This is a genomic window from Desulfovibrio gilichinskyi (genome assembly GCF_900177375.1).
Lineage (GTDB): Bacteria > Desulfobacterota > Desulfovibrionia > Desulfovibrionales > Desulfovibrionaceae > Maridesulfovibrio > Maridesulfovibrio gilichinskyi.
The window spans coordinates 749,731-865,073 of the sequence record NZ_FWZU01000001.1 but is presented as its reverse complement, the minus strand read 5'-3'; the positions used below and the strand labels follow the sequence as shown (position 1 = coordinate 865,073).

Annotated in this window: 100 protein-coding genes, 1 tRNA gene and 1 other RNA gene (2 of these 102 only partly in view); 56 read left to right on the top strand and 46 right to left on the bottom strand. The window is 41.0% G+C overall.

What is annotated here, in order from left to right; all coding sequences use genetic code 11:
• The 3 genes from B9N78_RS04035 to B9N78_RS04025 all read left to right on the top strand — a co-directional run.
• Nucleotides 1–500, top strand: the final stretch of a protein-coding gene (locus tag B9N78_RS04035) for a BRCT domain-containing protein (protein WP_085098667.1). The gene continues 1,348 nt to the left of window position 1, outside the view; only the last 500 of its 1,848 coding nucleotides appear in the window; its start codon lies off the left edge, out of view; it ends in the stop codon at nucleotides 498–500.
• Between the two features lie 82 nt (nucleotides 501–582).
• Nucleotides 583–1,359, top strand: a complete 777-nt coding sequence (gene dapB / locus B9N78_RS04030; protein WP_085098664.1) for a 4-hydroxy-tetrahydrodipicolinate reductase — start codon at nucleotides 583–585, stop codon at nucleotides 1,357–1,359.
• A 183-nt stretch (nucleotides 1,360–1,542) separates the two neighbouring features.
• A complete protein-coding gene (locus B9N78_RS04025) occupies nucleotides 1,543–3,408 on the top strand; it encodes a potassium transporter Kup (RefSeq protein ID WP_085098661.1) in 1,866 nt (621 codons plus the stop codon).
• A gap of 31 nt (nucleotides 3,409–3,439) precedes the next feature.
• On the opposite strand, the gene B9N78_RS04020 is transcribed toward B9N78_RS04025, so the two are convergent.
• The 3 genes from B9N78_RS04020 to B9N78_RS04010 form a co-directional block, all read right to left on the bottom strand.
• Nucleotides 3,440–3,802, bottom strand: a complete 363-nt coding sequence (locus B9N78_RS04020) for an Hpt domain-containing protein (protein ID WP_245805454.1) — start codon at nucleotides 3,800–3,802, stop codon at nucleotides 3,440–3,442.
• A 211-nt stretch (nucleotides 3,803–4,013) separates the two neighbouring features.
• A complete protein-coding gene (locus B9N78_RS04015; RefSeq protein WP_085098655.1) occupies nucleotides 4,014–4,445 on the bottom strand; it encodes an ACT domain-containing protein in 432 nt (143 codons plus the stop codon).
• A gap of 27 nt (nucleotides 4,446–4,472) precedes the next feature.
• Nucleotides 4,473–5,780, bottom strand: a complete 1,308-nt coding sequence (locus B9N78_RS04010; protein ID WP_085098652.1) for a phenylacetate--CoA ligase family protein — start codon at nucleotides 5,778–5,780, stop codon at nucleotides 4,473–4,475.
• A gap of 465 nt (nucleotides 5,781–6,245) precedes the next feature.
• Here B9N78_RS04010 and rsfS point away from each other — a divergent pair, with 465 nt between their 5' ends.
• From rsfS to B9N78_RS03995, 3 genes are read left to right on the top strand one after another with little or no spacing between them, the layout of a single operon-like run.
• Nucleotides 6,246–6,626, top strand: coding sequence for a ribosome silencing factor (gene rsfS / locus B9N78_RS04005; RefSeq protein ID WP_085098649.1), 381 nt, complete (start codon nucleotides 6,246–6,248; stop codon nucleotides 6,624–6,626).
• 30 nt (nucleotides 6,627–6,656) lie between these two features.
• Entirely contained in the window at nucleotides 6,657–8,189 is a 1,533-nt protein-coding gene (gene gpmI / locus B9N78_RS04000; RefSeq protein ID WP_085098646.1) for a 2,3-bisphosphoglycerate-independent phosphoglycerate mutase, read from the top strand.
• 3 nt (nucleotides 8,190–8,192) lie between these two features.
• Nucleotides 8,193–8,435, top strand: coding sequence for a hypothetical protein (locus tag B9N78_RS03995; RefSeq protein ID WP_085098643.1), 243 nt, complete (start codon nucleotides 8,193–8,195; stop codon nucleotides 8,433–8,435).
• Nucleotides 8,436–8,517: 82 nt separating this feature from the next.
• Here B9N78_RS03995 and B9N78_RS03990 read toward each other — a convergent pair whose 3' ends face one another.
• From B9N78_RS03990 to B9N78_RS03960, 7 genes are all read right to left on the bottom strand, one after another.
• Entirely contained in the window at nucleotides 8,518–10,776 is a 2,259-nt protein-coding gene (locus tag B9N78_RS03990) for a carboxyl transferase domain-containing protein (protein ID WP_085098640.1), read from the bottom strand.
• Nucleotides 10,777–10,785: 9 nt separating this feature from the next.
• Entirely contained in the window at nucleotides 10,786–12,204 is a 1,419-nt protein-coding gene (locus tag B9N78_RS03985; RefSeq protein WP_085098637.1) for a biotin carboxylase N-terminal domain-containing protein, read from the bottom strand.
• A gap of 465 nt (nucleotides 12,205–12,669) precedes the next feature.
• Entirely contained in the window at nucleotides 12,670–13,269 is a 600-nt protein-coding gene (locus B9N78_RS03980; protein ID WP_085098634.1) for a tetratricopeptide repeat protein, read from the bottom strand.
• Between the two features lie 173 nt (nucleotides 13,270–13,442).
• On the bottom strand, nucleotides 13,443–14,714 hold the full coding sequence (locus B9N78_RS03975; RefSeq protein ID WP_212637008.1) for a Y-family DNA polymerase: 1,272 nt from the start codon (nucleotides 14,712–14,714) through the stop codon (nucleotides 13,443–13,445).
• Nucleotides 14,715–14,716: 2 nt separating this feature from the next.
• Nucleotides 14,717–15,151, bottom strand: coding sequence for a LexA family protein (locus tag B9N78_RS03970; RefSeq protein WP_085098628.1), 435 nt, complete (start codon nucleotides 15,149–15,151; stop codon nucleotides 14,717–14,719).
• A gap of 153 nt (nucleotides 15,152–15,304) precedes the next feature.
• Nucleotides 15,305–16,219: a DHH family phosphoesterase gene (locus B9N78_RS03965; protein ID WP_085098625.1), complete on the bottom strand. Its 915-nt coding sequence runs from the start codon at nucleotides 16,217–16,219 to the stop codon at nucleotides 15,305–15,307.
• A gap of 124 nt (nucleotides 16,220–16,343) precedes the next feature.
• Nucleotides 16,344–16,766 carry a universal stress protein gene (locus tag B9N78_RS03960; RefSeq protein ID WP_085098621.1) on the bottom strand — a complete coding sequence of 141 codons (423 nt, stop codon included), beginning with the start codon at nucleotides 16,764–16,766 and terminating at the stop codon, nucleotides 16,344–16,346.
• Nucleotides 16,767–17,537: 771 nt separating this feature from the next.
• On the opposite strand from B9N78_RS03960, the gene B9N78_RS03955 reads away from it, so the two are divergent.
• The 3 genes from B9N78_RS03955 (at nucleotide 17,538) to B9N78_RS03945 (ending at nucleotide 20,716) form a co-directional block, all read left to right on the top strand.
• Nucleotides 17,538–18,110 (top strand): TetR/AcrR family transcriptional regulator, encoded by a 573-nt coding sequence (locus B9N78_RS03955; RefSeq protein ID WP_085098618.1) that lies wholly within the window; start codon nucleotides 17,538–17,540, stop codon nucleotides 18,108–18,110.
• Between the two features lie 192 nt (nucleotides 18,111–18,302).
• Nucleotides 18,303–19,205: a TIGR01777 family oxidoreductase gene (locus B9N78_RS03950; RefSeq protein WP_085098615.1), complete on the top strand. Its 903-nt coding sequence runs from the start codon at nucleotides 18,303–18,305 to the stop codon at nucleotides 19,203–19,205.
• 131 nt (nucleotides 19,206–19,336) lie between these two features.
• A complete protein-coding gene (locus B9N78_RS03945) occupies nucleotides 19,337–20,716 on the top strand; it encodes an esterase-like activity of phytase family protein (RefSeq protein ID WP_085098612.1) in 1,380 nt (459 codons plus the stop codon).
• 88 nt (nucleotides 20,717–20,804) lie between these two features.
• Here the strand turns inward: B9N78_RS03945 and rsgA are convergent, their stop codons facing one another.
• Nucleotides 20,805–21,854, bottom strand: coding sequence for a ribosome small subunit-dependent GTPase A (gene rsgA / locus B9N78_RS03940; protein ID WP_085098609.1), 1,050 nt, complete (start codon nucleotides 21,852–21,854; stop codon nucleotides 20,805–20,807).
• Nucleotides 21,855–22,027: 173 nt separating this feature from the next.
• On the opposite strand from rsgA, the gene B9N78_RS03935 reads away from it, so the two are divergent.
• From B9N78_RS03935 to B9N78_RS03910, 6 genes are all read left to right on the top strand, one after another.
• A complete protein-coding gene (locus tag B9N78_RS03935; protein ID WP_085098606.1) occupies nucleotides 22,028–22,405 on the top strand; it encodes an ArsR/SmtB family transcription factor in 378 nt (125 codons plus the stop codon).
• A gap of 14 nt (nucleotides 22,406–22,419) precedes the next feature.
• Entirely contained in the window at nucleotides 22,420–22,863 is a 444-nt protein-coding gene (locus tag B9N78_RS03930) for an arsenate reductase ArsC (RefSeq protein WP_085098603.1), read from the top strand.
• Nucleotides 22,864–22,913: 50 nt separating this feature from the next.
• Nucleotides 22,914–24,104, top strand: coding sequence for an ACR3 family arsenite efflux transporter (gene arsB, locus B9N78_RS03925; RefSeq protein WP_085098600.1), 1,191 nt, complete (start codon nucleotides 22,914–22,916; stop codon nucleotides 24,102–24,104).
• 196 nt (nucleotides 24,105–24,300) lie between these two features.
• A complete protein-coding gene (locus B9N78_RS03920) occupies nucleotides 24,301–25,512 on the top strand; it encodes an L-serine ammonia-lyase (RefSeq protein ID WP_085098598.1) in 1,212 nt (403 codons plus the stop codon).
• 78 nt (nucleotides 25,513–25,590) lie between these two features.
• Entirely contained in the window at nucleotides 25,591–26,622 is a 1,032-nt protein-coding gene (locus B9N78_RS03915) for a metallophosphoesterase (RefSeq protein ID WP_245805453.1), read from the top strand.
• Nucleotides 26,623–26,827: 205 nt separating this feature from the next.
• Nucleotides 26,828–29,317, top strand: coding sequence for a PAS domain-containing hybrid sensor histidine kinase/response regulator (locus tag B9N78_RS03910; protein ID WP_085098592.1), 2,490 nt, complete (start codon nucleotides 26,828–26,830; stop codon nucleotides 29,315–29,317).
• A gap of 102 nt (nucleotides 29,318–29,419) precedes the next feature.
• On the opposite strand, the gene fliD is transcribed toward B9N78_RS03910, so the two are convergent.
• From fliD to B9N78_RS03875, 7 genes are all read right to left on the bottom strand, one after another.
• Complete coding sequence (gene fliD, locus B9N78_RS03905) at nucleotides 29,420–31,153, bottom strand: flagellar filament capping protein FliD (RefSeq protein ID WP_085098589.1); 1,734 nt, start codon at nucleotides 31,151–31,153, stop codon at nucleotides 29,420–29,422.
• Nucleotides 31,154–31,162: 9 nt separating this feature from the next.
• Nucleotides 31,163–32,365, bottom strand: a complete 1,203-nt coding sequence (gene flgL, locus B9N78_RS03900; protein WP_085098586.1) for a flagellar hook-associated protein FlgL — start codon at nucleotides 32,363–32,365, stop codon at nucleotides 31,163–31,165.
• A 12-nt stretch (nucleotides 32,366–32,377) separates the two neighbouring features.
• Nucleotides 32,378–34,405, bottom strand: coding sequence for a flagellar hook-associated protein FlgK (flgK, locus tag B9N78_RS03895; RefSeq protein WP_085098583.1), 2,028 nt, complete (start codon nucleotides 34,403–34,405; stop codon nucleotides 32,378–32,380).
• A 92-nt stretch (nucleotides 34,406–34,497) separates the two neighbouring features.
• The gene (locus B9N78_RS03890; RefSeq protein WP_085098580.1) at nucleotides 34,498–36,054 is read right to left on the bottom strand and encodes a flagellar hook protein FlgE; all 1,557 of its coding nucleotides are present in this window, start codon (nucleotides 36,052–36,054) and stop codon (nucleotides 34,498–34,500) included.
• A 22-nt stretch (nucleotides 36,055–36,076) separates the two neighbouring features.
• Nucleotides 36,077–36,730 carry a flagellar hook assembly protein FlgD gene (locus B9N78_RS03885; protein WP_085098577.1) on the bottom strand — a complete coding sequence of 218 codons (654 nt, stop codon included), beginning with the start codon at nucleotides 36,728–36,730 and terminating at the stop codon, nucleotides 36,077–36,079.
• Nucleotides 36,727–37,272, bottom strand: coding sequence for an RNA polymerase sigma factor (locus B9N78_RS03880; protein WP_085098575.1), 546 nt, complete (start codon nucleotides 37,270–37,272; stop codon nucleotides 36,727–36,729). The genes B9N78_RS03885 and B9N78_RS03880 overlap by 4 nt, the downstream gene beginning before the upstream one ends.
• Before the next feature lie 320 nt (nucleotides 37,273–37,592).
• Nucleotides 37,593–38,450, bottom strand: coding sequence for a flagellin N-terminal helical domain-containing protein (locus tag B9N78_RS03875; protein ID WP_085098572.1), 858 nt, complete (start codon nucleotides 38,448–38,450; stop codon nucleotides 37,593–37,595).
• A gap of 251 nt (nucleotides 38,451–38,701) precedes the next feature.
• Here B9N78_RS03875 and B9N78_RS03870 point away from each other — a divergent pair, with 251 nt between their 5' ends.
• The 13 genes from B9N78_RS03870 (at nucleotide 38,702) to B9N78_RS03815 (ending at nucleotide 51,729) form a co-directional block, all read left to right on the top strand.
• Nucleotides 38,702–39,409 (top strand): response regulator transcription factor, encoded by a 708-nt coding sequence (locus B9N78_RS03870; protein WP_085098569.1) that lies wholly within the window; start codon nucleotides 38,702–38,704, stop codon nucleotides 39,407–39,409.
• Nucleotides 39,406–41,340: a TonB-dependent receptor plug domain-containing protein gene (locus B9N78_RS03865; protein ID WP_085098566.1), complete on the top strand. Its 1,935-nt coding sequence runs from the start codon at nucleotides 39,406–39,408 to the stop codon at nucleotides 41,338–41,340. Before B9N78_RS03870 ends, B9N78_RS03865 begins: the two co-directional genes overlap by 4 nt.
• Nucleotides 41,328–41,867 (top strand): YfiR family protein, encoded by a 540-nt coding sequence (locus B9N78_RS03860; RefSeq protein WP_085098563.1) that lies wholly within the window; start codon nucleotides 41,328–41,330, stop codon nucleotides 41,865–41,867. The genes B9N78_RS03865 and B9N78_RS03860 overlap by 13 nt, the downstream gene beginning before the upstream one ends.
• The gene (locus tag B9N78_RS03855; protein WP_085098560.1) at nucleotides 41,864–43,372 is read left to right on the top strand and encodes a CHASE sensor domain-containing protein; all 1,509 of its coding nucleotides are present in this window, start codon (nucleotides 41,864–41,866) and stop codon (nucleotides 43,370–43,372) included. The genes B9N78_RS03860 and B9N78_RS03855 overlap by 4 nt, the downstream gene beginning before the upstream one ends.
• 628 nt (nucleotides 43,373–44,000) lie before the next feature.
• On the top strand, nucleotides 44,001–44,477 hold the full coding sequence (locus B9N78_RS03850) for a cytochrome c3 family protein (RefSeq protein ID WP_085098557.1): 477 nt from the start codon (nucleotides 44,001–44,003) through the stop codon (nucleotides 44,475–44,477).
• 5 nt (nucleotides 44,478–44,482) lie between these two features.
• Complete coding sequence (locus B9N78_RS03845) at nucleotides 44,483–45,622, top strand: 4Fe-4S dicluster domain-containing protein (RefSeq protein WP_085098555.1); 1,140 nt, start codon at nucleotides 44,483–44,485, stop codon at nucleotides 45,620–45,622.
• A gap of 72 nt (nucleotides 45,623–45,694) precedes the next feature.
• Nucleotides 45,695–46,666, top strand: coding sequence for an RnfABCDGE type electron transport complex subunit D (locus B9N78_RS03840; protein WP_085098552.1), 972 nt, complete (start codon nucleotides 45,695–45,697; stop codon nucleotides 46,664–46,666).
• 3 nt (nucleotides 46,667–46,669) lie between these two features.
• Nucleotides 46,670–47,239 (top strand): RnfABCDGE type electron transport complex subunit G, encoded by a 570-nt coding sequence (gene rnfG / locus B9N78_RS03835; protein ID WP_085098549.1) that lies wholly within the window; start codon nucleotides 46,670–46,672, stop codon nucleotides 47,237–47,239.
• Nucleotides 47,240–47,248: 9 nt separating this feature from the next.
• On the top strand, nucleotides 47,249–47,944 hold the full coding sequence (gene rsxE, locus B9N78_RS03830) for an electron transport complex subunit RsxE (RefSeq protein ID WP_085098547.1): 696 nt from the start codon (nucleotides 47,249–47,251) through the stop codon (nucleotides 47,942–47,944).
• A 17-nt stretch (nucleotides 47,945–47,961) separates the two neighbouring features.
• The gene (locus B9N78_RS03825; protein WP_085098544.1) at nucleotides 47,962–48,537 is read left to right on the top strand and encodes an electron transport complex protein RnfA; all 576 of its coding nucleotides are present in this window, start codon (nucleotides 47,962–47,964) and stop codon (nucleotides 48,535–48,537) included.
• A 23-nt stretch (nucleotides 48,538–48,560) separates the two neighbouring features.
• A complete protein-coding gene (locus B9N78_RS03820) occupies nucleotides 48,561–50,675 on the top strand; it encodes an FAD-dependent oxidoreductase (protein WP_085098541.1) in 2,115 nt (704 codons plus the stop codon).
• Nucleotides 50,676–50,711: 36 nt separating this feature from the next.
• Entirely contained in the window at nucleotides 50,712–50,786 is a 75-nt protein-coding gene (locus B9N78_RS18300) for a hypothetical protein (protein ID WP_245805465.1), read from the top strand.
• Complete coding sequence (locus B9N78_RS03815) at nucleotides 50,773–51,729, top strand: FAD:protein FMN transferase (protein WP_245805452.1); 957 nt, start codon at nucleotides 50,773–50,775, stop codon at nucleotides 51,727–51,729. Before B9N78_RS18300 ends, B9N78_RS03815 begins: the two co-directional genes overlap by 14 nt.
• A 254-nt stretch (nucleotides 51,730–51,983) precedes the next feature.
• On the opposite strand, the gene B9N78_RS03810 is transcribed toward B9N78_RS03815, so the two are convergent.
• The 6 genes from B9N78_RS03810 to B9N78_RS03785 form a co-directional block, all read right to left on the bottom strand.
• Nucleotides 51,984–52,733 (bottom strand): 4Fe-4S binding protein, encoded by a 750-nt coding sequence (locus B9N78_RS03810; protein WP_085098538.1) that lies wholly within the window; start codon nucleotides 52,731–52,733, stop codon nucleotides 51,984–51,986.
• A complete protein-coding gene (locus B9N78_RS03805) occupies nucleotides 52,726–53,595 on the bottom strand; it encodes a substrate-binding domain-containing protein (protein ID WP_085098534.1) in 870 nt (289 codons plus the stop codon). Before B9N78_RS03805 ends, B9N78_RS03810 begins: the two co-directional genes overlap by 8 nt.
• A 291-nt stretch (nucleotides 53,596–53,886) precedes the next feature.
• Complete coding sequence (locus B9N78_RS03800) at nucleotides 53,887–56,142, bottom strand: methyl-accepting chemotaxis protein (RefSeq protein ID WP_085098531.1); 2,256 nt, start codon at nucleotides 56,140–56,142, stop codon at nucleotides 53,887–53,889.
• 245 nt (nucleotides 56,143–56,387) lie between these two features.
• Nucleotides 56,388–60,887, bottom strand: a complete 4,500-nt coding sequence (locus B9N78_RS03795; protein ID WP_085098527.1) for an AAA family ATPase — start codon at nucleotides 60,885–60,887, stop codon at nucleotides 56,388–56,390.
• A gap of 349 nt (nucleotides 60,888–61,236) precedes the next feature.
• Nucleotides 61,237–61,521: a type II toxin-antitoxin system RelE/ParE family toxin gene (locus B9N78_RS03790; RefSeq protein ID WP_085098524.1), complete on the bottom strand. Its 285-nt coding sequence runs from the start codon at nucleotides 61,519–61,521 to the stop codon at nucleotides 61,237–61,239.
• A complete protein-coding gene (locus B9N78_RS03785; RefSeq protein ID WP_085098521.1) occupies nucleotides 61,508–61,753 on the bottom strand; it encodes a CopG family ribbon-helix-helix protein in 246 nt (81 codons plus the stop codon). The genes B9N78_RS03790 and B9N78_RS03785 overlap by 14 nt, the downstream gene beginning before the upstream one ends.
• A 235-nt stretch (nucleotides 61,754–61,988) precedes the next feature.
• Between B9N78_RS03785 and B9N78_RS03780 the strand changes: the two genes are divergently transcribed.
• The 5 genes from B9N78_RS03780 to B9N78_RS18245 all read left to right on the top strand — a co-directional run bounded on the left by B9N78_RS03780 (nucleotide 61,989) and on the right by B9N78_RS18245 (nucleotide 65,824).
• Entirely contained in the window at nucleotides 61,989–62,537 is a 549-nt protein-coding gene (locus tag B9N78_RS03780; RefSeq protein ID WP_085098519.1) for an RNA polymerase sigma factor, read from the top strand.
• Nucleotides 62,530–63,096 (top strand): early set domain-containing protein, encoded by a 567-nt coding sequence (locus tag B9N78_RS03775; RefSeq protein ID WP_085098516.1) that lies wholly within the window; start codon nucleotides 62,530–62,532, stop codon nucleotides 63,094–63,096. Before B9N78_RS03780 ends, B9N78_RS03775 begins: the two co-directional genes overlap by 8 nt.
• Nucleotides 63,086–63,832 (top strand): hypothetical protein, encoded by a 747-nt coding sequence (locus B9N78_RS03770; RefSeq protein ID WP_085098513.1) that lies wholly within the window; start codon nucleotides 63,086–63,088, stop codon nucleotides 63,830–63,832. The genes B9N78_RS03775 and B9N78_RS03770 overlap by 11 nt, the downstream gene beginning before the upstream one ends.
• Before the next feature lie 85 nt (nucleotides 63,833–63,917).
• Nucleotides 63,918–64,880 carry a tetratricopeptide repeat protein gene (locus B9N78_RS03765; protein WP_085098510.1) on the top strand — a complete coding sequence of 321 codons (963 nt, stop codon included), beginning with the start codon at nucleotides 63,918–63,920 and terminating at the stop codon, nucleotides 64,878–64,880.
• Nucleotides 64,881–64,903: 23 nt separating this feature from the next.
• Nucleotides 64,904–65,824 carry a hypothetical protein gene (locus B9N78_RS18245; RefSeq protein WP_085098508.1) on the top strand — a complete coding sequence of 307 codons (921 nt, stop codon included), beginning with the start codon at nucleotides 64,904–64,906 and terminating at the stop codon, nucleotides 65,822–65,824.
• 86 nt (nucleotides 65,825–65,910) lie between these two features.
• Here the strand turns inward: B9N78_RS18245 and rdrB are convergent, their stop codons facing one another.
• Nucleotides 65,911–68,508 carry an antiviral RADAR system adenosine deaminase RdrB gene (gene rdrB, locus B9N78_RS03755; protein ID WP_085098505.1) on the bottom strand — a complete coding sequence of 866 codons (2,598 nt, stop codon included), beginning with the start codon at nucleotides 68,506–68,508 and terminating at the stop codon, nucleotides 65,911–65,913.
• 72 nt (nucleotides 68,509–68,580) lie between these two features.
• Nucleotides 68,581–71,712, bottom strand: coding sequence for an antiviral RADAR system adenosine triphosphatase RdrA (gene rdrA, locus B9N78_RS03750; RefSeq protein ID WP_085098503.1), 3,132 nt, complete (start codon nucleotides 71,710–71,712; stop codon nucleotides 68,581–68,583).
• A 343-nt stretch (nucleotides 71,713–72,055) separates the two neighbouring features.
• On the opposite strand from rdrA, the gene B9N78_RS03745 reads away from it, so the two are divergent.
• Complete coding sequence (locus B9N78_RS03745) at nucleotides 72,056–72,367, top strand: hypothetical protein (protein WP_085098500.1); 312 nt, start codon at nucleotides 72,056–72,058, stop codon at nucleotides 72,365–72,367.
• 92 nt (nucleotides 72,368–72,459) lie between these two features.
• On the top strand, nucleotides 72,460–73,596 hold the full coding sequence (locus B9N78_RS03740; protein ID WP_085098497.1) for a cobalamin B12-binding domain-containing protein: 1,137 nt from the start codon (nucleotides 72,460–72,462) through the stop codon (nucleotides 73,594–73,596).
• 83 nt (nucleotides 73,597–73,679) lie between these two features.
• On the opposite strand, the gene B9N78_RS03735 is transcribed toward B9N78_RS03740, so the two are convergent.
• Nucleotides 73,680–74,744 (bottom strand): HD-GYP domain-containing protein, encoded by a 1,065-nt coding sequence (locus B9N78_RS03735; protein WP_085098495.1) that lies wholly within the window; start codon nucleotides 74,742–74,744, stop codon nucleotides 73,680–73,682.
• On the bottom strand, nucleotides 74,741–76,957 hold the full coding sequence (locus B9N78_RS03730; RefSeq protein WP_085098492.1) for a PAS domain-containing sensor histidine kinase: 2,217 nt from the start codon (nucleotides 76,955–76,957) through the stop codon (nucleotides 74,741–74,743). Before B9N78_RS03730 ends, B9N78_RS03735 begins: the two co-directional genes overlap by 4 nt.
• A gap of 457 nt (nucleotides 76,958–77,414) precedes the next feature.
• Here B9N78_RS03730 and B9N78_RS03725 point away from each other — a divergent pair, with 457 nt between their 5' ends.
• From B9N78_RS03725 to dcm, 7 genes are all read left to right on the top strand, one after another.
• Complete coding sequence (locus B9N78_RS03725) at nucleotides 77,415–77,816, top strand: response regulator (protein WP_085098489.1); 402 nt, start codon at nucleotides 77,415–77,417, stop codon at nucleotides 77,814–77,816.
• Nucleotides 77,809–78,801 carry an ATP-binding response regulator gene (locus B9N78_RS03720; protein ID WP_085098486.1) on the top strand — a complete coding sequence of 331 codons (993 nt, stop codon included), beginning with the start codon at nucleotides 77,809–77,811 and terminating at the stop codon, nucleotides 78,799–78,801. Before B9N78_RS03725 ends, B9N78_RS03720 begins: the two co-directional genes overlap by 8 nt.
• Before the next feature lie 66 nt (nucleotides 78,802–78,867).
• Complete coding sequence (locus B9N78_RS03715) at nucleotides 78,868–79,158, top strand: hypothetical protein (protein ID WP_085098482.1); 291 nt, start codon at nucleotides 78,868–78,870, stop codon at nucleotides 79,156–79,158.
• A gap of 64 nt (nucleotides 79,159–79,222) precedes the next feature.
• Complete coding sequence (locus tag B9N78_RS03710; RefSeq protein WP_170921366.1) at nucleotides 79,223–79,708, top strand: FecR family protein; 486 nt, start codon at nucleotides 79,223–79,225, stop codon at nucleotides 79,706–79,708.
• Nucleotides 79,709–79,717: 9 nt separating this feature from the next.
• Nucleotides 79,718–80,290 (top strand): OmpA family protein, encoded by a 573-nt coding sequence (locus tag B9N78_RS03705; protein ID WP_085098476.1) that lies wholly within the window; start codon nucleotides 79,718–79,720, stop codon nucleotides 80,288–80,290.
• Nucleotides 80,291–80,649: 359 nt separating this feature from the next.
• Entirely contained in the window at nucleotides 80,650–81,675 is a 1,026-nt protein-coding gene (locus B9N78_RS03700; RefSeq protein WP_085098473.1) for a restriction endonuclease, read from the top strand.
• Nucleotides 81,668–82,954, top strand: a complete 1,287-nt coding sequence (gene dcm / locus B9N78_RS03695; protein ID WP_085098470.1) for a DNA (cytosine-5-)-methyltransferase — start codon at nucleotides 81,668–81,670, stop codon at nucleotides 82,952–82,954. Before B9N78_RS03700 ends, dcm begins: the two co-directional genes overlap by 8 nt.
• Before the next feature lie 608 nt (nucleotides 82,955–83,562).
• Here dcm and B9N78_RS03690 read toward each other — a convergent pair.
• Together B9N78_RS03690 and B9N78_RS03685 are read right to left on the bottom strand one after the other, a co-directional pair.
• Nucleotides 83,563–83,997 carry a GNAT family N-acetyltransferase gene (locus B9N78_RS03690; protein WP_245805464.1) on the bottom strand — a complete coding sequence of 145 codons (435 nt, stop codon included), beginning with the start codon at nucleotides 83,995–83,997 and terminating at the stop codon, nucleotides 83,563–83,565.
• Nucleotides 83,998–84,377: 380 nt separating this feature from the next.
• On the bottom strand, nucleotides 84,378–84,659 hold the full coding sequence (locus B9N78_RS03685) for a peptidylprolyl isomerase (protein ID WP_085098464.1): 282 nt from the start codon (nucleotides 84,657–84,659) through the stop codon (nucleotides 84,378–84,380).
• 751 nt (nucleotides 84,660–85,410) lie between these two features.
• Here B9N78_RS03685 and B9N78_RS03680 point away from each other — a divergent pair.
• Together B9N78_RS03680 and B9N78_RS03675 are read left to right on the top strand one after the other, a co-directional pair.
• Nucleotides 85,411–86,328 (top strand): hypothetical protein, encoded by a 918-nt coding sequence (locus tag B9N78_RS03680; protein ID WP_137982478.1) that lies wholly within the window; start codon nucleotides 85,411–85,413, stop codon nucleotides 86,326–86,328.
• Between the two features lie 340 nt (nucleotides 86,329–86,668).
• The gene (locus B9N78_RS03675; RefSeq protein ID WP_085098457.1) at nucleotides 86,669–89,299 is read left to right on the top strand and encodes a hypothetical protein; all 2,631 of its coding nucleotides are present in this window, start codon (nucleotides 86,669–86,671) and stop codon (nucleotides 89,297–89,299) included.
• 339 nt (nucleotides 89,300–89,638) lie between these two features.
• Here B9N78_RS03675 and ssrA read toward each other — a convergent pair.
• Nucleotides 89,639–89,999: a transfer-messenger RNA gene (gene ssrA / locus B9N78_RS03670) on the bottom strand.
• A 150-nt stretch (nucleotides 90,000–90,149) separates the two neighbouring features.
• On the bottom strand, nucleotides 90,150–90,473 hold the full coding sequence (locus tag B9N78_RS03665; protein WP_085098454.1) for a hypothetical protein: 324 nt from the start codon (nucleotides 90,471–90,473) through the stop codon (nucleotides 90,150–90,152).
• 156 nt (nucleotides 90,474–90,629) lie between these two features.
• Here B9N78_RS03665 and B9N78_RS03660 point away from each other — a divergent pair, with 156 nt between their 5' ends.
• Nucleotides 90,630–90,827, top strand: coding sequence for a hypothetical protein (locus B9N78_RS03660; RefSeq protein ID WP_085098451.1), 198 nt, complete (start codon nucleotides 90,630–90,632; stop codon nucleotides 90,825–90,827).
• On the opposite strand, the gene B9N78_RS03655 is transcribed toward B9N78_RS03660, so the two are convergent.
• The 4 genes from B9N78_RS03655 to B9N78_RS03640 form a co-directional block, all read right to left on the bottom strand.
• Entirely contained in the window at nucleotides 90,810–92,201 is a 1,392-nt protein-coding gene (locus tag B9N78_RS03655) for a response regulator (RefSeq protein ID WP_085098448.1), read from the bottom strand. The two genes, B9N78_RS03660 and B9N78_RS03655, sit on opposite strands and share 18 nt — an antisense overlap.
• A gap of 200 nt (nucleotides 92,202–92,401) precedes the next feature.
• A complete protein-coding gene (locus tag B9N78_RS03650; RefSeq protein ID WP_085098445.1) occupies nucleotides 92,402–93,154 on the bottom strand; it encodes a DUF4198 domain-containing protein in 753 nt (250 codons plus the stop codon).
• Nucleotides 93,155–93,175: 21 nt separating this feature from the next.
• Complete coding sequence (locus B9N78_RS03645) at nucleotides 93,176–93,802, bottom strand: hypothetical protein (protein ID WP_085098442.1); 627 nt, start codon at nucleotides 93,800–93,802, stop codon at nucleotides 93,176–93,178.
• 224 nt (nucleotides 93,803–94,026) lie between these two features.
• The gene (locus B9N78_RS03640; protein ID WP_245805451.1) at nucleotides 94,027–95,322 is read right to left on the bottom strand and encodes an outer membrane beta-barrel protein; all 1,296 of its coding nucleotides are present in this window, start codon (nucleotides 95,320–95,322) and stop codon (nucleotides 94,027–94,029) included.
• A gap of 267 nt (nucleotides 95,323–95,589) precedes the next feature.
• On the opposite strand from B9N78_RS03640, the gene B9N78_RS03635 reads away from it, so the two are divergent.
• Complete coding sequence (locus tag B9N78_RS03635; protein WP_085098435.1) at nucleotides 95,590–96,375, top strand: substrate-binding periplasmic protein; 786 nt, start codon at nucleotides 95,590–95,592, stop codon at nucleotides 96,373–96,375.
• A 9-nt stretch (nucleotides 96,376–96,384) separates the two neighbouring features.
• Here the strand turns inward: B9N78_RS03635 and B9N78_RS03630 are convergent, their stop codons facing one another.
• The 4 genes from B9N78_RS03630 to B9N78_RS03615 all read right to left on the bottom strand — a co-directional run bounded on the left by B9N78_RS03630 (nucleotide 96,385) and on the right by B9N78_RS03615 (nucleotide 98,792).
• Nucleotides 96,385–96,801, bottom strand: coding sequence for a hypothetical protein (locus B9N78_RS03630; RefSeq protein WP_085098433.1), 417 nt, complete (start codon nucleotides 96,799–96,801; stop codon nucleotides 96,385–96,387).
• A gap of 94 nt (nucleotides 96,802–96,895) precedes the next feature.
• Nucleotides 96,896–97,690, bottom strand: a complete 795-nt coding sequence (gene map / locus B9N78_RS03625; RefSeq protein ID WP_085098430.1) for a type I methionyl aminopeptidase — start codon at nucleotides 97,688–97,690, stop codon at nucleotides 96,896–96,898.
• Between the two features lie 93 nt (nucleotides 97,691–97,783).
• Nucleotides 97,784–97,860, bottom strand: a tRNA-Met gene (locus B9N78_RS03620).
• A gap of 137 nt (nucleotides 97,861–97,997) precedes the next feature.
• The gene (locus tag B9N78_RS03615) at nucleotides 97,998–98,792 is read right to left on the bottom strand and encodes an undecaprenyl-diphosphate phosphatase (protein ID WP_085098427.1); all 795 of its coding nucleotides are present in this window, start codon (nucleotides 98,790–98,792) and stop codon (nucleotides 97,998–98,000) included.
• 206 nt (nucleotides 98,793–98,998) lie between these two features.
• Here B9N78_RS03615 and B9N78_RS03610 point away from each other — a divergent pair, with 206 nt between their 5' ends.
• From B9N78_RS03610 to B9N78_RS03600, 3 genes are read left to right on the top strand one after another with little or no spacing between them, the layout of a single operon-like run.
• Nucleotides 98,999–99,196, top strand: a complete 198-nt coding sequence (locus B9N78_RS03610) for a hypothetical protein (RefSeq protein ID WP_085098424.1) — start codon at nucleotides 98,999–99,001, stop codon at nucleotides 99,194–99,196.
• 52 nt (nucleotides 99,197–99,248) lie between these two features.
• Nucleotides 99,249–100,409, top strand: a complete 1,161-nt coding sequence (gene lptF, locus B9N78_RS03605; RefSeq protein ID WP_085098420.1) for an LPS export ABC transporter permease LptF — start codon at nucleotides 99,249–99,251, stop codon at nucleotides 100,407–100,409.
• The gene (locus tag B9N78_RS03600; protein ID WP_085098417.1) at nucleotides 100,406–101,539 is read left to right on the top strand and encodes an LptF/LptG family permease; all 1,134 of its coding nucleotides are present in this window, start codon (nucleotides 100,406–100,408) and stop codon (nucleotides 101,537–101,539) included. The genes lptF and B9N78_RS03600 overlap by 4 nt, the downstream gene beginning before the upstream one ends.
• Nucleotides 101,540–101,632: 93 nt before the next feature.
• Here the strand turns inward: B9N78_RS03600 and yihA are convergent, their stop codons facing one another.
• Nucleotides 101,633–102,274, bottom strand: coding sequence for a ribosome biogenesis GTP-binding protein YihA/YsxC (gene yihA, locus B9N78_RS03595; RefSeq protein WP_085098414.1), 642 nt, complete (start codon nucleotides 102,272–102,274; stop codon nucleotides 101,633–101,635).
• A 128-nt stretch (nucleotides 102,275–102,402) separates the two neighbouring features.
• On the opposite strand from yihA, the gene B9N78_RS03590 reads away from it, so the two are divergent.
• The 3 genes from B9N78_RS03590 to B9N78_RS03580 all read left to right on the top strand — a co-directional run bounded on the left by B9N78_RS03590 (nucleotide 102,403) and on the right by B9N78_RS03580 (nucleotide 105,929).
• On the top strand, nucleotides 102,403–102,858 hold the full coding sequence (locus tag B9N78_RS03590) for a type II 3-dehydroquinate dehydratase (protein WP_085098411.1): 456 nt from the start codon (nucleotides 102,403–102,405) through the stop codon (nucleotides 102,856–102,858).
• Nucleotides 102,859–103,034: 176 nt separating this feature from the next.
• Entirely contained in the window at nucleotides 103,035–103,595 is a 561-nt protein-coding gene (gene efp / locus B9N78_RS03585) for an elongation factor P (RefSeq protein ID WP_085098408.1), read from the top strand.
• Nucleotides 103,596–103,691: 96 nt separating this feature from the next.
• The gene (locus tag B9N78_RS03580; protein WP_085098405.1) at nucleotides 103,692–105,929 is read left to right on the top strand and encodes a DNA translocase FtsK; all 2,238 of its coding nucleotides are present in this window, start codon (nucleotides 103,692–103,694) and stop codon (nucleotides 105,927–105,929) included.
• Nucleotides 105,930–105,947: 18 nt separating this feature from the next.
• Here the strand turns inward: B9N78_RS03580 and B9N78_RS03575 are convergent, their stop codons facing one another.
• Entirely contained in the window at nucleotides 105,948–106,418 is a 471-nt protein-coding gene (locus tag B9N78_RS03575; RefSeq protein WP_085098403.1) for an L-2-amino-thiazoline-4-carboxylic acid hydrolase, read from the bottom strand.
• A 65-nt stretch (nucleotides 106,419–106,483) separates the two neighbouring features.
• On the opposite strand from B9N78_RS03575, the gene lolA reads away from it, so the two are divergent.
• Nucleotides 106,484–107,128: an outer membrane lipoprotein periplasmic chaperone LolA gene (gene lolA, locus B9N78_RS03570; protein ID WP_085098400.1), complete on the top strand. Its 645-nt coding sequence runs from the start codon at nucleotides 106,484–106,486 to the stop codon at nucleotides 107,126–107,128.
• Between the two features lie 55 nt (nucleotides 107,129–107,183).
• Here the strand turns inward: lolA and B9N78_RS03565 are convergent, their stop codons facing one another.
• Together B9N78_RS03565 and yedF are read right to left on the bottom strand one after the other, a co-directional pair.
• Nucleotides 107,184–107,945: a pseudouridine synthase gene (locus tag B9N78_RS03565; protein WP_085098397.1), complete on the bottom strand. Its 762-nt coding sequence runs from the start codon at nucleotides 107,943–107,945 to the stop codon at nucleotides 107,184–107,186.
• Between the two features lie 81 nt (nucleotides 107,946–108,026).
• Nucleotides 108,027–108,653, bottom strand: coding sequence for a sulfurtransferase-like selenium metabolism protein YedF (gene yedF / locus B9N78_RS03560; RefSeq protein ID WP_085098394.1), 627 nt, complete (start codon nucleotides 108,651–108,653; stop codon nucleotides 108,027–108,029).
• Between the two features lie 188 nt (nucleotides 108,654–108,841).
• Here yedF and B9N78_RS03555 point away from each other — a divergent pair, with 188 nt between their 5' ends.
• The 3 genes from B9N78_RS03555 to B9N78_RS03545 all read left to right on the top strand — a co-directional run bounded on the left by B9N78_RS03555 (nucleotide 108,842) and on the right by B9N78_RS03545 (nucleotide 112,052).
• Nucleotides 108,842–110,602 (top strand): ABC transporter ATP-binding protein, encoded by a 1,761-nt coding sequence (locus B9N78_RS03555; RefSeq protein ID WP_085098391.1) that lies wholly within the window; start codon nucleotides 108,842–108,844, stop codon nucleotides 110,600–110,602.
• An 8-nt stretch (nucleotides 110,603–110,610) separates the two neighbouring features.
• Complete coding sequence (locus tag B9N78_RS03550) at nucleotides 110,611–111,258, top strand: lysophospholipid acyltransferase family protein (protein ID WP_085098388.1); 648 nt, start codon at nucleotides 110,611–110,613, stop codon at nucleotides 111,256–111,258.
• A gap of 146 nt (nucleotides 111,259–111,404) precedes the next feature.
• A complete protein-coding gene (locus B9N78_RS03545) occupies nucleotides 111,405–112,052 on the top strand; it encodes a lysophospholipid acyltransferase family protein (protein WP_085098385.1) in 648 nt (215 codons plus the stop codon).
• On the opposite strand, the gene B9N78_RS03540 is transcribed toward B9N78_RS03545, so the two are convergent.
• Both B9N78_RS03540 and B9N78_RS03535 read right to left on the bottom strand, forming a co-directional pair.
• Nucleotides 112,049–114,493: a methyl-accepting chemotaxis protein gene (locus tag B9N78_RS03540; protein ID WP_085098382.1), complete on the bottom strand. Its 2,445-nt coding sequence runs from the start codon at nucleotides 114,491–114,493 to the stop codon at nucleotides 112,049–112,051. The two genes, B9N78_RS03545 and B9N78_RS03540, sit on opposite strands and share 4 nt — an antisense overlap.
• A 173-nt stretch (nucleotides 114,494–114,666) precedes the next feature.
• Nucleotides 114,667–115,343: the 3' portion of a hypothetical protein gene (locus B9N78_RS03535; RefSeq protein WP_170921365.1), read on the bottom strand. Its footprint extends 79 nt past the window's final position; 677 of the gene's 756 nt are visible here — the last part of the coding sequence; its start codon lies off the right edge, out of view — the gene reads right to left on this strand; the stop codon is at nucleotides 114,667–114,669.

Below are 115,343 nucleotides of genomic sequence, written 5' to 3'. Positions count from 1 at the left end.
CTGATGATTGGAGATTTCTGGCCGCATTTGGTATACCTGATCTTGGTAAAGCAGACAGTCGTAAGTTGCTTGGCCATTTTAAGCTTGAAGATATTCTTTCTGTAAAACAAGCTGACCTTGCAGAAATTCATGGTTTCGGAGCCATTACCAGCTATTCTGTTACTGTCGGGATTGAGGCTATTAAAGAAACCATTCTGCATATGCTTGAATTCAATTTCAATTTACGCCGTACCCCGCTTGAAAGTGATACTAAGAGCGTTGAAAGTCCTGTAACTGGTAAAGGGATAGTATTTACAGGCAAAATGGTTCAGGGTTCACGCGAGGATATGCAGGCCATGGCTCGCAGGCTTGGAGCCAATGTTCAGACTTCTGTTACCGGAAAGACTGATTTTCTTGTTTGCGGAAGCAGCGTCGGTGATAAAAAGATGGAAGCAGCCAGAGCTAAAGGCGTTGAAATTATGACCGAAAGTGAATTTATGGATATAGTCAGCAAAAGCTGATTTTATTACGAAATTAAATTTTCATTGTTTAATATAAGCAATTAAATGGTTCAGAATAGGACCGAAATTTTAGGAGCACAAAATGACTGACATAGTAATTATCGGGGCAAAAGGACGGATGGGCGCATCCTTGGTGCGTCTTGTTCAGGAAAATGATGATCTTAAGCTTGCAGCTGTAATGGAACGTTCAGGATGTGAAAAAGGTCTTGATACTTTAGGATGTGTCTGCGGAACTTCGCCTGAAGAAGTTCTGGTTAAAGTTCCGGGCGCGGTTATTATCGACTTTACAGCACCTGCGGCAACTTTGAAATTGCTTGAGACTGCCTCCATTACCGGAAATCCGGTTGTTATCGGAACCACAGGTATGACAGCGGAAGATCTGGCTAAAGTCGGTGAATACGCAAAGAAAATTCCTATATTCCTTGCTCCTAATATGAGTGTCGGCGTGAATGTTCTGCTGAAAATACTGCCGGAACTTGTGCGCATGCTGGGACCGGATTATGATCTTGAAATGACTGAAATTCATCATAATAAAAAGGTTGATGCCCCAAGCGGAACAGCTCTTAAACTGGCTGAATGCATGGCAGAAGCCAGAGGTCTTGTTTATGATGAAGTTAAAAAGCATGGCCGTGACGGTATTGTCGGCGCGAGAACTAAAGATGAAATCGGTGTAATGGCTGTTCGCGGCGGAGATGTTGTAGGCGATCATACTGCTTATTTCTTCGGCCCCGGGGAACGCATTGAAGTGACTCACCGTGCGCACTCCCGTGATACTTTTGCTCAGGGAGCATTGAGAGCTGCTGCGTGGCTTGCTACTCAGAAACCCGGCAAAGTTTACAATATGGCTGATATTTTTTAACTTCTATTATATCCGCTACAATCAAATTAAATTTTGTGGCTGAAAGCAGTGCAAAAGGTTATTAGGTCGTATCGGTTTATCCGGTACGACCTTTTTTATTAATTAATTCAGATCGAGAATTTTATTTTTTAAAAGTTAAATTAACACTTTAAGTTTTAGTTTAAACAGCTAAAGTTACAAGGCATGACTGAAAATAATAAATCTTCACGAAATATTGCGCTGTCGCTCGGAGCATTAGGGGTTGTTTTCGGTGATATCGGAACAAGTCCGCTTTACGCTTTAAAAGCATGTTTCAGCGGGTATCACGCCATTCCGTTAACTCAAGCTAATGTACTTGGGGTTCTATCGCTTATTATCTGGTCGCTTTTTGTGGTTATCAGCCTAAAATATGTAACTTTTGTAATGGCCGCAGATAATAAAGGCGAAGGCGGAATCTTTGCTCTGTATGAGCTTGTAAGACAAAGCAAAGGCACTAAATCAGCATCTGTTATGCTTATTTCATCTTTAATCGGCGGTGCATTGCTGTATGGTGACGGAGTTATCACCCCGGCAATTTCTGTCCTTTCAGCCATTGAGGGGCTTGATGTAGCAACCACTGCGGCTCACGATTATATAATTTATATCTCTTGTACCATCCTGCTCGTTCTATTTGCCTTTCAGCGTAGCGGAACTGATAAAATAGGACGTTTGTTCGGGCCGATAATGATGGTTTGGTTTGCGGTTATAGGTGTTTTCGGGGCTCTTTCAATGCTGGATAATCCAATTGTGTTAGAAGCTTTCAGCCCGTTATACGGGGTCAGTTTCTTTGCCGAGAACGGTATTGCCGGAACACTTGTTCTCGGAGCTGTTGTTTTATGCGTTACCGGAGGAGAAGCTCTCTTCGCTGATATGGGCCATTTTGGACGAAAACCCATCACTTTGGCATGGTACTTTGTGGCATTGCCTAGTCTATTGCTAAATTATTTAGGACAAGGCGCGCTTCTCATAAATAATCCAATGTTGATTATTCATCCCTTTTTCAGCTTATTTCCAAAAGCAATAATCTTTCCGATTGTCGGACTTGCCACAATGGCTGCGATTATTGCCTCGCAGGCTATTATTTCAGGTGCTTTTTCGCTGACATCTCAGGCGGTTCATCTGGGGTTCATACCGCGGATTCGTATTTTACAAACATCCGAGCTTAATCCGGGGCAGGTTTATGTTTCATCCATTAACTGGATTATGGCTGCGCTCAGTATTTTTTTAGTAGTTTCCTTCAAACATTCAGAAGAGCTTGCCGGAGCATACGGAATAGCAATTACCGGAACTATGGTTATTACAACCTACCTTTTCTGGTTCTACCTAAGGAATATTAAAAAGTGGAATATTGTCCCTGCGGTATTGCTGATCAGTTTTTTTGCATGTTTTGACTTAGGCTTTTTAATAGTCAACTTCACCAAAATTCGCGGCGGAGGCTGGTTTCCAATTCTGCTAGCTGCCATTGTTGCTTATATAATGTACGTTTGGCTGTGGGGCAGGGAAGAAATTTATGGTCATATAATGGATAAAGGACTGCGTATATCCGACCTTGAGCCCGAAATAGAAAAATATTTGCTCGCTAAAATTCCAGGTGAGGCTGTGTTTCTTACTGCTTCAAATTATATTCCGGTAGCTTTTTTACAGCACCTTAGAAGAAACAGGGTTGTTCATGAAAAATTAGTTTTTTTGCAGGTAGAGACTCAAAATCAGCCTTATGTTGATTCAGGAAAGCGAATTTCTGTAAAAAAACTTAAGAATAATGTCTCGTGGGTAACCGTTTCATATGGCTTTATGGAAAAACCGAATGTGCCGGTAGCTGTTTTTCAAGCGTGGAATCAGATAGCTGTCAGTCGGGATGAATGTAATTACTATGTCGGGAAGGTATCTATAAAATTTAATCCAGAGCGGACTGACAATAAATTTAAACGGAAACTGTTTATTCTTTTAAGCTCAATTTCAAATAACCCTGTAGATTATTTTAAAATACCTGAAGATCTGGTTGTTACAATCGGCACAGGAGTTAAGCTGTAAGTGGTAATTGCTTATCTAATGATAGAATTGTTTACTGGATAAATTCAGCCATAAAATCATAAACTGATTTCATTTCATCTTCTATGACGAGCATGTCTTTGTATGCTTGTTCGGTATCGCCATCCAGAGCACTATGTTCAAGGTGAAGGCAGGCATCTCTGACTTTGTCGGCTCCCATCGTTGCCGCCGCTCCTTTCAAGGAGTGAGCCAGATATTTAAGGTCATCCATTTTGCCGCCTTGCAGGGCTTCTCTGATTTTTACTACTCTGGCGGGTTCGTCACGCAGGAATACTGTAAAAAGTTTTTTGAGAAACTCTTTTTTAGTCGAAGCCATGGATTCAAGCCAATCTTTGTTGATTATTTCATTAGTCATCATCGTGGGAAGATAAGTCAAAACTTAATACTTTTCTACAAGTTTTCACACATCAGTGTATGAAATTGCATTAAAGTAAGCAGTTGTTTTAGAGATTTCCAAATGATTCGCGAAGTTAACTGATTTGTCTAAATCAGTTGTTATTATGAGCAAATATTTGTCTGACAAGGAAAAGGCCGGGTTCTAACCCGGCCACTCAAACAAATATTGATTCAGATATTCACGTTGCTTACTATAGCTGTGAAAGTTTCTCGCTTGGGATCATGCTGATTTTGTGCTCTTTCAGTAATTCAATTGCCTGATCAGTGCGGTCAAAACGGAAAATAATTACAGCGTTATCACCGCTTTGCTGAACAAATGCATACATATATTCAACGTTGATACTTGCATTTCTAAGCATTTCCAGCAAACCGTGAAGTCCGCCCGGCTTATCGTCGACAACTACGGCTACAACGGTAGTTTTACCAACGGTAAATCCTGCATCTTTCAGAGTTGCCTGAGCTTTTTCAAAGTCGGAAACAATCAGTCTTAAGATGCCGAAGTCTGAAGTGTCTGCAAGAGAAAGAGCACGGATATTGACTTTGGCTTCACTAAGAAGGCGGGTTACTTCCGCAAGTCTTCCTGCACGGTTTTCAAGGAATATAGATAGCTGATCACATTTCATAGTGTACCTCGCTTTTAGTTAGTTCAGTTATTGGTTCTGGTTGCGAAGGTCGAGAATCCTTTTGGCTTTACCGACTGAACGTTCAATAGATTTTGGTTCAACCAGTTTAATACAAGCTGTTACGCCAAGGAACTCTTTAATATTTCTTTGTATCTTTCTTTCAAGGGACTGTAAATTTTTAATTGCATCAGAGAAAGAGGTTCCTGCGATTTCAACTTTAACAGTTAAAATGTCAAGATTTCCTTCTCTATGAATTTCAAGCAGGTAGTGCGGAGACACTCCCTCGGTTTCAATGAGAATGGACTCGATCTGTGAAGGGAAGACGTTGACACCGCGGATGATAAGCATGTCATCGCTTCTGCCTGTCACACGCTGCATTCTTGCAAGAGTTCTTCCGCAGCGGCAAGGAGTGTAGTTAATTCTCGTCAGGTCGCGGGTGCGGTAGCGGATAAGCGGAATACCTTCTTTTGTGAGTGTGGTGATAACTAATTCACCTACTTCACCAGGCTTGGCAGGTTCGCCTGTTTCCGGATTGATTATTTCGGGCAGGAAATGATCTTCCATAATGTGCAGGCCGTCCTGTGCTTCCGCACATTCCATTGCAACGCCCGGTCCCATAATTTCGGATAAGCCGTAAATATCAAGAGCCTTGATGCTTAGTTTATCCTCAATTTCGCGGCGCATTGCCTCTGTCCACGGCTCGGCTCCGAAAATACCTACTTTTAGTGGTAATTCTCTGAAATCAATGCCCATTTCTTTTCCGGTTTCATGCAGGAAAAGAGCATACGATGGAGTACAGCAGATAGCCGTTGATCCGAAATCTTTTAAAAGCATTACCTGCCGTCTTGTTCCTCCGCCTGAAACAGGAAGGATAGTCGCACCGAGAGCCTCTGCTCCGTAATGCGCGCCGAGACCACCTGTAAATAAACCGTATCCGTAGGCATTATGAATGCAATCTTCGGGAGTCAGTCCGGCCATTGCAAAAGATCGGGCCATCATTCCGGCCCAGTTCGCGATGTCCCGTTTGGTATAACCTACGACAGTAGCCTTTCCTGTTGTACCGGAAGAGGAATGAATTCTGACAATATTTTCACGGGAAACTGCGAAGAGGCCGTAAGGGTAGTGGTTGCGAAGATCTTGTTTTTCAGTAAACGGTAATTTTTTAAGATCAGAAAGTGAGTTGATATCGTCAGGTGTAATGCCAAGTTCTTTAAACTTATTTGTGTAAAACGGGACATTGGCATAAACTCGTTCGCAAAGCTGTTTAAGACGTTTGAGTTGAAGTGTTTCCAGTTCTTCTCTAGGCATAGTTTCTTTATCTATATCGAAGATCATTAATTGCCTCCTGTCCAGCTTATTCCTTAGTAATAAGAGGAGATATAGGTGAAAAAAAGAGCCAAAGGAAAGAACCGATGGCTCTGAAAGTTTAATCTGCGCTTAAATCAATAGCAAATTTTAAATGAAATCAACTGTGATTAAGCCTGCTTGCTTATATCTCATAGCTCATTGCTGACAGTCAAGTTTGAATCTTTAAATATTAATTTTCTTCATTTTTGAAGATAAAATTTAATTATTTTGTATATGAATGAAAATTGATTGATGGTATTGATTGCGTACCGTGCATAAATTCTCTATATAATCTTATTGTACGTTAAACACTGCGAGTGGGACTGGGTCTGATTATTCATGATGGATGAATATCGCGCAGGGGTTTTAGAACCCTATATCCCGTTTATCGCAGTTTATTCAAAGTGCGTTTCTTGCTTTAATGGGGAACGCCGAGTTTATAAATAAAAAAGAATGAAAACTAAAAGTAAAAAATTCAAAGAGATTGAGACCAAGGAAAAACTTCAGCTTATTGCAGAATGGCTGGATGAGAAACAGGCAATCGACGTTGTTGCTATTGATGTAACAGGAATTTGCCCGATTTCAGAAATCGTGATGGTTGTCAGTGCGAAAGGTGTTCGCCATGCTCAGTCTCTGGCAGACAACATCCTTGAGAAACTTGCGATTGAGAATATTGAATATCTCGGAATGGAAGGTTATCAGACCGGAGATTGGATTCTTCTGGATTTAAACGATATTATCATCCACATTTTTCAGGAAGATAATCGCGCTTTTTATAACGTTGAAGGGTTGTGGTCTGAAGGAAAAAGAGTCGAGTTGGATACTAACCGGTAGGCCGCGTGCCGCCGTTTTGAGGTCTATATCATGTTAAAGCAATCCGGTTCTCCCACGGTTCTCCTTATTCTGGATGGATGGGGAATTGCTCCGAAAAGTAAAGGTAATGCTGTGCAGCTTGCCAATACTCCGATTTTGGACGGTCTTTTTAAGAGTTGTCCTAATACTCACCTTAAGTGTTCCGGTAGGGCTGTCGGTTTACCTGACGGTTTTATGGGAAACTCCGAGGTCGGGCATACCAATATCGGAGCAGGGCGTGTTGTTTATCAGGACATGACTAGAATTGATATTGATATCGAACAAGATACATTCGCAAAGAATGATGCCATATGTGATTTAATTGATAATGTGAAAGCTTCCGGCGGCTGTCTCCATTTTATGGGGCTGCTTTCAGACGGCGGAGTGCATTCACACATCAATCATCTTTTTGCACTGCTTAAAGTTGCTAAGGATGCCGGAGTGCGGGAAGTATTTATTCATGCTTTTATGGATGGACGTGATACTTCGCCTACCAAAGGCAAAAAATACATGCAGCAGCTTGTAGACAAAATGGCTGAAATCGGAATCGGAAAAGTTGCGACCATTTCCGGCAGATATTATTCAATGGACCGCGATAAGCATTATGAGCGCAATGAGCTGTCTTACCGCGCGTTAGTGCTCGGTGAAGGTGTTGAAGCTTCTGATCCGGTGAAAGCTGTTGAAGATGCATACGCAGCAGGTGAAACAGATGAATTCATCAAACCGCGTGTACTGACAGAAAACGATGGACTTTTGCGCGATGAAGACGGAGTTTTCTTTTTCAATTTCAGGGCGGATCGCGCTCGTCAGATGTGCAGAATTTTATGTGACGAAGATTTTTCGGAATTTGAACGTCCTATTGTTCCTGCATTCTGTGATTTCGTGACCATGACCCGTTACGAAAGTGACTTTGATTTTCCGACAGCTTTTCCTCCGCAGAATATAATTAATCCTATCGGAGAAGTTATTTCCAATGCCGGACTTAAGCAGCTTAGAATCGCAGAAACTGAAAAATATGCGCATGTTACATATTTTATGAATGGCGGACGGGAAGAGCCTTTTCCTAACGAGGATAGACTTCTTGTTCCATCCCCACGTGAAGTGGCCACTTACGACCAAAAACCGCAGATGAGTGCCGAAGAAGTAACTGATAAACTGGTGAAAGCTTTACCGGATTATTCTTTATGTATCTGCAACCTCGCGAATTTGGACATGGTCGGTCATTCCGGAATAATTCCGGCGGCGATATCAGCCTGTGAGACTGTTGATGCGTGCGTTGGTAGAATTGTTGCTGCGGTTGAAAAACTCGGCGGACAGATATTCCTGACTGCGGACCATGGTAATGCGGAAGAGATGATTGACGCAAACGGCGGACCGCAAACAGCTCACAGTTTGAATGAAGTTCCATTAGTCTTCATCGGTGACGTATTTAAAGGCAGAACTCCTGTTACGGGAGCTTTGTGTGATATTGCTCCGTCTATTTTGAATGTAATGGGCATTTCTGTTCCAAAGGAAATGACCGGAAAAAATCTTATTGAGAGTTAATAAATGTCTGAATCAGGAAAGCCTTTATCTCCTGTCCGCCCAAGCGGTATGGAGATAATTTTTCTATATCCCTGTCCATTTTGTGAAAGATCTGTACCGTTTATTGCTCCGACGCAGCCTGTTATGGTTCAATGTGATTCGTGCCGTAAAAACTTTCCAATTGTTCCTGTTGATGAAAAGTTAGTCAGGTTTTATAAAACCATGCTTGCAAACGGGCATGCTGCAATCGATCCGGATTTTTTTTAACTGACCAGTTTTTTAAAAACTAACAAAAAACCTCTTTCTGCTAAGCAGAAAGAGGTTTTTTGTTTTTGTGTAAGGTTGCTTATTATCTGTAATACAGGTTTCTTCCGCCAACTGTCAGAAATGCCTGATGCAGATTTCTGCGGATATCTCTGCGGTCCCAGATGTCCTGAATATGACCGCGTGAAAGGGCGTTGTAAGCGGAATGGTAGTCAGGCGGAATGTCGAGTCCGGTAGTTTCTTTGATAACTCCGGGGCCGGCGAACCCGAGACGTGATGACCGGACAGCATACTGGTAAGGAGAACAGCCAAGGAAACTTGCTACAGGTCCGGCGTAGGAGTTTGTATCGTATAAAACGATGTAGAGTCCGCCTGATTCAATGTAGCGGCGTACAGCAAGCGTACAGCGCGGCATTTGGATCAGCCCGTTTGTTCCTTCCTGAATTCTGATTCCGGCAGTTCCGTGAACATATGCCAGAAACGGATATCTCTTTTTGCCGGCAAGCTCGAGCGCGCGAATAAACTTTTCACCTTCAGCAGCTCCCACTGATCCGCCTCTGAAAGGGGCGACAAGTGTAGCACACGTGACTTTGGTGTGTTTAATATGGCCTTCAAAAGTTATGCAACCGCTTTGTAGACCGGTTTTTTCCTTCGCTGCGTCCAATCTTTCCTGATAATTAGGAAAGTTTGTAGGGTTGGCTGCGCAAATTGATTTATTAAATTCGCGCACCGTTCCCCAGTCAAATACATTGGCAAGATACCAACGGTATTCCATGGGGAAGTGATGACCGCATGTAGGACATACGCCGCCGAATTCGTCAAACAGATCACGAGACCATATTTCGAGACAGCCGTTCTTTTCAGCGTTAGGGCAGGTTATTTCTCTGTCTTCTGAAGCTCTGGGGCTGACGAAATGTCTGTAATCAGCTGGTGGAATATCGTCATCTTTCTGTGCGGAAAGTTTAGTCAAAGCAAATTCTACTTCGGAATTCTGCTTGGTAGAAAATCCGGCTTTGCCTATAACGCGTTGTTTCAATTGGTCAATTTTATTAGTTATGACATGAAGTTCGTCTTTAGTTTCTTCAACAAATCTTTGGAGTTTAGATTGGTATTTTTTTATTAAATCATAGCGGATAGTAGAATAAGCCGCAGCCATAGCATCCACTTTCGCAGAATTAATTTTTTCTACCAGAGTTCTCTTATCTTCGTAGGCATCTTGAGCCATACGACGGTATTTTTTATATCTCTTCCAGAGTAAGCGTTCTTTTTCATTGGAATTGATAGACCAGCGTACAAATACAGACTCATCAGTCAGTTCTTTTTTATTACGACTTTTGATGGCTGCGCCACGAAACGGACTAAGGCCTTTCACGCTCAAAACAACTTCATCAGTTGCTCTGATAACTTCAGCTCTTACTATTTTATAAAAGTCAAAATGCTCAGGGCGTGAACCTAATGGAGGCTCATGAATAATGCTGTCGATATAACCGAATCTGAGATTGTCGTTAGCAGTAATGCACTGATGCTTAGCACATGAGTTGATCAGTTCAGCCGGAGCGCGCTGTCCGCCGCGAAGTCTTCCTTCGATTGCAGCAGCACCTTCGGGGGATATGACTGAATAGTAACCGTGTGAAAGCATGAGGCGTTTATCCGCCATAGCAATGGCTTCCGCTCCGCCTGATCCGCCTTCTGAAATAACGGAGATTACAGGAACTTCAAGTCCGCACATTTCGTAAATGTTTTCGGCGATCTGCTGGGCTGCTCCCGGATAGTCTTCAATCGGATAGGAACCCGGGGTGAATACATAGGTATGGATTGGGATATTTTCGCGTGCTGCAACTTTCATATAGCGCAGAGCATTGGCATTTCCCCAAGGTTTGATACAGCCGCCATTACGGAATTCCTGCCCGTGACCTTTTTCCTGTCCTACGACCATAACAGGCTGGTTATGCACTTTTTTGCCTATTCTTCTGGAGAGATAGGCGCGCGCAATTACCATACCCGGATCGATGCTCATGTCATCCTTGCCGCCGACAACAGTGTAGTTGTCATAAACATTTTCAAGAATGTCTTTGAGACAGATTCTTTCAGAATGACGAACGATGCGGACCTTGTCCATGGGTGTCAGGGTATTATCAATATCCTTTTCCAAAACAGCGAGGCTTTCACCTACAGTGTTAAGTTTATCCCACAGTTCTGCCTGAGTAAGATTGATATTCCGGTCTAGGAAGGTGTCAAGTTTCTGGGCAAAGGCTGTAAGGCGTCGGTCCTCGGTATCACCGAGAATGTCGCGCGCATACTGAACCCGCTTGAGTAATCCATCCAGTTTTTTTTCTATATCCATAATGTATAATTAAAATTCCAGTAGATTGTTTGTTTTTTTAGCCAGAAACTTCAGGTTGGACTTAAGTGAAATGTTTTTTCTGTCCTTTCCTTCAAGTACGAATTCATTCAGGAATTCGTGACCGCGTTTTTGGGCTTCTTCCAGATCTTTTCCCCAAATAATGGCCAGAGCCAAGTTCGGGTCGAATTCAGTCGGGATCTGATAGGGTAGTTTTTTAGGGATATGAGTATGGACTTTAAGCCACGGATGTTCTTTCCAGTGGAGTTCTTCAATTTCTCCAGCCCATGGTGCAAACTTGTTGTCAGTATCTTCCGCGATAATTCTATACTCGATTCCGACACCGTTAAGTTTTATGTCATCCTGCGTGTAGCCGATTTCTTCACCGAGTGAGAGCCTGATCTGTTCTTTGATCAGGTTTACATCCGAGTTGCCTTTAATGCTTGAGATCTGAGCTGAAACACCGTTTTCAACCTGAATACGTGTGTTTACTTCCATGAGGAAAGGAGCCCCTTTCGGAGTTACAATCCATTCCCATGTTCCGACGCTGTCGTAGTTGATTTCATTCGCCATACTCAGTGAATGTGCAACAATATCATCAAGAACCTTTTGAGCGTCAAATGAATAAGTCATGCCTTCAGGGAAGAAACCCGGAGCGACTTCAATTCTTTTCTGTCTTCCCGGGCTCTGAACGGAACAGTTTCTGGTGCCGAAGTGAACATGCTTTTTGCCGGATTTTTCAGAAACTATCTGCACTTCAAGGTGATTGAAGTTGAATATGCGCTGTTCAATAAGAACGCCTTCATCATTAAAGGTACGCAGGGAGTAGTTTCTGATTTGACGGTAAACTTGGCGGAATTCTTCGATGCTGTATACTTCGTCGATTCCCATTCCGCCGCCGCCTGCGGATGCTTTAACAAGAACTACAGGGCTTTTAACACCTTGTTTTTCTTGAAACTCAAACAGATTAGAAGCAATTTCTTCAGCTTCAAGTTCATCATAAATAGCACGGTCAGATCCTGGGATTGTCGGCACTTCAAGTTTTCTGGCTAAGCGTTTGGTGTTAATTTTATCACCAAGATCGCGAATAACTTTCCATGAAGGACCAACGAAAATCATCGGACGGTCTCTTTCTGTTACTCTGCGGGCAAAACGGTAATTTTCAGAGAAAAAACCGTAACCGGGATGAACCGCTGTACAAAGTGTTTCATCAGCAACGGAAAAAATATCACCGGCATCGTTATAGGATCTGATTTTGTAAATTGATTCTTCGCCGCCGAGTTCTCTTGCAAGGGTGACGTGTCCTGAATCTTTATCCTCAGCCGTGTATACGCTAACAAAATCGATATTGAGATCTTTACATGCCTGCATAATACGCACGGCAATCTCACCTCGGTTAGCAATAAGTATTTTGTGTTTTTGAGATTTCAAAACGACTCTCCTGAGTCTTGCGAGTTAGTTCGATATATTACGGTGAATAAATTGGTTATTTAAAAATACGCAATCTTTTTAAGCCAAATGAAAAACCTGTCAAGTTAAATGAAATTAACGTTTATGAAGGTATATTTTAATTCAGGTTGAGGTTTGCAACTATAACAAGAATTAAGGCTTGTTAACATATGTGTAGTGTAAAAAAGTTGTAAATTTAAATGATTATCTGTTTTTTGAACAGTTCCTATCTACGTAAAGATCACCATACTAATTTAGTATAGGTTGATCTGATAAAACAAAGACTGCCTGTCGTCAAATTGCCAAAAAGGTCTTGCAATGGTTGATTTGCCATTAAGGCTCTGATTAATTTATATTTATACGCTAAATTAAGCTGGATTGATTTTTTAGCAAAAAAAAACCCGCACTTTTTAAGAATGCGGGATTTTTTTGCTTGTTGTAAAAATATTACATAATATTTAGCATGTTTAGCAGACTTGGTTCATCTTTCGTCGCATTTTTAGAACTTTCTCTGGCCTTAATAGTGTCTTCCATTATTTGAGAAATCGAAACGACTTCGTGCCCCTCAGGAAGTTTAAGTTCTGAGACAAATTCTTCAGTTTCGTTTAGTTTTTGCGGGTCGAATTTTTCCTGATACACAGACATTCTTGTATAAATAGTAATCTGTTCAAGAGCTTTTTCTGGTTGTCCGAGTTCTTTATAAGCACGGGCCAGTTTTCTGTGCGCCAGTCTTTGCTGCCCTTTATCAATATTAAATTCGAATCCTTTAAGAATGATATCAACGGCTTCTTGCGGTTTGCCCTCGCGCAGGTAGCAGTCGCCAAGCATTATGTAACTTGGGCCGTATTGCGGGTTGGCATCAATGGCCTTCTTAAAATATGTCGCCGCAGCTTCATCACAGTTAAGCATGAAAGCCACAGTTCCAGTCTGATGAAGGCCCGCAGCCTCCTCTTTTGTTCCGCATCCGGTAAGCAGGAGTGCTAGAACCAGAGCTGTTCCCATAAGTTTGACTGTTTTCAGTAGTCGCTCTGACGAATTATTCATCATAATATATGGTTGTTCCTCTTGTACGAAAAATGGGTTTAGTTGTTTTTCGTTTCTTGTTTGTTAATGCCCTAATCTTTTGGAATGAGCAAGTTTTAGCATATGGCAGGAACATAATAATGACTGAACACCATTTTTACTTTGGTTACATATAGCAGAAATCCGGATGGAATATATTATTTTATTTCAGGTAGTTCAGCCCAACATGTGGTATAATTTTTAGATTTAAAATTTCTATTCATTTGCCAGGGTTTGTTTGTTCCTTCCGAAGCATAACTTAAAATTCCTTTACCGAATCTGCTGTTTGCAGCATCAAGTGTTTTCATCAGATTATCTTTTTTTTCGCTTTGCGACTCATGAGTAAGTTCCAGAAGATTTGCCTGTCTGTTATATTTGTTGACAATTCCCAGCAGAATTACCCCGGTTTTTTTAAATTTGTATCCTGACTTGTAAATTGACCGGAGGCAGGTGAGAGCCACTGAAATAAGTTCCGGCGTGTAGTCCGTTGCTACTTGCAGTGTTATTTTCGCGCTATTTGAGTATTGTGGCAGAGAGTTGTGTGGATTGGTCTCAATATAGACCATTACTCCTTTGGCAAGTGATTGCTGTCTTCGCAGTTTTTCAGCCGCTCTGGTCATATAGGATGCCACTGATTCTTCAAGTTCAGACAGATTGGAGACTGGTTTGCCAAAGGATCTGGAGGTAACAATTGTTTTTTTAGCTGACTGGTATTTATCCAAGGGGAGGCAGATTACTCCACGTAATTCCATTGCTGTCTGCAGCCCTGTGACCGTTAAATTTTTTCTGATCCATAAGTCCGGAAGTTCTTTGAAAAGATGCGCGGTGGTAATGTTGCGATCGGTTAATTTCTTACTGTTTTTTCTACCGATTCCCCAAATATCATTTATCGGAATTTGTTGGAGAAATTTATCATTTTTATGCGTGTCGCAAAGTTCGAAAACACCGTTCGTCCACTTTTCTTTTTTAGCGAATCTATTAGCCGCCTTGGCAAGAGTTTTTGTTATCCCGAATCCTACAGATACGGGAATTCCTGTCCATTTAAGAACCTTGCGGCGTATTTTTTGTCCTATTTCCTCTAGATTATTAAAATCAGCGTCAGGGAATTCTAAAAAAGATTCATCTATTGAATATACTTCCATCGCTGGAGTGAAGGTTGCGAGCGTATCAACAACCCGTTTTGAAAGGTCGCCGTATAGTTCATAATTTGAGGAAAAGACATGCACGCCATTTTTTTCAAAAAAAGACTTATATTTGAATGCTGGGGCGCACATGGGGACCCCTATGTCTTTTGCTTCCTGCGAACGGGAGATAACGCAACCGTCATTGTTAGATAAAACTACAGCCGGAGCATTTCGCACGGATGGCGCAAAAAGACGTTCACAGGAAACATAGAAATTATTGCAGTCAACCAGAGCTAAAATTTTCATGATTAAGCTTTGTGAATTATATAGGTCACAACTCCCCATATTTCGAAAGAGGTTTCTTCGGTTACTTCCAGAGCCGGGTATTCTTCATTCTCCGGCATAAGGAACAGCTTTGCCCCGGTCTGTTTCAATCTTTTTACTGTTAACTCGCCGTTATAGACTGCAATTACTATGGAATTGTTAATTGCATCCAACGCTCTATCTACAATTAATATATCGCCTGATCCGATATTCGCATCCCGCATAGAATCGCCATATGCACGGACGAAAAAAGTTGCCGCAGGGTGGTTGATAAGGTGTTCATTTAAATCCATCTTTTTGTCGATATAATCGTCGGCAGGTGAAGGAAAACCCGCGGCTACTTCCGATAGGAAAAAGGGTAGAGCTGTCTTCGTATTTAGTTCCGGTGAAAAAAAATCAGTATTTTTTATATAGCTCATATGGAGTTAATATTCTCATAATTGGTTGCTGTGTTTGAAAGCTGTCTATTTATTATTAACAAAAATACCGCCTTGTCAATCTTAGATAAACACAAAGGACAAAAAAAGAGCCGTCATTTATGACGGCTCTTTATGAAATTAATTCAGCTGTGGTTATTTATTCATGAATTTTGCTACCAGTTCTCCGAGAACGGCATCAGACTGTTCATGAGGAACCTGACATGTCCCGACTTGTTTGTGGCCGCCGCCGCCGTACTGTAAAAGGGTGCTGCCTACATCTACTTTACAGGTGCGTTTAATAATACTGTGCCCGACAGAGAAAACTGTGTTCTGTTTCTGTTTACCCCACATAATTTGAATGCTCACGTCGCATTGCGGGAACATTGAGTAGACAGTAAACCTGTTTCCGGGGAAAATTTCTTCCTGCTCACGAAGGTCCAGAACCAAAACATTTGCAAACATTTCAGAATGTTTTACAAGCATATCGCGGAATTGCTGATCTCTTTCAAGGTAAAGATCAATCCGTTCTTTAACATCAGGCAGTTCAAGTATTTCGGTAATTTCAAGAGAGCGGCAGTATTCGATTAGTTTTTCCATAAGTTGATAGTTACTCATATGGAAGTGTCTGTAACGGCCCAGTCCGGTTCTAGGATCCATAATGAAACCCATCAGAATCCAGCCGGTTGGATTCTCGATTTCTTCAGCTGTCAGGTCTCCGCTGTCAACCTTATCTACGTAATGCAGCATTTCATCAAACTTATCGCCGAATTTTTCGTTTCCCCCGAAGTATTCCCAGATGACTCGTGCGGCACTTTTGGCTTTTCTGGACATTCCCTGATAATCCAGATCCATTCCAAGTCGTTCATCTTCACTGGAGTGGTGGTCAAACCAATATCCACAACCTTTAATATACGGAACGTTTGCAACTATATCGTTTGGATCTCCCGGGTATTTACCATCCTGAACATCTTTAGGATGGACAAACATCCAGTTATCCATAATTCCGATATCAGTCAGAAGGACTGCGCAAGCTAAACCGTCAAAGTCTGATCGTGTCAAAAGCCGCATGCACCTCTCCCTGTAAGTTAAGAATATAATAAATTCAAACTAGAGATTCAAGTTACATAGAATACTTCTGTCAGCCTAAAATAAATAATATTTAATTACAATCTGATTTTTAAGAGAATGATGTCTACTTAATTATCATTACCGGGCAGCTCGCGCTGTTCAGAACTTTATGAGTGACGCTTCCAACCAACAAGCCTTCAAGGTCTGATTTTCCTTTTGAACCCATTATAATCAAGTCGCATTTTTCTGTATCTGCGACCGTTACGATTGATTTAGTAGTTTCTCCGCCAATGATTTTATCTTGAAGGGGCAAATTTGAAGCTTCAGGTTTTTTCAGGTATTTCTGGAGGATGGCGTATGATTTGCGGGTTGCGTCATCTATAGCTTTTTGAAAATTAGGTTCGCCGAGTCCGGATGGTATCGGGGCATGGCAATGTAAAAGGATAACTTTTGCTCCGCACATTTCAGCCAGATAAAATCCATATTTTACAGCGTTGTCAGAATGTCTTGAGCCGTCAACAGGGATTAGTATTTTTGAAAAGATCACGTTCACTCTCCTCCTGAAATTTTGCTTAGAATACTTGAACCTCGAGTGAGGCGCAACCAGCAAAAATGTTAATCTCCACTTTATGATTAAAGTCTGGAGTTGTGTTGAAGTGATTTATACGCCTAAACTGAATGACTGTTCAATAGATTTTTGAGGTAAAAAAAGATTATTTATGATCAAAAAGAGTCTTTTAAGTTGCAAATAAATCGATAAATTTTTGTTATTAATTCTTTTAAATCATATAGTTGAGTAAAAATATATTTTTATGGAATAAATTTTTACTTTTTGTTGACAAAAATAAAAACTGAACGTAGATATTGTCTCAGTTGATGTCGCTCAATATTGATCTGAGCGGATTTTGCAGAGTTATATGTCGTCTTTTGTAGCTGTATAATTCCTTCAATGCGGACTGTAGGGGTCTTAAGTTGGAGTGTGAATGGCGGCTGCAAACAAAGTAGAAATTTCCTACCGCATTTAATTTTGTAAAATAGCTTGGATGCAATCTCAAAATATGACCGCATCATATTTTAAGATCGTCAGACATTGATTAGATCATTTCGAATTACTGTTCCGTTGCAATTATATTATTGTTAGCAGCAGTTTTTATTGATCGGTTAGTACACCCCACCTTCTGTTTTCTATTCCTTAAAGCAGTAGCCCCTCCCCACAGAGGGGCTTTTGTTTTTGTTATATTGTAATATTGACGTTTTATGGGTTTTGCGTAAAATTATTACGATTGTATATTTTTAAAGTTAAGAGAAGAGATACTCGATGACAAAAAAAGAAATAGTTTTAAAATCTGCTAAAGAAGTCTTCGGTGAACTGGGATACTCTGGTACAACTTTTAAGAAAATTGCAGATCGTGCCGGTGTTGCTGTCGGATTACTTTCTCATCATTACGGAAATAAAGAAAAACTTTTCAGGGAAGCTGGATTTGATGTAACAGAAAGGCTTAGCATTGCCTTGCGTGACGAAGTTTTGCAGGCTGAAAACGGATGTGATGCTGTTTACAGATTTGCAAGACGTTATCTGGAATTTTCAATTGATAAAGATGAAGATTTTTTAATGCTTATCCGTTGCTCGCCGTTTAGTGACCTTAAAACCGGAGCAGACCGGGATGCTATGGTCCATAAATTTGCCCAGATTCCTGTTTTGCTTGATAACTGTGTAGCTCGCGGTGTTCAGGACGGTTCTCTTCCAAATGTTTCGGTCGCGGAGACTTCTTCAGTTATTTTGTGCAATCTTGTCGGTGCGGTCAGAACTAAGCTTTTAACTCCATACAGCCCACCTAATTTATATGAAGCGGCCCTTACTTTTTTGATGCGCAGCTTAAAAAATGCTTAGTTGTAATGATTTTTAAATAAAACATTTTTAGTGCTTGTCTGCACTTTTTTATAAGGTCCTAATTGACCTTTTTTTTTGTGATCTGGACATCATGTTTAAAAATGGTCTACTATATAACATCCATCTCAGGTCAGCTTCAAAAGTCTGGTCCTGTTGTAAAAATCTAGTTTCAGAGTTGAGCAGGAGGGTGTTATGCGAGTTGTTATAACCGGTGGAACTGGGTTTATAGGTAGAAAACTAAGTAGGGCTCTGGTCGCGAAAGGGTATCAAGTTATAGCTTTAACACGTTCAACACGTGTTTCAGATATTGACGGTGTAAGAAATGTTGTTTGGGATGGTGAGTCTTCATCCGGCTGGGAGGAGTTTATTGAGGGATCTGCGGCAATTGTAAATCTTGCCGGGGAAAATATAGCTTCAGGACGTTGGAGTGAAGCTAAGAAAAATAGAATTCTACACAGCAGGCTGGCAGCCGGACATGCTGTAACTGAGGGTGTTGCAAAGGCAAAAGTCCGCCCGAAGGTTGTTGTACAAGCTTCCGCAATAGGTTTTTACGGACCTAAAGGGGCTGAGCCTGTTACCGAGGATTCTCCGGCTGGAGATTCGTTTTTAGCGGAAGTTTCTAAAAAGTGGGAAGCTTCAACTGCCGGAGTAGAATCTTATGGCATTAGAAGGGTGATTATCCGGACAAGTATGGTTTTAGGCTGCGGCGGAGCTCTCCGTAAAATGCTCGGCCCGTTTAAATTGGGACTGGGCAGCTATCTTGGCCATGGTCATCAAGGTGTTTCATGGATTCATATTGATGATGAAGTGCGGGCAATTATCTACCTGATTGAAAATAAAACCTGTCGCGGTGTTTATAATCTTTCTTCTACGCATCCTGTAACTTCAAATAAATTTACTGAAACGCTTGGACAGGTTGCAGGTAAACGAGTTTTTTTGAGGGTTCCTTCTTTTGTTTTGAAGCTCATACTTGGACAGATGGCAGACGAGGTGTTGTTAACCGGTCAGTTTGTGTTGCCTGAAAGGTTGATTACAGCGGGATTTAATTTTGAGCATTTGGATATTAAGGAAGCGTTAACTCACTTTGTTGATTAAATAGATCAAAATTTATTGTTAATTGATATTTATGTGATAATTTTGCTTTAGTGTTTCAATTGTAACTTAATTGAAACCAATGTTTTACGGATAAGGTGTAGCTGATCATTAAAAAAATGGAGGCTACATTCATGATTAAAAAATTTATTGCCGCTGGAACCTTGCTGGCACTCAGTGCCGGATTTGCATTTGCTGCTGATTTTCAAATTGATCAATATGAAATTGAAACTCCTCTCAAGTATAATGTCCCGTATAGCGGACAATACGCTGATCGTTTTCCCGAAGGTTTTCCTATCGGCATAGGGTCAGGCATGACTTATGTCGGACTGGCTAAAGACGGAACCAGAATTTTTTATGCCATCGGTGACCGCGGACCTAACGCAGACAGTCCTTATGTTTTAGTTGATGGAAAGAAAGTCCCTTCAAAAGTTTTTCCCGCCCCTGATTATACACCTTCATATGGCGCAATTGGCCTCAAAGACGGAAAAGTTACTCTTTTAAGCCGTATTGAGATTAAAGATACAACTGGTCATAAAATCTCCGGTCGTCCGCTCCCTCCGAATTCCGTAGGGTCCACAGGTGAGATCCCTCTGTCTGATTCATATAAAGTGCTCAGTTTTGATAAAGAAGGACTGGATACAGAAGGAATCGCCATTGATAAGAAAGATGGCAATTTATGGATTTGTGATGAATACGGACCGTTTATCGCCAAAATGGATGTTAATACCGGGCGTATAATCAAGAAATATTCTCCCGGTGCGGGACTGCCTGCCATTATCGCTAAACGTCAGCCGAATAGAGGAATGGAAGGAATAGCCGTTACTCCGTCTAACAAAGTCATCGGAGCCGTGCAGTCTATATGTGATGTAGACGGAAAAGTTTCCGCCAGTAAAGCTCCTTTCACCCGTTTGGTATGGCTTGATCCGGATACAGGCGAAACAAAGATGTTTGCGTACCCTGTTGACGTTGATGCTTATAAAAAATGTCAGGATGTTAAGATCGGTGATCTTCAGGCGGTAAGTGATACACAGTTTCTTATTACCGAGCAGGGTTCAGGTAAAGACGGTCTGCGCAATATTATTTATTTAGTTGATATCAAAGATGCAACGGATCTTACCGATAAGAAAACAGCGAAAGGCGAAGAACTGGAAATGGTTTCCGGTGCTGATGAGCTTAAATCTCTCGGTATAAAAATGGCCGGTAAAAAGAAAATTATAAGTCTTCGTGATTACGGCTGGAAACCTAGTAAAGCCGAAGGTCTGGCACTTCTCCCTGATATGAAAACCATTGCGGTCTGTTCTGATAATGATTTCGGGTTCGGTTCTGTTACCATAAACCCTGCAAAGAATAAGGACGGAAAACCTGTTAAAAAAGTAACCAAATACGTTCTTGATGATGGAAAGATGACTTATGACGGTTCTGCTGTTGATACTTCATTTGAGCTGAAAGCAACTGGTGAAAAAGCCGGTTTCTGGATGATCACGCTTCCAAAGAAAGTTACAAATTACTAATTGCTCAATTTATGAAATAAAGAAGGCCGCCCAATTCTGAGCGGCCTTCGTTTATAAAAATATAAATAATGATTTGAAAGTTAAAAAGTTATCCTATCCATTTAGACTTAGCTTTTTTCTTTTTATTACCGGAGCTGGATTTTCTTTTTGTTTTTTCAGAAATATTTTCTTTGTTCTGCTGTGTTTCACTTAACAGTTTAAGGTAGTTGCTAAGCCTTCTGATATCAATTCTGCCTTCGCTAAGAGCCATTTGAACTGCGCATCCAGGTTCAGTGGTATGGCTGCAATTAGCAAATTTACATTCATCAGCCAGCTCAGTGATTTCTGAAAAGGCATTGTACAGCCCGTTTTCGCAGTCGTGAAGTTGTAATTCTCTTATTCCCGGAACATCAATCAAAAGAGCTCCGGAAGGCATAACGTGAAGAGAGCGGGTTGTTGTAGTGTGGCGGCCTTTTTCGTCAGCTAAACGTATTGAGCCGGTTTTATCTTTTTCTGTTCCGTTAATAGTATTCAGTAAGGTGGTTTTTCCTACTCCGGATGAACCTAAAAGAACCAGCGATTCTCCTTTGCTGAACCATTTTTTTAAACAGCTTACACTTTCATTGTCTTTGGCGTTAACAACCATAATCGGCATGGTTTCATGCAGTTGTCTGGCTTTAGCTTTAAATTCTTCAATGTCATCAGCTAAGTCTGCTTTGGTCAGCACCATTACAAATTCAACTCCGGCATCAAGGGCAAGGCATACATACCGTTCAAGCCTATTAAGATTAAATTCTGTATTGCAGGATGAGACAATCAGCAAAGTGTCAATGTTTGCCGCAATCGGTTGGAGTTTAACTTCCTGTCCGGGGCTCATTCTTTGCAAAAGGCTGGTACGTGTCAGCAAACGAACCGGAACAAAGGATTCTGCATCAAGCAAAAGCCAGTCTCCGACAGTCGGTTGTTCGTTTAAGCTGCCGACACCGGTTTCTGCAATTTGCAGGAGATGTTCATTTTTCCCAGTTGAAACAACGAGGTGGCCTTTGTGAGTTTTTATAACTCTGGCAGGTAGGGATGTTGCCTTGTCAGCGGCAGAGAATTGGTCACGGAAAGAGTCTTTCCAGCCAAGGTCAGCTAAAGAATATTCATTTTGATTCAAAGAAACCTCTTACAAAAAAATTGGGATGCTGAATTTGTTTTCAACTTGAAAACTTACGTAACAAATAAATAACAAGCAAGAACCATTTTTAATAGGTCATTTGAGTTTTGATTCTTGACGTGTATTGGTTAAACAATTAGTTGTTTAGCTAAATATGCAAATGGAGCTTAAATGTGGATATATTAATTGATTTATTTAAGGCACTTTCTGATCGGAATAGGTTGCGGGTTGTTGCTGCGCTAATGGCTTATAAAGAATTGTGCGCTTGTCAGTTAACCGAGCTGTTACAAATTTCAGGTGCTACAGTCTCTCGTCATATGGGAATTCTAATTTCTTCAGGACTTGTTAGCAGTAGAAAAGATGGTCGGTGGGTAATTTATAATCTGAATGTCGAAGAACCTTCATTTGGTCCGATTATGAACTATATTAAAAATAAAGTTTCAACTGACTCGTATATATTGAGTGACATAGAGATTCTTGAAAAAATAACGGCAATCGAATGTGAAGAACTTTGCCGCAAGCAGCGTGGTGAAGAATGTTGTCCGAAATAAGGAGATTTTCATAGATGGATAATAAAATGAATGTTCTTTTTTTATGCACGGGAAATTCATGCAGAAGTCAGATGGCTGAAGGGTGGGCGCACCATCTTAAAAGTGACCTGATTAATGCTTACTCCGCCGGCATTGAAATACATGGTCTGAATCCTAATGCTGTTAAGGTTATGGCTGAATCCGGAGTAGATATTTCTGGACATAAATCTAAGCATATTAATGAATTTGAGGGGGTAGCGTTAGATGTTGTAGTAACAGTCTGCGGTCATGCCAATGAAACATGTCCGTATTTTCCCGGTAACTGCAAAGTGACTCATGTAGGTTTTGATGATCCTCCTAAAATGGCTAAAGAACTGGCGGAAAAAGGAGCTTCCGAAGAGGAACAGCTTGATTGTTATAGAAGAGTGCGTGACGAGATTAAAGCCTATATTGAATTACTTCCTGAGAGTTTGAAGTAACAATTATTGTTGATCCTCAGCTAACTGCAAACTTATGAGGTTTTTTAGAAATGATAAATAAAACTGGCCCCGTAAATGATAGGAAAATGACCAGTATCTTTGAGCGTTACCTAACTGTTTGGGTTGGATTATGTATTATCGGAGGTATCTTACTCGGCAAAGTTGCACCTGGATTAGCTAAAAATCTTGATGGCATGTCCCTTTATGTAAACGGAGCTCCGGTCGTTTCTATTCCAATTGCGATTTGCCTTTTTTTTATGATGTATCCAATCATGGTAAAAATTGATTTTGCCAGTGTTATCAAAGCTGGGAAAAGTGGTAAGCCTGTATTTCTAACTTTGTTTATTAACTGGTGTGTCAAACCTTTTACAATGTATGCCATTGCAATCTTTTTTCTTGGATATTGTTTTAAAAGTTTCATCGGTGTAGATGCCGTCGATTTAGTTAAAATGCCGTTTGGTCTTGATTTGGCAGTCGGTTCATTGCATGGAGCCGGAACTGTTGTTTTGCAGGATGGAATCAAGATGTTACAAATTCCGCTTTGGCGCAGTTACTTTGCAGGATGTATCCTCCTTGGAATAGCTCCATGTACTGCAATGGTGCTGGTGTGGGGATATCTCGCACAAGGTAACGACGGTCTAACCTTAGTAATGGTTGCCATAAATTCACTAGCAATGCTAATTCTTTATGGTGTTCTTGGTGGGTTTTTGCTGGGAGTAGGACAACTTCCTGTCCCGTGGCAGGCTCTTCTTTTATCTGTCGCAATTTATGTTGCTTTACCATTGTTTGCTGGATATTTTTCACGTAAGTGGATTATTAAATCGAAAGGCGAAACTTGGTTTAAAGAGAAGTTTCTGCACGTGTTAACACCAATAACAATCAGCGCCTTGCTTTTGACTTTGGTTTTGTTGTTCAGTTTTAAAGGAGAAGTAATTCTGGCTAATCCTTTAACTATTGTCTGGATTTCAATACCGCTGTTCTTGCAGACTATTTTAATCTTTGCAGTGGGATATATTGCTGCTAAGTTTATGAATTTAAATTACGAAGACGCCGCTCCTGCAGCCATGATAGGAGCCTCGAATCATTTTGAAGTTGCAATTGCCACAGCTGTAATGATTTTCGGTCTTTCCTCCGGTGCAGCTCTTGCTACTGTTGTTGGGGTCTTAATTGAGGTGCCTGTGATGTTGATGCTTGTTGGATTTTGTAAGAGGACTCGTGGATGGTTTACACATACGAAATAAACTTTTGCTAACCAATTTATCTATTTGCTTAAATTAAGTTTGACCTAGTTTATTTTACATATATTATGCTGACAACTCAGGTGTGGATAAATATGATTAAATTATATTTATCCAGCTATTACACAGTTAAAGCTGTCAGGATGCACAAAATAATTAAGCTCACAGTCTTACTTAATAATATAATAAGGATTAGATAATGGAATCTTTAAAAGAATTGTATCGCATTGGAGTCGGGCCGTCTTCCAGTCACACCATGGGGCCGCGTATGGCTGCTGAATGTTTTCTGGAAAAGCATCCTGATGCTCCTTTTTTCCGTGTAACTCTTTTTGAGAGCCTTGCGGCCACAGGAAAAGGGCATCTGACCGACTGGGCTGTGCTTTGCGTGCTTGGTAATGATAAGACTGAAATTGTTTGGAAAGCTGAAGAAAAGATGGTTGAACATCCTAACGGCATGCTCTTTGAATCATTAAACGAAAATAAGGAAGTTGTTGATTCATGGAAAGTGTACAGCGTCGGAGGCGGTGCCATTCGTGAAGAAGGTAAATGCCACTCAAATATTAACTCTGTTTACCCTTTGCAACATATCGCTTCAATCATGGATCATTGCGCAGATAAAGGGATTAACTATTGGGAATATGTTGAGCAATGTGAAGGTCCTGAAATCTGGGATTTTTTGCGTGAAGTGTGGGCGGTAATGGAAAAAGCTCTTGAACGCGGTCTGGATGCTGAGGGCGTTCTTCCCGGTTCCATCGGACTAAGGAGACAGGCAAAATCATATTTGCGCCGTACAAAGCTTGCCAGTCCTGAGATGCAGTTTACCGGACTTACGACAGCCTACGCCCTTGCTGTGTCTGAAGAAAATGCAGCCGGCGGCGTTATAGTTACTGCTCCTACTTGCGGTTCTTGCGGGATTATTCCTGCGACTCTTAAATATTTGAAAGATCTTTATTCATTAAAAGAAAATGATATTATTCGAGCTTTGGCTACTGCCGGACTATTCGGAAATGTAATTAAAAAGAATGCTTCAATATCCGGAGCAGAAGTCGGATGTCAGGGAGAAGTGGGGTCAGCCTGCGCTATGGCTTGCGCCGCGGCAACTCAGTTAATGGGCGGAACTCTCCGTCAGATTGAGTATTCTGCTGAAATGGGGCTTGAACATCATTTGGGTCTTACATGCGATCCTGTTGACGGCTTGGTGCAGATTCCTTGTATCGAACGTAATGCCTGCGCTGCAACCCGTGCGCTTGCGCGTGCTCAAATGTCAATCCTGTCTGACGGTTCACATAGAATTTCTTTTGATGAGGTTGTAACGGTAATGAAAGAAACAGGGCACGATTTACCGAGTCTTTATCGCGAAACATCAAATGGCGGGCTTGCAAAAGCATATACAGCTCGTTGTAAATGTTAAAATAGAATGCGCTTTTACCTTAAAGTTACACTTATTTATTTCTTTTGCTATTTTTACATACGGCTATGGATATGCCGTATGTTAAGCGAGAGACCTAAGACTAAGCGTGGTATTCTCCTAGCATCAGATCTTATGACTGTGGTGCTGCCGTTAACTATTTTTTTCAGTTCAGATATTCCGTATTCGCTTAAGATCCTTTTACAAGGAGCCGGATATACCTGGGCTACAATTATAGTTTGTCTGGTCCCGCTTGGGCTATGCGCAGAGCCTATCCGGTTCGGCATGAAGCTTATGGTTCCGGATTTAGCGGTTCCCAAAGTCAAAATATTTGCATGTCTTTGCCTTGTGTCTGCTTTGATGGTTATCGGTGGGTATATTAATGCTACTTCCCCGGTAGTACGTGAACTCAGCTTTGATTTAAGAACCGGAAACAGTACCGGAGTTGAATACGACATCGCCGCAGTGACTGATCTTCATGCCGGAAAACTTATGAGCCGTGAGAGGGTCGGAAACATTGTAACATCAATAAATCAAATGACACCTGACATTATTCTTCTGGTTGGGGACGTTCTTGATGATTATGATGTTAAACAGAGCGGAGCGGTTGAAGAACTTAAGAGGCTGAAAGCTCCTCTTGGCAAATATGCTGTTTTAGGAAATCACGAATATTATTTAGGCGGTAAATGGTCCGAAGATTTTCTCGAAAAGCAGGGGCTTTCCGTTTTGGTGGATGAAACTGTGATTGTCGATGGTAAATTTCTTCTTGTAGGGCGTAATGATTTTTCAGCCGTACAGCACGGAGGAACTAGAGAGCCGCTTGCACGGTTAATTCCTGCAGATAACAAGTTGCCTGTGATTGTACTTGACCATAAGCCTGCTGAACTTGAAGAGGCTGAGCGCGCCGGAGTTGCATTGCAAATCTCGGGGCATACTCACAACGGTCAGATCTTTCCGGTTAATTTCATAATTGATGATCTTTATGAAAAGGGTTGGGGCATACTGAAAAAGAGTAAAACTTGGTATTACGTCAGTTGCGGTGTAGGATTTTGGGGACCGCCTATTCGTACTAACAGTCGTCCTGAAATTTTGCTTATTCATATTAAGGTTTAGAAATATTTTGAAAACAAATCTAGATAGTTGAACCTGTGTAAAAAAGGCGCGAATTTATTATTTGCGCCTTTTTTATTAAGGCAACGTAGATGCATAAAAGTGGCGGTTTGCAAGATTTTATCGATTACTTTAGTTGAATAAATCTAGCTTGATTTGCACGAAGGTCATGTTATACTGCAAGATATTTTCATAATCTGGAGTTGAAATGCAAATAAAAGTAGATCCGGCAGTGTTGGCTGAATTATACAAAGAGGTTGCAGAACTGAGAAAGGCTGAGCATGAACTCCGAACAAACGGGCGTCGTTTACGTGTTATTTTTGAACGTTCTCCACTAGGTCTGATTCTCTTCAATTCAGATGGAATTATTGTTGATTGCAATGAACAGTTTGTCCGCATCATGGGGTCTACCAGAGAAAAACTTTTGGGATTTAATATCGCACAGGATAGTACAATTGAAATAGGAGCAGCTTTAGCTAAAGCCCTGTCCGGAGAGCCTTCATATTTCGAAAACTATTACACATCGGTGACCGGCGGCAGAAAAGGGTATTTGCGCGTAGCGTTTAACCCTGTAACGCCTGAAAAAACTCCTTCGGAAGTTATCGCAACTATAGAAGATTTTTCAGAACGCAAGAAGATTGAAGAGTCATTTATACAAAGCGAATTCAGGCTTAATACAATTCTCGACTCTATTCAGGCCGGAGTGATGCTTATTGACCCGCAAAGTCGTATTATAATTGATTCTAATGCAGAAGCTTGCAGGCTCATCGGGCTTGAGAAAGAACAGATAATGGGTCGTGTCTGTCATGATTTTATATGTGCTGCTGAAAGAGGAAAGTGTCCGGTACTTGATCTTGGACAGGCTGTAGATAAGTCTGAACGGGTTCTTCTGACATCCAAAGGTACAAAATTGACAGTCTTAAAAACTGTAAACATCATTTTAATCAACGGTAAAGAACAGTTACTTGAATGTTTTGTAGATATAAGTCAGCGAAAACAGGCAGAAGAACAGTTGCTTCGTGCCAAAGAAGATATAGAGCAATATGCTCAAAATTTAGAAGTAATTAATAAAAAACTTACTGAAACAACTGCTTCGCGTGATGAGCTAGAACAAGAGGTTGCTGAACGCAAACTTGCTGAAAGTCGGCTTAGGGAAAGCAGGCAACTTTATCAGGAGTTGGTTGAAAATGCCGCCAGTATTATCTTACGTATGGATATAAATGGTCGTATAACTTTTTTTAATGAGTTTGCAGAAAAAATATTCGGTTATCTACGTAATGATATTTTAGGGAAAAACATTATTGGAACCATTGTTCCTGAAGTGGAGAGCTCGGGGCGTGATTTGCGAAAAATGGCTCAGGATATATTTCATAATCCGGAAAAGTTTATAAACAACGAAAATGAAAATATGCTTAGAGACGGTAGCCGTATTTGGGTGAGCTGGTCCAATAAAGCATTATATAGTTCAGATAATAAGTTGTTAGAAATATTATGTATTGGTTCTGATATTACTGAACAGAAGAAAGCTGTAAAAGCTTTAAAGCTGGCTAAATGTCAGGCCGAGGCCGCAAGTAAAGCTAAATCTGAATTCTTAGCCAATATGAGTCATGAAATACGCACTCCGATGAATTCTATTCTCGGAGTGGCGGATTTGCTTTTAGAGACTAAGCTGGACGAAGAGCAAAAACGGTACATAAATCTTTTTGAATCCGCGGGAAAAAGTCTGCTGGCGCTGATTAATGAGATACTTGATTTTGCAAAAGTTGAAACAGGGCGAATTGAGCTGGAGTCAGTCTGTTTTGATTTAGGTCTTTCTATAAAGGACATAGACTCAATCATGCGTGTTGTTGCCAAAAGTAAAGGACTTGAATTCTCCTGTACACTGGATGCAGATCATCCAATCTTGGTACTTGGTGATCAAATCCGTTTGAAGCAGATTCTCCTTAATATAATTGGAAATGCAGTAAAATTTACCGAGAAGGGGGCTGTCTCTATTACTGTTTCTTCTGTTCCGGCGAGGCAGAACACCAGACTATTTACTTTTAGTATTATTGATACAGGAATAGGTATACCACCGGAAAAAATGCACACTATTTTTGAGAGTTTTGCGCAGGCGGATTCCTCCACCACACGTAGATATGGCGGAACCGGACTGGGGCTTACCATTGCAAAACGACTTGCCGGGTTGATGGATGGGGAAATTTTAGTTGAGTCAAAAGTCGGCGCAGGAACAATCTTTAAACTTGTTGTCCCGTTCAATATTTGCAATGAAGTTAATAAGGACAATTCTTATAACGGAGAAGAGGCGATACCTGTTGATTCTGGGTCAAAGAAAAAAAGAATCCTTATTGTGGAAGATTCCGAAAGTAACAGAATGCTCCTTGATCTTTACCTTGAGCCGTCCGGCCATGAGGTTGTTCTGGTTGAAAATGGACTCCAAGGCTTAACTGCCTTTAAAAATGATAATTTTGATTTAGTTTTTATGGATATTCAGATGCCGGTAATGGATGGAATTGCCGCAACAAAAGCTATTCGCGAATACGAAAAAGAAAATTCACTCGCTACAACGCCGATTGTGGCTTTGACAGCTAATGCCTTTGAGGAAGATAGAGAACATTGTTTCAATGCCGGATGTACCGGATTTCTTGCAAAGCCCATCAAAAAAAAGAAACTTCTATCAGTAATTGACAGTTATTAAAGTGTGCTGATTATCACATCTTGTTGTAAAAAGGAGAAAACCGCCTTAAAGCTAAGCGGTAATTCTCATTCAGATGTCGAAAACCGTAGAATTTAATTAGAACTAATCGCTAGATGACGTATCAAGTGTTGTTGTCAGCTGAGTTGAGAGGTTAGAATATTTTTGCAACAGTGCATCAAGTTTAGCGTATTTCGTTGTTAAGTAGCTGTCTAATGAGTCAAGTCTTGCTGCTTCATCGTAAATTTCATTTTCTAATTTTGTACAAGAATCCTCATAACTGCTGATTAAAAGCGGGACTGACCCTGTTGAAACATCTGTAATTTTAGAACAATAGTCGGCAATTTCTCCGATTTTACCTTGTTTTACTAGAACTGTTGCGGAGTAAATTCCGTCAGTAGTTTCCGTTCCTTTCAGATATAAACCGTTCGCATCACTGTTACGCTGGGCGAGCATTGTATTTCCGTCCAATTTCATAGCGACACCGTTAATTGTAGCTGAAGTTATTTGTCCTCCGGAGACCTCATACTCAACATCATATTCACCTGCAGAAGTTAATCCTGAAATACTGGACAGTATGCTGATTGAGGAGCTGTCCGAGGTAGATTCCCCTGAAGCCGCAAAAAGACGGGCAACGCTTTCAGGAGATTTGCTGAGAGCTTCTTCAAGTTCATCATAATCAAGTACAAGCTGGCCGAAGGAGGATGATCCTTCTGTCGAGTCGGTAGATATCCCGATCATCGAGAGAGATGAATATAAATCGCCGGTTTCAGTGCCACTGTCATAACGTGTAAAGCCTTCTCCTAATGAAGAAAGAATAGATTTAAATCGATTGTATATTAAATCTAATGATCCTCCCTTGAGTGTAAAAGTGTCACTGTCTTCATCATCGTCACTTGTATCAAGTCGCCCTGTCACACTTTGCAAATCATAGATAATCTGGTTCACTTCGGAAACGAATGAAGCAACTTTTTCAACCATACTGTCGGTGTCATAGCTAATAGCTATTTCAACTCCATCTGAATCGGTTGTTGAACTTAAAGTTAAAGTCACATTATCAATCAGATCATCAACTGTATTAGATGAACGTTCAAGCCATGAATCTGTTTCAGAGGGATAACCGTCAATTTTCAACTTTGCATTTTGTGCCGTTTGAGTATTTGTAAAATCTGAAGCTGATATAGAATCAAGAGCGCTGAGATCTGTTAATCCTAAAACATTATCGCTGCCGGTATCATTTCCTGTAAGACTGAGATGATAATTGCTGCCGTCATAAATTAATGACGCTTCAATTTTATCTGTAAATTCGCTGCTGTTGTTAATAAGATCTACAAATTCTTCAGCAGTTGTTCCTGATGGGATATTCAGCGTAATATCTTCGCCTGCATAGGATAGCGTTATAGATGAATCCGCACTGCAAATTTCTGTGTCTTTAGATGCGATGTCATAATCTTCCGCGACCCACCTATCAGTTTTGGCCAGTTGCCCCACAACAAGATTATGCGAGCATGGCTTGGCTCCATCTTCAGCGACAGCACTGACTTCGTCTCCTGAAATGTTACCCGTATATGAATAAAACTCCGAAACTTCATCCATTTTCTGCAAAGTTCCTGACAAAGTGACTAATTCTTCATCTAAGGTAGTTAAAACATCAACTGCATTTTTAGAGTATGTGAGACTTTCTTCATACTCTTGTTTTTTGTAGCTCTCAGCTGTAATAGTTGCTTCTCTAATTTCATCAAAATCAGTTCCGTTGCCTAGCCCTGAAAAGTTTGTAGATCCTGAAGTTGATACTGATGAATATGATAATACATTTGATGATAGTGATGATATAGACATTTTAGTCTCCTATAGATAATCCATAATACTCGTATTCATGATACTTGCGGCAGATTTAAGGACAGCTTGGTAAACATAGTTGGCTTGAGTCAGTTCAATTGATAGCTGAGCAGCGTTAATATCTTCTTCTGAACTTATCGCTGTAGCAATTCTATTTCTGGAAAGGGTAATGCTGCTCATTACAAAAGATGTTTTTTCTTCACTCGAACCTATTTCAGCAGAAACTGTTGTCAGTGCTTCGTTGCCGGCACGAAGTTTTTCTAAACAATTCGCAACACCGGATTCGTCTCCGATTTCCATGTATGCAATTGCATCACTTATAGTTTCAAATAAATTTGGATCATCATAAGGATCATCAGTTTGAGAATTTAATCCTCCGAAAGCTTTATGTCCGACAGTATTGGCATTAACTTCAGTTTTTTCAGAAATTGCAACAGATGTAGCTTTCTCAGAGCCGTTATATGATAATGCACTGCGGACTATAAATTGACTTCCTTCATCTTCATCTGCCGCAGTAACAGCAACTCCCGAATTCATTTCAACAGATATTGTTCCAAGGTTTAAAGTTGTTTCAGGTGGAACTGCCGTTGCATCAAGAGTCCCTGTATCCCATGATTCTCCTCCATCAGTTGAGAAACGGTAATCAATTGAATCTACTCCGATGGTTCCGTCAGTGGTGAATTCAACGAGAGTTGTTTTATCAAATTCTCCTGTAATTTCTGCAATATCGCTTCTTGCCGGTGAATCACCCAGTAAAGTAACATCGGTAGTATATTCATATGGTGAGGTGTCCGTTGCTTCTCCTGAAAAAAGGTAATCGTTGCCGGATTTAGAATTTGCAATACTTACTAATGAATCCAGATATCCGCGCATTTGTTCAGCCATCATCTGATTCTGCTCTAGATCGTAAGTTCCCGTTGAAGCCTGCTCAGCCTGTTCAAGTATAGAAGTCATGATTTCACTGGCCTGAGATAATAAATCGTCGGCTGAACCGAGGAGTCCTTTTACAACCGTTGCGTTTTCAACCTGTGTGGCAAGAGTTTGATCATATGTGCGTAATTCCATCACATTGCCCATTCCGGCAGCATCATCTGATGGAGCATTAATTCTTTTTTGAGAACTGTTTTGTGAGTTTAATTCATCCAATCTTACAAGTGATGAATTAACATTAGTTAAACTCTGAGCATAAATTTGTGTAGTGCTGATTCTCATAACTGCTCCTGATTACATCATACCTAGAATTGTATCGAACATGTCGCGGGATACTGTGATAATCTGGCAGGCTGCCTGGTATTGCTGTTGTTGTTTCGTCAAATTTATTACTTCTTCTTCAACATTTACACCGCTGACAGATTGCTGCTGATCGTAATAAAGCTGAGCTGCGGCAGTGTCACAAGTAACTTGAGTCGAGGCTGTTGAAGCAGCTGCGCCAACACTGGAAACAATTTGAGAAAGATACTCGGATAAAGAAGAGGTCTGACTGGAAAGATGGTCACCGATCGTAACTGTTTTGCTCATCAACTCGTTTATGGTTTTTGCGGTGTCATTGCTTCCGGATGAAACCAGACCGTCCGTTCCGACTTCTCCGCAATTTATATGCGAGGGATTGTCTTGAATGTAGGAGTTTATTGAGATGTCAGAGGCACTGCTGCCGTCAAAAAAAGTATTTATTCCTGTTGCAGCAAGAAATCCGGACGTGTCACTTGATAGTTCAAAGCTTATATCTGTGGCTGATTGTAATTTCAGATGTCCTTCTGAATCCACAGAAGCTGTAATGGATCCTGGAAAAGCTGAATTTATGGAGTTCACGATGTCATCAAGAGAATCTGTGGAAGGATCAATAGATATTGCCGCGTTAGAAAGTAATGCTCCGTCAGCATCATAAGTATATATTGAAAACTCGCCTGATTCTATATTAGCGGCATAAGGCAGTCCGCTATTCGAAAGAGTCGCTGTTTGATCTTCAACGGAATATGTTCCTTCAAGAGATAAGTGAGAGGATAGTCCTGCGCCTTGAGAATGCACTTCATTTACTTCCCAGATAAGTGCAGAAGATAAGTCATTGAGGCTGTCCATTGTCGGAATAAGCTCATCATCTCTGAATGTTAGCAGACCTGAAATACTTCCGCTGGTACTTCTGTGTGAAATGCCAGTACCGCTTGCATCTGTCAGCGGGGTGCAGTTAACCAAAGAGGAATCGTTGCCTTGCCAGTACAGTCCGTTTTTAGGAACAATTGTATATCGATCTCCTTTTGTATGGTCAGAAGTTGAACCGGAAAAAGATATTTCAACTCCATCTATTGTTGCTGAATTGTTTGAATCTCCTGCTGTATAGATAAGAGTGTTTCCGTTTTCATCTTTTGCCCACGTATTACCCCCGTCAAAAGACACTTTGAATTTTGCGCTTCCGTCTGCTCCTGAAGAAGTAAATTCCAGTAACATTTCCTCACTTGATGAACCTGAAAAATTTAACTCACCGTCATAAGCAGAAGAGGGCATAAGGGATTCGGTGGATCGCGCAGAAGTGTAGACAAGGTTATGAGTTTCAGAACCTTCTACCAGGGGCATTCCGCTTTCTGTATATATTTTTGTTTGGCCGTCACTTGGAGTAATAACTGTTACACCGATTAATTCATCAAGTTCGCGGATTATCTGATCACGATTCGAGACTAAATCGTAATCTTCAGGCGATGCAGCAATCTGTTTATTCAGTAATCCTATATTATCAATATATTCATTTGCCTGAGCGACCTGATCGTTTATTTCATCTTCCACAGTAGATTGCATTTTTTGGAGTTCAGAATAAGTGGAATTTATGGAATATACTAACGATTCTGCTTCACCCAGCAAAGCTTCCCGCTCTGAAGAGGAATCAGGATACATGGATAGTTCAGCCCATGCTGTCAGAAAAGCATCTTGAGTTACTCCAAGTCCGTCTTTAGCACTTTGATTAAAAATTGAATCCATTTGCGATAGATATTCAGATGAAGCCTTGCTGGAAGCAAGGTCAGCGGAGGAACTCAAATATTGAGTTTCAATAAATTTATCCCAGTTAGACTGGATTGCAGTGATCTCTGCCCCTGTTCCGATGCTGTTTCCGCCAACATTAATATTGCCGGTGCTCGTATAAACTGCGTTTGCGCGCCTATATCCGGTAGTTTCAGCATTAGCTATATTATTGGACGTAGTCGCAATAGAAGCCTGAGTATTGCTGATGGCTTTTGAGCCTATATTGAACAGGTTGCTGATCATGGTATATGGTCCTCTTAAAACTAAAACTTTGACTGATTTTCTTCCAGCAAGCTTAATAGTTAAGCTTGCTGGAAGAGGTCATATATTATGGGTTAGCGTTTAAGACCTATTGCCGTAGTCAGCATTGAATCCGCTGTAGTTACAACCTTACTGTTGGCTGAATATGCAGCCTGAATAATAATTAATTTGGTCATTTCAGCAGCTAAGTCGACGTTCGAGGATTCAAGTGAGTTTGAAACAATTTTTCCGAAACCGCCTGATCCGGCTGTTCCGATAACAGCGTCTCCGGAGTCAGTTGTAGCTGAAAACAGATTGTTTCCGTTTGCGACAAGACCGCCGGGGTTGGTGAAATCGGCAAGGGCGAATTGGTATAATTCAATGGTTTGATTGTTTGAATAAGCCCCACTGATAATACCGTTTTTATCAACACTCACTGAAAGCAGTGAACCTGTGGCGTAGCCGTCCTGACTGGTACTGTAAGTCGCAGAAGAGCTGTCACTGTAACTGGTTGTTGCGCCTGTCGCTAACTCGATTGAGTTAAAAGAAGGTAAATCAGAATAATCTGTTGTAGCGGTAACATCTGCTAATGTGCTTATTGTTGAACTCGTAGACCATCCTCCGTTAGACCCGACTGAAGAATTCGGATTGGACATTCCGAAGCTGAAAGCGAGATCTTGTCCGGTTGTGCTTCCTGTGAAGTTAACATTCATTTCAGGAACACCTGAATCACTAAATGATGCCAGTTCCCAGTTTGCCGGATCTTTCGGGTCAGTGGAGGTTGGTGTGTCTGAAAGGGTGAAGGCAGACTGTGATGTCAATTTACCTTCTGAGTTGAAAGTTAAAGTTCCGGTCATCAGCAGTCCGGCTCCACTGGTGGTATTCATATCGGTTCCACCGAATGTGCGCTGATCTTCATTAGGATCGCATGCTACAACATATTCCCAGACTATATTTCCGTCTGAATCGGTATTTACAGGGTCCATATAAAAAGTGAGATCATGCGCTGAGCCGTTTTCATCATAAATGGTCATAGTTGATGAATAGCTGTATCTGGATGAATCCAATGCCGGTGATGATGTTCCGTCATATAGTTCAAATTCAGAAGTGTACGGGTTTGCGGTTATAGCTTTGTCTGTACTTTGAGAATTAAGATTCATGGAAGTACGGACTGCACTTGTTGCATTTGGAGGAGATTGTGACTGGTCAAGTTGAATGTTAGTAAGCGAACCTGAGGCAGAACCCTCTTTAACTTCCCACCCTTGAACCATGTTGCCATATGGATCTACAAGGTAGCCGTCTTTATCAAAATCAAAATTTCCGGCTCTTGAATATGAAGTTGCTCCGTTATCAGGATCAACAACTATATAATATCCGTCACCGTTTATTGCTACATTGGTAGATGAGCTGGATGTTTCATATGATCCTTGCGTATAATCAGTATTAATAGAAGCTACTCCTGCTCCGTTACCAACCTGACTCAATCCTCCGCCGGTAGTAATGGCGGAATAGAAAACATCTTCAAATGTTGCATATGTACTTTTGTACCCGACGGTACTTGAGTTAGCTAAGTTATTACTCACAACTGAAGTGGCCTGACTGTTAACATTGAGGCCGGATATGCCGGTATATAACGAACTGGTGATTCCCATTTTAATTCTCCTTATCCCTTAATCAGGATGCGAAACTTACGTCGGCGAGAGAAACTTCTCTGCCATCATCAAGGGTCAGTACAACTCCGCTGCTTTCAGAACTGACGCTCGTGACTGTTCCAACTGATGTGAGGTCCACATCAATATTGTCACCGTTTTCATCGTAGGCCGCAGCGCGAAGGGTATAGATTTCTCCTGAAGTAAGTGTGCTGCCGGGATTAAGTTCGGTTTGACCTAATGTGTGATCACCGGAAGTGACATCTGAAAATAGTTTGGTGTCCACAATGTTACCGTCCGCGTCATAAATATTGACTACGAGTGATGCTGCATCACTTCCCAGATTAAGAGTGACATCTGAAGCAACTCCATCTGTAACTTCAACAACACCACCCTCTGCTGTAACGTCCTTTCCAATATAGCTGGAACTGTTCATGGCAGAGAGGGCAGTAAGCTGGTCAACAATCGTATCAAGCTTTGCATTGGTTGATACTTCTTGTTCCAGTGAAGAATATTGAGTCATCTGGTTAACCATTTCAGTATTATCAACCGGATTCGTCGGATCCTGATATTCCATCTGAGTCGTTAGAAGTGTCAGAAAATCAAGCTGGGTAAGCGAGGAGTTGCTTGACGATGATGTGCTCGATGTTGTTGAGGAACTTACAGCCTCGATACTCATGATACTATCCTCCGTTCGGTTTCCGCCCCGAAATAGCGGCGCAATTTAGCAATTGCCTGGTGTTTAATACTACGCACAGTTTGGGGCGAAATGCCGAGCTGTTCGGCCACTTCAACAGAGCGCATATCTCCCCAGAAAACCATTTTAACTACTTGGTTTTGCCTTTCGGAAAGCAATCCTTTAGGAATGGTTATTGTTGATTTTGGAATGTCTACAGCTGGAGACTCTTCATATTCATCTATATATTGATAGTTTTTCTGTAACTTACGCATATAATCTATACTTACTGAACGACTTATAATGTATAGCCATGTATTAAGTGAACTTTTGTCTGAGGAGTACTTTGATAAATAGTTATGCTTAATTATTTTGAATGCTACTTCTTGAAATATTTCTTCAACGTCATACTTAGTAATGTAATTAAATTTAGTCTTTAAAAAGCATCCAATATCATTCTTAATTCTAATATTGTTCTCTTTAAAGAAAATTTCAGCATTACATGATTTGTTGTTGTCATATATTTGATTGATGTTTGCGTTCATACTTCCTCCTATGCACGGAAGTGAGCAACTAATGGTCCGCAGTACATTAATACAACATCATTTATTGTTTATAGTTGTCGAAGATAGCTTTGCTGTTTGTTAAAAGTATAAAGCAACAATAAAGAGCAGTAGGCTAAAATTAATAATTCTTAATTGAAATTGTTGGCAAAAGTCTTAGAGAAGCAGGTGTCGTCAAATTAATGAATTGGGTGGGAATATTTTACCTAGTCAGTAAACAGGGTCTTGTCTGGAGTAATGATCAAAAAAAAGGACCCGGATAAACCGGGTCCTAGTTATGCTGTCCGCTTCTAAAAGAAGAGTTAGCTGATTAGCTGAAGAGCCATCTGCGGTAGTGAGTTGGCTTGTGAAAGCATTGCCACACCAGCCTGAGTAATGACCTGCTGCTTTGAGTAATTGGTCATTTCGGTTGCAACATCCACATCTGAAATCTGAGATTCAGCAGACTGAAGATTTGTTCCCTGAGTCTCCAAGTTGGATATTGTTGCGTCAAGTCTGTTTTCAAGTGCGCCGAGATTAGCTCTGATCTTATCCTTTGAGGTAATGGCCTGATCAAGTGCTTCTAATGCTGCCTGCGCTTGTACCTGGGTAGAAACCGTGTATCCGGCATTCTTCGCACTGGCATTACCGATTCCGAGAGATGAAGCTGTGCAGTTGCCTATTTTGACATTGTACTTATCTTCAGCGGAATCATTACCGGTTCCGAAATGAATAACCATAGCAGTATCACTGCTTAGATTACCATTTAATAAGTGGATTCCGTTAAAGTCAGTAGCACTTGCGATACGGGTTATTTCCGATGCCATTGCCTGATATTCCTGATCAATCAGTGCACGCTGATCACTGGTATACGTACCGGTTGCGGCCTGTTCAGCAAGTTCCTTCATACGAATAAGCTTTTCATCCACAACAGAAAGAGCACCGTCAGCGGTTTGAATCATTGAAATACCGTCATTCGCATTCTTAACACCCTGACTGAGTGTGGAAATGTCAGACCGCATGAGTTCGCGAACAGCCAGCCCTGCGGCATCATCTGCCGAAGAGTTGATTCTTAGACCTGAAGACATTTTTTCTGTTGATGAGCCGAGTGCTCCGTATGCATCATTAAGATGTTGAGCTGCAGAATTAGCCATTGTGTTGTTGTTGATTACTAAAGACATAAAAACCTCCGTGTTTTTTTGTACATCCATGCACTAGGTGAATGACCGATTCATTCAACCCTTTTGCTAGTTATACGAAGTGAACACGAAGAACGTTCATGGTGGTATTTTTTACCCATTAAATTGGCAGCTGACGGTCTTAATATAGATATATTATATCTTAATATTTCTTAATGTTTTTAACATTTTTTAACATTAAATTCTTATGCTTATTCCTTCTAAACAATTACTATGCAGGCAGGAGAAAAGCTATGAACAAAATACTTCTTATTGATGATGACCCGGAACTTGGAGAACTTTTAAATACATATCTTGGTGGAGAAGGGTATAGCGTACAGACTGAATGCAACGCTACTAACGGGTTGAAGACATTTCATAATGACACTTTTGACCTGATTCTACTTGATATTATTCTGCCGGACCTCAGCGGGCTTAGTGTATTAGATCTGATTAGATCAAAATCAAATGTTCCGGTAATAATGCTGACAGGAAAAGGTGACGAGGTTGACAGAGTGGTTGGTCTTGAAATGGGGGCCGATGATTACATTTGTAAACCTTTTCAATTGCGTGAACTGCTTGCCAGAATGCGTGCTGCGTTACGCAGGTGTGCAATGGTTAACGAAGATTCAACACAGTCTGTCAGAACAAGTAGAGGAAAGATAAAAGTAGGCGGGATAGAGGTCAACCTTGATTCTCAATCAATTCTTGTCGAAGGGGAAGAAACTCATTTCACAGCTGCTGAGTTCAGCATTATCGAACACTTGTCTGTAAGTTGCGGAAAATTAGTCGAACGTGAAGAGCTTATGGAAATTGCTTTAGGCAGGACTGTAGATTTTGATGACTACGTGTTGAATGTTCATATGAGCAATTTACGTCGTAAAATCGGCGAATCTGTAAGTATTAAGACAATTCGCGGCCGCGGTTATATGATGACAGCAAAAAATCAGGCTGGCGCATGATTTTTTTCAGGCAGCTTTTTTTTATCATTTTTCTTTTCTTTCTGATTCTGAACGGTTTGATCAAACCGTGCTTAGCTCAGGAAAAAGAAACGAGTAATCAGCAGCTTGAGAAACTTGAGCTTGAAGACCTGCTTGACGTTGAAGTTGTTTCACCAACAAGGCGGAAACAATCGTTAGAAAATATTGCCGGTTCTTATACAATCCTTACTGAGGAAGACATTAAAGTCAGCGGGGCTATGTCTGTTCCTGAAGCTCTTAAAGTTGTTCCGGGTGTTCTTGTCACTCGTATGGATTCCGATAAATGGTCTATCGGTATTCGCGGATTTAATGGAGTTTTTAACAGCAAGCAGCTTATACTTATAGATAATCGTCCTATAACATCTCCTTACTATTCAGAAGTAATATGGTCCAATCAAGATCTTCCTATCGAACTTGTTAAACGAATTGAAGTTATTCGCGGTCCATGGACCAGCCTTTGGGGATCAGAATCTTTTAACGGCGTAATAAATATTATTACAAAATCTGCAAAAGAACTGCAGGGAACTCAAAGCGTTTCAGTTGTCGGTAATGACGTAGCTTCGCAGATGGTTCGTCAAGGCGGGAAATTTACAGACGATGGATACTTTATGGTATACGCCAAAGGTAGCTATGAACCGGGAAAATCTTATACCGTCCGCGGCGGTACACATAAAGGGTCCAGAGATTTAGTTCAGGGAACCACCGGTTTCAGAACGGACTGGCAGAATATTTTTACTGATCAGTTTACAATTCAGGGAGATATTTCAACTTCAAGCATTACAGAGCAGTCTCCTCCCGGGAATCCTTTTTCTGCAGATAAAGTTAAAAAAGGTTATGGCGGGTATGCCCAGTTTACATGGGACAGAGCAACCGGATTAAATTCAGGCATGCAGTTCAGAACCTCTTATTCAAGATCGGAGACAACTTTTGATGATCTTGAAGGCGTTTCAAACACTATTGATGCTGAATATATTTATTCAGCTGATCAGATTGGAATTAATCTTTTTACCTTGGGGCTTGGGGGGAGGTACTTTTGGGATTCATTTGAACAGGGAGATCATGTAAGGGTTCGTAATGAAAAGTTCAGTCGCATGGATTTCAGTTCTTTTGCTCAAGACAAAATGACTCTTATTGAAGACAGTCTGTTTTTGACGCTCGGTCTTAAGTTGGATTATTCGGAAGATGGAAACCTTGAGCCTCAGTCCACAGCCAGGCTTCTTTATACAGCAGATGAAGATGAATACTGGCTGGCCGTTTCTAAAGCAACAAGAGTTCCAAGTAACTGGGCCCGCGAAGGGCGATATCAAGTTAATTATAATGGGAAAAGGTATGAAATAGATGCTTCAGGAAATCTTGATTCAGAAGAGCTTACTTCAGTTGAAGCCGGGTATCGCAGAATCTTCAGTGACAATTTAAAACTTGATCTTTCTTTATATTTTAATAGTTATGACAAGCTGATAACACTTAATTATGATCCCGATACCCGCATTGCTACGCCTGCCAGTGCTCTTTGCGGACTGACTTATGGAACTGAAGTTGCGCTGGATTGGAAAGTTTTACCAAGGCTGACACTTCGTCCTTCCATAAGTTTGTCAAATCAGGATTTCCCCGGTGCAACGCTGAATGATGCAGGATTCTCACCTCCTCTTAACTGTCCTGTATACAATTTAAAAATTCAAGCGTTAATTAACTTAGCGGAAAAATGGGATCTTGATCTTTTCGGTTCATACTTAAATACGATGGATGATAAAGATCTTTCTACCGGATTTGGAGTAGATGCTCGACTTGCATGGCATCCCGTAGATAATCTTTCGCTTGAACTTATTGGTTCAAGTCTTCTCAGCCAAGTCAACGAAGGAAACTTCGAGACAACTGAACCTTCCTGTTCTTTGAGGGTCATATGGGACTTTTAGGAAGGTATAAGTTCTTTTTCGCGGCAGTTATTACCTTGTTCTTTTTTTTATATTCCTCGCCGGTTATTGCTGCTGATGCTAAAATTACTGCTACAAAAGCACAACTGCGTGCTTTGTTCATTAAAAAAATACCTAAATATGTGCTTTGGCCTGAGCAGGCTCATTTCAAAGAAAGTGAGAAATATACTGTTGCAGCTATTGATAAAGAAGAATTGGCTCCGTATTTTGATAAATCAGAATCTTTTAAATTAGTCCGCTGGCCTGCCGACGACTGTCAGGTCCTTTTTCTTGATAGCTCAAATCCGCGTGTAATAGCGGCAATTCTTAAACAAGTAAAAAATAAACCTATCCTGACAATTGGACAGAATCCTGATTTCCTGCGTATGGGAGGAATTATCAACCTTGTAGAGTCCGGCTCAAGAATGAAATTGCAAGTTAATATTTGCGCTGCTCGCAAAGCAGGACTGACTATCAGTTCAAAATTGCTTAAACTTTCTGAAATTTTTTGTGGAGATCATTTAGAATGACCGGTTTCCAAAGCAGCCTCGGGCGCAAAATAGGAGCGGCAATTCTTGGGACAACCATTTTCGCTATTATTTTATCCATGACTCTCACTATTGCATCATTTTTCCACTCATACAGGCAGGCCACTATTCAGAAGACCAATGGTCTGGCTCAAATAATGGCGACTTCCACTATTTCAGCATTAGATTTTAATGACAAAGAATCAGCCACAGAAGTTTTAGATTCACTTTCATTAATACCAAATGTTGTCGGAGCTACAATATTTACTCCTACTGGTGGAGTTTTTGCATTTTTCGGAAGCAAAGCAACCACCTTTCCTGAGTTAAAAGTAGAACCGGAGATAAATTTTAATTCATTCTCTGTAATTCAGCCAATCAAATCCGGAGAAGAATTATTAGGATATTTGATCATTGACGGAACCTTCTCTGATCAAAGTGAATTGGTATATCATATTGCGGCAACTTCTGCGTTGATACTTATAATAGTCCTCGGGATAGGTGTTATTGTCGCGAACTATTTCAGGAAAAAAATTACGCAGCCTATCGGACAACTCACCGATGCCGTTCGTGATATTTCAATAAGAAAAGATTATTCAAAAAGAGTTGCATATAAAAGTCAGGATGAAATTGGGTATCTCGTTTCAGAATTCAATTCGATGCTCGGTAAAATTGAATTACGTGACTCATGGCTCAACAGTCATCGTGAAATGCTTGAAACAATAGTTGCTCAGCGTACAAAGGAACTTCGCGCCAAGCAAAAACAATTAAAAGACAAGAATTCGCAGCTTGTTAAACAGATTCATGAAAGACGTACTGCGGAAATGATCCGCGAAGAAGTTGAGCGTATAAATCGTCATGACCTGAAATCTTCTCTTAATCTTGTCATCGGATATCCTGAATTACTTCTCAATAAAGGCAACCTTACTCCGGAACAATCTAAATATATTAAGCGAATAGCCTCAGCTGGATATCGCATGCTTGATATGATTCAATTTCATCTGGATATATTTAAGATGGAGCAGGGGATTTATTCATTAAGGACAATGCCTGTTGATCTTGTAGAATTGCTTTGTTCCCTGGAAGAGGAAATGTCCTTGTTGCTGACTCAGGAAGAAGTTTCCCTTTCTATCACAATGAATGGTGAGGAAATAAGCGGAACTGAAGAAATAACTATAATTGGCGAAATGGTACTGCTGCGAACTATGTTTAGAAACCTTATTAAAAATGCAATTGAAGGGTCTGTTAAAGGGGATGTTGTCTCTATTTCAATTGAAAGAGATCTATATACAGTCGTCAGTATAAAAAACAGCCTTCCGGTTCCAGAGGAAGTCCGTGATAGATTTTTCAACAAGTATGTTTCCGTCGGTAAAGAGGATGGAACAGGTCTTGGCACTTATTCCGCTCAGCTCATTGCTAAAACTCATAATGCGGAGATATCTATGGAAACGTCGGATGAAAGCGGGACAGTTGTTTCAGCTAAATTTGAAACTGATATTTCAGAGAGTTAGTAAAATGTATGTGTTTTTAAAAAACACAATCCCGCTATTAAATATTTAATACCTTTCTGTCTTAAAAAAAGATACCCCAGTCTGATTTATCAGACTGGGGTATCTTTTTGTTTTTGCAGGCAATTTTTGTGTTTTAAGCAATTTTAGTCTTTTTTTTAGGAATATGAGTATATTTTCACAAGTAAAATCGGCTTTAAAAAAATTCTACCTGCACTTCTTCCTTTTTATTACTCGTTTTAAATATTAATTATTATTATTTATCCTTTTATATTAGGTTGTTATTGATAGATTGTGATTTTTGTAACTAAATCTGGCATGTTCATTGCTTTAAAATCTTGAATGAGTGATCAATTACAAGTTCGCTGATTTTGTACATATATTGCGTACTTGGCGAATGTGAATTGTATGATGGTCGCTAGTTTTGTACCAGAATACCTCTTTTCAATTTAAATAAGATGTGTTCTAAGTGAAAAAAGACTGATTGATTGACCAATCTGTATTTGCTCCATCTTGCATCATTAATCTTAAGGAGGATGACGCTGCATCTGAAGCATAAATCTGCTTACTGTCGTTAGGTTCCGGCCTTTGTGCCTTAATCGTCAATTTTTCAAAATCAAGGACTGGTTCGTTGAAAAACAGATATACCCCACTAACTTTAATCGTTGCTGTTTTAGTAATTGCGGCAGCATCCGGATTTCTTTTCGCGCCGCCAGCGCAGGAAAGCCCGGTTCGCGTTGTTATGGATAACAGTGGCGGAAGAGTCATTTTTTCCCACGCTAAGCATGCTGAAGATTTGGGTTATGATTGTGCTGATTGTCACCATGACAATATCGGTCAAGATAAGCCTTTAGCTTGTGCAACATGCCATCCAGTTGCGTTTGATAAAAAGTTCAGAAGCGAACATCAAAAGAATTTTCCTGACAAAAAAGCATGTCTGCGCTGTCATGATGAAGTTCCTACAGGTCCTCTGGCAAAAGAAGACAGACCTGATACTGAGAATATTCCTTTGTTGTCAGATGCTTTTCATAAGCAGTGTATGGGATGCCATGAACAAGACGGCGGACCTTATGGTGCCGATTCCTGCTACAAATGCCACGCGAGGTAGGTTAGATGCTTAAGATTCACTACTCACTCGAATCCGATGTCCAAAATGTAATACACGACATTGCCGCGCCTTCTGAAATTAATATTCAGGTGCGCAATCTTGTTCTTAAAGCTAAAAAAGGACAGAGCGTTGCCCGCGGCGATATGATTGCTGAACATCCGTCCAAATTCGGCGGCGCGTATCATGCTTCTGTTTCCGGCAAGGCGACAAAAGTCAATTACCATCACCTGACTATAGAGTGTGACCACAAAGAGAACTCAGTTGAACCTGTTGATGTTAAATCCATGGGACCGGGAAAGGATCTGCAGCGCACTTTGCAGGAACTTGGTATTGATGTCGCCCCTCTTAGTTCACGTTGCGGTCAGTTGATTATTAACGGGCTTAACCCTGAACCGGGCATTTTTGTAGCTGAACTGCTGCTTGAATGTGAAAACGATATTCTTGAAGTCGGATTGAATATTGTTAAATCGCTTGTTCATCCGGTGCATACAAAGCTTGCGGTGGCTAAAAAAACATCAGCTACTCTTTCCGGAACCGAATCTGTTTTTGTCAAACCTAAGTATCCTAATTCGCTTAATGCTCTTGTAATTAAAGCTGTCACCGGAAAGGAATTCTGCGACGACACCAAAATTATGAGCATCATGGATATCTATAATATAGGGCTTGTTGCTAAGACCGGTCTGCCTGTGACTGACACAATTATGACCATTAGCGGACATAATTATCGCGTGCCTTTTGGAACACCTATCCGTCATTTGCTTAATGAATTGGATATGACTGTTAAATCCGGTGACAAAGTTGTTCTCGGCGGACCTTTCCGCGGAGAGGCTGTCTATAGTCTGGATGAAGGCGTGAAGAAGGGCGATCATGGATTGTTTATTATCTCTACAGGGCAATTCCCTTCAGTAGAAGATGCAACATGTATCAACTGCGGTGAGTGCGTGCTTAGCTGTCCGGCTCGGATTCTTCCTAATATGATCAGCCGTTATGCGGAGTATGAAAGATTCGAAATGGCTGAGAAGTATGACTTACACAGTTGTTTTGAATGCGGCTTATGCTCTTTTAACTGTACGGTCAGACGACCTATTTTGCAATATATCCGTTTTGCCAAGGATCAGCTCAGGATCAGCGGTAAGGCTGAATAGTTTTAAAGTCATGGCACAAGTCACCGGATTTGCCGGTAAAATATACAAGTTTATAGATTCAAGGGTTAAAATATGACTCCACCAGTAATTAAAGCAATGTCGGACATTGCAGTCAGGCTCACAGTTTCGCCTGCTCCTCACTGGCGCAGCAGACGTACTTTGACGAAGATGATGCAGTATCATCTTCTGGCTCTGCTGCCGGCAATGGTCATGGCGTTCAACATGTTCGGGCTGTCCGCACTTTCAACCATAGGGCTTGCAGGATCTGCTGCTATATTGACTGAAGCTCTTTGTCTTAAGTTGCAGGGGCGCGATATCAATGTCGATAATTTCACAGCATTATATGAAGGTATCCTTTTTGCCTTTTTGCTTCCGGCAACAGCTCCATGGTGGGTTGTCTGTTTCGGAGCTGCTTTTACAATTGTAATGGGGCGTACGGTATTCGGCGGATTCGGAACCAACCCGATCTGCGCACCGCTGGTTGCCTGGGCATTCTGTCGCCTGTCATGGCCTGCCGCTATCGATATCGACATGAACCTTTCGCATTTCGCTATCAATGCACCATTAGACCAGCTTAAGTTCTTCGGTCTCGAAAGCCTTGATCAGTTTAATTATACAGACCTTTTCCTCGGGCATCAGCTTGGCGGGCTTGGCTCATCACAGGTAATTGCACTGCTTGCAGGCGGAATTTTCCTTATTGCAACCGGGTGGGTGCGGGTTTTCATTCCTGCGGCTTTCCTGATCGGTGTAACTGTCACCTCCTCCATTTTCTGGATGATTGATCCTGAAGTTTACGTCAATCCTTTGTTTCATCTACTGACAGGGTCAGTAATGTTCGGAGCTTTCTTTCTGGCTCCTGATGTTTCTTCAAGTCCCGTCGGCAAAATTCCGCAGCTCTTATTCGGCCTCATTGCCGGAGCCATGGTTATAGTTATTCGGGTCTATGGCGTTTATCCTGACGGTGTGCCTTTTGCCATAATGGTGGCAAACCTGCTTACACCACTGCTTGACAGGGTGCGTCCTAAACCTTTTGGAGGCAGATAAATCATGCGTGAAATACTTTATATGCTTGTGGTCCTTTCTGTTATCTGTGCTTCTTCCGGAGCTTTGCTTGTTAACTTGAAGCAGGCCACCAAAGGACAGATTGAGCAGCAGGTTCTCACTTACGTACAGGGACCGGCACTTCTTTCTGTTCTTGAAAACAGGGACAATGATCCGATTCTTGAACGTGTAAAGGTTAAAAATGTGACTGTTTTTCCGGCAATTAAAGACGGCAAACTTGTCGGCGTTGCCATTGAAACTTTTGCTCCGGGGTATTCCGGCAACATCGGAGTTATGGTTGGATTCGATGTGCAAAAGGATGAACTCCTCGGCATCGGTATCACTACTCAGACTGAAACCCCCGGTCTTGGATCGCGTGTTGCGGACCCTGCTTTTACCGGCAAGTTCACAGCGCATGGTCTTGAATCCATGCAACTGACAGCTAAAGGCGGAGATATCGACGGTATTTCCGGTGCAACATATTCTTCTACCGGAACTGTTGATGCTGTCCGTAAGGCCATTGAAGTATATCAGTCTATCAAGCCTGAGATCACCCAGATCTGGCAGAAGTCATAAGGAGATTCCATGAGCCGTATAGTCAAAGAATTTGTAAAGGGACTTTGGGCTGAACTGCCTCCTTTCAGGGTGCTTTTAGGTCTGTGTCCCACACTTGCTGTTACTTCCACTGCGGATAACGGTCTAGGCATGGGTATAGCAGTTCTCTCCGTTCTGACATTGTCCAATATGATAATTTCATGCCTTAGAAAAATAATTCCTGCGAAAGTACGTATCGCCTGTTTTATCGTAATTGCAGCGTCACTTGTTGTTGCCGTTGAGTTGCTTATGCAGGCTTATGTATATCCGCTTTACCTTAGACTTGGTATTTTTGTTCCGCTTATTGTTGTTAACTGTCTTATTTTGGGTCGTGCTGAAGCTTTTGCTTCTAAAAACGGAGTCGTTTTGTCCATTGCGGATGCTCTCGGTATGGGAATCGGTTTTACCGCTTCACTGACCTTTTTGGGTGCAATTCGTGAAATACTGGGACACGGAACAATCTTCGGACATCATATCATGTGGAGTTCTTTCCATCCTGCCGAACTCATGGGGAAAGCTCCGGGCGCATTTATCGGACTGGGAATCATTCTGGCTTCCATGAATGCTCTCAACAGATACCTGAGTCGTAGAAAAGGCGAAACTCCACCCGATATTATGAATTCCGGTTGTGCTTCCTGCGGTGCTTGCGGCGCGTGCGGCGACATTAAAGACCTCAACTCCAAATAAGATAAAGGTTGATTAAAATGGAATACTTCCTGTTATTTATATCTGCTATTTTTATCAACAACATCGTACTTGTTCAGTACCTTGGAACATGTCCTTTTATGGGAACTTCCAAGTCCACAGATGTTGCAATGGGAATGGGCGGAGCAGTTATATTTGTTATTTTGATGTCCACGGCTCTGACTTGGCCTTTGCAGCACTACGTACTCATTCCATTCGGTCTTGAGTACTTGCAAACCATCGTTTTTATTTTGGTTATTGCATCGCTTGTACAGTTTGTTGAGATGTTTCTTAAAAAGATCATTCCGCCGTTATATAAATCATTGGGCCTTTTTCTGCCGCTGATCACCACCAACTGTGCGGTGCTCGGTGTGGCTATTATGGTTCAGCGCAGTGAATATTCATTCATGAAATCTATGATGTACGGACTTGCTTCAGGTATCGGTTTCCTGATTGCTCTGGTCATTATTTCGTCCATCCGTGAAAGAATGGATATTGCTCCGGTTCCGTATGTTTTCAGAGGCGTTCCGATCGCACTGATCATGGCTGGTATCATGTCACTGGCGTTTTTCGCTTTTCAGGGAATGGCCGCTTAACGGACAATTGAGGAGATATTAAAATGGTGACTTCTTCTATTATGGTTTTATTCTTACTAGGTCTTACTGCCGCCGCGATTCTGGCTGCAGCTTCAAGAGTTCTGCACGTGGAGGAAGATCCTCGCATTGCAAAAGTTGAAGGATGTTTCCCCGGTGCCAACTGCGGCGGCTGCGGGTATCCCGGTTGTTCGGCAGCTGCTGGCGCAATTGTTGAAGGCAAAGCTTCCCCGGAAGTATGCGTTGCAGGCGGAGCTGAAATTGCTGAAAACATCGCCGCAATCATGGGCGTAGAAGCTGCATTTAAAGAACCTAAAGTTGCAAATAATATTTGTACCGGTGGTTCGCGCGCAAATTTATTATTTGAATACGAAGGCGTTGAAGACTGCCGCGCTGAAGCATTGCTTTACGGCGGTGAAAAGACTTGCGGCCTCGGCTGCATAGGTCTGGGGTCTTGCGTTAAAGTTTGCGGTTTTGATGCCATACGTCTTAACGACGACGGTATTCCTGTAGTTGACATGAACGCATGCCGCTCTTGCGGTAAGTGCGCTGATGTTTGTCCTACCGGAGCTATCCGTATCAGCGGTATGACTATGGACTTATTGCACCTTAATCAGATTGACGACTGTCTGGCACCTTGCATGCAGAAGTGTCCGGCTCAGATAGACGTTCGTACATATATTAATCAGATGAAAAACGGTGACATGCGCGGCGCATTGTTAACCATGAAAGAGCGCAATCCGCTGCCGCTCGCTGTCGGTCGCCTTTGTCCAGCCCCGTGTGAAACTATCTGCCGCCGTAATATTGCGGATGACGGCGTAGCAATTCACACCTTGCATCGTTTTGTAGCGGACTGGGAAATGAACTCCGGATCGCGTCTCAAACTTGATTGCAATCCGTCGACAGGTCATAAAGTTGCGATTATCGGTGGTGGACCTGCTGGTCTTTCCTGCGCTTATTTCTTGCGCCGCATCGGTCATGAGCCTGTTATTTTCGAGAAACGCGATCACATCGGCGGTATGATGAAGGGGATTATCCCTGAGTACCGTCTGCCTGCAAAGGTTGTTGACTGGGAAGTTCAGTCTATCCTTGACCTTGGCGTTGACGTTCATACGGGAGTAGAATTCGGTAAAGACATTACGATCGATAGTCTTGAAAATGATGGATATGAAGCAATCTTTATTGCAACCGGAGCATGGAAAGTCCCTGCTCTCGAAATTGAAAATGCTGACGCTGAAGGCGTGCTTGATTCCATTACTTTCCTTGAAGAAGTCGGCAAATCCATCACAAATCTGAAAGGCAAGAAAGTTGTTGTCATCGGTGACTCAAATACTGCTATGGATGTTGTGCGCAGTGCCGCCCGTCTTAATTGCGAAGTTACTTCTTTGGTCGGTTGTATTCAGCGCAAAATGGCCGCCAACAAAAGTGAAGTCATCCGCGCTACCGAGCTGGGCAGTGAACTTAAGTATCTGACAGAGCCGACCCGTATTATTGCTAAAGACGGAAAAGTCTGCGGTATTGAGTATCGTGAAGTCCAGTATGATGATCCAGCAAAAGCACTTGGAATTCCTAAACCTGTGGAAGGAACTGAGGCTGTCATTGATGCTGATATCGTTATTACCGCAACCAGCCGTGTTATTGATACCATACCTTTTGAAGGTAAAGACGGTTCGCCTATTCTGACAGTTAGCAAAAAGACAGGCGGGCTTGATGCCGACAGTCTGTCATTGCAGACGAAACGTCCTAACGTCTTTGTCGGTGGGGAAGTTCACACCGGTCGCAGCATTATTATTCAGGCTGTAGCAGACGGACGAAGAGCAGCGCGCGGTATCCACCACTTCATCACTGAAGGCGTTATTCCGGAACTTGAAAATCCGCAGCTTCGCGTTATACCTGAATCCATTCTCAAGAACATGGATGTTACCTACACAATTCCAAGAATCAAAATTCCTGAAATAACAATTGAGGAACGCAGATCTACATTTAAAGAAGAAGTTAAAGGTTCCATCGTATATGAAGCCGCCCGTAAAGAAGGCAGTCGTTGCCTGCGCTGCGGACTTACCTGCTATGACTCTGAAGCCGGAGCAGAATATGCTCAGGATGCAGATGTTAAAACATTTGCTGAATTAGGTAAGGTGTAAATAGTGTTCGGCTCCAGTTTTAGCAGACGTTCATTTATGAAAGTTTTAGCTGCAACAGGAATTGGGAGCTCATTAGTATCCACTCCGGTTGTCGCCGATGCGCATAGCTAACGCTATGCGCATCGGCGACAACCGTTATAAAATCTGTGAAACACGCTTTCTTATGGGAACCTATGTTTCCATAACAGCTTTGCACGAATCGAAAGATGTTGCAGAGCACGCTACCGCTTTGGCTTTTGAAGAAATTGATCGTCTCGCAGCAATATTTGATCGTCATAAATCAAACACACCTGTTTCTGAATTAAACCGGACAGGCCGATTAACAGATGTTGCACCTGAGCTTTTTTATGTTATGAAGAAAGCACAGATCTTTAACAATTGTTCAAACGGTGCTTTTGATGCAACGGTTCTGCCTGTTGTAAATATGCTGCGCAATCACGCTAATCCAAACGGTCGGGTAGACCTGAATAAAAGTGATTTAGGTGAAGCCTTGGCTCTTGTTGATTCAAAGGGATTGCAAATTTCAAACAGAAAAATAAGTTTTGATAAGCAGGGGATGGCTGTGACTCTTGATGGCATCGGCAAGGGATTTATTGTTGATTCCGCCTCTGAAATTTTGTCTGCCAACGGTGTGGCCAACCATCTGATTAATGCCGGCGGTGATATTCGCGCCGGAGGTGAGCGTTCAAAAGGGCAACCTTGGATTATTGCTATCGAAGATCCTGCCAAGAAAGGGAATTATCCGGCAGTGATTCAGCTTAAAGATGCGGCCGTAGCAACTTCCGGTGGGTACGAAGTTTATTTTGATGCTGAAAAATCACATCACCATGTGGTTGATCCGCGTACAGCTTTATCTCCTACGCAGAGTTTAAGCGTTTCTGTAACAGCGCGGACTGTAATGGAAGCAGATGCTCTGTCCACTTCAGCGTTTGTTATGGATTCTCAAAGTTCCATTAATTTTGTCAATGCACAGAATAGTAATGAATGTTTGATAGTTAAATCATCTGGAGAAAAGTTGAACTCTAAAAACTGGAACGGTCTGGTTAGAGTTTAAGAATCTAAATTTAAAGATAAATTTTAAATACCGCTCCGTTAACTGAAAGCAAGTGACAACCTCCTTAAGTCCCAAAAGTCGCTTGCACCTGCAATTCGAAGCAACCTGTACTTCGAATCAGGGCAAATGCGGGAAAAATCAGAAAACGGCAGTCTGCATCAGGGAAGTCTAACCTACCTTCCCTAAGCCCCCAAAATGGACCGGAAGCTCACTCTTCCGGTCCATTTGCATTTTAAAAAGCAAATATTTTTTGGTTATTTTTTAACTTTATTAGATGATGAGAAACTGCTTTTCAGTTCAATAGCTTCAACAGGGCAGACTGATTTGCAGGCTCCGCAGTTATTACAGTTATGCTCTGCCGGACGGGTTTCCAGATCACACAGCCTGTTGCATTTGCCGCAATCAGTGCAGGATTTATTCATCTTGTAGCCAAACAGTGAGAATTTGCGAAACGGCTCCAGCGCGGCTCCGGTCGGGCATAGATAACGGCACCAGAAGTGCGGTATAAGAATACTCAGTGCTAACGCTCCAACGACAAAACCTGTGCGTATTAACCAGATCGGTAAAGCGTGCTCAAAGGTCAACGCCGTTGACTGAATAAATTCTCCTGTGCGGATAGGTACTGCCCAGCGCGGGTTGTGCATAAACCAGAACAAGTACAGTGACACCGCCAGCACGCCGTATTTCAAGTATGAAAGACTTTTATCCAGTGCACCTTTAATCTTACTTTTAAATATAGCAAAACGGCTGAGCAGTTCCGAGACCATACCGGCAGGGCAGGCGTGGGAGCAGAAGGCTCTGCCGAAAATAAGTGCGGACATGAGAATGCCGATCCATGCACTCAGCCATATTTTTTTACCCGGACACTGAATGACAGGGCAGTTCTCGCAACTTGTAAATGGCACTGCAAATGGACAGCGGAATACCCCGTAGTAGGAAAATGTTCCAAGAAAATATAGCGATCCGGCTTGGATGACACGACGAATCCATTGTGATTTAGCCATCGATAACTCCGTATTTTTTAGCCAGTCGTTCGCCTTCCGCTGAAAGCGCGGGAATAAAACCTGCGTTCTCAAAACAAGCCTGACCAGTCTCGGAACATATAAAGTTAACGTATTCTTCCGCCATTTTCTTATCCTTGGCCCATTTCATAACACCTATATTGAACGGGATAGGAGGTGCCGGAAAAAATTCTTCAGGGATATCTATGATGTCAAAGGCATCCTTGTAGCGTGGCAACCGCGTGATGCGCAGTTCAACCACGGAGGCATCACATTCTCCGCTGGCAACATCAGCGACATCATGCTGTACACATGATCCGAGCCGGACAGCGTTGGCAGTAGCCTCTTTCACTACGCCGCTTTTTTTGAGTAATCCCATAACCGCAGCTCCACCTGGAGGCGAAGAGTCAGGGGAAAGCAGAGTTTTCACTTCGGACCGTTTGAGATCTGCTATTGATGTAATTCCGGCGGGGTTACCTTTGGGCGTAATCAGAACATATTTTGTAAAGCACAGCGGACGGAAAGAAAGCATTTTCCCCTGTTCTTTCAGCTTTTTAGCTAAACTGAGAACGCGAGGTGCAAATACTTCAGTTTGAGCACTGCCGAGTAAAGACTTACCGAGAGCTCCGGCGAATGCACCTGTATAGGAAATATGAATTCCCGTTTTCTGTTCCCAAATCTTATTGGCCTGTATAAAAGCTTCTGCCAGTCCTCCACACGACCAAACCTGTAGCGATTGGCCTGTAGCAGAAGCAGTTGTTGACGCACTGGCCGCAGCAGGAACAGTAAGCGCGGCCGCGGCAAGAGCCGCTCCGCCGCCTTTAAGGAAAGCTCGGCGATTCATTCCTGTTTTTTTGTCATCCACAGGGAACTCCTTGTTAAGGATAGAGTGTTTTTTGGGTTTTTTGATTTTTTAAATTGGTACAAATTTTATAATAGTTTGAACTAATTTTGATAGTCGTAATGAATAACTGTGTCTAATTATTATTGTTTATCAATGACGTGGCTATATATCGGGGTTTTCTATGGATGGGATAGCCATCCTGACACATAAATTGATTGTCAGGATAGTCTATTTAGTTTTGAGAATGACTATAAAATTACCAAATAAAAAAAGGCCGTTTCCGGCCTTATTTTATTTGATGCTGAAGACTGATTAGCTCTTCATATGGATTATGAGATTCTGGAGAACCTGAGCTTGTTTAGCCATTTCTTCAACAGCTTTGGCTGATTCTTCCATGGCCCGTGTTGTTTCAGAAGATATTTCAGCAATCTGAGTAAGGGATCTGTTAATTTCATCACTTGCTGCTGACTGCTCCTCAGAGGCTGTAGCTATGCTATAGACCTGTTGTGAGGTTTCTTCCACATAAGAAACAATTGCATTGAGGGCTTCACCAGATTCTCCTGAGAGTTTTGTAGTTTCGTTGATTTTTGTAACTGCAGTTTCAACGTGAGTTATATTTGTTCTGGTTCCGTTTTGAATGTCGCTAATTGCTTTTCCTACTTCTTGTGTCGCTGTCATAGTTTTTTCAGCAAGTTTGCGGACTTCATCTGCAACAACAGCGAATCCTCTTCCAGCTTCACCGGCTCTGGCTGCTTCGATTGCGGCATTCAGTGCTAGAAGGTTGGTTTGATCTGCTATGTCAGAAATAACCTCCATAACCTGCCCTATATTTTCAGCATTCTTTCCAAGTGTCGCAACATCTTCTTTAAGTTGTAAAGCAAGCGTCTGGACTTCTTCCATGCTGGTAAGAACTTGGGAGACTATCTTTGAACCAGTTTGAGCTTTTTCTTTAGTTAAATTAGCTGTGTCAGCAGAGTTTGAAGCATTTTTAGCAACTTCTAGAACAGTTGCATTCATTTCTTCCATTGACGTTGCTGTTTCGCTGATCTGAAAGGACTGTTCTTCGGTACTACGGTTTGACTGTTGAATTTGTGCGGAAAGTTGTTCAGAAGCAGAGGTTACAATGCTGACAACTTCTTCCAGCTCGCTTGCAGCTTGCAGCTTGCCATCTCTTTCAGCTCTGGCAGCCTGCTCTTTAGCTTTATTAGCTTCAGCAACGGCTTTATTTGCTCTTATAGCTTCCTGCTCAGCTGCTTTGCTTTTTTCTTCAGCTTCAAGAATCTTATGTTCAAGATTTTCGACCATTTTTTTAAGAGCTTCAGCCAAAACTCCGATTTCATCAATTTGATTAATATCTAGAGTTTGCTCAAAATCGCCTCCCGCAACACTTTCTGCATAAGTAACAGATTTCTTTATCGGGGCGACAATATTCCCTGCGAGGAACCAGAGAACAAAACATGCCAGTACAACAATACCGCCACCAGTAAGAAGAGCTGTTGCCTGACTATCTGAAGCATTAGCTTCCATTTCTTTATTTAGATTAATAGAGTCTGCAAAAACTACGCTGCGATCAACCTCAATCAAAACAGACCAAGGTGTTCCTGTTTTTGCAAGGGGCATTGGAGCCATCACCTGCACAAGTCCGTTTGATTTACCTAAGTTGATATATGCTTTACCTTTTGCGGTAAGATCTTTTACTTCATCAGAATTTTTAGAATCTGTTTGATCGATTGGTTTTCCTACATTCTCAGGATTGGAGCTGTCAGCTACGATTATACCTAGATGACTGATTACTTTGAGAGTAGCTTTTCCATCGTAAATAGTCTTTGCGACATTTTCACAGAGGTTTTGCACAAAAGCGAGTCTTAAATCTGAACCTCCGATACCAAGAAATTTCCCATTTACTGCGATAGGTACGGACATACTGGTAAGCCATTCCTGTTTTCCTTGTACTATGTATGGAAATGGATCGAGGATGTTTTCACGCCCACTTTCTTTTGGTGAAAGATACCAGCCTCCTTTTCTTATTCCATTTGAGTACCGGCTGCTGTCTTCATATCCTACCAGTGCCTGATGGTCTATCTTACCATTTTTATCTCTGTTCCAGTAAGGAACGAATCTACCGCTTGAATCATAACCATCTGCTGTTTTACCAGCATAAGTAGCATCTGCTCCGTCAAGTGCGTTAGGCTCCCATGCACTATAGGTTCCCAAAAAATCATCATTATCTTTTAAAACTGTTAATAAAATATCGTTAAATGTGTTTCTTAAGTTAATATTATTTTTTATTTCAGGATTTGACTGTAATGTCTTGAATGTACTTGCAATGGTCCTTGCAGTATTGATGTTAACTTCAAGTTTTGCACGAATCACTCCTGCTTCAGATCTGGCGATGCCCATTAGGCTCACTTTTGTTGCAGCTTCAATAAGTTTATCAACTTCACTGGTAACAAATGTCTGTGTTTTGTTTTGGTTAATAATTTGAATACTGATTAAAGCTGCTACTGAAACAGCAAGGCAGCATGCTGCCATGAGAATAATTTTTGTTTTAATTGATTTGAAATTCATATTCTTTTCTATGTCCTGTTAAGATTTATTAATTAGTAATATTCACATAATAGTTCTAATAAGCGTATTATAAAATGTTGTGCCACAGAGCAAGATTGATATTAAATTTGAAATATAATGGTTACTTTGAATTTTAGTATTAAGATAATTAAACTTATTTATGATTGATGCATGAAATATCCCCCCTGCGATTTCATAGAACATCAAGGGGGGGATTTGGAAAAATCCAGCTTGTCAGCCTAACTCTAAATCCCATCCAGATCTTTCTGTTTTAAAGGGAAATATAGAACAAAAGTAGTTCCCTTGTTTGTTTCTGTGTTGAATGTGATTGTTCCACCGTGTTTTTTCACTATGGAGTGAGTGATTGATAGTCCTTGCCCCGTTCCTTTTCCGACTTCCTTGGTGGTGAAGAATTGGTCGAAAATTTTGTGTTGATTTTCTAAGGGAATACCAACTCCTGTGTCTTTGATGGATATTTTCAGTGATTCTCCGTCCGATATTGTGGAAATAGAGATAGTTCCTTTGCCTCCGGCCTTGCGGATCATTTCGGAGTTAGCGTGCGCAGCGTTGACCAGCAGATTTAGAATGACCTGATTGAAATCGCCGGGTGTGAACTGGAGCAGGGGGAGGTCTTTTGCAAAGTTCCTTACAATAACGGAGTCGTACCGCCATTCGTTATACGCGATAGTAATCGTATTCTCCACAGCATCGTTGACATCTATCATCTTCATTTCATCCATGTCGGGATGTGAGAATTTCTTCATGGCCTTAACGATATGGGCAACACGATCGAGGCCCTTCTCTGAATCAATGATAGCTTTGGGTATTTCCTCCAACAGGAAGTTCAATTCTGCATCCTTTATTGCCTTTTCCACGACAGGCAGGAATGAAGTTGCATCTTTTTTGTCCTTAACAAGCTGATATATTGTATTATACTTTTCTAAAAGTTGAGTGATGCTGTCCATTGAGTTTTTCAGAAAATGGATATTTCCAAATACATACATAATTGGGGTATTGATCTCATGGGCAACACCTGCGGCCAGTTGGCCTATGGATTCCAGTTTATGGGCATACGCCAGCTGTCGCTCCATATTCTTGCGTTCGGTAATATCCTGAATTACTCCGGTAACTTGTGTTGGATTACCCTTGTTGTCTCGTATCAGGTTTGCTTTGGAAATGATTATTTTTGGAGCTGATCCGTCAGCCGGGAAAATCTCAAACTCAATATCATACGGCTTTTCTTTGTTAATCAAATCCATGAGAGCCTGATTAACTCGTTCTTTTTCTGGAATGCATGCTTCAATCTTTTTAATTGGAAGTAACTTTGAAGCAGGTGGCTCCAGTCCGTATATTTGAAAACCTTGATCCGACCCCCATATTTCTCCGGTTTGCAGGTCGAATTTCCAACTGCCGACTTTAGCTAAACGCTGCGCTTCTACCAGGCTTGCTTCTTTTTCTTTCAGCCTTTCTTCGATTTCCTTGCGCCGCGCCACCTCTTCTCGCAGTCGTGCCGTAGCTTGGGTAAGCTCATGCGACTGCCGCTCTGCATCTCTGCGTTTAGATATTTCTTCGCTTTGCTTCTCTCGCGACCGCAGTAATTCCACTTGCCTTACTACCATTGTATTGCGAATGTTCTCCAGCAGGTTATTATATTCTCCTTCTGTTGACTTTGGAAAAAAGCGCAGCATCCGTTCTTGAAAGTTCTGTTCTATGGAAGCCGTTTTGATGTAGCTGCCCCAGATGTCATAGCAATTGTACGCCTGTTGCCAGTAAATTACTGCGTGAAGATCTAGACCGTGGCTTTCCCAAAGCCTGGCGATTCGTTCACTTGCAACACCTTGCCATTGCAAAAAGCTTCCTTCTTGCGTTGCACTTATGGCACGCTCGTAAAATACAATTGATTCCTCGTTACGTTCATGCAAACGAGCCAGTTCTGCTTGGGCCAGATAGTATTTAAATTCATAGTTGGACGGACAGTGTTTAGCCCAGACTTTGAACCGTTCGAGGGTCGAATTCATCTCTTCGTCCCAGAGGGCACGGGTATCATCATCCTGCTTTTCATACATGGAGGCATGAATCATGAAACGGATGAGCAGATGTTCCGGCCATGGGAGCAGCCCCTGAAGTCCGACAGTATAAATGATAGCGTTAGCCTGATCTGAAAATCGAATGGCCTGCTCAAATTTGCCCATAATGTACAGCTCAAATGATCGGATAACCTTGTAAATACAGGCAACCTGAATGTTATGATGCTCGTCTACAGCCTGAAAATATTTTTCTTCCCAGTTTGGATCGCTTTTGTGTTCCGCATCCTCGCCGGTCAATTCGTCGATGATGTGGCAACCTCCCTCCAAAAGATCAATTGCCCATTGATTGTAGCGTGTGCGACTGAAGTTCAGCGAGTTTTCTGTCTCTTTTCGCAGCTCTTGCAAGGGCGTTCCCTGAAAAAAGCGGCAATACATGTCGTGTCCGAAGGCGTAGGCCGCGTATTGCAAATTGCCGAACCGCGAGCCGACTTCATAAGCGTCCGCATAGTCCTGACTGGAACGGTTCATGTGGAAAAACCAATGTCTGGCCGAACTGCCGATCATGAGATAGAAAACACTTCTGTCGGCAGGAGCCTCAAATTTCTGCGTCATGAGGTTGACCGAAAGGTCGGTAAATTCACGGGCAAGAGCGAAATCATTCTCCGCCCAGATTAGCAGACCGGCCAAGGCCGTGTGGCTGTAACCGACCTCTGGCATATTCCCGTATTGCAGAATAATGTTGACCACAGTAGTTACAAGCACTGACCATAACTGTTGATGGGAACGATAGCAGGGCGGCCCCAAGGTAATAAGCAATTGCGTGGCCTTGCTCATTTCAGGATTACTCATAATCGGCATATCGAAAAACGAGCCTACTTGTTTTCCTTTGATGTTTGCGCGTACCTGTTTGATCCCTATATTCCGCATGACTTTGTAGTCCGCCTCTGGCAATGATATGCCGAGAGCTTCAAGGCCGCCGCGTCCGGCCGCGATGGCTTCAGGGTATCGCGCCTGTAAGGTGTACTGAACAATCAGCACTCGCTGTGCTTCAGCTTTTTCAAGAGGAGTTCTGGCCTTATCCAGTGCAGTCTGTGCATGCCGTTCCGATTTGTCTTTATCTCCTTCGAGAAATTCAGTCTCTGCCCATTCCAGATATAACGCCATGGTCAGATCATGATGTATTTCCCAAGCATTTTCAGCTGTAGCCGCATCCTCCAGTAACGCTCCTGCTTCTCTGTGAAAATCCAGTGCAGCTTTGAAGGCTGTGGCCAACTTAGCCTTGCGAGCTGTCCGAACGTTCAGTTCCAGTAAGTGAATACGTTCTTCGGGATCATTAAGAAGATGTTTGCCCGCGTTCATGTGTCTTGTAATTTCGAAAAGATGATCGGACAAATTTGCCTGATCCAAATCTAAGTTTTTCAAAAGCACTCTGCCGATTGCAAGTTGCTCAGCCGGTTGGGATTCTTCAGGAATAAGATTATACGCAGCCTGTTGCACCCGGTCGTGGACAAATCGAAGGTAAGTCGGCATCTGTCCATTATCTATAGTCTTTGATTCTCCGGTAAGCGCAATAAGAAACTGTTTCCTGATTTCACTACTCAAAAGATTGAGACAGGTTTCAAGGTCATAACCGCTAACCATACACAGCTGTGACAATTCGAACTCATTGCCCAGGCTTGCCGCTTGGAAAAGTAACTTTTGTTTTTTGTGGTCATATTGACGAAAACGGTTTGTGAATACTTCAACTACGTCTTCGGGAAATTTTTCCATATCCGCCTGGTCCACGTTCCAACGCCAAATATTTTCTACAGAGTCATAACGCAGCGTTCCGCAATCGTAGATGTATTTCAGAAAAGCATGCATAAAGAACGGATTGCCCTGTGTCCGGTCATGAATAATTTTTGTTAACCCTGCAAAGTTCTCGACCAAGGGTTTCAGAGCATCATTAACAAATTGCCCGACATCATCAAATCCCAGAGGCTTGACTTCTTGTGTCGTTATCGGACTTCCAAGCTGGCGCAACACGTTCAGAGCCATTGCAAAAGGATGCTTTTCATTGATCTCGTTGTTACGATATGCCGCAATGATAAGAAAATAATTAAGATCATCACTGAGTCCAATCTGCCTTAGGAGTTCTATTGAGGCTGCATCGGCCCATTGCCAGTCGTCAATGAACAGGACCAGCGGGTGATCAGGCTTGCAGAAGACCTGAAGGATGGTTTTAAAAAAAACGATGAATCGGTGGCGTGCCTCCAATGGACTTATTTTTGCCACATTCGGTTGCCGGCCAATGAAAATTTCAAACTTCGGTGACAGATCAATCAGCAGTTGACCCAGGTCTCCCATAACTTCGAGCAGTTTCTGCTTCCACTCATTCCGGCGAGCTTCATCTTCGCCGAGAAGCTGATTCAGCAGGTCGGTCATGGCCTGTTGGATAGCGAAGTAGGGGACACCCTGTTGAAACTGGTTGAATTTACCTTGGCAGAAGAATCCGTTGCGCTGGGCGATCGGCGACTTGAGCTGTTGAACAAGCGATGTTTTACCTACGCCGGAATATCCCGGAACAAGCATAAGAAGCCCCTTACCTCCGCAAGCTCGCTCGAAAACGTCAACCATACAGCCTATGGCCTTTTCTCGACCATACAGCTTTGTGGGTATGTTTAATTGAGCCTCGTGGATATTCTTTACTTCTCGGATGCTTTCAAATTTATCCTTCAAAGGACACTCCTCCTTCAAGAAAAATTCAACTGACTATTATCATGTAACGCCTGAATTAATATTATATTACGTTACATGGTAGATTACATGTCCTTTTTTTGAAACAATTATATTTAAATATTACAAAACATTCTTTCTTTAAGATCAGTTAAATGTTCGTGATTTGGTTATGGGAATGAGAGGATGGAAAATGTTGGGGTATTAGAGTGGGGGAGTGTTGAGGCAAAAAGCCACTGCCCGTTTCTTATTGGAAACGGGCAGTTTGACATGTTGTTTTAGAAAAATGGAGGGAGGTGAAGATGCGGGGACAGTGAACTGCACTATACTATGACGGATACGCAGCACCCCCTCAATAAATAAACTGTTGCGAAGAATGAAAAATATTAAGAATATCAACGTATTCACCCTGAATACGGTAGGGTATAATATAAGGTGAGATGACAATTTCCCGTGTCATGGGGACACGCCCCGGGCGACCGCTTTCAGGGAACTGTTTTAGCCGTTGGCAGCCGTCCCATATGCGTTGAGCTTCAAGCTGCATTACTTTTTCATCTGATTGCTCGGCTAAGTAGCTTCGGATGGAGTTCAGATCTCTAATTGTGTTCTTCGTCCAACGGATTTTAGTCAGCTTCAACCTTCAGCCCCCACTTATCAAAAGCATCCTGAACTTCAGAGGATGTTGCAAATTCGCCATTATCAGCTTGTTCTAAGCTATCAATAGTCTGTGCTATCTGCCATGACTGCTCTTCTAAAAAACGCTCAAGTGCACTTGCGACAAGGAACGACTTGCTGCGGTTTGTGGCCTTTGCAAGAGCATCCAATCTTGATGCTGTTTCGTCTGAAACGCGGGCGGTTACTGTGCTCATAATTAACTCCTTTTACACAATGTATGCATTGTATACATTGTAGTCAACAGAGAAGTAATTAGATCGTGCATCAAAAATATTATGATGACAGCTTGTCTCGCTAAACTTCTTTCACAGATACTTCCAATCTCATTGATAAAAGATTTATTCCAAAAAAATGTGACCAATCAGATCTTATCTGCGTATATAGATATAGACAGGATGTTACGTAAAATAAAAGGAAGTGCCAGAATTCATGAGCATTGAGAATGAAATGTCTGTGGTGAAAAAAGTCTTGAACGGCGAGGTTCAAGCTTTCGAAATTCTTGTGCTCAAATATCAATCTCCAATCTATAATTTAATGTTTAGAATATTTCGCGATGAAAATGAGGCAGATGATATAGCGCAAGAAGCTTTTCTCAAGGCTTTTAAAAAACTGAACAAATTTCGAGGCGGGCGATTTTTTTCGTGGTTGTATGCTCTCAGTTTGAATGTCGCCCGTGACCGTTTGCGTAGTAAGAAAAAATTTGATGACCTTTTTTATGTTCCGGAAAATATAGCCGACTACCCTGATATGACAAATGAAATTAAGGTGATGGAAGATATGCGAGATGCTGAAAAATTGTATACACTTATCGAAAATCTTCCTTTGGGGTATACAGAACCTCTTCTTATGCGGTTCAGGGAGGATTTGTCCCTTAAAGAAGTGGCGGAACTGACAGGATTAGGTCTGAGTGGAACCAAGATGCGCATTCAAAGAGGGCTTGCGATGCTAAGGAAAAGACTGGAGGAACAAAATGACTGATAAGAACGAAATGTTGAATGCAGAAGACTTGAAACTTGCTGCCGAACTAAAGCAAATGGAAGTAAGGAAAGTCCCGCACGCATTTTCCAGATCAGTTATGGACTCGGTTCATGAAGCTAATAAGCCATTGTGGAAAATAGTTGTTTGCTGGCTCAATTCCCCATTTAATCTGCGGCTGACACCTTTAAGAATGGCTTTGGGAACGGCGTTGATTGTGATGATTTTCTTCTTAGTGCCTAAAACGGATACGGGACACATGGTTGAAGATCATTCTGTTCCGGTGCGCTTTGAATTTGCGTCACATTCAGGCTCAATAAAGCATGTTGCTGTTATGGGGTCTTTTAACAGTTGGTCAGCCGAGTCTTCCCGCATGCGCTATGATAAAGAAAGGGGAGTCTGGGTATATGAAACCCGTTTGCCGCCCGGTGATCATGAGTACGTTTTTCTGGTTAACGGAGTAGAAGTTGTTCCTGATCCGCACGCTGATTTTTCGCGAAAAGACGGTTTTGGCAGTGTCAATTCAATAAAATTTGTGCGGAGTAGTGAATATGAAATATAACAGATCCTTATTTGCCTGCTTGCTGCTGGCGGTGTTCTGTTTTGCTTTTCCTCACGTTTCGCATGCTGTCGGCCTTGAAGATGCTGTAGAGCGTGTATCTGTTTGCACTGCCGACGAGAAATCCGTCAACAGGCTTCTTGCCGCTGTTCTGGACTCAAGAATCAATGCAAAGGATGCCGAATCTATACTTGATATTCTGATTGATGTTTGTGAACAAGGATACCCTCCAGATATCTTTTTAGAAAAACTGGATGAAGGGCTGGGCAAACGAGTTCGCGGTCCTTTGATTCTAGCCGCCTTGCGCCGCATGCACGACAACTTTTCATTTATTCTCATAGTTGTTTCGGAAAATGGCGGGGTAGCACTACAACCTATTGTAATTCCCGGAACAGTCGCCGCCAACGAAGGTTTATCCACTGAATTTATAAAGCATTGCATCGAAAAATATGGACTTAGTCTTGGACCGGAAATTCTCGGCACTGCTTTTTCCATGGCAGGAGAATTGGCCCGAATCGATTTTGATCCGCAACTGATAGAAAAAATAGTTACAGTCGGGCTTGAGAGCGGTTCTCTGAATGGCAGCTGGAAAAACATTTCAAGAGTTGCTGATGTGGTCAGGCTAAAAGGTCTTTCCGATTCTGACTTTTACACCGCCGTTATTGAAGTCCTTAAGCAAAAAGGCTCATTGGCTGACCTGATGGTGAAAATAGGTTTCACAGAAAGAAATAGAAAATAAACAAATTAATGTGACCTATAAGCATATCTGAACGTATATTATAATGAGTGCTCATTACATAGCAAAACCATTAATGGAGAGTTAAATGAAATCAGTCAGGATTGTAGCAACAGCCTTAACCTTAGTCACAATGCTGTGTTCATGTACCAGCTATATGACAGGTTCATACTACTTGAAAAACAGGAAATATGACAGCTGTATAGATGAAATGCAGAGATCTTTCGGGGAAGATCCTCAAGACGCAGATGCAGCTTATTTTCTGGGCAGATGCTACTTGGCTGAGGGAAAAGCGCAAAAATCACTTCCCGCCTTTAAAAAGGCTGTCCGGCTTGAACCGGACAATGCGGAATACAACTTATGGTTAGGAATTAATCATTGGGCTCTGGCAGACTTCGAAAATGAATTCAAGTCTTACAATAAGGTCATTGAAATAGAACCTGATCATACTTCAGCAACTCTTTACCTTGGCCACAGTTATTTTGATCGTGGTAAATGGACAGAAGCTATAGCCTGTTATGACAAGGTAATCAAAAAGGACCCATATAACCCTGAAGCTCTTTTTAACAGAGCGGAAGCGAAGTGGCAGATTGGCGAACGCGAGGAGCTGACAGAAGAATGGAAAAAGTATCTGGATTATTATCCTGATGGTGTCAGGGCGATGCGCGCCGTTCTTCGTCTAAATTCACTGGGGGATTTCTCCTATCGTAATTACCTGATAGGACAGCGAGTTCTGACTTTAAAAACTCCTGAATTCAAACAGGGTAAATCCGATATGAGTTATAAATCCATGAGCTCCACATCTGTAATTGCCGCGATCATGGATAGCAATAAGGATCTGAAAATCAACGTAATATCCTTTGTAAAAGGAGACAAAGCGCTGGCCAGGATGAGGAGCATTGAAATTCGCCACCAGATTTTGGCGGGTCATGGTGATATAGATCCAAAGCGCATCCTACTCAGCTGGTTTGACGTACCGGATGAAGTTGAGACCTCCGAAGGTTTAAAATCAATAGATGAAACAGTGTTGTTCATAACAGAAGCTAACTAATCTTCCTTTAAGGAGAATTGAAAATGAGAGTTATAAAATATTACTTTATAGTCGCGTTCTTAAGTTCCCTGCTATTGTCTGCAACAGCAGTACGTGCTCAGGATGTTGAAATTACGGATTCTATTGAAACCACAGAAACAACTAATACGGAAACTACTGATACTCAGGAAGTTTCTGATGAAACCGTAGAAACGGATACCATTGAATCCAGATTTACCAGCCCCTCACAGCTTGAAAAAGCTGATGCGCTGGCAGCAGCCGCAGCAGGGACAAGTGCTGAAGCTTTGTCTCAGGCAGAAGCGGACTTAAGTGCCGCGCAGACTGCCTATGACAGCGCAGTTGAACTCGGCGATCCAGAAGCTATAGCCGATGCAGAAGAAGCTTTGACTGCAGCAACAGAAACAGCGGACGCCGCAGTGGCCTCGGCTGCCGGAATTACTTCAGCGGACATTGCTGATATGCGTGATGCAGGCATGGGATGGGGCGAAATAGCTCACGAACTAGGTGTACATCCTTCTGTTTTAGGTCTGGGACATACCAATAGATATGGTGCTGTTAATACTGTGCGAAGTAAAAATGCACTGTCGACTGATGTGGCTTATTCCAAGAACAAAGGAAAAGCCTATGGCAAAAACAGCCTTACGTCTCGTAATCTTGAAACTGGAGCAGCCAGCACTCCCGGTGCAAGGGGAAATGGAAATGGTAAGGGGCTTGGGCTAAGCCGTACCTCATCCTCTGCGAAAAGTGGTTCTGCCGATTCTCCTGGTAACGGTAATGGAAATGGTGCCGGTAGTGGCGGCGGAAACGGAAATAGTGCCGGCGGCAATAGTGGTGGTAACAGCGGCGGTCGCGGAAATAGCGGCGGTGGCAACGGTGGCGGTGGTGGAAACGGAAACGGCGGGGGTAATGGTGGCGGAAATGGAAACGGCGGTGGAAGTAAGTAACCACTATGCTTGTATAATATAACTAAATTATATTAATAAAATGAAACCTTGCTTCCAATTGGAAGCAAGGTTTTCGAAATTTGTTTTTAGAGTCCTTCATTGTTCTCATTTTTCAATTGCAAATGGTTGCGTTGAAAAATATCTACACCAATTTGGCGTAGTCTATCTATCCAGAGATCTGCAACTTCAGTACTTACATTAAAATAATTGATCGCGGTTTCTTTGATGACACGATGTTCATTTTCAATGGTCGTTGGCATAAGCCCTGCGTCATCGGTATTTATGCATACGGAAAGTGGACCTGAGCGTAGTCCGAATGTGTTATATTTACCTCCCTTCTCAAGGAGAGCATTTTCTGGCGGATACCAGCGAAAAAGTGGATGCTCTTCGTAGCTTTTAAACCTTCCTATATAAATATTAGATGTCGGGCAGGCTTCGAAGGTAATACCCATCTGGCTATATCTCTGGATTAAAAGGTCTTGAATTGCTGTAATAAGCTCCAGCTCTGGCTTGCTCATTGTGTCAGAAAGATGCTCTCCACCGTTATGGGTATGTGCCGGAGGTGACTCGCAAAGGTTGATGCAAAGTCCGTCGTGCATTCCAGGTACATTCTCTTTGAACTGATTGCTATATAGATAATCGCGCCATAAATCAGTGACATTAATATTGTTTTTCATGCGAATGAAAGGCAAATCCGGCATGAGCAATATAGCTTCATGAGGCATTATATTCTTCTGAGCCTTTTCAACCATAGCTCCTTCAGAAAATAATGATCTTGGGCAGTTTCGGCGCAGAAGCCATGCATGATATAGGTCTGAAGGAAGTTTAGCCTCTTTCCATATATGGGAAGACCACTTTGAGATTTTGCGCTCTAGTATATTCATTACTCCCGCAAGACGAGGTACATATTCTAAGATGCTGTGCGCCATATGATGGGTCCAAACGAGATTGTCCAGATGCTCGCCGACTGTTAAATAAACGCGTTGCTGTTGCTGCACCCATTGATCAATATCTGCTCCAAGGGCTAAGCCATGCCCGATACGGTCTCCGTGTTGATAGTCGCAAAAGGTGATGGTTTCATCTAATGATCGCAAGCCGCTGATAATGTGTGAATAATCCTCACCTGCGTGAATAGTTAGATGCATTTTCCGTTCAGGACGTAGTAAACCTGAAACCTCTGCATGGCGTCTTCCGCGCAAAGCCCTGATTGTCGGAGCGAATATTTCAATAGGCAGGTCATTTTCATTGCCAGCAACGTCAATTCCGCGCACTAGTCTCAATAAATTAAGGCTTTCTGGTTCATCCGTAATAGTTTTTTGAGTCCTGTCATTTTGTAAACCAACAGAACTCATATGTCGTTGTAGTTTACGTAATTCTTTATGGAGAGATTTACGTTTCTTCGTCTGCAACTTATCTAGACGTTCTTTATTATCACCGAGTGAGCGAACAAAATGTATGGCGTAGTGGTTGTTACTGTCGCGGTTTATACTTGTAAGCCGTGCGGCCTCACTTTTAAGCCAGTCTGGCTTTACCACGGCGGGCGAAATTTTAAATTCTCTGTAAATATTGCTTTCGCTGTCAGTGCTGAGGGAATGATCTTTGTATGGATCTTTACTGCTTCCTATTCTCTTGCCGGAAGCCTTTCTTTTGCTAAATCTGAAGTGGTCGACAAAAGTTCCAAGCCCTGTGCCACTTACAATCATGGCAGAACGGAAAATATTTGAACCGTGAATGAATGCTCTGAGAGCATAGTTGCGGTTACTTGAGCTGTTATCGTCATCACGGGATGATTCTTTTTCGTATAGGTCCTGATACAGAAATCCCGTTGCTAAAAGAATCCACCGTTGCTGAGCTGGATATTGTTCATCGCAGGCTGCTTTAATTAAGCGTTGTGAGGTGGTTTGAGCTTCGCAAAGCTTAACATGATCGCAGGCTGTTGAAGGTACTGACGAAATGTTTAGCGATTCAAAATTTAGCCATTCAGGTGAACCAATTTCGAATATATTGTATAGTTGGTAGTCGCAAAACCAGCGGACAAGGTAAGGAAGCTCGTGCTTACTTCGCGAGCCGCTTTCATAGGTGGGGCATTCTGGCATGGGAGGCCAAAAGCTGTCCTTCGTTTTCAAGCTGTTTAAAGAAAATTCAATCAGCGCCAGTGAATAATCCCCGTGTCCCCCTAGATGGACATGGTTATCAGCATACTTTTTACCTTTATAATCTTTGCGCAATGCAAAGCCGCCCTGCTGTTGATCACTACCCAGAAGCTGTTCAACATTGAAAAGATTCTGATGTATCATTTGAGCATAACCGTGCGCAATAATCCAGACAGGATCTATTCTGGCAATAAACGCGGACCATAATTCGAGCTTTGCTGGTTTCGCAACAAAGCAGTCGCCTTGCCAATGCAATAGTTCCTTGTTTAGCCTGCCAAGACATTCAAGCACATCCCAAGATTCACTTTCAAAACTTACCCAGCGGTCCAATGCATGCGCACAATCTTCCTTACGAAAAGGAGTAGGGTGGTAGAACTGGTAGTCCATCAAAGCACTAGTAGCCAATGCTCGTAATTTGTCGGGAGAATTGCTGGTAAGTATAGCCGCTTTGTTGGACGCAAAGTGTGCCAGCCAGCGGTCGGATTTGAGCAAGGAGACTGGTGTTAGCCATTCTAAGTCTAGTTGGAGCATTTAGGTCCTGCTTGCGTGTTAGTTGGTGCTTTTTTGTGTCGGTCTATATTGTAGTCTGTATGTGATGATTTGTTATTTAAATGATATGACTTGGGAATCTTCATTCTCATCTATCAAGACAACAGACTCTAATTTTGCTTTACTTAAATCTAGATTGTTGAAGTCTTTTTCGTTGAATATTGTTCTTGATATTAGCGTGTTAGTAAATATTGTTTCGTCATCAAATTTCGCACCTCTTAAGTCTGCACCTGTGAAGTCTGCTTCAGATAAATTTGAATTATAAAACTTGGCATCAGTTAATATTGTTTCAATGAATTTTGCATTTTTAAGTGAGAAGTTATTAAAATTAGCTTTGGGGAGTTTTTGTCCACTATAAACTACACTCTCAAAGGTAAAATCAACTTTATTGTCTTTCAAAATACCTAACATTTTGACTCTGTTCATTGTAGCTGCAGTTAAAGCAGCTCCTTGCCACTGGCCCATATTTACTTTTGAAACAGGTGCTAATTCTAGTAAAAATCTAAGTGTAGTCATGTTGCCAGAGGCGACTGCTTCTTGAAAGAGAGATTGTTCTTTGTCATTTGTAGATTTCAACTTATCGAAGTATTTTGCGTTTAGCATCTCATATAAATGTTGGTGTTCGTTCGTTAAACTGCTTGAATCTAGCTTTCTTTTTTTCATTTCTACTTTACATTTAGTTAGTGTCTCAAGAGTCTTATGGGTTGATAGTGTTGCAATTTTTTTATCTGATAAACCCTTAAAGATAGCTATTTCTGCATCTTTTTGATCAGAATCGTTGGAATAAGTTTTTGACCCCAGTTTAAATTCCGGTCCCTTGCCATCAATTGCTCTGAAAAGAGGATGAAGCCAAATTGCACGTAAAAGTTTTTGGTCCGTGTCAAGTTTCTTAACCTGAACTCCGTCTTGGATCATATCTTCACTAGTCTTATTGGTGGTTATTTCTTCAAAAGAATCACCTTTCCGTACTCCAATATACTCTTTGATATTTGTTCTCAGTGTAGATGAACGGGTAAACAGTGCATCAATATCTTTTAATGATTCGCTTGATGTCTCTGTTAAAACATTTTGCAATACTACAGGCTTTTCTTTCATAAAACTTGCGAAGGCGTTTATCAGGACATATTCAAAACGTCTTGCACTATGAGTAGCGTGATTGCCCTTAATCGTTTCACCTATTTTCAAAAGATGCATCTGTGTGAAAACTTTATTCATTACAAAGAGCAGTAGGTGAGTGAGTCCTTTTTTTTGGCAAGGCTGGATAATGTCTTTGTGCTCAAGTTCCCAGTCAGCTATTTGTGCCGCGAATTCTTTGATAGCGTCAGGCGTAGGCATCAGGCTTCGATCCTCACTTACTTCTGATGGTGTGTCCTCGCCTTGATCCTCGTCTGGATTCTCATCTTCGAATTCGAGAACTTTTGTCGGGTTCAGTGAATAAGAAGAATGAAAAGGCGGCAGGGCTAGTAGCTCAGTAAGGTACTTTTTCCATAACTTTTTTCGAGCATCTTTAATGCCGTCACTTGCAAGCAGTAACGAATCTGCAACAAGTTCGAAAGCTCTACCGAAAAATAGCTGTACTCTTTGTGATTGGGATGCTCCGTAAAAATCTTTATGTAGATAAATTGCAAGCCAGAGAGGTGTTTCGCCTTTTTTCGGCAAGTTTTTTTGAGTTATATATAGAGGATCTATGTAAAACTCTGTAATAGGCATACTCCGAAATATCCTTGCATCTTTTATTGATTTGAAAAGGTAAGCCTGTTTTTTTATACTGCTTGGTGTCTTATCATTTTCAGGATCTAAAAGTCCTTCAAGTACTTTTCTATAATATGAGTATTCTTTCCAGTTTGTATCATGATTCGCTTGTAATGAGATGTTAAATGCGAGCAATTCTCTCATGGGTAATCTAGGCTGTGGATGTTCATTTTTTTGGACATCTGTAGCTATCCTCATTTGAATCAAAGCCTGTTCGCTTGTGGCAACTATGTATGCTGTCCCATGACGTCTAGACTCTGCGAAGTTTTGAAAATCGTACCAAAATGATGATTTATAATCTTTCTCATAATTAGCTACAGCCGTTGTGTCTGGCTGGTTTTCATCATTGTATTGCTCCAAAATGGAAGGAGGAAAAGAGCGCGTAAGCTGGATAAGCTGTCGTGGCGTTTTTGGGAGTGGGTAATCAAAGCTATTTTCTTGTCCGTTTACAAGAGGGCACAGCTCGGCTTCTACTGCTGCATAATAATCTCGAATTGAAGGTCTTTTATTCTTTTTTGCGTTACTGTCGTTAATAATCATATTTGAGATTAGCATGTCGAGAGAAAGCAATGTTACACGATGTTGATTGGGGAAAATTTTTGTAATATACGCATCTGTGAGATCATCTGCTTGATCTTCTGCAAGTAGCTTTTCTTTTCCGGTGTTTTCACCATGAAGGAAGTAGTCTTGTATTATCGGGCGATATAGATCCTCATCTCCGCTGACAATAGGAATGATATAAGGACAGGACAATAAGCGGCGCACAACATCTAAAACATCAAATGCCTTTCTAAGAGCCATATCAACATCATCAATAGGTAGAACTATGGCATCTGTATTTAAAATATCAAGGCAGCCTTCAACAAAAGAATGAAAAGCGTCTTCCAATTGAATGCCGGATTTGTAGCTTATAATACGATCTATGCCGGGCAGTTCATCACGGTTTTCAGATTGCGCAACTGAGTCAGCAAGGCGCGAAAGCTTTTTATAGAACTCATTTTTATCTTTGTGATTACCAGTTTTTATTTCTTTATCTATCTGGATATATAAATGAGCGATAACAACATTTACGAAGTTGTCATTGCCCGCCAGTAAAGTTGGATCTATAGGGGGACAGAAATGTAGTTTGATATCATTCTTGAACTCATCGCTTTCTTCCCATATTGGCTTAACATTTCTTAGAAATACTGTTTTACCGCATCCACGCCCAGCAGAAACAAAAATAGCATCATGTGCATCATATGTTAAATTCTCAGAGGACTTATCTTTACGCTCTCTCTTATAATGTTTTGCTTGCTCGCCTATTCTTTTAAGAGATTTACATAAACGGCTCGCTGCATCTTTTTGCCAAACCTCCTCAGTCTCAAGTTTATACCCATATTCGCTTTTATTAACATTCAATACAATTTTGTTGGATTCAGTATTTGAAGACATAGTATATATTTACCCTCGTAAGAAATAGTTAAATCAGAAGCATAGCTCTTATATGTGTAAAATATATCTGTATAAGTGCATAAAACTCGGAACACTTTATACTTTGTTTAAGGGAAAGGATAGATATTTTATAATAATGTCCTGCTCGTAGTTTTAACTGATTTTATAGCTAAAAGCGGAATGGCGAGGTGGAGTGTAAGTAAAAGAGTGCCATATTATCTTTCTCTTTATTCTTACCTTAAATTTATATATATTCTGGATTAATACATTAGCTTTCTTGTATTAATAGCTGACGAAGAGATGAAGATAATTCCTGCCAACGTAAAAAAAGAATGGTTATCAGATGTTTAAAAAAAACATTATTTTAATAACAGCCTTGTTGATTTTAATAATAGCATTTCAAGTTCAGGCGGCGGAAATCAGCCTGGGAAAGGATTTAATCGTTAACGAAAATACTGATCAAGAAAAGTCGCTGATGAAAAATGATATTGATAAACAATTTAAACCGTATAATGATTTTAAAATATCAAAAGAGGGTAGTGCCGGGTACATTTCCGGACCTGAAGACAGTTCTACTAAAATCAACGGCAGGATTCCACCTGAAGAGAAGAAAAAAGGAATGGGTGTTGGAATGGGATTAAGCCTTAGTTTTTAAATACAAAAAAACTACCCTGAATGATGAAGTTTTTCTCGAATTCTGATTGGGCGTGAGACTTGTCATCTAATGCATTAACTTGGAGATTTAAATTGATCCAGAATCAACTTATTAAATCACTGCAACAACTTCCAAACCTTAACAGGCTTGCTGCTAAGTCTCTAAACGGAAAGTGCGAATATCTGGCGCACAACCTTATATCAAGTATTAGCAACTCGCACATTGCAAAACCTCTCCAACAGCAATCTTCCGTGATGCTCGAAATTAATTGTGTACGGCATTTTCAATATATAAAATCATTTATAGAATTATTTGATCCATTTTCATTTGTCGAAATTTTTAAGTGGATGTTCAGGATAGATAGCAATCATGGCTTTCCGTATGAATACTGGAAGGTTATGTTGCCGTTATCGCTCACGCTTCTTAAAAAAGAAATTCCGACCTGTGACTTTAAGCAAATTGAACCACTCTATGATTGGCTGATGTCATACTATGACAAGATGGTTGAACTCAGTTTAGCTGAAAAATCCTTTTTCGAACAGGTTGAAGAAAACATTGGCCCTGCACAGGACGGTGAAACTAAAAACAAGAAGCTAAAACAATTTTCCGACGTATACGTAGATTTACTTTTACACGGAAAACGGGCGGAAGCTATTGAATTAATAATGAAAGCAGTTAGCGCAGGTATTCAGCTTGAAGATGTATACTTAAAAATACTTCAGCCGGCCATGTATAAAATCGGCAAAAAATGGCAGATGAATGAGGTTAATGTCGCTGTTGAACACTACTGTACCGCGGCAACTCAAATGCTTCTGGCCATGCTCTTTCCTCTCGGTCTTGATTCCGGCAAACACAGGAAGAAAATGGTTGGTTGCTGTCTAGGTAGCGAACTCCACGAACTGGGTATGCGCATGGTCAGTGATTTTTTTGAATTTGCAGGCTGGAACACTTATTTTCTTGGAGCAATTACTCCGTCCGAAAGTTTGATCGAAACCATAAAAAAAGAACAGCCAGAAATAGTTTGTCTTTCCTCCTCCATGTATTTTGGAGTTCCTGAGTGCAAAGAAGTAATAAGCATGATAAAAATGATAGATTCTTATCCGCCTCCTAAAGTATTAGTCGGCGGGCTCGCTTTCAATCTTAATCCAAGCTTGAGCATTGTAGTTGGAGCGGATGGATTTTCTAAAAATGCAAGAGAAGCAATAGTAACAGCCGAACATCTTTGCTGAATAATTACCTTAGATATGTCGCAGTATCCAAGTTCCAAATTATAGCGGAGGCGGAGTTTGATTCATTGATCTGCCTAAAATGATCAGAGGTCGGAATATTTTGTTTTAATTTCGATAATTTTATCCAAATTATCGAAAAAAACGCCCAGAATATGCGGATCAAAATGAACTCCTTTTCCCTCCTGCATTATCGGCAAAGCCACTTCAGTTGAAAATGCTTCTTTATAAGGACGTTTACTCGTCAAGGCGTCAAAGACATCAGCAATAGCGCATATTCGTCCGGGCAGAGGAATGTTTTCGCCGCTCAGCCCATGCGGATACCCGGATCCGTCCCACTTTTCATGATGAGATTCAGCAATAATAGCTCCCATATTTACATATTTCGAGTTGCTTCTCCCAAGGATTTTTGCTCCGATAACCGGGTGAGTTTTCATTATGTTCCATTCGTTGGAATCAAGAGGGCCTGGTTTCAATAAAATACTGTCCGGGATACCTATTTTACCTACATCATGCATGGGGCTGCTGATGCGAATAAGCTCCACTTCTTCTCTGTCAAGTTTCAACTCATGGGCTAACAACGCCGAATAGTTACTCATGCGCAAAATGTGCGCGGCAGTCTCCTCATCTTTGTATTCAGCTGCATTGCATAAGTGGAGGATTGATTCTTTGTGTGCATGGTCAAGCTCAACAATGGCCTTCCTCAGTTGTGCGGTCTTGTCTTCGATCATGTGGTTGAGTTCGGACGCAAAATTCTTGATTTCATCCTGCTGCTCTTTTTGCTTGATCATGGATTTTACCCGAACTTTAAGCTCAAGGATATCCACTGGTTTGCATATAAAATCGTTGGCGCCCGCTTCAATGGCGGTTATGCGATCCTGTTTTTTAGAGAGTGTTGTAACCATAATTACAGGAATGTCGGAAGTTTCACTATTGGCCCGAATCCTTCTGACCATTTCAAATCCGTCGATTTCAGGCATCATCACATCCGTCAAAACTAAATCAACATCGCGGTTCAAAACTTCAAACGCTTTTAATGCATTTTCGGCTTCAACAATCTCATATCCAAGGTTTTGAAGGGACAGCCTTAGCAAGGTCCTGTTGTGAGGCTCGTCATCTACAACAAGAATTCTGAATTTTCGTTCACTCATTTTTCCTCCTTATTATCAGGAAGGACGAATCCAACTCCAATAATTGTCATATTCTCTTCATCTGAAGTGTGCATGGTCAGACTTAAATTCATTGTATCGGCAATAAGCTTGCTCGAATAAGTTCCGATACCAGTGCCACCTTTTTTCCCATGAGTTTTGTATTTTTCAAAAAAATAATTTCGAACCTGCTGCGGCACTACTCCCTTATTTGCTATTTTCATAGTCCGTTCGGGCTTAAAAGGCAGCTCTACCACGAGTTGTTCCCCTGCAGGTGATGCCTCAACAGCATTAATAAGAATATTCGAAAGCATTACATATAATAGATCATACTCAGCCAGGACATTAAAGGGTTCCGTAATATTTCCTTTCAGCACAATTTTAATATCTTTTGCAGAGCATCTTGATTCCATATCTTTTAATAACTCCTCAAGCACATTAATTAAATCAACAATTTGAGGAGAATAGTTGTATGTTTTATTTTCCATTTTAAAAAGATTGAGAGAAGAATCAATCATGCGCAGCATCCGTTCGCCAGAATTTTTAATTATTTCCAGAATGTTGTTCTGTTCAGGAGTCAGGTCACCATCCATAATCAGAATTTCCGGCAGGCCGATAATTCCATTCAACGGATTTTTCAAATCGTGGTGCATTATGCGTTCGACATCCTCTTTGAGCCTCTCAAGCTCTTTGCGCTCAGTAATGTCATCTTTTACTCCAACGTAGTTGGTCAATTGCCCTTTATCATCAGTAACCGGAGAGATAGTGGCTTGTTCCCAAAAAAGGGTTCCGTCCTTTTTGCGGTTACAGATTTCGCCCCTCCATGTCTTACCCTGCATGATAGTCTGCCACATTTCTTTGTAAAATTCTGCCGTATGGACACCTGATTTTAGTACACGGAGATTCTTGCCGAGGGTTTCTTCCCGAGAGTATCCTGTAACCTTGGAGAAAGCAGGGTTGACATAGACAAGGTTACCGCCGATGTCGGTAATAACAACTGCTGCGAAACTGTTTTCCACCGATCTTCTCAGACGCAGCAGTTCAAGCTCATTTTTTTTGCGGTCGGTAACATCAATAATACTGGAATGGATTATTTTACGGCCGTCTATGATTATGGGGCCGCTGTGGACCTCGACGTCGTGAATTTTCCCTGAAGCATCGCGATGCTGAAAATAAAATGTATTTTTCTTAAGTCGCAGGATCTCCGTAATCTCAGTTTCTACCTTTTCGCGGGGCAAGGTGTTGATGTCATATATTGACATTTTCTGCATCTGGGTACGTGACCATCCGTAAAAACGTTCTGCTTCCATATTCACATCGATCAGCTTGCCGTCCACAGGGTTGATCAGATACATCATGACCGAATTATTTTTGAACAGCGACCGATACCTGTATTCGCTTTGCTTCAGGTGCAGTTCGGTTTTTTTCTGATTGGATATATCGGTAACACTTTCAAGAACTCTTGCAACTTTTCCATTCTCATCCATGATCGGAACTGTATAAATGGAAAACCATTTTTTTTGAATGGGGTGAAAATGTTCTGTTGTTGAAGAACATTTATGCTCAAAGCTTCTTTTTGTAGCGCAGTTATTGCAAAATCCTGTTCCCCTATCAAAAACTTCAAAGCATTTTTGTCCTACCAACTCAGGACCTGGAAACATTTCGCGTGTAGTGGCATTGACCCAGCCTATGCGCATGTCCGGTTCAATGATCCTTAATCCAGTACCCAGTGCGGAAAGAATTTCATTAAAATGGTCACGCTCTTCAGCCATCATGATCTGTGAATTCTTGATTTCGCTTATGTCGTCAAAAGAGATAACAAATTTAGGGCCGTCTTTACATTGATAACGTCCGGCTCGCATCTGGAACCATTTTTTTTTGCCGTTTGCGTAAAACGGGCATTCCAACTTGAAAGTTTCATTTCTCCCTTCAAGGACATCATGCAATTCCGCAAGGGCCTGTTTATTTTTAACCAGTTCGTTTGCAAAACCTGTTTTGCAGAAATCATACAGATCAAACCCAATACCGGCATTTGTAATTTTAGGATAATGCTCGGAAATGAAGTTTTTCCATGAATTGTTAATCCTTTCGATTTGCCCTTTTTCATTAATAATGCCTACGATAGAAGGGATGTTGTCCATAATCATCTGCATTGAAGAATAGGCATCCTCAAGCCTCTTAATGAGCTCATCCTTACTCAAATCTGCATATTTCATAGTCAACAAAATCCTAAGGGTTTAATTAGATAGGCAGGAAAAATATTAAAACCGATACTAAATGAAAGTTGAACGCCATAGCCGAGCTTCAACATAAAAATGTTATCTTTATTTTAGCAATATGTAAAAATAAAAACAAATAAAATTAGTTTAGTATAAAAACATGAAGTTTACAGTTTTAACTATTATTCTATTTTCGTGAATAATTACCGTGGCAGCCTTCTTCAAAAAATTCTCAAATTATAGGTTGTAATAAATCAAACGTTAGTCGAGAGTTGTATATTAATTGTGGACGAAGCTGATATAGGTATTAACAAGCAGCTATAAAACAATTAAGATATTTATATTATCCATGATTGTATCGATTCATATTGTTAGGTATAAAGTTTATAACTGGTGTTATGCCATAGTATTAGTAAGGCCACTTGTCCATAATCGAATGGTCGGGAGATAGGGAATGAAGATATTGATTGCAGAAGACGACTTTGCTTCAAGGAATTTTTTACAGTTCCTCGCGAGAAAGTTTGGGGAAGTGGATATTGCCGTGAATGGGCAAGAGGCTTTGGATGTTTTCACTGAGTCTCTGAAAGAAGGTAATCCTTATAATCTGATTTTTATGGATATCATGATGCCGCTAAAAAATGGACTTGATGCCGCTAGAGAGATCAGAGCACTGGAAAAAGAGCAGGGGGTGCTTCCTTCTAATGAGGCGATCATTATTATGACTACAGCCCTTTCAGATGTGAAAACAGTATTTGAAGCGTTTAAGAATAGTCAAGCCACTGATTATATTGTAAAACCGTTTAGAGTGGAAAGCGTGCTGAATAAATTGACTGAATTGGGAATAATAAATGAGTAGTGACGAATTTGATATTGACGAGTTTTTGAGTGAATTTGTGTCTGAATGCCGTGATTCCATGGAATTTGCTGTGCAGGATGTGCTTAATCTTGAGACGAAGCGTGATCAAGAATCTGTAGACCGTATTTTTAGGGCTCTGCATAGTGTAAAGGGTAATGCCTCCATGTTCGGCCTACTGAATCTTTCAGAATTTGTGCACAAAGTGGAAGATGCTTGTTCAGATATTCGTTCTGGGGACCGTGAAATAGATAAAGCGGCGATAAATGTCTTGCTCAAAAGCTTTGATTTAATTGAAGATGCTTTTGAAAAGATAATTAAAAGCGGTTCTGATGAAATAAACTACAGCAGTGGTTATGATCTTATCAAGAATTTTGTCGGGCAAACTGTGCTGGCTGAAAGCAAAGATAAACATGATCCGGTAGCAACTCCTGTTCCGGGATCGGATGCACACGGGACTGAAGCAGTTGTTGCAAACATCGACTCTGTGCAGGAAAATACTGCTGCCGGAGTTTATTCGTGTGTGAATTCTTTTGGGATCATCTCCGGCCAGCATTCTGGTGAAATCAGGGAAAATCTTACGGCTTTGGTGGTTGATGATGATTTTGCTGTCCGCAAGATTTTTACGACCTATATTTCTAAATTTATGCCCTGCTATGTTGCCAAAGACGGGGTGGAGGCTATTCAAGCCGTGACGGAGAGCTTTCTCGGTAATGTGCCCCATTTTGATTTGATCATCATGGATATTATGATGCCCATTGTTGACGGACTGCAGGCCTGCAAGGCCATCCGTCAGATCGAAGATAGTAAAAACATATCATCTTTTGCCGGTGAATCAAAAATATTTATTGCCAGTGGTATTGATGACGAGAAGATCATGCACAAGGCTGTTTATGAATGCGGGGCAGATACGTATCTTACCAAGCCTGTTCGTTTAAATGAGCTGCGTAGGCAACTGTTGCGTTACCGGTTAATTGATCCAGAATAAATTTTACGTAGAATTTTTTCTTAATCCTTTGCATTAACTTTATCGTACAAATTTAAGGAGTTTTAAATGGATTTAGTGATAGACATAGAAGTGCCTTGCATGGCTGATGGTATCGGATCAGGTAAATTGACTATTAAACATCCTTCAGGTTCTTGCGGTAAGCCGGTCTTTGTTGCTGACTCCTCGTCAACTTCATACGGCCCTACAGAGGTCATGGCAATCAAGCCTTTAGACGGGCACAATTACTCGGCTGAACAGCTTGAGTATATACGGTACCACGGGTTGCAGATACATGGTGCGTTTGCATGGTATATGGACGGATGGGCGCAAAGTGATCATGTATGCGGTGGGCACTAGATCCTGCCGCAGTTGTAGAAATCATACTATGTCAATGGACGGACCGATGAGCTATGGAGGTATGATGATAATTAATAGAATTTTTCAAATATTCATTTTTTCTGCGTGTCTGATTTTAATATCTGCTTCGCTGACAATTGCAGGAACTGTCACTGATGGGCCTACTGCAACTCCTGTAGATTTTATAGGATCTGTGAAAACAGTTTCCGGTGAAACGTTTTTAATTCGCAAAGACATGCGCACTCCTGTTTCAGTAGGTGATCATTTGTATCAAGGAGATACTCTGGTCACCTCGTCAGGTTCCTCGGTCGGTATTATTTTCCGCGATGACACAATGTTATCTATGGGCCCGAAGTCTGAGGTGCGCATAGATGAATTTGTTTTTAATCCAGCTGATGACGCAATGGCTTTTCTTGCACATGTAGGAAAGGGCACAGCTCAGTTTATAACGGGACAGATGTCTAAAATCGCGCCTGAAAGAATGAGTGTGGAAACACCGCTTGCTACTATAGGTATTCGAGGAACTCGGTTTCTTGTGAAGGTTGATTAGGAGATACTAATGAAAAAAAATATACTTATATTAATTTGCATGCTGTTTCTAGCTGGCTGTGGGCAGACCGTTGTTCTTCTGCCGGATCTTGACGGGCATGTCGGGCAAGTTGATGTCACCATGCACGAAGGGCAGACCGTGACACTGAACAAGGCGCTTCAAGCTGTGGGGACTAAACCTGAAGTTTATGTCATGCCTGAAAGTGAAGTTCAGAAAGTTTTTTCCGGTGCGTTAGCAGCTCAGCCGGAACGTACAGAAAGATTTTTGCTCTATTTTTATCATGATTCAATAAAAATGAAACCAGAGTCAATAAAACTGCTGCCTGAAATTATGAAAGCATATAGGGATCGCTTATCAACTGATGTTTCCGTAATAGGACACACTGATGCTGTTGGAGATAAGCGTTACAATTATGGACTTTCACTTAGGCGGGCTCAGAAAATTGGAAAGATGTTGAAGAAAGAAGGTATCCCGGACGATCAAATTCAAATTGTTTCACATGGTGAAGAAAATCCGCTTATCCCAACTCCCGATGGGCAGAGTCAGCCTAAAAATAGGCGGGTGGAAGTTTTGGTTCGATAAGTTTGAAATTTAAGAAAAGTAAAAGCCATGGGCTCGGAATATTCACTGATCAATTTATGGTTGAAACTAAAAATAAAGCCTCGTTTCCAGTTGGAAACGAGGCTTTTTAAATGGGGCTTTAGAAATTTGGTGCAGGCGGAGGCTATCGAATTGATGATGTAAACTTTCGGGATAGTATATTTTAATTTTTTGTTAAAATTGGGATACTCGTGGTTGTACTCATTTAATGCATAAACATAAAAAAGATTTAAATAGTTTTGTATTTTTTAAATAATATCTGCTTTTTAATAAAATTGTCATAGCTCGAGATATTTATTATGGAAGGCAAAAAAATAATATTAAAATGAAAAGGAGCTATGATGCAAGAAGCTAATAGAGCTATTGAAGATATCGAAAAAAATGCTGTTTTGTGGTGGCCTGAACACTTAAATGTAGCAAATGCAAAAGTAAGTGTGATTCCGAAACTGTTAGAGACTCAAGATGATTTTTTGAATATTATTGCACTTTCAAAGAGTAATCCTTATCAAGTTTTTGAACTGCTCAAAGCTTCAAAGTTTCCGGCCAATTTATTCTTAAAACATCTCTCTGTGCTTGCTGATTATGGCGGTGAACCTATTCAAAGATTAGGGCGTTCATTTTCTCAGATATTTAAACAAAATAAGGGTAAATACTTTATTACATTCACTTGGGAGTCGAATACTTATGAGTATATTTTTCAAGCTCTGCCAATAAAAGGCTTAAATAATACGAAGTTATTTATTGACGGTAAAGGTTTGCTTGAAAAAAAAATACTGAATAAGTTGTATGAAGATATGATCGTGCTTCTAATGTTTGGTTCTACATCGACGGTTAGTGATGAAGCTGGACTTATTGCATGTGAAATTGGAACTTTACTTGGTAAAAATGAAATTCTTAAGAAATATATAAAAGAACGATATATAAATGTTAGTCGTATTACTGGCGGAGCTACGGCAAACTCCTTAGGACAATTAGCTCAAAAAGAAGTGTATAAGTATCTGTCTGATTCATTAAGTAAAGATTTCAACGTTACAAGTAACGGAACCATACAACTTAAAGGGTATGATAAAGATGGTGGGATGCCTTTTGATATTGTTGTAGAGAAGACCGGCAGTAAAATAGGTATAGAGGTCAGTTTTCAAGTTACGACTAATAGCACTATCGAGCGTAAAGCAGGACAGGCTGCAGATCGTATAAATCTTATGCACGAAAATGGATATAAAATAGCTTATATTTTAGATGGAGCTGGTAATTTTCAAAGGAGATCTGCTGTTTCTACAATTTGTGCAAATAGTGATTGTACAATCGCGTATACAGAAAAAGAATTTGAATTTTTATCGCAGTGGATAGGGGAAAATATTGATTAAATTTATTGATTTGTTTGCAGGTACAGGGGGGATCAGGCTTAGCCTTGAGCAAGCCTGCGAAAATCTTGGTGTTAAAACTAAATGCGTTTTTAGTTCTGAGATAGATAAAAATGCATGCCTATCTTATGATTTGAATTTTGGAGTTGATCCTTATTCTGATATTCGGATGATTGATTCATTACCTGATTTCAATTTCTTGTTAGCAGGGTTTCCGTGTCAATCTTTTTCATATGCTGGTAAGCGAAAAGGCTTTGGAGATACGCGAGGTACTCTTTTTTTTGAGGTCGAAAGGATTTTGAATGATAAAAGACCAAAATATTTTCTTCTTGAAAATGTTAGAGGTTTAATTACTCACGATAAGGGGCGAACATATGATACTATAAAAACAAAGCTTGAAGATCTTGGATACTCAGTTGATTATTTGTTGTTGAACACTAGTAACTTTGATGTCCCACAGAATAGAGTGCGAATTTATATTCTTGGAGTATTAGAAAAAAGTATTAAATTAACACTAAATAGCAATCTTGGTGCAGCTGATACTCATAAATTTAAATTAAATACGGTTAATAAACAATTATCCCTCTTTGATACAAGTACAATATCGGTTACCGCTAGCAGAACGCCTAAAGTTGTAAAAGATATTCTTGAGGTAAACCCTGATAAGAAATACCAATGTTCAAAGGACTTTGTTTTAAGACTCAGAAAAGTTGTTGGAAATGACCTGTCACAATTAAACGGTTATAGATTAATTGATTATAGAGGTGGTAAATCAATTCATTCATGGGAGTTAGGTGTTAAAGGAGATTGCACTTCGAATGAAGTAGAATTTATGAATTTGCTTATAGCCAATCGCAGAAAAAAAATTTTTGGAATTCATCAAGATGGTAAAAGTTTAACACGGGAACAGATTGAAACTTTCTATCACGCTAATAATTTTGAAGAAGTAACTTCGTCTTTGTTAAGTAAGGGGTATTTAAGTTGTAATGAGAGAAAATTTAATCCTGTGTGTGGAAATATGTCCTTTGAAGTTTTTAAGTTTTTGGACCCAGATGGTATTTCAATTACACTCACGGCATCAGATGCGAACAGGCTTGGAGTTGTTCAAAATAATATGCCGCGAAGGATTACACCGCGTGAATGTGCAAGACTTCAGGGGTATCCAGATAGTTATAAATTGATAAATAACGATAATGCTGTCTATAAACAAATGGGAAATGGTGTGTCTGTTCCAGTAGTTAAAAGAGTCCTTACTGATTTTATTGAAAATAATTATGAATAGGTCAGCTATAAATTAATATAGCTAATACGTCGTTGCTATTTTTTTGCTTATTTGCTTTTTTCATGCGATCCACGACCTAATCCTGATATTCCACAAGAATCGGGAAAAATAATAGGGGGTGCAAGCTTACATATTATTTTTTCGGCATAATTTTGATTATGCGCTACAGGATGTCAATCGAAGTACATCCAAAACCAATTGCCATTGCTCCAAATTCCCCCTAAATAACCGCAAAACCGGCGGCGAATAACAACCCCATCACCGCAAACAAGGGCAAAACCAATGCGGATACACGAACATTAGGACTGGCCAATTTTTTCGTGGAAAGCCGAAAGGCTAATATGCTAAGCTGGCAGACGTTCGCCATAAGCAGGGCGTTGCCGTCTCTGCAAAAATAAAAAAACTGGGGTCCTTTGATCCGCCGCAGGTGGACAAGTGGATTGAGAAAAAGAAGGGGGTATAGACTGGCGGTACTGTTGTCTATTGGGAGTTAAGACCTAAGTAAACAGAGTGCCGATTTAAGAAATTTTTAATTCCAGATGGACGTAGATTCAGCTCGCCAGAAGTGTCCCCAATAGGTGTACTCATTTTGGATACCTGTTTTGTTACTACTTTGTTGTTAACGGCCTAATCATATGAACAAATTCTGTGTCTTCAGAGATGATTTTGAAGCCAAGCCGCGTATACAAGCTTCCAACTCGATTCCCTTGGAGGTAACAGAGCTTTATTGGTAGATTCTCACGTTCGGAGAGAGCCAATACGTCGTTTAAAATTTTGCTGCCGATGCCTTGCCCTTGAAACTTAGGAAGAAGGTAGAAACGTCCCAAATATATATGATCCGAATTGATTTGGACCAAGTATGAGCCAGCTTTTTGGCCGTTGATTTCAATAATATCTGGCCGAGCCTCTTCCCATTCTCGGCGGCATATTTCATTTTGGATTGTTTCGTTCCAGCCAAACACGTTTTCTACTGCTTCGAATAAAGCTAGCTTCCTAAGTTGGCAGAGAAATACAAAATCATTTTCAGCAGATGGACGAATCACAAACAAGATACTCTCCAGATTGATATAAGGTTTATAGGGAGGCTCGCGTAGTACTAGCTATCGATTCTCTTTATCTACAACACTCACTAACCGATCAAAATCAGATATAAAAAGCCTATCCTGAATGATGCGATATTTCTCGAATTCAGATTCCGCGTGAAGCTTGGCATCTAGCGCGGTTACCGTTGCAGACTAGCGGCCTGCGGAGGTTGGTGACAGGAACGCCATCAAAGTGACCCTGCTCCTGCAGATGCTGCTGGGACCGGGATGTCCTGTGAGTGGATAGAGGATATTTTTGCTGAAGAGAGTGTGTAACTCAAAAAAGAATAAAGCCCCGACTTAGTCTGGGCTTTATTCTTTTTATAGCGGTGAAGAGTTGTTTAGTCTTCGCGGCTATCGATGATCAGCAGGTGGTAACCGAACTGTGTTTTTACGGGGCCATGAACTTCGCCAACGGCTTCATTGAACACAACGGTATCAAATTCCGGGACCATCTGGCCCGGGCGGAACTCACCGAGAGCGCCACCCTGCTGACCGGAAGGACAGCTGGAGTGTTTTTTTGCTAGTTCACCAAAGTCTGCGCCGTCCTGAATTTGTTTTTTCAGGTCCAGACAGGTCTGTTCATCACTAACCAAAAGATGGCGTGCAGATGCTTTTGTCATGTACGTACTCCTGTAAGTTTTAATATAAAATTTTAATTAACCTTGTAGTCTTGCCATTGCGATTTAATGCGTCGCAAAAAATGACCTTGCATGAATACGCAAGGACTGCAAGATGAAATACTGCATACATACCTTCCAGATCAATCCGGCCCGCGAATTCAACCAGCGTGCGCACGTCGAATTGCGAGAATTACAGGCGGAGTACCAGTTATCGTTTATCTTTATCAACATTCCCCACCAACCGATCAAAGTCTGATACAAAAAGCCTATCCTGAATGATCCGATATTTCTCGAATTCTGATTCGCGTGAAGCTTAGCATCTAGCGCGGTTACTTTACCACGGCCTTGCCGGATATTTTATTCTACTTAAATTCTAAAGTATTACCATCACAACAAATAAAACCTAAATTCATCGCATACCGTGCGGCGAATAACCCGCACATTCACCGCGAGACAAGGCAAAAGCAATGTGGATACATAAACATCAAGACTGGCCTAACTTCTCATGGAATGTCGAAAAACTTAATCTTTATGCAAAGTTTGTTGAGGTTGCACTTGCGAGTTGAATTCAGGATTGTTAGAATGATTAAATAAAAGGTGACTGTATAAATAATGAAGAAAAAAAACAGGTGTTATTATGAGTGTTATGCAAAAATTGCATAAGTTGGTTCCGACTAGTGGCAAGGTGTTGGCTTTCTTTATTCCCTTGCTACTGTGGGGTATTTGGTGGGCCGTTTCGGGCATTGGTTATATGTTCTCCACTACTGAGTGGCCTGAAATATCACCCTCCGTTCGTTCGGAGATCGTAGCCGTTAAGGCTGATCCTGCTTTTAATAATCCAAATGCTTCTGAGTCGGACAAGGAAAAGCTTGAAACTTTGAAGGGCAGAGTACTTGCGTTGGCAATTGTGTCCCGTTTGGAGACCGAGCTGGCTGATGGGTGGACCCCTCAGTATCTGTTTGTGACTCCTAAATCTCATTTTGATAATGCGGTCAATCGCAAGCTTGGAGTTCTTACAGCGACAACTCTTTTGCAGAAGTTTTTCTCCACTACCATGGCAAAGTATGGCTCCATGGACCCTGAAAATCCTTGGATGCAAGAAGCTCGTGAACGAGACTTTACCTACGGTCCTCGGATATGGGGTTTCTTCGAGAGATCTTCTAATTCAGCGTATGAAGATGGCGTGGCTAACGTTCACAAATACGCCGATAAGCTGATTAGCATGAAGGTGGTTAACAAGAAGAAAGGCGATTCCCGTGCTATTGTCAACATCAAGGCCAGCGAGATTTATGATATGTTGACCTTCATCCTTTCCAAAAACTTTATTGACGTTCCGCTGGGTTGGCTCTCCGCACCTGGAGGGACTCTGACGTGGTCTGAACTGGATGATCGTGTGTACTTCGCGCAAGGCATGACGTTGGTTCTTCGTGATGTAATCACTGTGCTGAAAGAACTGTATCCTGAGAAAATTACCAATGTGGACAAGGGTGGAACTCAGAACCTTGAAGAGGCTATGATGGCCATGAACAAGATCTGCACCTTCAACCCTATGGTTGTCTTGCGGGGCAAGGAAGATTCCATGTTCGCTGACCACCGAGGAAAAATGGCTCGCTATATGTTCACAGTGAGAGAGCGACTGCTCGACGTGGCCGATACTATTCGAAGATAAAGAAAGCAGGTGCGGCGTTTCAGTTCCGCCCTGAGAACCACTTAAATTAAGGGTTTACATCAAATACGATGTAAACCCTTTTTTATTAATATGAACCTCATGATTGCTCTTTTAAAGGCAGCTATCCGCCGGAAAGACAACCAAATCTTCTACTTCTTGATATATTCCTATGCGTTGACCTATTGCATGAGGGTGGTGGCTTGGCACCACAGGTTAAATGGGTGCGCAAGATGAAGATCAGGAATTATGCGGTGCTATTTTTAATTTATAATGACCTCTAAAGATTTAACATAATCGTGTCGATATGATTAGCGTAAGCTTTAATAATAAGGGGTGTCTGGTGAACTCAATATCCGAAACAGCCTATTCATATTCACAACTCAGTTCAGATAAAATTTCTGACAGTCACTTGCCCCTTGCCAATCGCAAGAAGACGTCGGAACAGACACCAACCAATGACAAAGTTGAAATATCTCCCGAAGGTAGACAGGCTTCGGACAGAATGAATAGCTCTGAACAACGACTCCCGTATAGTAAAGAGCTTCCACCAGACGTGCAGGCCGCAGTGGATGCATATAACTCACAACGTCAAGATGAGTTTGTAGATGAAGTCGTAGCCACAGCCCCACAAATTATGGATGAACCACTTCCGGAAAATGCTTCTATTCAAACGTTAGGTAGCATGACGCTTCAATCTGGACGTCAAGTTTCCATTGAAAAATTTGTCATTCCTCCTTCCTCTCTGAGTTCAGCAAATAACAGCAGTCCACCATCGCAAAACAGTAAGGTAAACGACGTTGAAGAAGTTGTGAAGTATAATGAAGCAGGTGGAGCAGATCGTTCTCAATCTGGCAATGGGACTGTTTTCGGCTACCGAGCGGTGATCAGCAGCAGTGACGGACAAAGTTCCCAATTCTATCTTTTGACTTCGGACACCATTATTAATGAGGACGATGACGGAGTTATTACTCTTTCAGGCTACCGTTCCGGTGACGAAACAACTGGAGACGATTTTATTATAGGCTTTCATGGGAGAGCCTTAGACGGCGGTTCCGGCAATGATACTTTAATTGAATTAAGTGAAGATTATCGGGAAACAGCCCTTGAGGTTGGGTATGAGGGAACGACAGAGACTTCTGCATCGAAAAAGGAAACAGCCACGGGTGCAATTACCGGTGGTGCCGGTGATGATACAGTCATTTTGGTAGGCAAAAAAATACTTAGCGTATCGGTTTCTACCGGCAGCGGAAACGATATGATTTTGAGCAGTGGTGATATAGAAATTTCAAAACTGGATACTGGATCAGGAGATGATATCGTGCAGGTGCATGGTAATCTGTCAATCCGTGGTGAAAAAGTAATATCAGACGGATTGGAATTACATCGAACTGATTCAGATAGCGGTCCTTTTTTTAACACTGGTTCTGGTAATGATATCGTTATGGTAGGCGGGGATTTAGATATTAAGGGCGGACGCACACAAATCAGCTATGGTCCTAACAAGGAAGACATTGAAATAGACTTAGATTTTAATAGTAAGAAAAGCTGGGATGAGATGCTAGGACGTACTGTAAAAGTAACAAGTATGGATACCGGTTCCGGTGACGACATCATCGATGTAGGCGGCAGTATGCGTATTGATAGTGGTACGATTAGAACAGGTGATGGAGATGATGTTATCCGTACAAAGAAATCAGTGATCATGAGTGGTAATTATCTTTCTTCAGGTTGGACTCGCGTAAAGGGAAGTATAGATACCGGTTCCGGGAATGATTCTATCCATGCCGGTAAAGATTTAAGTATGGAGAACGCAGTCATTGATACTGGTGAAGGTGATGATTCTATCCTCACCAGTAAAGATTTAGATATGGAGAAATCTTTTATTAATACCGGTTCTGGAGACGACAATGTTTCCGCAGGTCAAAAACTAAGTATAAATCATTCTAGTGCAGTTATCACAAGTAGCGGTGACGATACTATCAGCGTCGGTGACACTCTGCATGTGTACTATAAAAGTGCGCTGACTACAGCAGATGGTAATGATACTGTCATGTCCGGCAAGGCCATTCTCATAGACTGTTATAGCTTGGTTAAAACCGGATCAGGAGACGATAATATTATGTCTGGGGACAGGATGCTTACGACCGGTGATAGTATCCTCTCCACAGGACAGGGTAATGATCATGTGGGCGCTAATCGTGCGTTAACCGCTAGTGGATATGGGCTTATATCAACTGGTCAGGGTAACGATTGTATATCAACCAATCGTGATAGGGCAGATGATAATACTCGTGAACAAAGGTATGGTGTTACTGTTTCGTCCAATGGTGCGATTGATACCGGAGATGGAGATGATTACATAGATACAAATAAGCTTGATGTCGTAAGTGATGGGATTCTAAGAACTGGAAGGGGAGACGATTTCATCACATCTGATAAAGCGGAATTGAGTGGTAGCATTGATGCCGGAGACGGAAGTGATCGCATAACGATAGGTTCGCTTAGAGTGTTACAGGGTGGTACTATGCGAGCTGGAAAGGGAAACGATTCCATTATAGTTCATAACACGGAATTGAACGGTAGTATTGATACTGGAGATGGGGATGATAGCGTGAAAATTGACGAGCTTAGAGTGTTACCTGATGGTTCCATACAAACTGGAACTGGAAATGATTCTGTCATAGTCCGTGTAACGGAGACAGGCATTCTCTTTCCTGATGGCCATGCCGCAAAGGGTAGAGAAAATAAAAAAGGTACAACCATGCATCAAGAAGTCGAAGATGTTAGCGAATGGTTAGCTGAGACAAACTTCAATTTATCGATAACTAAGGAAAGGCTTTTCAAAGGCATAACCGCATATGAAAAACAGATAGATTCTGGAAATTTTGACTCCGAAAAACTCACCAGGACAAGGCAAGGCTACCTTGAAGAAGATTTGAGGAAAAATGGATACAAAGGTAATTTGGAATAATTGTCTTAGCGTAACTTTGGCCCATGTGGGTTTGAGTTTGCTGTGCCATTCGCGGTAAATTGATTCAAATTCGTTTTCTCTGTTGACTAGAATTTTCATGAGATGGCGCGTAAACATGTAGACACGGCGGCTGATGAATTTAATCTGAGGTATACAAGATAAGAAGCAACACAAAGTTGGTAAGTTGCGTTTGACCTGACCTAAAAGCAAAGGCCCGTTTTCAATCGAAAACGGGCCTTTTGAAATGGGGCTTTTAAAAAAAAGTGGGGCTAAAGTGGGGCCAATGTGATTGTTTTCAAAGTTTAGTTTGTCTAACCCATTGAAAACATAGACTTTAGCTGGTGGAGGCGGGGGGAATCGAACCCCCGTCCGAGAATGCTCCACCAAGACGTCTACAGGTGTAGTTCAGGTATTGTTTCTCGCCCTCATGAACGCCCCTGAACGGGCAACATGTGGGCCAGCTCGTGCTAGGTTCTCGCCGCTTCCGGGACGTGCAACCGGAAACTAGCCAGCCTGATGGGTTTTGTTGCCACAGCAGATATCAGACATCAAAGCTATGACACAGCAGCTTAAATTAAGCTGCTAATGCGTAATCGTAATTGTCGTTTGCAATTATGATTGTGCCGCTTTTTACGAGGCCAGCGGCGCCTCGACCTGCAGCCTTGGCTTCATTCATCCCCGTCGAAACCAGTGCGCCCCCATTTCAAAGAACTCTTCTTACCTATATTATAATACATTAAGAAGAGGATGCAATAGCCCGGTGAAAATAAATAACCGGAATCTTTGCAAGAAGTTGGTAGAGATATATCATTGCTTAGTTAAAGGCAAGAAACTTAACTGTTAAAAAAAATTATTTTAAATCTTCTTTGGAAAATCCGCACAGATGCGTGCATAGAGAATCAGACAGTGGGTCAAATCCACCTTTTTGAACTTGTCCCGTCAATGTGTTGCGGCATGAGTATTCCAGCTCATACTCGCAAACCCAGTTAGCTAGAATATCGCCGTTAACATCTGAGCAAATTACGGTTGCGGCTCCATAGTCAACGCGTTGTTCCGTGCAACTGGCTCCGCTTTTATCTTTGTAAGTGTGTGTTTCGGCACAGGCGCATGTAGCTGCGATTGTCATAATAGAAATAATAAAAAACAAAAAAATATATTTCCGATGTTTTCTCATAAAATTCCCTTTAAAAATGATTTGGTAATTTTTTTAAAATTTTATCTTTTCAAAAACCTATCTCATTATCTCTTTCATGTCATGCCGCAAAATGTTAGTAGCTGTCTATTAAATTTGATTTTATTTTGATAAATATGATTTTATTCAGGAGGCATTATGGAAAGTCCGTTTAAATTTTATATCTATGAAGAGTCAGCTTATATTTATGATCAAAATCAGAAATTAATTTTTCAGATGGGAGTTGACGAAAGCCGGGATGTCGCTTTCGACATGCAAGAAACGATACTTGCATCCGGAGAAGAAGTTAGCAAAGAAAAGGCTTGGGAAGTTTCAGGTTTAGATTCTCTGGGGTAGATCTAAATTTTCAATTTCTACCTGATTGTCTGAGCTTACAGATTTGAATGATTTTATGCACTCAGCACATAATTGTAAATTTGTGTTTTGAGTAATGATATTCATGGCTTTTTCGTGGTCTATTGCTTTTCTATATGGCCGCTCCGTTGTAAGCGCATCATATACATCTGCGACAGCAATAATACGCGCCCAAATAGGGATTTCATTGCCGGCAAGTCCATGAGGGTATCCGTGTCCGTCTATCCTTTCATGATGATAAAGGACTGCCGGAATGATATCCTCCATATTTGGAATCGGGCGTAATATATCGGCTCCCAATTCGGGGTGCTGTTTGATTAATGCAAACTCAGGTGTAGTCAGCGGTCCGGGTTTTAAAAGAATATCGTCCCTTATTCCTATCTTACCAAGATCATGAAGGCGGGCCGCGAACTCTATTCTTTCTAATTCATGAGTATTAAACGACATTTTTTTCGCAATTTTTAGCGATATGGCTGCAACCGCATCAGAATGCCCTCGGGTATATGAATCGCGAGCTTCCAGAGCTTGGACAAGGCTTGCTATGCTGCCAAGGATCAGAGTTCTTTCAGTTTTTAAAAGTTCACGTTGTTGCAATTCCATTTTGAAATGGTCGCTAAGCAGTTTTTCAGCAGTAATTACAAGCTGGTCTATATTGAAAGGTTTAACCAAAAAAGCCGAAGCTCCTTTATGCAGCAGCTCGCGCATTGTTCGGCGTTCTCCGCCTGAACTCATAATGACAAATGGAATTCTGGAAAGAGCTGGTGTTTTTTGTATCTTTTCGCAAAATTCAATTCCGTTCATCGCAGGCATGTTGATATCAGAAATGATCAGGTCAGGAATTTCTTTAGAAGCAATGGCGTAAGCCTCGACGCCATTTGAAGCTGTTATGACTTTGAATCCTGCGCCGGAAAGGCCGGATTTTACAACATTCAGGATATGCTTTGAATCATCGACGACTAAAATTAATTTATCTCTGAGTATCTTGGATTTATTAAGTATTTCGTGCACATACGGAATAAGCTCTTTCTTAGCATTATTTTTGGTAATATAAGCCGCAGCTCCGACTTCAAATCCTTTTTCGATTTGATCATTTCTTTCATTGGTAGAGAGAATTATAACGGGAGTAGATTGTGTAGCGGGATTCTTCTTAATTTCAGAGCAAAGCTGATATCCATCCATATTAGGCATGATTATATCAGTGATTACTAAATCATAATGTCTTTCACGACTTCGATATAGACCTTGGAGTCCATCGATAGCTTCAGTTACATCAATACTTCGCTTTCTGAGCTGTGAGCTCAATAAAGAACGTATAGTTTTACTGTCATCGACAATTAATACATGCGGATTACGCATCCATACTCCGGAAAGGGTGGTGTTAGTAAAAAGCTAAATATATTAAACTAAGTTTTATAATAATCAATTATTTTTATTATGTGTCAATATGCATAATAATGCAAAAAAGTAAAGGTCAGACCATATGGTCTGACCTTTACGCTAAGCATGTGCTAAATTTTTAGCAATTATATTCATGCTTAAAAGAACTATTTTATACACTAGTATGAAAACATTTGAATCCAGAGGATTGCTCCGAGTTCAACACTTTTACCTTCAATTTTATAATCTGCATCATTTAGAGCTGCAAATCCCCACCATCCAGGTTTAGGGCAGGCAAAGGTGAAAACGCCATTCCCATCGCAAAGGACTTCTTGAGTTACCATACATTCATGCGGAGCTTTTAATTTTGAATCTTTATTATACAATTCAACTTCAACTCGTGTGTATGGAGCAGGTTTTCCGTCAAGTAAAACAATACCCTGAAAAACGTTGCCGGCATAATTACCCCAAGGGCGGGTGAGAGGGACGATTTCAGTTTTTACACCTAAAGGTTTTTTCCAGTCTTCACCTTCGTCAAAAGCGGATACAATTGTTTTTGTGTAGTGGACGATATAGTTGTCTTCGGCAGGTTCCGGATATGGAGTAGGCTCCATATAAAAAGTATACATTCCGGGGCGATTGAACTTGTATGATGTGGTAAATGCACTGTGATCTAAAAATTTATTTTGTTTAAGTGTGCTTAGCAGATCTGTTTCTTTGCCATCATGATAAACACTGAATTTTTTGGGTTTAACAAGATCCATTCCGTGCATTTCAAAAGGATGCGCAAATGACAGTTCCATCTCTATTGTTTTTTTCGCAGGAGAAACAATAGATGTTTCAGGAATCAGCATGCCGAAATGTGCATACGCGCTTACTGCCGCGGCAAAGAATACAATTGCTGTAAATAACGATACTAAAGTTTTTTTCATAACACTGCTCCGTTGTTAAATTTAAGATTTAAATTTTTTTCTGGAAGTTAAAAAAGCCGCAATCCCGAATATACCGAAAATATATCCAATCCCCGCGAATATTTCTTTCGCTCCGGGACCATCTTCCTGCTGATTCACAATAAGATGTTTTATTGTATCCACTTTAGCGTTCAGTTCTTTAATTTGAGTGGTGAGCTGCGATATGTCGGCGTTTGGCAGACTTGTTGCCACACTTGTTAAAGCAGGAGCCTGAGATATTTGGTCTACGGCTGTGGTGGTCGATGAGGTGTCAGGAAAAATATCCTCAGATGTTAGAATCCATTCATTTTGATGCCCCTGGGAAGCTCTAAGGACAATTTTTAATCCTGCATGATCAGAAGAAATTTCTTTTGGAACTGGAAAATTGAAAACACCATTGTCGTCAGTTGTTCCTGTTAGAATTTTAGCTCCTGTTGTTAAATTGAAAACTTCAATTTTACCTTGGTGTACTTTGCTTTTTTTGTTGAAATAGCTTTCAGTAAAAATTTCAGATCCTTCAACATATGCAAAAACAGAAACTCTGTGAGCTTGCGCAGACGGAATGGCTAAAAACAACACAGAAATTAGAAAAATGGCTGAAGACAGTAAGCGAAATAATTTTTGAGACATAATTGCAGACCTGTTTAGTTTATTTTTCTAAAATGTTAACTGTAAAGTAATACATATTCGAAAAACGTATACAGCTACAAAAAAGGCAAGTCAACCGTAATGTAAAAAAATGAGACAATTGATGAGAAAAAACGGACGATTGAGGGATTAAAGGAAGGTGTATAGCTATGCTATACTAATCGGAATAGCACATAAAGCGGAAATTAATAGTGTAGATTAACACTTTAGTCGAATGTGTATCCAAGGTTGATTGTTGTGTTTAAAAAACCGTCTGGGTCGTCGGATTTTGTTCCGAAAGTTTTTAAGTACCTGACATCTGAGCCAATGGTAAACCCTGAGTCAAATTCGTAAAGAAACCCCAAACCTCCACCTGCTACGGGAGCTCCGTCAGAAAGGCTGAAATCAGTATTGGGATAGCCGAAAAAAGAATAACCGCCTTGAGCTGCTATATACGGCGAAAATTTAGAATCTGTATAAAACCTGTAAAGTAAAGAAGCCGTAAAAGTATACGTGTTGAAACTTTTAGATTTATAGTCGTAAGAGGTGCTATTTGTAGCATTGCTTGATGCTGCGATTGTTCCGGATCTTCCAGACGTGCCACTAATCAGCATGTCCCCGCCGAGCCCGAACCCTGAAGGATAAAAATGACGGATAGCGAGTCCACCTGAAGGACCGAATGAAGAATACGGAACATCTGTTTTAGATTTGGTAGAATACTGCGTGCCTATGGCGGCTCCAATAAAAGTTTCTGACTTTTTCTTTGGAACAAAAAATCCTGCTTTCTTTTTATGCGGTCTTGATTGTTTTACGCTGACCGCAAGGTTATAATCTTGATCAGCAATATCTCCGGGCTTTGTCATAGTTGATGGAGCTGGCAAAGAGGTTGCATCGTTAGGGTCAGTTGCATAATTTTCAGTTAAACTTGGAGAAGGGGCAACTTGCAAAGGAACAGTCTTAATTTGGCGAGCAGGCCAGAAACCTAATTGCTGCGGCTGTTCTTGAACCTGAACATATCTAATAACAGGAGGATTTGCCGGAACTGATTGCGGCAACGGTTCAGGGGTTGCATATTGTTTTTCGCTGTCTGAATTTGATTGAGTATCTTCAGATAATTCTGAAATTATTTCATTTGAAGTAGGGGCCGTTTCCACCTGTGCAATCGGCGGTGTGCCCGCTGAAATTTGTCCTGTCTGTTTGGCAACTCCTGCCTTGATAAGTTCTTGCGCGAGTCCCAGACCGTCAATAGTAACATCAGCTAAAACGATATTGTTTGCGTCTTTTCCTATTTCATTAACGTCTACATCTTTCATTAGAGCAATGCCGCTGCATTCCAATTTGCCTTTGGAGCTTTTAATATCAGGAGCTGGCTCAATGCCGGATAATTTGATTTTTATAGGGTATTGACCGTCTTTAAGAACAACTAGAGTCGTCGGATCATCAACTGCAATAACTTTTCCCTGCCAAGCTTGCGCAGTTAATGGAATAGTTAATAAAAGTATAAAAAAAGTCAGTACCCGCATTTTTACCAGCCGTTTATGTTAAAATTTCAGGTTCATAAAACAGATCGGCAATGCTTGAATAATCTTAACAGTTTTTAAAAAATAAATTGTAATTTAAATTTATTTAATTATTACTAGATCTATATTTCAAATTGATAATGACATATTTAGGAAAATTTTAAAATATTAGTTTGGAACATGAGTCTAAATTTTGATATTTGGTATTTTTAAATTGTTATGTTTCGATTTTAATATTGTTCATTACAAAATTATTATAAAGAGTAGATTATGTATAAAAAAATTGTAATATTTAATATTTTATTCATATTGGTTCCATGCATTGTTTATTCAAGTAATCTAGTGATAACTACACTTGATAATCCTCCTCAAGCTTATCTTGAAAACGATGTGCCTAATGGTGTTTTAGTTGATATTGTTTCAGCTATAGTAAAAAAATCTGGATGTACTTGTACAATTAAAGTTGTACCGTGGAGAAGAGCTCTTAAAATGGTACAAATTGGTACCGCAGACGCTATTTTCAACGCCGGGTATACTGCGGATAGAAACGAATATTTGTTTTACCCAAGTTGCACTCTTATTACAGAAAAAGTTATTGCTTTGCGTCGCAAAGGGGCCGGTGTTTTTTTAAAAGCAGATCTTTCTAATGCAAAGGATTATAAAGTAGGTGTCGGCAGAGGTTTTTATTATGGAAAGGAAATTCAAAATGCGATTGATTCGAATATGTTCATGCGTGTTGAAGAGGTCCCTAATATTAATCTGAATATGGAAAAGCTCAAACTGGACAGAATTGATATGTTCTTTGCCGACTATCTTCCGGCTATGAAATTTTTGGATAGTATGAATTCTAAGGCAGATATTGAATTAATTGTAGACCCCAAGACTGGCAAGCCTATAGTTTACGGTCGCTCTGACACTTATCTCGCTTTTTCTAGAAAAACCGTACCGAATGGTTTGGCCGAAAAAATTAATGAAGAATTAGTTAAGTTTAAAAAAACCGGTGTTTACGACGAAATAATCAGAAAATATATTAAAGATTATATAAACTTGGAATAATTGTAAAAACTATCTCCAACCGATTGGTTCATATCCTTTTTCAGTTAGGCATTTTTCCACAAAATTTCGATATGCTGCGTCCGTGTTGTCTTGAACCGCCCCGCCAACGGCTCCTCCGGCAGCTCCGCCAGCGGAACCTGCAAGTGCTGATGTTCCGGGGCTGCCTGTTACTATTCCGATTCCTAAGCCGATAGCTCCTCCGATCAGTCCGCCTTTAACTCCTGATCGAACGCTGGATTTGCCGCGTGATGCTTTGCCTATGTTTTCATCAGCAAGATTCATACAGTACTTAATATCTTGATCCGTTTGAATTTTACCGACAGTTTTAGAATGGTCATTCGGATAAACAACCGGCTTTTTAGCACAAGCCGGACAGGAAGAAATTAAAAATATAAATAAAGCCAATGAAAGTGTCTTGCTCAGCATATTTTTCCCACGGGTATGTTAAAATAATAAATAAAAATTAGCTGGATTGGAAATTCAATATTGACGCTAGTTGCCGACACAGTTCTAAAAATGCTTACCAGATTGCCCAGCCTTTTCCATCCGGATCACAGGTCATAATTTCTATTCCGTCAGCAGTGATCGCAATTGTATGTTCAAAATGAGCTGAAGGTTTTCCGTCTTTGGTACATATGGTCCATTTATCAGATTTAGTGAAAATCTTATGTGTGCCCATATTTATCATGGGTTCAACCGCAATGACCATCCCTTCTTCTAGCGTGAAATCAGGAATTGCGCGAGTAGGATAGTTTGGAACATCCGGGCTTTCCCACAGCTCGCGGCCTATGCCATGTCCGACAAGCTCTTCAACTACGGAATAACCGGCTTTTCTTGCTGAATCAGCCATGACTTTAGCAATGTCTCTCCATTTAACACCCGGTTTCATCTCATTTAGAGCTATATTGAGACATCCTTCAGTCGTGCTAAGCAGATTTTGAACATCTTTCGAAACTTTTCCTACTCCGTATGAACAGGCGCAGTCAGAACACCAGCCGTCTAATTTAACTCCGATATCAATAGATACAAGGTCACCTTCTTTTAATTCACGAGTGCCCGGTATTCCATGTACTACTTCGTCATTAACAGAAATGCATGTTCCGGCAGGGTAGGGAGTGACTCCTTGAACCCCTTTAAATAGTGCTGTCGCTCTATTTTTGGATATGAATGATTCTACGGCTTCATTTATTTCAGCAGTTGTTACGCCCGGCTTAATTAAACTTCTGGCAACCATGTGAGTTTCCTGAAGCAGTAAGCCGGATTTGCGCATTTTAGCTATTTCGCTTTTAGATTTGATGGAAATTTTTGTTTTCATAGTGGCTGAAAGTAAATCTTGAGGAAATGGAAGTCAAAGGAGAAATAAAACAAAAAACCCGCAGTTCCTGAGAACTACGGGTTTGTGTAATCGTGGTAGCGAGGGAGGGAATTGAACCCCCGACACTGCGGATATGAGCCGCATGCTCTAACCAACTGAGCTACCTCGCCGCGTTTCGGCCTTCGCCGCCAACGAGAGAGAGTACTATACGGTCTCTTTCTTCTTGGCAAGTAAAAATTTAATTTTTTTTGATTTTTATTAAAATAATGGTTTTACTTAGCAATTCTAACTTGTTGAATGTCTAATTTCAGCTCCAGAAAAACAGAATCAGCGGAGCCAGCGCAAGCCTGTAATAAGCGAATGGACGCAAGGTTAATTTGCCTAAAAGGTATATAAAACCTTTCACCGCAATCCATGCAGAAATAAAAGAAACTATAAATCCTACCGCAAGAAACGGCATGTCTGCCATCGTGAAAAGTTTATAGCTTTTCAGCATATCATATCCTGTTGCGGCAAACATAATGGGGACAGCTGCAATAAATGAATATTCTGCGGCAACTTTTCGTTTGGCTCCCAGAATCATACCGCCCATAATAGTTGAGGCTGATCTTGAAAATCCCGGCCATAGCGCAAGACACTGGAAACAACCTATGCCTAATGCCAGCTTGGGTGTCATTTCATCTAATGTAAAGCATTCAGGTTTTCTTTCTTTTCGCTCAACAAAAAGAATCATTAGAGCCCCGACCAAAAGAGCCCACGCAACGGTGTAAGGATTAAAGAGATATTTTTTAATGGCGTCGTGTGCGATGAGTCCGAGAATTGAGGCTGGCAAACTAGTTAAAAATAGTAAATAAAGTCCTCGTACTCCTGAAAATTTTTTCCCTTGTTCCGGAAAAATTAATCCCCAGAAAAGTGACCAATACAGCAATACTACGGCAAGGATTGCTCCTAACTGGATTGCAACTTCAAAGGACGCAGCCTTATCTCCTGTAAAACCTAGAAGATTTCCGGTAATGATCAGGTGACCTGTGCTTGAGACCGGTAAAAATTCCGTTAGACCTTCAACGACTCCGAGAATTGCAGCTGCATAAAGAGAAGGCATTTAAAACCTCTTGAATTAGAATTAAATATAAAATTAATTAAAATAGCTAGATAGCTATGAATCATCTAATCGAATAAAAGGGAAAACCCTTCGTTGCGGTGGTTAAACCGTGATTTAAATATTCCAGCCTGCGCGAAGTTGCAAGGGGGAACAAGCTAGTGTACTATAATTGATTAATAACATTTGTCCTTAAAGGAATATAATATATGACAACTATAGTTCCTAAAAGTGAACTTACGCGCAAAGCTGTTAAGTGGATTTCTGAACAGCAGGGCGAAACCGATAAAACTCAGAGTGCACTGCTTGAAGAAGCTGCAATGCGTTTTAATTTATCACCAAAAGATATGGAATTTCTTGATAGATTTTACAAAGAAAATGCTGATAAAAGTCCTGAATGTGACTAATCATTTTTATTTAAACTGGACTTAACCGTCTATAATTCCATATGGAAACAATTTGAAGCTTCTTCATCGTCAGATTTTTAAAGAACTTCTTTCCATTTTTTCGTTAAGCTTGTCTGGTTTTATGGGACTGATCTTAATTGGAAGGCTTTTGCAATTCAGAGATCTTTTCATGGGACAAAGCCTTGGCGCGCTTGAAATGGGAAAGCTGTTCCTATACTTGTGTCCTTTTTTTCTGCTCGTACTGACTCCTATTGCTACGATGCTGGCTATTTTCCTGACCTTTTTGCGCATGAATTCAGATAATGAAATCACGGCTCTTAAATCAGGCGGGATCAGTCTGTATAAGCTTTTACCTGCTCCGATAATTTTTTGCATATTGTGCACCTGCGCTGACGTATTTTTTTCGTTATACGGTCTTTCGTGGGGGACAGAGAATTTTCGTACTGCTTTGATGGAGTTTGCGCGAACCAGAAGTCAGTTAGCGATTCAGCCGGGAGTTTTTAATAGAGATTTTCCGGGTTTGGTCTTTTACGCTGAAAATGTAGATAAAAAAGACGGCATAATGCATTCCGTTTTTGTGCGCGACAGCACTAGAAAAGCTATGACTGCAACAATTGTTGCTCCGCTTGGTGAAATCAGAACAGATTCTACCCGTGGAAGAATCATGGTTCATCTTGAAAACGGGCGTATATATCAGCAGAATAAAGATCAGCTGAGCGTTCTTAAATTTAAGAATTACGATGTCAGAATCCCTCTTGGGAACCTTCTGAAAGGTTATAGTGTCGATGATCCGCGCCCTAAGGAAATGGCATGGGAAAAGCTCGTCCGCATTAGCAGAGGAGGGGATCGTGCCGGAGATCTGGATCAGAAATTTTTACGAAAAGTTCAGGTTGAAATTCAAAAAAGGCTGGCATTACCTGTAGCATGTCTGGTGCTCGGTATGTTTGCCATGCCGATTGCCTGTATTTTCAAAGGACTTAAACAGCAATACGGTCTGGTTATTTCAATGGGGCTTTTCCTTGTTTATTATACAATGCTTTCGCTTGGTATAACCCTTGGAGAAAGTGGTTCGTTGTCTCCAATAATAGGCTTATGGGCCCCGAATGTCCTATTTGCAGTTCTTTCCATTTTATTATTGAAAATGGCTGTGATGGAACATTCATTTCGAATCAGGATTCCATTTTTAAAGAAAAAAATCAGGGAGGCAGCATGATTCATAAATTGCTTCCCGGAAATCTGGCAAAATATGTACTGAAACAAAATATGTTTTTGATGATGGTCTGTCTTGGAGTAGGGACTGGAATTTATCTCCTTTCTGACCTTTTTGACAGGCTTGATGATTTTATTGAGGCCGGACTTGGAATAGGAATAATTCTTCGGTATTTTATCGTTAAAATGCCGCTTATTTTTTCACAGATTCTGCCGGCGGTGTTTCTTCTTTCCATGCTGGTGCAACTCGGTGTAATGGCGAAAAATAAAGAATTACTCGCGCTTAGAACCGGCGGTATTTCTCTTGGCTGGTTTGTGCGGTTTTTTATTATTTACTCAGTATTCTGGAGTATGGGGCAACTCATGTTTTCGCAAGTCATCGGTGTTTACGGGGAGCAGGAAGCTTATCGTATATGGAAAGAGGATGTGCGGAAAAGTCAGCTGGATAAGAGAGTATTGCACAACATCTGGTTCAGGGAAGGAAAGTACGTTGTGGAAGCTGCCGAAGTCATGCCGTTTAGCAACAAAGCTAAGGATATTACTGTGTATGAATTTGCTGAAGGCGATAATCAGATATTAAAAGTTATTACCTCTGAAAGCGTAGAAGTGAGTGAAAAATACGGTTGGAAGCTTGAAAATGCTGTTGAACTGAGTCCTGACAGTTTTTCATCAAACAAGCATCCAATTTATACTTTGCCGCTCAAGCTTAATCTGGGGGTATTTAAAGCTGTTGATCCCGGAGCAGACCCCGCTCAGCTTCCGTTATGGCAGTTATCTAAAGTTATTAATCAGCTTAAAAGTTCCGGATCAGATGTAGATAGTTTAATAACTGCATGGCATTCAAAATGGTCATATGCCTTCTCACTTTTGACAATGGCCTTAGTCTCACTTGCGCTCATTACTATTTCAGAAAATATATATCTGAATATCGGACTTGGACTGGCACTCACTTTTACTTATTATGCCTTATTTATGATTGGGGCTTCGGCCGGACAATCAGGCGTGCTACCGCCCATTTTGGCAGCCTGGATCGGCAATATCATAATCGGCGTGCTTGCGGCACTTCGTATAGCATGGGTGCTTGTCCCTGAATCAGTCGGAAAATATTTCGGACGCCAGAAAAGGCTTAAATAATCTGAATAGATAGCAGTTTTGTATAAAAAAGACCAAACAATCCGTTTCAGTCAACAGGTTGTTTGGTCTTATAAGATCAGAGATTATTTGGTTTTATTCTGATTGACTTTCGGCTGCGCTGTCTTCTATGTCTTCAATTGAAACTGGACCCTGCGCTAATTCCGGAAGCGCTGTTCTATCGAGAAGATTCCAGAGATTGGTGCGGTTCATACCGGTTTTACTGGATACACACATAGGTTTGACTTTAAGAATGTCCTGCCATTGATTTTGAATTTTAGCGCGGTCGCCTTGTTTGGTTTTGTCTGACTTGGTCATAATCGGCAGAATCGGTATGCTGCATTGTATAAAATATGAAAGCATATCGATATCATTTTTCTGAGGTGACAGCCGGCTGTCCAGCAACACCGCTGCTGCGACAACATAAGCGTTTCCTTCCAGATAACTGTCAATAAGTTTACCCCATTTGGCCCGTTCTGTTTTTGAGCATTTGGCGTATCCGTATCCTGGTAGATCAACTATATAGTAGCCGTGCGGAACTACTTCGTAATAGTTTAAACTTCTTGTTTTACCGGGCGTAGCACTGATTTTTGCAAGACTTTTTCTTTCCGCAAGACAGTTGATCAGTGATGATTTTCCAACATTGGAACGTCCGGCGAGAATGATCTGAGGAGCCGGTAATTGTTCGAGTTGATCGATCTCATAAACGGTTTGTATTAATTTGAGAGTATTATTCATTAGGAATGATCCTTAAATATTATGTTTAAAGCGAGGAACACTGATCACCCATTTGTTTCAGTGAGTCAAGTCAGATAATCTTTCAAGAATCTCTTTAGGTCAACCTCGAAAAAAATAAAGGAGTTTAGATGTACACCTTTTTAATACTGAATGGTCCTAATCTTGGACATGTCGGGAAAAGACAGCCGGAAATATACGGATCTGATAAAATTGAAGATATTCCGGATCATTTACAAAAAATGATGGGCGAAAAAGCCGCGCAGATTAAACTTGAATTTTTTCAGTCTAATTCTGAAGGAGCCTTAATTGACAGGCTTGAAAAAGCACGGGCAGATAAAATTGATGGAATTGCTTTTAATGCCGGAGCATACACTCATACCAGTCTTGCCATTGCAGATTCGCTTGCCTGGATCGATGTTCCATGTGTAGAAGTTCATATCAGTAACATCTGGGCCAGAACACAAGATCCTGTTCGCCAGCATAGCTTTATGGGAAAACAGTGCCTCGGGGTAATTGCCGGATTTGGAATTCTGAGTTATGTCTTGGCCGTTCAGGCGTTGTTTTGTCATGTGACCGCCGATTAAATTAAAATTTTAAGCGGATGTTTATTGGACTTATCGGCTGTTATTGTGAATGATCAATATAAACAATTAGTTAAACATTGATAATTCATGCTGTCTTTGCGGTTGCTCAGACAGTTCGTGATTAATATTTCGATTAGCCTTAAAGGCTTGCACACTTAATACTTAGCGGAGTAAAAATGATATCTACTAAAGACTTTAGACCTGGATTGAAAATTGAAATCGACAAAAAACCTTATGAAATCGTAGAATTTCAGCATTTTAAGCCTGGTAAAGGCGGTGCTTTTGTTCGTACAAAGCTTAAAAACATGCTGACTGGAAGGGTTGTTGATGAAACTTTCCGTTCCGGCGAAAAAGTAGAAAAGCCAGATATGGAAACAAAAGAAATGCAGTTTCTCTATAAAGAAGGGGAAGCTTTTGTACTTATGGATCTCGAGTCATATGAGCAGATGACTGTTCCTGCTGAAGTAATCGGTGATACCGGAGGATTTCTTAAAGAAGGTGAAAGCAATAAGGCACTTCTTTATAATGGAAATATTATCGGCATGGAACTGCCTGCTTCCGTAATTTTGGTAGTTACACAGACTGATCCCGGTTTACAGGGCGACAGAGTTAGTGGTGCTTCTAAGCCTGCAACTCTGGAAACTGGCCTTGTCATCAATGTTCCGCTTTTCGTTAATGAAAATGATAAAGTTAAAGTTGATACTCGTTCTAAAGAATATTTAGGACGCGAAAAATAAGCTTTTTTTATTGTATTTATAGTTATTGATTTTACTCCGGGCGGTTAATTCCGCCCGGAGAATTTTAACAAGCTCCTTTATAATCATCGGGGCAAGATGGAGGATGAGACACTGCCTAGCGAAAAATTCGCAAAAGAAATTTCCGGCTTGTTCTGGATTTTTTTAGCCGCCTTTCTTTTTATAAGCATGTACTCGTTCAATCCGGGCGATCCTACTCTTAATCAAGCGGTAAGTTCGAGCTGGAAAATAAAGAATTTAATTGGCCCCGCCGGATCATATGCCGCAGGATTGCTGGTTGATATGGTCGGAATCGGTGCATGGTTAATTCCTTTTTACTGTCTGCATTTAGGCCTTGCATCCTTCATAGCTGTTTTAAAGCAGCCTTGGTGGAGATGGGCTGGGCTGACACTTCTTTATGCATGCCTTCTTTCATGGGCTTCCCATCCATGGCTGACTTCGTATCAGGCAGATATGTCTATCCATGAAGGCGGTTTCATCGGAGCATTGCTTTCCAAATGGTCTTTTCATTATCTTAAGCCTGTCGGTGCTTTTCTTTTTTGGCTGTTTGCAACTCTTGCCGGAATTCAGCTGACTCTGAATTTGAGCTGGGCTTCCACCTGCAAAAGAGTCCGGTCTATATTGGTTGATTTAGGACTCAAAAATAAAGAGCGGTTTGATCGCAGAGTTAAAAGAATAAAAGCTGAACGCGATTTAAAAAATGCAGAAAAAAAGGCAGAGAAAATATCAGATCCTGTAGATTTCGGTAAAACTCCTAAAAAAGTTGAACCTAAAAAACAAATTAAAGAACAGGAAAATGATTCCGAAATAGTTTTGCAGCCTTTCGGTGATGCAATTCCTAAGAAGAAAAGTAAGCCTAAAGCTAAATCGCTTGATACTACAGCTGATTTTCCTTCTCTCGATCTGCTTGCCGTGCCGAAAGTTACCGGAATTACTGTTGATCCTAAAGTTTTAGAAAATAAAACACAAAGCCTCGCGGTTTGTCTTAAAGATTTTAATATTGATGGCGAAATACAGAACGTAATTCCCGGTCCGGTTGTAACAATGTTTGAATTCCGTCCGGCTCCGGGTGTAAAAGTCAGCAAAATTGCGGGACTTACAGATGATATCGCCCTTGCTTTAAAAGCTATATCCGTAAGAATTGAAGCTCCTATCCCCGGTAAGGATTCTGTCGGAGTGGAAATTCCTAACGATCAGCGTCAGGTTGTTTATCTGCGTGAAATTTTCGAAGCTGATTGTTTTAAGAACGCTAAATCTCCTATGACACTGGCTCTCGGTAAAGACATTCAGGGCGAACCTGTTGTTGCCGACCTTATAAAGATGCCTCACTTACTCGTAGCCGGAGCCACCGGAGCAGGTAAAAGTGTTTGCTTAAACGGTCTGCTCATGAGTCTGCTTTACCGCGCCAGACCTGATGAAGTTAAGCTTTTGCTGATAGACCCTAAAAGGATCGAACTTGCCGTCTATGCAAGTCTTCCGCATCTTGTGCATCCTGTTGTTACAGATATGGCTCTGGCAAAAAGCGCGCTTGAGTGGGCCGTTTATGAGATGGATCAGCGTTATCAGAAAATGGCTCGTCTCGGAGTAAGAAATATTGCCAGTTTTAATGAGAAATTGGTCAAGATTCAGGGCGATGACATGCCTGATGATTTGGCAGATCTTGAGCATATGCCTTATCTTGTCATTGTTGTTGATGAACTTGCCGACCTCATGCTGACCGCAGGAAAAGATGTTGAAATCAGCATTGTGAGACTTGCGCAGCTTGCTCGTGCGGCCGGGATACATATTATTCTAGCCACGCAGAGACCTTCTGTTGATGTTGTTACTGGACTGATTAAAGCAAACTTTCCAACCCGGATATCTTTTCAGGTTACTTCCAAGCATGACTCGCGTACTATTTTAGATATGGGCGGAGCTGAAAAGCTGCTCGGTCGCGGGGATATGCTCTTCAAGCCGAGCGGGGCGCAGCTGCGCAGGTTGCACGGAGCATTGGTTGATGATGATGAAATCAAGCTGGTTGTAGATTTCTGGAAGAAAAAATTTCCACAAGATTTTGATCTTGATTTCACGGACTGGAAGGATACTCCGTCAGGACCGGGGCAGGGCAGTATGCCAAGTGAATCTGATGACCCTGTGTACGGTGAAGCTGTAGAATTTGTTCTTGCTCAAGGTAAGGCCTCTATTTCATTGCTGCAAAGACGTTTTCGTATCGGCTTCAACCGTTCGGCACGTTTTATTGAGCAGATGGAACAGGACGGAATCCTTGGTCCGCAGGACGGCAGTAAACCCCGTATCGTTCTGGTGACCAGAGACTGATACAGGGTTTAATATGAATTAGTCCCAGTAGAATCTGAAGGGGCAACACTTTCCGCCTTCAGCTAAAGTTGTTTCACGTTCCATGCGTAGATGTGCGCTGTACCCTTTTGCAAATGGTTCATCGCGAGAACATGATAAGAGTGTGCAAAGTTCATCAGGCAAGCCCATATCGTAATAAGCTTGCTGATATTTACAGCTTAGTACATCCATTTTAAGGAGATTGTTCTCCAGGGATATATTTTCGACCTCAAGGGCGTTTCCCATTCTCCAAGCTTCAATTATCGAAGAAAAATGCTTAAGATTTGGTTCGCCTTCAGCTGTTTTTGCAAAGTTCTGACCGGCAAGAAATGCGCCGTCATAAAGATTTTCTGTAATAATTTCGAGAGCTTTTTCTTTGCCGAGTTTTTTAGTCATTGTTTTGTAAAGCTGTCCATAAAGTTCAGCTTCGATTTTACGACGGGCAAATGCTGTAACTGGTTTTTCTTTCATAAATCACCTAACGTGGTTAAATTTAATGTATAAATTAATGTTAAAATCAATCCATGAGGAACGCAATGAAATTTAGGTTTAGCATATTCATATTAGTACTGTTATTGTCGATAGGCTCTGTTGCTTTTGCAGATGAGCTGACCACTGAAATACAAAAATCATATGATTCAATTACGACTTTTAAAGCCGATTTCAGCCAGACTTTGACTAATGCCGCAAGTAAAGAGCGTGAAGTCAGAACCGGTAAAATTACTTTTAAGCAGCCTTCTTTGCTGCACTGGGAATCAATTAAGCCTGAAAAAGAGTTGCTGATAGTAGGGGAGTCAATTGTATGGGATTATTTTCCAGATGATAAACTTGCTTTGAAATATCGTACAAAACAGCTTTTTAATTCAAAAACGATGATTAAATTTATTTCCGGTAAAGCTAAACTGGAAGAGGATTTTGTCGTTGAGAATCAAGGTGATGATGGCGGACTTACAAAGCTTAAATTAATGCCGCGTGAACCTGAGACAGGACTGGTCCTTGCCTATGTCTGGGTTGATCAGGTCAAAAAGATGCTTACCAAAATTTTAGTTGTAGATTTCTACGGTAACGGGAATGAAGTTACGCTGAGTAATATTCAGATTGATCCTGAGGTACCTGATTCACTTTATGAATTTACGCCGCCTAAAGGTGTGGACGTAGAAGATAATACTAAAAACGAATAGATAGTTAATTCTCAAAAAAAGGGAGTGCTGATTTTAATCTGCACTCCCTTTTAATTTATAGTCCAACGTCTTTCTTCAAGGACTTAACTTCACTTGCGGCCAGCTCCCGCCATTTTCCGGCAGGCAGATCTCCAAGTTCAATTTTTCCTTGCCTTGTTCTTTTGATCTTTAAAATTGTCGTGTCAAAATCTCTGAACATCCGCCTGATCTGACGGTTTACGCCCTGATTAAGAATCATTTCTATCTTGGTAGTGTCTTTGCCTTCGCTGAGGACTTTAACTTGCACAGGTGCAAGCCTGTCGCCTTCACACAAACACATCCCTGTTTCCATGATTGCTATATTTTCTGGTGAAACACCGCCGCGCACGATAACTTCATACACTTTAGGCAAATGCCATTTAGGATGAGTTAACCGATTACAAAGTTCTCCGTCTGTAGTCAAAAGGAGCAATCCTTCTGAATAGAAGTCTAATCTTCCCACAGGAAAAACTCGTTTTTGTCTTAATTTCAAAGGCAGAAGATCAAGCACTGTTTTGCGCTTTTGCGGATCTTTAGCTGTGGTTACAGTTTCGATAGGTTTATTTAATAAAATATAAATATTTTGATTTTGTAGGCCATTCTGTACAGGCTTACCATTAACTTCTACCAGATCGTTTTCCGGGTCGACCTGAATTCCCGGAGAATCAATGCGTTCTCCGTTTATTTTCACTTTACCTTGACTAATCAGCTCATCGGCTCCGCGTCTGGATGTAATTCCGGCGGAAGCTATAAATTTATTAAGCCTGATTGTTTCGGTATTTTTTGTACTGTCAGCCATATTATCCTTTAAACAGAAAGATCGTTTATCTTTATAGTTGCAACGTCAGAAACATTCCTGACAGCAATCACAGAGTTCTGTTTAAGCTTTAATGACTTTGCTGGCAAGCTGTAGGCTTGTGACTACATCAAGCATGTTTGTTGTTTCGCCTACAGATCTTTTATCAAGCAGCTTGAAGTGGTCAAGACAGGTTCCACATACAAGGATTGAAACACCTGCTGTTTCAAGTGCTTGCAGTTTTTCAAGGCATGGATGACCAGCTGCTGACAGCTTTACAGCTCCGTTGACCATGACAATTCGCCAAAGTGACTCACCGAGTTCTGAAAGCGTTGCAATGAAATTAAACATCAGCTTCGCTCCAAGTTCATCGTCACCGCGTCCTAGACAATCACTGTCGATAAAAACAACGATTTTACTGTCTACCTGAGCGAGTTCGTCATCGCTCATTATTTTGCAGTCCACACATTCTGTGTCTTTAGAAACATCATTTTCCATGTTTTTTTTGCCGATGATTGAAATTAATGCACCATTTTTTTCTGTAGAAACTTCGTATCCTTTAGTTCCCATAAATCTGGATACATTTTCTTTCGCTGCTTCATTATCAACTATAATGATAATTTCTGAAGGGTTATTAGCTTCAATAGCATTTTTACAATTTATAACAGGCTGCGGGCAAGGTAGTCCCTGACATTCGATTTTAACTGACATAATTTACTAACCTCCTGAAAATAAATTCAATCACAGGGGTGGTATGCGGTCAAATCAAATAAAACTATCTACGGCATAAGGATTGATAGATGATATCTATTCTATAAAAATCTGGACTTGCGATTGCTTCAAATGACAAGTAAGGAGAAGATCGAATTCGGCTTTAAGCCTAAATTAAGGAGAATACTTTGCCCAAAGGCGATAAATATAATTATTTAAATAACAAGCATCTTGTCAAAAGATGTTTGTCTTATTTTAAACCGTACAAGTTTAGAGTTATCGTAGCTTTTATATCAATGGGATTTGTTTCTGCGGCTACCGCCGGTACAGCTTATCTTATTCAGCCTGCGATGGATGATATTTTTATAAATAAAAATCGTGAAGCTCTGCTCTTAATTCCCTTAGCTTTTGTCGGTGTTATGCTGCTTAAAGGGGTTTTTAGGTTTCTTCAATCATACCTGATGAATACTACCGGATTACTGGTTCTTGAAAATCTTCGAAATGATCTTTTTCAAAAAATAGTATGTCTGCCGATGAACTTTTTTGAAGAAAGTCAGGTTGGCATGCTTATGTCCAGAATACTAAATGATGTTCTTGAAATCAGACAAAGTCTGCCTTCGTTTATCATGATGATCAGAGAAGTCATTACTATTATCGGCCTGATCGGACTGGTTTTTTATCGTGATGCTTATCTCGCGTTCTGGGCAGTTCTGGTGCTTCCTTTGGCTATTTTCCCATTTTTTTATTTCGGTAGAAAGCTAAGGAAACTCGGACGTAAAAATCAGGTAAAAATTTCAGACATAAATGCGCGTCTTCAGGAAGTTTTCAGCGGCGTAAAAGTCATCAAGATTTTTTCTAACGAGAAACTTGAATCACAAAAATTCGATCTTGAAAATCATCGACTGGTTAAGATTGCCATTAATCAGGTTTTGCATAGTGAACTTTCATCGCGCGTAATGGAAATTGTCGGCGCGCTCGGAATCGGACTTGTCTTATGGTACGGCGGTATGCAGGTAATCGACGGTAGATCAACTCCCGGTACGTTCTTTTCTTTTATTGCTGCGCTTATCATGCTTTATGAGCCTATTAAAAAGATTAATGATGCCAACTTAACTATTCAAAGAGCATTCGCCGGCGCTGAGCGAGTCTTTGAAATTCTTGATTCACCGACTATCAATATTGAAAAAGGTGGCGCAAAAGAATTGGATGTTCCTTTTAAGGAGCTTAGTTTTAAAAATCTTTCATTTCACTATTCCTCTTCATGCGAGCCTATTCTTAAAAATATTAACTTAACTGTTAAAGCAGGACAGAAAATCGCAATTGTGGGGCCGAGCGGGTCAGGAAAAACCACTCTTGTTAATCTTATCCCGCGTTTTTATGATGCCCAGAAGGGCAGCATTGAAATTAATGGAAGCCCTGTTCATGACTTCTCACTTAAATCGCTACGGTTGAATCTGGGAATGGTTTCTCAGGAAACATTCCTTTTCAACGCAACCGTTCAGGAAAACATTGCATATGTTCAGCAGGATGCTCCATTTGAAGAAGTGAAAAAAGCTGCTGAAACGGCCTTCGCTCATGATTTTATTGAAGGTTTGCCGGAAGGGTATGCTACCATTGTAGGCGAAAGAGGGGTCAGGCTTTCAGGCGGACAGAAACAACGTCTGACCATTGCCCGCGCATTGCTTAAAAATCCTCCTTTGCTTATACTTGACGAAGCAACAAGTGCTCTTGATACAGAGTCAGAGCGTGTTGTTCAGATGGCTCTTGAAAACTTAATGAAAGATAGAACCAGTATTGTTATTGCGCATAGGCTTTCTACCATCCTTACAGCTGACGTCATAGTTGTTATGGAAAAGGGTGTTATTGTTGCACAAGGCAGCCATAAAGAACTGCTTACGAATTGCCCTTTATACATCAAATTATATAACATGCAGTTCCAAGATGCTTAGAAGGCTAAATGAAAATAAAAGTAAATCCGGCTTTAATTGCTGCTCCGTTGGCTTTTTGCTACAAGCTGATGGCAAAATCTCTGCGGTTTGAAGTTGAAGGTTTAGAAAATGTTACGGATGTTTTAAATAGTAAAAAAACAGTTATTATGGCTGTGTGGCACAATGAACTTTTGGCGTTATCAGCATATAGTATTGTAAAAAAAATGCCTTATGTAACTATTGCCAGCGATAGCAATGATGGTCAGATTATTACCGATATTTTAGAACGTATCGGCTATGAAGTTGTACGTGGTTCTTCCTCAAAGGGCGGATTAAAGGCTCTGCTTGGCATGACCCGCGTAATGAAGACAAAAGGGCGTATAGGAATTATTACCATGGATGGTCCGAAAGGACCAAGGCATCAGGTTAAACAAGGTATTATGGCAATTGCTCAGCGGACTGATTCTCTCATTATTCCTATGCGAGCATATCTTGAGAGACCTATTGTTTTTGAAAAATCATGGGATCAATTCGAACTGCCTCGGCCTTTTGATCGTTGCAAAATTTTTATGGGAACCCCGTTTCAAATTACCGATAAAAAACTAAGCCATACCATGCTTAAATCAGAAGCAGATAAAATTGAACTAGAAATGAAAAATTTAGGCAGTGGTTTTTAATTACAGCCTAAATTGTTATAGGACTCTTAATTTTGTATAATTATTAGTTATCGACTTAATTAAACAGGATTATTGTTACCTGATTATCTACCTTGGCTGTTTATCTTGACCGTTAACGTCTGATTTTAAGATTTGAGTATTTTATTATGAAGATAAAGGTTAACCCCACATTAGTTGCCGTACCTATGGCGTTTCTTTACAAGGTCCTGACTAAAACTTTGCGTTTTGAAGTTGAAGGACTAGAAAATCTCACTGAAATTATGGATCGCAATGATCCCGTAATGCTTGCTTTATGGCACAACGAGCTGTTTTCATTAACCTCTTATGGCATGACTAAGAAATTTCCTTACGTTACTATGGCCAGCGATAGCCGTGACGGCCAGATTATTACGGAAACGCTTGAGCGTGTAGGTTACAAAGTGGCAAGAGGCTCCTCAACACGAGGAGGAGTGAAAGCAATACTCGGTATGACCCGCATGATGAAAAAAGAAGGGTTGATCGGAGTAATCACTGTTGACGGCCCCAAAGGTCCCCGTCACAAAGTTAAACAGGGCATTTTGGCAATTGCCCAGAAAACAGATTCCCTTATTATCCCGATGCGCGGGTATGTTGAAAATCCTCTGGTTTTTAAAAAATCATGGGATCGTTTCGAAGTTGCAAAGCCGTTTTGCCGTTGCAAAGTTTTTCTGGGAACTGCTTTTAAAGTTACAGATCAAAAACTCAGTCCGGAGGTTCTGGACTTAGAAGCAGCTAAACTTGAGACAATAATGCTAAACCTTGGAAGCGGCTTTTAAGCTGTCTGCCCACCGGCTAAACTGAGTCTGGCGATTAATTTTTCAAGTTCTTCAGCTGTCCGTGCAAGACTTGATATTGAGTCAGATGAGTTCCGCATATCTGTTTTTGTCTCACTGGCTATTAATTTTAAGTCCTCGACATTTTTATGAATAAGGTCATGCGCTCCGGATTGTTCTTCCGTTGCTTGGGCAATCTTTTGTATTTCAGTTGCAGTATCAACTGACATTTCAGAAATGATTTTCAAGTCGTTTACGGATTTAGCAACAAGTTCACGTGCATGTTCTACTGCCTCGACAGTCATGTCCGTTTTTTCAATATTCAATTTTGCGGCTTCCTGAATACTTTTTACAGCTCCTTCAACTTCCTTGGTGGATTGCATCGTTTTTTCAGCAAGTTTACGAACTTCATCTGCAACGACTGCAAACCCTCTACCAGCCTCACCGGCCCTGGCTGCCTCAATTGCCGCATTCAGAGCAAGTAGATTTGTTTGGTCCGCAATATCATCGATAACGCTGATAATTCCGCCGATTGCTTGTGTTTGATTGCCGAGTTCATGCATATTCTCCTTTACCATATCAGAAAGAGCCTGAAGTTGGTGTATGGCAATGCTTGTGTCAGTCAGAGTGTGCATTCCTTCCCCGGCTTGCAGTTCTGTGTTTTTAGCTTGTTTGACGGCATTTTCAGCATTTTGAGATGAACTGAGCAAAGTCTGGTTCATTTCTGTTATTGCCTGAGAAGAATGCTCAATTTTGTCGAACTGTCGTTCTGTGTTGGCAGAAACATGTTCAACCTGAGAGGCTATTTCAGAAGCTCCTTTAGTTAAGTACTTAGAAATTGATTGTGCGTTTGCAGTAATCTCTACCATCATATCTTTTTGTTTATTGATCATCTCTTCTTTTGCTTTTATGTCACTCAAATCGATTATAACTGCAAAGCCTCCCAGAAGTTCATGATCTAAATTATAAAGCGGTGCTGCATCAATACGCACATGGCGGTAGTTGTCCCTTTTAGTTTTCAGTTTTCTTTCTTTATTGAGTATCGGAGACTTATTCTTTAAGCATTGAACTATGATGCCTTCTTCTGTTTCAGGAATTTGCAACAAGTCTTTAACAGGTTTTCCAATCCAGTTTTCGCATGAACTCCCGCTTTCTAATAACTCACATAATGTGTTGTTCAGATATGAAATATTAGCTTCTGTATCCGCTACAAGGCAGGGTACAGTCATCCCTTCTAAAATACCTTGCGAAAAACCTAATTTATTCTTTAATTCATCAACCATGACTTGAATGCCGTCTGATAAATTTTTAATTTCACTCTTAAATTTGCCCTCAAGTTTGGACTTGAAGTCTCCTCTTGAAACTGAACTGACAAATTCTTCAATTCTTTTTAATGGATTCAGAATTTCAGATTTTAAGAAAATAAGTGAAATAATTACAACAATAATCGCGGTGACTATCGAAATTATAAATGTTGCAAGGCGTAACTCGGTTACAGCTGAAAAGGCTTCATCCTTATGAATTTCAGATATTAGAGCCCATGTTGTGCTTCCGATTTTTAAGGGGGTGTAAGCAGTGAGAAGTGCTGTATCGTCTTTATCATTCATTATAGAGGCTCCGCTGTTACCTAAAAGAGCCTGTTTTACTGCTTCAGATTGAACTTCACCCTTATCCGGGTTTTGAAATGATGTTTTTACTGATCTGTACCTGGGGTGCAGTTCAGAATCTGAACGCATATGGAAATCTTTACCGACAAGATAAGATTCTCCTGTTTCTCCCATTCCTGAGCGCATCGTCATTATTCCGTTAATTTCATTTAAAGGAATACGCAGAGCAACTACGCCCTGAATGTCTCCGGCATGAGAGTAGACTGGGGCGGCTATGAAAGCGACAGGAAGACCACCTAAAGGTGCATACGGCTCAAAATCCGCAAAGGCAATTTCACCCTTAACAGCTCTTTTCCATACTTTGGCTAAATTTGAATTATTATATTCACCCTTAGCTAAATCAATTCCAAGATCTGCTTGCTGTTTTACCGTGAAAAGAACGCGACCATAGTCATTAATCAGTATAGCGTCATCATATCCAAGACTTTTAACGAATGGCTGGAACGGACTTTTTGTGTATTCGTGAAGTTCTTTATATTCTGAATTATTAACGTCCATCCTTTTGCCGGAAACCGCGTTGTCCATTGAGTATTCACCGATTAAACCAACCGTGTTATATACTTCTTTAACATGCGAAAAGAGTTCAACTTCATGAAACCATTTACTGGTTAGATCTTCTAAACTTTTTTTCTTGGTATCGCGAACAGATTCAAGATGTCCGAATGCCTGTTTAGAAAGGGCAGTAGAAGCGAGTTCAAAGCTGAACACACCTACTATAAGAAGTGGAATAAGACCGATTATGAGAGAAAACGTAATTAATTTGAACTTTAATGACATGCCGGGTGACCTCCCTCAGCGTTAGTTGAGGGCAATCTATGGCATCAAATGTTGTTTCAAGAAGTCATTAATGTTACAATCGTGAAACAATCGAATATAGCAGGTAATTGGTGTGTGCTTTTTTAAATTGATATATAAGTTGTTGTTATAATTTATTTTTAAATGTTAATGTTTTAAACTAAAACATCAACATTTTCACCGGTTTTAACTATATTCTTGATAGTTGTACTGCCTGTTTTGGAATGATCAGAAGATGCGAAACTTGCGGTTACATTTTCTATAACTGATGCTTCGGCCTGAATGCTTACATCCCCAGTACTATCTTGAGATTTTTCTGCCTGATCACTACCTTTTGTTAAATTCTCTTCAGTTTTTGAGGCTTCTTCTTTAGCTTCGATATCCGTATTTTTTTGTTTTTCCGCTATGACTTTTTCTGTCTGTTCTTCCGTAAATTCTTTTTGTTCTTTAACTTCTTTTTCCAGAGAATCCTCTGTCATATCTCCGACAATCTTTTCACTCGCGGCATCCCCCATTTTTTGCGCTTCACCACTTGCAATTGTCTTCGCTGCATCAGGTGACATACCTGATGCTATTAACTCATCTGTCCGGTATACGCGGAAATTTACGACGCTGGTGATCATGCTGTTATACTGCGTCATCAGATTATCTTGAGCTTTAAGAGCTTTTAAATTCAGCAGACTATAGTTTTTCTCTTCTCCTGAGTCAGCTCGCATAAAATTTCCGGAAAGCATATTAAGCCTTTCCGGTTTTTCCGTAGATTGAATTTTCGATATATATGCTGTTTTATCAATTGATTCTTTGGAACTAGAATTTTCAATAGATTCAGTTA

Excerpts from the sequence above, each read along its gene's own strand:
- dapB (WP_085098664.1), top strand. The coding sequence starts at position 583 with ATGACTGACATAGTAATTATCGGGGCAAAAGGACGGATGGGCGCATCC.
- B9N78_RS04025 (WP_085098661.1), top strand. The coding sequence starts at position 1,543 with ATGACTGAAAATAATAAATCTTCACGAAATATTGCGCTGTCGCTCGGA.
- B9N78_RS04015 (WP_085098655.1), bottom strand. The coding sequence starts at position 4,445 with ATGAAATGTGATCAGCTATCTATATTCCTTGAAAACCGTGCAGGAAGA.
- B9N78_RS04010 (WP_085098652.1), bottom strand. The coding sequence starts at position 5,780 with ATGATCTTCGATATAGATAAAGAAACTATGCCTAGAGAAGAACTGGAA.
- rsfS (WP_085098649.1), top strand. The coding sequence starts at position 6,246 with ATGAAAACTAAAAGTAAAAAATTCAAAGAGATTGAGACCAAGGAAAAA.
- gpmI (WP_085098646.1), top strand. The coding sequence starts at position 6,657 with ATGTTAAAGCAATCCGGTTCTCCCACGGTTCTCCTTATTCTGGATGGA.
- B9N78_RS03995 (WP_085098643.1), top strand. The coding sequence starts at position 8,193 with ATGTCTGAATCAGGAAAGCCTTTATCTCCTGTCCGCCCAAGCGGTATG.
- B9N78_RS03990 (WP_085098640.1), bottom strand. The coding sequence starts at position 10,776 with ATGGATATAGAAAAAAAACTGGATGGATTACTCAAGCGGGTTCAGTAT.
- B9N78_RS03980 (WP_085098634.1), bottom strand. The coding sequence starts at position 13,269 with ATGATGAATAATTCGTCAGAGCGACTACTGAAAACAGTCAAACTTATG.
- B9N78_RS03975 (WP_212637008.1), bottom strand. The coding sequence starts at position 14,714 with ATGAAAATTTTAGCTCTGGTTGACTGCAATAATTTCTATGTTTCCTGT.
- B9N78_RS03970 (WP_085098628.1), bottom strand. The coding sequence starts at position 15,151 with ATGAGCTATATAAAAAATACTGATTTTTTTTCACCGGAACTAAATACG.
- B9N78_RS03965 (WP_085098625.1), bottom strand. The coding sequence starts at position 16,219 with ATGCGGCTTTTGACACGATCAGACTTTGACGGTTTAGCTTGCGCAGTC.
- B9N78_RS03955 (WP_085098618.1), top strand. The coding sequence starts at position 17,538 with ATGACAAAAAAAGAAATAGTTTTAAAATCTGCTAAAGAAGTCTTCGGT.
- B9N78_RS03950 (WP_085098615.1), top strand. The coding sequence starts at position 18,303 with ATGCGAGTTGTTATAACCGGTGGAACTGGGTTTATAGGTAGAAAACTA.
- B9N78_RS03945 (WP_085098612.1), top strand. The coding sequence starts at position 19,337 with ATGATTAAAAAATTTATTGCCGCTGGAACCTTGCTGGCACTCAGTGCC.
- B9N78_RS03930 (WP_085098603.1), top strand. The coding sequence starts at position 22,420 with ATGGATAATAAAATGAATGTTCTTTTTTTATGCACGGGAAATTCATGC.
- arsB (WP_085098600.1), top strand. The coding sequence starts at position 22,914 with ATGATAAATAAAACTGGCCCCGTAAATGATAGGAAAATGACCAGTATC.
- B9N78_RS03920 (WP_085098598.1), top strand. The coding sequence starts at position 24,301 with ATGGAATCTTTAAAAGAATTGTATCGCATTGGAGTCGGGCCGTCTTCC.
- B9N78_RS03915 (WP_245805453.1), top strand. The coding sequence starts at position 25,591 with ATGTTAAGCGAGAGACCTAAGACTAAGCGTGGTATTCTCCTAGCATCA.
- B9N78_RS03910 (WP_085098592.1), top strand. The coding sequence starts at position 26,828 with ATGCAAATAAAAGTAGATCCGGCAGTGTTGGCTGAATTATACAAAGAG.
- fliD (WP_085098589.1), bottom strand. The coding sequence starts at position 31,153 with ATGTCTATATCATCACTATCATCAAATGTATTATCATATTCATCAGTA.
- flgL (WP_085098586.1), bottom strand. The coding sequence starts at position 32,365 with ATGAGAATCAGCACTACACAAATTTATGCTCAGAGTTTAACTAATGTT.
- flgK (WP_085098583.1), bottom strand. The coding sequence starts at position 34,405 with ATGATCAGCAACCTGTTCAATATAGGCTCAAAAGCCATCAGCAATACT.
- B9N78_RS03890 (WP_085098580.1), bottom strand. The coding sequence starts at position 36,054 with ATGGGAATCACCAGTTCGTTATATACCGGCATATCCGGCCTCAATGTT.
- B9N78_RS03885 (WP_085098577.1), bottom strand. The coding sequence starts at position 36,730 with ATGAGTATCGAGGCTGTAAGTTCCTCAACAACATCGAGCACATCATCG.
- B9N78_RS03880 (WP_085098575.1), bottom strand. The coding sequence starts at position 37,272 with ATGAACGCAAACATCAATCAAATATATGACAACAACAAATCATGTAAT.
- B9N78_RS03875 (WP_085098572.1), bottom strand. The coding sequence starts at position 38,450 with ATGTCTTTAGTAATCAACAACAACACAATGGCTAATTCTGCAGCTCAA.
- B9N78_RS03870 (WP_085098569.1), top strand. The coding sequence starts at position 38,702 with ATGAACAAAATACTTCTTATTGATGATGACCCGGAACTTGGAGAACTT.
- B9N78_RS03865 (WP_085098566.1), top strand. The coding sequence starts at position 39,406 with ATGATTTTTTTCAGGCAGCTTTTTTTTATCATTTTTCTTTTCTTTCTG.
- B9N78_RS03860 (WP_085098563.1), top strand. The coding sequence starts at position 41,328 with ATGGGACTTTTAGGAAGGTATAAGTTCTTTTTCGCGGCAGTTATTACC.
- B9N78_RS03855 (WP_085098560.1), top strand. The coding sequence starts at position 41,864 with ATGACCGGTTTCCAAAGCAGCCTCGGGCGCAAAATAGGAGCGGCAATT.
- B9N78_RS03845 (WP_085098555.1), top strand. The coding sequence starts at position 44,483 with ATGCTTAAGATTCACTACTCACTCGAATCCGATGTCCAAAATGTAATA.
- B9N78_RS03840 (WP_085098552.1), top strand. The coding sequence starts at position 45,695 with ATGACTCCACCAGTAATTAAAGCAATGTCGGACATTGCAGTCAGGCTC.
- rnfG (WP_085098549.1), top strand. The coding sequence starts at position 46,670 with ATGCGTGAAATACTTTATATGCTTGTGGTCCTTTCTGTTATCTGTGCT.
- rsxE (WP_085098547.1), top strand. The coding sequence starts at position 47,249 with ATGAGCCGTATAGTCAAAGAATTTGTAAAGGGACTTTGGGCTGAACTG.
- B9N78_RS03825 (WP_085098544.1), top strand. The coding sequence starts at position 47,962 with ATGGAATACTTCCTGTTATTTATATCTGCTATTTTTATCAACAACATC.
- B9N78_RS03820 (WP_085098541.1), top strand. The coding sequence starts at position 48,561 with ATGGTGACTTCTTCTATTATGGTTTTATTCTTACTAGGTCTTACTGCC.
- B9N78_RS03815 (WP_245805452.1), top strand. The coding sequence starts at position 50,773 with ATGCGCATAGCTAACGCTATGCGCATCGGCGACAACCGTTATAAAATC.
- B9N78_RS03810 (WP_085098538.1), bottom strand. The coding sequence starts at position 52,733 with ATGGCTAAATCACAATGGATTCGTCGTGTCATCCAAGCCGGATCGCTA.
- B9N78_RS03800 (WP_085098531.1), bottom strand. The coding sequence starts at position 56,142 with ATGAATTTCAAATCAATTAAAACAAAAATTATTCTCATGGCAGCATGC.
- B9N78_RS03785 (WP_085098521.1), bottom strand. The coding sequence starts at position 61,753 with ATGAGCACAGTAACCGCCCGCGTTTCAGACGAAACAGCATCAAGATTG.
- B9N78_RS03780 (WP_085098519.1), top strand. The coding sequence starts at position 61,989 with ATGAGCATTGAGAATGAAATGTCTGTGGTGAAAAAAGTCTTGAACGGC.
- B9N78_RS03775 (WP_085098516.1), top strand. The coding sequence starts at position 62,530 with ATGACTGATAAGAACGAAATGTTGAATGCAGAAGACTTGAAACTTGCT.
- B9N78_RS03770 (WP_085098513.1), top strand. The coding sequence starts at position 63,086 with ATGAAATATAACAGATCCTTATTTGCCTGCTTGCTGCTGGCGGTGTTC.
- B9N78_RS03765 (WP_085098510.1), top strand. The coding sequence starts at position 63,918 with ATGAAATCAGTCAGGATTGTAGCAACAGCCTTAACCTTAGTCACAATG.
- B9N78_RS18245 (WP_085098508.1), top strand. The coding sequence starts at position 64,904 with ATGAGAGTTATAAAATATTACTTTATAGTCGCGTTCTTAAGTTCCCTG.
- rdrB (WP_085098505.1), bottom strand. The coding sequence starts at position 68,508 with ATGCTCCAACTAGACTTAGAATGGCTAACACCAGTCTCCTTGCTCAAA.
- rdrA (WP_085098503.1), bottom strand. The coding sequence starts at position 71,712 with ATGTCTTCAAATACTGAATCCAACAAAATTGTATTGAATGTTAATAAA.
- B9N78_RS03745 (WP_085098500.1), top strand. The coding sequence starts at position 72,056 with ATGTTTAAAAAAAACATTATTTTAATAACAGCCTTGTTGATTTTAATA.
- B9N78_RS03735 (WP_085098495.1), bottom strand. The coding sequence starts at position 74,744 with ATGAGTGAACGAAAATTCAGAATTCTTGTTGTAGATGACGAGCCTCAC.
- B9N78_RS03730 (WP_085098492.1), bottom strand. The coding sequence starts at position 76,957 with ATGAAATATGCAGATTTGAGTAAGGATGAGCTCATTAAGAGGCTTGAG.
- B9N78_RS03725 (WP_085098489.1), top strand. The coding sequence starts at position 77,415 with ATGAAGATATTGATTGCAGAAGACGACTTTGCTTCAAGGAATTTTTTA.
- B9N78_RS03720 (WP_085098486.1), top strand. The coding sequence starts at position 77,809 with ATGAGTAGTGACGAATTTGATATTGACGAGTTTTTGAGTGAATTTGTG.
- B9N78_RS03715 (WP_085098482.1), top strand. The coding sequence starts at position 78,868 with ATGGATTTAGTGATAGACATAGAAGTGCCTTGCATGGCTGATGGTATC.
- B9N78_RS03710 (WP_170921366.1), top strand. The coding sequence starts at position 79,223 with ATGATAATTAATAGAATTTTTCAAATATTCATTTTTTCTGCGTGTCTG.
- B9N78_RS03705 (WP_085098476.1), top strand. The coding sequence starts at position 79,718 with ATGAAAAAAAATATACTTATATTAATTTGCATGCTGTTTCTAGCTGGC.
- B9N78_RS03700 (WP_085098473.1), top strand. The coding sequence starts at position 80,650 with ATGCAAGAAGCTAATAGAGCTATTGAAGATATCGAAAAAAATGCTGTT.
- B9N78_RS03685 (WP_085098464.1), bottom strand. The coding sequence starts at position 84,659 with ATGACAAAAGCATCTGCACGCCATCTTTTGGTTAGTGATGAACAGACC.
- B9N78_RS03680 (WP_137982478.1), top strand. The coding sequence starts at position 85,411 with ATGTTCTCCACTACTGAGTGGCCTGAAATATCACCCTCCGTTCGTTCG.
- B9N78_RS03665 (WP_085098454.1), bottom strand. The coding sequence starts at position 90,473 with ATGAGAAAACATCGGAAATATATTTTTTTGTTTTTTATTATTTCTATT.
- B9N78_RS03660 (WP_085098451.1), top strand. The coding sequence starts at position 90,630 with ATGGAAAGTCCGTTTAAATTTTATATCTATGAAGAGTCAGCTTATATT.
- B9N78_RS03655 (WP_085098448.1), bottom strand. The coding sequence starts at position 92,201 with ATGCGTAATCCGCATGTATTAATTGTCGATGACAGTAAAACTATACGT.
- B9N78_RS03650 (WP_085098445.1), bottom strand. The coding sequence starts at position 93,154 with ATGAAAAAAACTTTAGTATCGTTATTTACAGCAATTGTATTCTTTGCC.
- B9N78_RS03645 (WP_085098442.1), bottom strand. The coding sequence starts at position 93,802 with ATGTCTCAAAAATTATTTCGCTTACTGTCTTCAGCCATTTTTCTAATT.
- B9N78_RS03640 (WP_245805451.1), bottom strand. The coding sequence starts at position 95,322 with ATGCGGGTACTGACTTTTTTTATACTTTTATTAACTATTCCATTAACT.
- B9N78_RS03635 (WP_085098435.1), top strand. The coding sequence starts at position 95,590 with ATGTATAAAAAAATTGTAATATTTAATATTTTATTCATATTGGTTCCA.
- B9N78_RS03630 (WP_085098433.1), bottom strand. The coding sequence starts at position 96,801 with ATGCTGAGCAAGACACTTTCATTGGCTTTATTTATATTTTTAATTTCT.
- map (WP_085098430.1), bottom strand. The coding sequence starts at position 97,690 with ATGAAAACAAAAATTTCCATCAAATCTAAAAGCGAAATAGCTAAAATG.
- B9N78_RS03615 (WP_085098427.1), bottom strand. The coding sequence starts at position 98,792 with ATGCCTTCTCTTTATGCAGCTGCAATTCTCGGAGTCGTTGAAGGTCTA.
- B9N78_RS03610 (WP_085098424.1), top strand. The coding sequence starts at position 98,999 with ATGACAACTATAGTTCCTAAAAGTGAACTTACGCGCAAAGCTGTTAAG.
- B9N78_RS03600 (WP_085098417.1), top strand. The coding sequence starts at position 100,406 with ATGATTCATAAATTGCTTCCCGGAAATCTGGCAAAATATGTACTGAAA.
- yihA (WP_085098414.1), bottom strand. The coding sequence starts at position 102,274 with ATGAATAATACTCTCAAATTAATACAAACCGTTTATGAGATCGATCAA.
- B9N78_RS03590 (WP_085098411.1), top strand. The coding sequence starts at position 102,403 with ATGTACACCTTTTTAATACTGAATGGTCCTAATCTTGGACATGTCGGG.
- efp (WP_085098408.1), top strand. The coding sequence starts at position 103,035 with ATGATATCTACTAAAGACTTTAGACCTGGATTGAAAATTGAAATCGAC.
- B9N78_RS03580 (WP_085098405.1), top strand. The coding sequence starts at position 103,692 with ATGGAGGATGAGACACTGCCTAGCGAAAAATTCGCAAAAGAAATTTCC.
- B9N78_RS03575 (WP_085098403.1), bottom strand. The coding sequence starts at position 106,418 with ATGAAAGAAAAACCAGTTACAGCATTTGCCCGTCGTAAAATCGAAGCT.
- lolA (WP_085098400.1), top strand. The coding sequence starts at position 106,484 with ATGAAATTTAGGTTTAGCATATTCATATTAGTACTGTTATTGTCGATA.
- B9N78_RS03565 (WP_085098397.1), bottom strand. The coding sequence starts at position 107,945 with ATGGCTGACAGTACAAAAAATACCGAAACAATCAGGCTTAATAAATTT.
- yedF (WP_085098394.1), bottom strand. The coding sequence starts at position 108,653 with ATGTCAGTTAAAATCGAATGTCAGGGACTACCTTGCCCGCAGCCTGTT.
- B9N78_RS03550 (WP_085098388.1), top strand. The coding sequence starts at position 110,611 with ATGAAAATAAAAGTAAATCCGGCTTTAATTGCTGCTCCGTTGGCTTTT.
- B9N78_RS03545 (WP_085098385.1), top strand. The coding sequence starts at position 111,405 with ATGAAGATAAAGGTTAACCCCACATTAGTTGCCGTACCTATGGCGTTT.
- B9N78_RS03540 (WP_085098382.1), bottom strand. The coding sequence starts at position 114,493 with ATGTCATTAAAGTTCAAATTAATTACGTTTTCTCTCATAATCGGTCTT.